110 protein-coding genes and 2 pseudogenes (2 of these 112 running past the window's edge) are annotated in these 114026 nt (G+C 68.2%); 55 read left to right on the top strand and 57 right to left on the bottom strand.

What is annotated here, in order from left to right; all coding sequences use genetic code 11:
• Window positions 1-886: the 5' portion of a glycerophosphodiester phosphodiesterase family protein gene (locus D892_RS0103210; RefSeq protein WP_036567989.1), read on the bottom strand. 212 nt of this gene lie to the left of the window's left edge; 886 of the gene's 1098 nt are visible here — the first part of the coding sequence; its start codon is at window positions 884-886; the stop codon falls past the left edge of the window.
• Between the two features lie 88 nt (window positions 887-974).
• On the opposite strand from D892_RS0103210, the gene D892_RS0103205 reads away from it, so the two are divergent.
• From D892_RS0103205 to D892_RS0103165, 8 genes are all read left to right on the top strand, one after another.
• The gene (locus D892_RS0103205) at window positions 975-1622 is read left to right on the top strand and encodes a dTMP kinase (protein WP_024799866.1); all 648 of its coding nucleotides are present in this window, start codon (window positions 975-977) and stop codon (window positions 1620-1622) included.
• A gap of 93 nt (window positions 1623-1715) precedes the next feature.
• Window positions 1716-2393 carry an MtrAB system response regulator MtrA gene (gene mtrA / locus D892_RS0103200; protein WP_036566684.1) on the top strand — a complete coding sequence of 226 codons (678 nt, stop codon included), beginning with the start codon at window positions 1716-1718 and terminating at the stop codon, window positions 2391-2393.
• A 106-nt stretch (window positions 2394-2499) separates the two neighbouring features.
• Window positions 2500-4581 (top strand): MtrAB system histidine kinase MtrB, encoded by a 2082-nt coding sequence (gene mtrB, locus D892_RS40255; RefSeq protein WP_369801805.1) that lies wholly within the window; start codon window positions 2500-2502, stop codon window positions 4579-4581.
• Window positions 4578-6440, top strand: coding sequence for an MtrAB system accessory lipoprotein LpqB (lpqB, locus tag D892_RS0103185; RefSeq protein ID WP_051498974.1), 1863 nt, complete (start codon window positions 4578-4580; stop codon window positions 6438-6440). Before mtrB ends, lpqB begins: the two co-directional genes overlap by 4 nt.
• A gap of 62 nt (window positions 6441-6502) precedes the next feature.
• Window positions 6503-7138: a ComF family protein gene (locus D892_RS0103180; protein ID WP_024799862.1), complete on the top strand. Its 636-nt coding sequence runs from the start codon at window positions 6503-6505 to the stop codon at window positions 7136-7138.
• A gap of 257 nt (window positions 7139-7395) precedes the next feature.
• A complete protein-coding gene (gene hpf, locus D892_RS0103175) occupies window positions 7396-8154 on the top strand; it encodes a ribosome hibernation-promoting factor, HPF/YfiA family (RefSeq protein ID WP_024799861.1) in 759 nt (252 codons plus the stop codon).
• Window positions 8155-8304: 150 nt separating this feature from the next.
• A complete protein-coding gene (locus D892_RS0103170; protein WP_024799860.1) occupies window positions 8305-9597 on the top strand; it encodes an acetyl-CoA C-acyltransferase in 1293 nt (430 codons plus the stop codon).
• 115 nt (window positions 9598-9712) lie between these two features.
• A complete protein-coding gene (locus tag D892_RS0103165; RefSeq protein ID WP_024799859.1) occupies window positions 9713-10753 on the top strand; it encodes a fused (3R)-hydroxyacyl-ACP dehydratase subunits HadA/HadB in 1041 nt (346 codons plus the stop codon).
• Between the two features lie 179 nt (window positions 10754-10932).
• Here the strand turns inward: D892_RS0103165 and D892_RS0103160 are convergent, their stop codons facing one another.
• The 7 genes from D892_RS0103160 to D892_RS0103130 form a co-directional block, all read right to left on the bottom strand.
• Window positions 10933-11472 carry an AAA family ATPase gene (locus D892_RS0103160; RefSeq protein WP_024799858.1) on the bottom strand — a complete coding sequence of 180 codons (540 nt, stop codon included), beginning with the start codon at window positions 11470-11472 and terminating at the stop codon, window positions 10933-10935.
• Window positions 11465-12145, bottom strand: a complete 681-nt coding sequence (bluB, locus tag D892_RS0103155; RefSeq protein WP_255360290.1) for a 5,6-dimethylbenzimidazole synthase — start codon at window positions 12143-12145, stop codon at window positions 11465-11467. Before bluB ends, D892_RS0103160 begins: the two co-directional genes overlap by 8 nt.
• A 97-nt stretch (window positions 12146-12242) precedes the next feature.
• Window positions 12243-13493 carry a fatty acid desaturase gene (locus tag D892_RS0103150; RefSeq protein ID WP_024799856.1) on the bottom strand — a complete coding sequence of 417 codons (1251 nt, stop codon included), beginning with the start codon at window positions 13491-13493 and terminating at the stop codon, window positions 12243-12245.
• Window positions 13494-13590: 97 nt separating this feature from the next.
• Window positions 13591-15045 carry a fatty acid desaturase gene (locus D892_RS0103145; protein ID WP_024799855.1) on the bottom strand — a complete coding sequence of 485 codons (1455 nt, stop codon included), beginning with the start codon at window positions 15043-15045 and terminating at the stop codon, window positions 13591-13593.
• 78 nt (window positions 15046-15123) lie between these two features.
• Window positions 15124-16293, bottom strand: coding sequence for a ferredoxin reductase (locus tag D892_RS0103140; protein ID WP_024799854.1), 1170 nt, complete (start codon window positions 16291-16293; stop codon window positions 15124-15126).
• A 96-nt stretch (window positions 16294-16389) separates the two neighbouring features.
• Window positions 16390-16902, bottom strand: a complete 513-nt coding sequence (locus tag D892_RS0103135; RefSeq protein ID WP_036567984.1) for a hypothetical protein — start codon at window positions 16900-16902, stop codon at window positions 16390-16392.
• Window positions 16903-16990: 88 nt separating this feature from the next.
• Window positions 16991-18403, bottom strand: a complete 1413-nt coding sequence (locus tag D892_RS0103130; RefSeq protein WP_024799852.1) for a wax ester/triacylglycerol synthase family O-acyltransferase — start codon at window positions 18401-18403, stop codon at window positions 16991-16993.
• 424 nt (window positions 18404-18827) lie between these two features.
• Here D892_RS0103130 and D892_RS0103125 point away from each other — a divergent pair, with 424 nt between their 5' ends.
• Both D892_RS0103125 and secA read left to right on the top strand, forming a co-directional pair.
• Window positions 18828-19133, top strand: coding sequence for an Rv3235 family protein (locus D892_RS0103125; RefSeq protein WP_024799851.1), 306 nt, complete (start codon window positions 18828-18830; stop codon window positions 19131-19133).
• A 129-nt stretch (window positions 19134-19262) separates the two neighbouring features.
• A complete protein-coding gene (gene secA / locus D892_RS0103120) occupies window positions 19263-22103 on the top strand; it encodes a preprotein translocase subunit SecA (RefSeq protein ID WP_024799850.1) in 2841 nt (946 codons plus the stop codon).
• 117 nt (window positions 22104-22220) lie between these two features.
• On the opposite strand, the gene D892_RS0103115 is transcribed toward secA, so the two are convergent.
• A complete protein-coding gene (locus tag D892_RS0103115; RefSeq protein WP_024799849.1) occupies window positions 22221-22979 on the bottom strand; it encodes a glycosyltransferase family 2 protein in 759 nt (252 codons plus the stop codon).
• A 228-nt stretch (window positions 22980-23207) separates the two neighbouring features.
• Entirely contained in the window at window positions 23208-23573 is a 366-nt protein-coding gene (locus D892_RS0103110; protein WP_024799848.1) for a VOC family protein, read from the bottom strand.
• Between the two features lie 92 nt (window positions 23574-23665).
• On the opposite strand from D892_RS0103110, the gene D892_RS0103105 reads away from it, so the two are divergent.
• The 4 genes from D892_RS0103105 to D892_RS40250 all read left to right on the top strand — a co-directional run bounded on the left by D892_RS0103105 (window position 23666) and on the right by D892_RS40250 (window position 27062).
• Window positions 23666-24622, top strand: a complete 957-nt coding sequence (locus tag D892_RS0103105) for a YafY family protein (protein WP_024799847.1) — start codon at window positions 23666-23668, stop codon at window positions 24620-24622.
• A gap of 332 nt (window positions 24623-24954) precedes the next feature.
• Window positions 24955-25419, top strand: a complete 465-nt coding sequence (locus tag D892_RS0103100; protein WP_024799846.1) for a hypothetical protein — start codon at window positions 24955-24957, stop codon at window positions 25417-25419.
• 35 nt (window positions 25420-25454) lie between these two features.
• Entirely contained in the window at window positions 25455-26267 is an 813-nt protein-coding gene (locus D892_RS0103095; protein ID WP_198036819.1) for an alpha/beta hydrolase, read from the top strand.
• A 27-nt stretch (window positions 26268-26294) separates the two neighbouring features.
• The gene (locus D892_RS40250) at window positions 26295-27062 is read left to right on the top strand and encodes a MerR family transcriptional regulator (RefSeq protein WP_036566675.1); all 768 of its coding nucleotides are present in this window, start codon (window positions 26295-26297) and stop codon (window positions 27060-27062) included.
• 84 nt (window positions 27063-27146) lie between these two features.
• On the opposite strand, the gene D892_RS47555 is transcribed toward D892_RS40250, so the two are convergent.
• Both D892_RS47555 and D892_RS47550 read right to left on the bottom strand, forming a co-directional pair.
• Window positions 27147-27758, bottom strand: a complete 612-nt coding sequence (locus D892_RS47555) for a hypothetical protein (protein WP_024799844.1) — start codon at window positions 27756-27758, stop codon at window positions 27147-27149.
• Window positions 27755-28225 (bottom strand): DUF4254 domain-containing protein, encoded by a 471-nt coding sequence (locus D892_RS47550; RefSeq protein WP_024799843.1) that lies wholly within the window; start codon window positions 28223-28225, stop codon window positions 27755-27757. The genes D892_RS47555 and D892_RS47550 overlap by 4 nt, the downstream gene beginning before the upstream one ends.
• Before the next feature lie 479 nt (window positions 28226-28704).
• Here D892_RS47550 and D892_RS0103075 point away from each other — a divergent pair, with 479 nt between their 5' ends.
• Both D892_RS0103075 and D892_RS0103070 read left to right on the top strand, forming a co-directional pair.
• Window positions 28705-29562 carry a DUF5753 domain-containing protein gene (locus D892_RS0103075; protein ID WP_024799842.1) on the top strand — a complete coding sequence of 286 codons (858 nt, stop codon included), beginning with the start codon at window positions 28705-28707 and terminating at the stop codon, window positions 29560-29562.
• A gap of 11 nt (window positions 29563-29573) precedes the next feature.
• Entirely contained in the window at window positions 29574-29933 is a 360-nt protein-coding gene (locus tag D892_RS0103070) for a DUF397 domain-containing protein (RefSeq protein ID WP_024799841.1), read from the top strand.
• Between the two features lie 2086 nt (window positions 29934-32019).
• Here D892_RS0103070 and D892_RS0103055 read toward each other — a convergent pair.
• The 4 genes from D892_RS0103055 to cas7u are packed head-to-tail and all read right to left on the bottom strand — an operon-like array spanning window position 32020 to window position 38664.
• Window positions 32020-33054, bottom strand: a complete 1035-nt coding sequence (locus D892_RS0103055) for a hypothetical protein (RefSeq protein WP_024799840.1) — start codon at window positions 33052-33054, stop codon at window positions 32020-32022.
• Entirely contained in the window at window positions 33051-35804 is a 2754-nt protein-coding gene (gene cas3u, locus D892_RS0103050) for a type I-U CRISPR-associated helicase/endonuclease Cas3 (protein WP_036566674.1), read from the bottom strand. Before cas3u ends, D892_RS0103055 begins: the two co-directional genes overlap by 4 nt.
• On the bottom strand, window positions 35798-37462 hold the full coding sequence (gene csb2 / locus D892_RS44415; protein ID WP_024799838.1) for a type I-U CRISPR-associated protein Csb2: 1665 nt from the start codon (window positions 37460-37462) through the stop codon (window positions 35798-35800). Before csb2 ends, cas3u begins: the two co-directional genes overlap by 7 nt.
• A 2-nt stretch (window positions 37463-37464) precedes the next feature.
• Entirely contained in the window at window positions 37465-38664 is a 1200-nt protein-coding gene (cas7u, locus tag D892_RS0103040; protein WP_024799837.1) for a type I-U CRISPR-associated RAMP protein Csb1/Cas7u, read from the bottom strand.
• Window positions 38665-39097: 433 nt separating this feature from the next.
• Between cas7u and D892_RS46330 the strand changes: the two genes are divergently transcribed.
• A complete protein-coding gene (locus tag D892_RS46330) occupies window positions 39098-39472 on the top strand; it encodes a hypothetical protein (protein WP_156959357.1) in 375 nt (124 codons plus the stop codon).
• Window positions 39473-39838: 366 nt separating this feature from the next.
• On the opposite strand, the gene D892_RS44800 is transcribed toward D892_RS46330, so the two are convergent.
• On the bottom strand, window positions 39839-40561 hold the full coding sequence (locus D892_RS44800) for a TetR/AcrR family transcriptional regulator (RefSeq protein ID WP_232236288.1): 723 nt from the start codon (window positions 40559-40561) through the stop codon (window positions 39839-39841).
• A gap of 127 nt (window positions 40562-40688) precedes the next feature.
• Here D892_RS44800 and D892_RS0103030 point away from each other — a divergent pair, with 127 nt between their 5' ends.
• A complete protein-coding gene (locus D892_RS0103030; protein ID WP_024799836.1) occupies window positions 40689-41264 on the top strand; it encodes an SDR family NAD(P)-dependent oxidoreductase in 576 nt (191 codons plus the stop codon).
• Window positions 41265-41312: 48 nt separating this feature from the next.
• Here D892_RS0103030 and D892_RS0103025 read toward each other — a convergent pair whose 3' ends face one another.
• A complete protein-coding gene (locus tag D892_RS0103025) occupies window positions 41313-41882 on the bottom strand; it encodes a TetR/AcrR family transcriptional regulator (RefSeq protein WP_024799835.1) in 570 nt (189 codons plus the stop codon).
• Between the two features lie 82 nt (window positions 41883-41964).
• On the opposite strand from D892_RS0103025, the gene D892_RS0103020 reads away from it, so the two are divergent.
• On the top strand, window positions 41965-42894 hold the full coding sequence (locus D892_RS0103020) for an NADP-dependent oxidoreductase (protein WP_024799834.1): 930 nt from the start codon (window positions 41965-41967) through the stop codon (window positions 42892-42894).
• A gap of 92 nt (window positions 42895-42986) precedes the next feature.
• Window positions 42987-43160 (top strand): annotated as a pseudogene (locus D892_RS49495) (SDR family oxidoreductase); the annotation flags it as partial.
• On the opposite strand, the gene D892_RS0103010 reads toward D892_RS49495, so the two are convergent.
• From D892_RS0103010 to D892_RS0103000, 3 genes are all read right to left on the bottom strand, one after another.
• Complete coding sequence (locus tag D892_RS0103010; protein WP_024799833.1) at window positions 43118-44005, bottom strand: thioesterase family protein; 888 nt, start codon at window positions 44003-44005, stop codon at window positions 43118-43120. The pseudogene D892_RS49495 and the gene D892_RS0103010 overlap by 43 nt on opposite strands.
• A gap of 19 nt (window positions 44006-44024) precedes the next feature.
• Window positions 44025-45152 carry a class I SAM-dependent methyltransferase gene (locus tag D892_RS0103005; protein WP_036566671.1) on the bottom strand — a complete coding sequence of 376 codons (1128 nt, stop codon included), beginning with the start codon at window positions 45150-45152 and terminating at the stop codon, window positions 44025-44027.
• A 114-nt stretch (window positions 45153-45266) separates the two neighbouring features.
• The gene (locus D892_RS0103000) at window positions 45267-45908 is read right to left on the bottom strand and encodes a dihydrofolate reductase family protein (RefSeq protein ID WP_024799831.1); all 642 of its coding nucleotides are present in this window, start codon (window positions 45906-45908) and stop codon (window positions 45267-45269) included.
• A gap of 12 nt (window positions 45909-45920) precedes the next feature.
• Here D892_RS0103000 and D892_RS0102995 point away from each other — a divergent pair, with 12 nt between their 5' ends.
• Window positions 45921-46343: a hypothetical protein gene (locus D892_RS0102995; protein WP_024799830.1), complete on the top strand. Its 423-nt coding sequence runs from the start codon at window positions 45921-45923 to the stop codon at window positions 46341-46343.
• A gap of 30 nt (window positions 46344-46373) precedes the next feature.
• Here the strand turns inward: D892_RS0102995 and D892_RS0102990 are convergent, their stop codons facing one another.
• Window positions 46374-47696: an NAD(P)/FAD-dependent oxidoreductase gene (locus tag D892_RS0102990; RefSeq protein WP_232235963.1), complete on the bottom strand. Its 1323-nt coding sequence runs from the start codon at window positions 47694-47696 to the stop codon at window positions 46374-46376.
• A gap of 108 nt (window positions 47697-47804) precedes the next feature.
• Between D892_RS0102990 and D892_RS0102985 the strand changes: the two genes are divergently transcribed.
• Window positions 47805-48260 carry a MerR family transcriptional regulator gene (locus D892_RS0102985; RefSeq protein WP_024799828.1) on the top strand — a complete coding sequence of 152 codons (456 nt, stop codon included), beginning with the start codon at window positions 47805-47807 and terminating at the stop codon, window positions 48258-48260.
• A gap of 111 nt (window positions 48261-48371) precedes the next feature.
• Here D892_RS0102985 and D892_RS0102980 read toward each other — a convergent pair whose 3' ends face one another.
• From D892_RS0102980 to D892_RS0102965, 4 genes are all read right to left on the bottom strand, one after another.
• On the bottom strand, window positions 48372-49154 hold the full coding sequence (locus D892_RS0102980) for an amino acid ABC transporter ATP-binding protein (protein ID WP_024799827.1): 783 nt from the start codon (window positions 49152-49154) through the stop codon (window positions 48372-48374).
• Window positions 49151-49858 (bottom strand): amino acid ABC transporter permease, encoded by a 708-nt coding sequence (locus D892_RS0102975; protein ID WP_255360289.1) that lies wholly within the window; start codon window positions 49856-49858, stop codon window positions 49151-49153. Before D892_RS0102975 ends, D892_RS0102980 begins: the two co-directional genes overlap by 4 nt.
• A 50-nt stretch (window positions 49859-49908) precedes the next feature.
• Window positions 49909-50766 carry an ABC transporter substrate-binding protein gene (locus D892_RS0102970; protein WP_024799825.1) on the bottom strand — a complete coding sequence of 286 codons (858 nt, stop codon included), beginning with the start codon at window positions 50764-50766 and terminating at the stop codon, window positions 49909-49911.
• Between the two features lie 153 nt (window positions 50767-50919).
• Entirely contained in the window at window positions 50920-51975 is a 1056-nt protein-coding gene (locus tag D892_RS0102965; RefSeq protein ID WP_024799824.1) for a LacI family DNA-binding transcriptional regulator, read from the bottom strand.
• Window positions 51976-52177: 202 nt separating this feature from the next.
• Between D892_RS0102965 and D892_RS0102960 the strand changes: the two genes are divergently transcribed.
• From D892_RS0102960 to hydA, 4 genes are read left to right on the top strand one after another with little or no spacing between them, the layout of a single operon-like run.
• Window positions 52178-53122 carry a dihydrodipicolinate synthase family protein gene (locus D892_RS0102960; RefSeq protein ID WP_024799823.1) on the top strand — a complete coding sequence of 315 codons (945 nt, stop codon included), beginning with the start codon at window positions 52178-52180 and terminating at the stop codon, window positions 53120-53122.
• A complete protein-coding gene (locus D892_RS0102955; protein ID WP_024799822.1) occupies window positions 53115-54290 on the top strand; it encodes an FAD-binding oxidoreductase in 1176 nt (391 codons plus the stop codon). Before D892_RS0102960 ends, D892_RS0102955 begins: the two co-directional genes overlap by 8 nt.
• Window positions 54287-54673, top strand: a complete 387-nt coding sequence (locus D892_RS0102950) for a gamma-glutamylcyclotransferase (protein WP_024799821.1) — start codon at window positions 54287-54289, stop codon at window positions 54671-54673. Before D892_RS0102955 ends, D892_RS0102950 begins: the two co-directional genes overlap by 4 nt.
• Complete coding sequence (gene hydA / locus D892_RS0102945) at window positions 54670-56085, top strand: dihydropyrimidinase (RefSeq protein ID WP_024799820.1); 1416 nt, start codon at window positions 54670-54672, stop codon at window positions 56083-56085. Before D892_RS0102950 ends, hydA begins: the two co-directional genes overlap by 4 nt.
• Before the next feature lie 71 nt (window positions 56086-56156).
• On the opposite strand, the gene D892_RS0102940 is transcribed toward hydA, so the two are convergent.
• The 7 genes from D892_RS0102940 to D892_RS0102910 form a co-directional block, all read right to left on the bottom strand.
• Window positions 56157-57152, bottom strand: coding sequence for an alpha/beta hydrolase (locus D892_RS0102940; RefSeq protein ID WP_024799819.1), 996 nt, complete (start codon window positions 57150-57152; stop codon window positions 56157-56159).
• Window positions 57153-57224: 72 nt separating this feature from the next.
• Window positions 57225-58064, bottom strand: a complete 840-nt coding sequence (locus D892_RS0102935; protein ID WP_024799818.1) for a helix-turn-helix domain-containing protein — start codon at window positions 58062-58064, stop codon at window positions 57225-57227.
• 104 nt (window positions 58065-58168) lie between these two features.
• The gene (locus D892_RS0102930; RefSeq protein WP_024799817.1) at window positions 58169-58618 is read right to left on the bottom strand and encodes a hypothetical protein; all 450 of its coding nucleotides are present in this window, start codon (window positions 58616-58618) and stop codon (window positions 58169-58171) included.
• Between the two features lie 88 nt (window positions 58619-58706).
• On the bottom strand, window positions 58707-59708 hold the full coding sequence (gene rsgA / locus D892_RS0102925) for a ribosome small subunit-dependent GTPase A (RefSeq protein ID WP_036567972.1): 1002 nt from the start codon (window positions 59706-59708) through the stop codon (window positions 58707-58709).
• The gene (gene aroA / locus D892_RS48295) at window positions 59705-61012 is read right to left on the bottom strand and encodes a 3-phosphoshikimate 1-carboxyvinyltransferase (protein WP_024799815.1); all 1308 of its coding nucleotides are present in this window, start codon (window positions 61010-61012) and stop codon (window positions 59705-59707) included. The genes rsgA and aroA overlap by 4 nt, the downstream gene beginning before the upstream one ends.
• 65 nt (window positions 61013-61077) lie before the next feature.
• Complete coding sequence (locus D892_RS0102915; protein ID WP_024799814.1) at window positions 61078-61731, bottom strand: Uma2 family endonuclease; 654 nt, start codon at window positions 61729-61731, stop codon at window positions 61078-61080.
• 73 nt (window positions 61732-61804) lie between these two features.
• Entirely contained in the window at window positions 61805-63313 is a 1509-nt protein-coding gene (locus D892_RS0102910; protein WP_024799813.1) for an aldehyde dehydrogenase family protein, read from the bottom strand.
• 148 nt (window positions 63314-63461) lie between these two features.
• Between D892_RS0102910 and D892_RS0102905 the strand changes: the two genes are divergently transcribed.
• Complete coding sequence (locus tag D892_RS0102905) at window positions 63462-64259, top strand: SOS response-associated peptidase (protein WP_024799812.1); 798 nt, start codon at window positions 63462-63464, stop codon at window positions 64257-64259.
• Between the two features lie 45 nt (window positions 64260-64304).
• Here the strand turns inward: D892_RS0102905 and D892_RS0102900 are convergent, their stop codons facing one another.
• From D892_RS0102900 to D892_RS0102890, 3 genes are all read right to left on the bottom strand, one after another.
• On the bottom strand, window positions 64305-64607 hold the full coding sequence (locus tag D892_RS0102900; RefSeq protein WP_156959356.1) for a hypothetical protein: 303 nt from the start codon (window positions 64605-64607) through the stop codon (window positions 64305-64307).
• A gap of 86 nt (window positions 64608-64693) precedes the next feature.
• The gene (locus D892_RS0102895) at window positions 64694-65239 is read right to left on the bottom strand and encodes a MarR family winged helix-turn-helix transcriptional regulator (protein WP_024799810.1); all 546 of its coding nucleotides are present in this window, start codon (window positions 65237-65239) and stop codon (window positions 64694-64696) included.
• A gap of 48 nt (window positions 65240-65287) precedes the next feature.
• Entirely contained in the window at window positions 65288-65797 is a 510-nt protein-coding gene (locus D892_RS0102890; protein ID WP_024799809.1) for an aminoacyl-tRNA deacylase, read from the bottom strand.
• Window positions 65798-66191: 394 nt separating this feature from the next.
• Between D892_RS0102890 and D892_RS0102885 the strand changes: the two genes are divergently transcribed.
• Window positions 66192-66953: a sigma-70 family RNA polymerase sigma factor gene (locus tag D892_RS0102885; RefSeq protein WP_024799808.1), complete on the top strand. Its 762-nt coding sequence runs from the start codon at window positions 66192-66194 to the stop codon at window positions 66951-66953.
• 11 nt (window positions 66954-66964) lie between these two features.
• Window positions 66965-67264, top strand: a complete 300-nt coding sequence (gene rsrA, locus D892_RS40245) for a mycothiol system anti-sigma-R factor (protein ID WP_051499442.1) — start codon at window positions 66965-66967, stop codon at window positions 67262-67264.
• A 119-nt stretch (window positions 67265-67383) separates the two neighbouring features.
• Here rsrA and D892_RS49490 read toward each other — a convergent pair whose 3' ends face one another.
• Window positions 67384-67458 carry a 50S ribosomal protein bL37 gene (locus D892_RS49490; RefSeq protein WP_369801804.1) on the bottom strand — a complete coding sequence of 25 codons (75 nt, stop codon included), beginning with the start codon at window positions 67456-67458 and terminating at the stop codon, window positions 67384-67386.
• Window positions 67459-67724: 266 nt separating this feature from the next.
• On the opposite strand from D892_RS49490, the gene D892_RS0102875 reads away from it, so the two are divergent.
• Both D892_RS0102875 and D892_RS0102870 read left to right on the top strand, forming a co-directional pair.
• Window positions 67725-67940, top strand: a complete 216-nt coding sequence (locus tag D892_RS0102875; RefSeq protein ID WP_024799806.1) for a biotin/lipoyl-binding carrier protein — start codon at window positions 67725-67727, stop codon at window positions 67938-67940.
• A gap of 34 nt (window positions 67941-67974) precedes the next feature.
• Window positions 67975-69489 carry a sensor histidine kinase gene (locus D892_RS0102870; protein WP_024799805.1) on the top strand — a complete coding sequence of 505 codons (1515 nt, stop codon included), beginning with the start codon at window positions 67975-67977 and terminating at the stop codon, window positions 69487-69489.
• A gap of 532 nt (window positions 69490-70021) precedes the next feature.
• Here D892_RS0102870 and D892_RS0102860 read toward each other — a convergent pair.
• Both D892_RS0102860 and D892_RS0102855 read right to left on the bottom strand, forming a co-directional pair.
• Entirely contained in the window at window positions 70022-70276 is a 255-nt protein-coding gene (locus D892_RS0102860) for a WhiB family transcriptional regulator (protein WP_024799803.1), read from the bottom strand.
• A gap of 233 nt (window positions 70277-70509) precedes the next feature.
• Entirely contained in the window at window positions 70510-71469 is a 960-nt protein-coding gene (locus D892_RS0102855) for a diacylglycerol kinase family protein (RefSeq protein ID WP_024799802.1), read from the bottom strand.
• A gap of 81 nt (window positions 71470-71550) precedes the next feature.
• Between D892_RS0102855 and D892_RS0102850 the strand changes: the two genes are divergently transcribed.
• Window positions 71551-71970, top strand: a complete 420-nt coding sequence (locus D892_RS0102850) for a hypothetical protein (protein WP_051498971.1) — start codon at window positions 71551-71553, stop codon at window positions 71968-71970.
• Here D892_RS0102850 and D892_RS0102845 read toward each other — a convergent pair.
• The 7 genes from D892_RS0102845 to ehuB all read right to left on the bottom strand — a co-directional run bounded on the left by D892_RS0102845 (window position 71955) and on the right by ehuB (window position 76982).
• A complete protein-coding gene (locus D892_RS0102845; RefSeq protein WP_024799800.1) occupies window positions 71955-72572 on the bottom strand; it encodes a GNAT family N-acetyltransferase in 618 nt (205 codons plus the stop codon). The two genes, D892_RS0102850 and D892_RS0102845, sit on opposite strands and share 16 nt — an antisense overlap.
• A gap of 211 nt (window positions 72573-72783) precedes the next feature.
• A complete protein-coding gene (locus D892_RS0102840; RefSeq protein ID WP_024799799.1) occupies window positions 72784-73260 on the bottom strand; it encodes a GNAT family N-acetyltransferase in 477 nt (158 codons plus the stop codon).
• Window positions 73257-73877, bottom strand: coding sequence for an acid phosphatase (locus D892_RS0102835; RefSeq protein WP_036567968.1), 621 nt, complete (start codon window positions 73875-73877; stop codon window positions 73257-73259). The genes D892_RS0102840 and D892_RS0102835 overlap by 4 nt, the downstream gene beginning before the upstream one ends.
• Window positions 73878-73912: 35 nt before the next feature.
• Window positions 73913-74677 carry an ectoine/hydroxyectoine ABC transporter ATP-binding protein EhuA gene (ehuA, locus tag D892_RS0102830; protein WP_024799797.1) on the bottom strand — a complete coding sequence of 255 codons (765 nt, stop codon included), beginning with the start codon at window positions 74675-74677 and terminating at the stop codon, window positions 73913-73915.
• Between the two features lie 16 nt (window positions 74678-74693).
• Entirely contained in the window at window positions 74694-75371 is a 678-nt protein-coding gene (gene ehuD / locus D892_RS0102825; protein WP_024799796.1) for an ectoine/hydroxyectoine ABC transporter permease subunit EhuD, read from the bottom strand.
• A complete protein-coding gene (locus tag D892_RS0102820) occupies window positions 75371-76096 on the bottom strand; it encodes an amino acid ABC transporter permease (protein ID WP_024799795.1) in 726 nt (241 codons plus the stop codon). The genes ehuD and D892_RS0102820 overlap by 1 nt, the downstream gene beginning before the upstream one ends.
• Window positions 76097-76103: 7 nt before the next feature.
• Window positions 76104-76982: an ectoine/hydroxyectoine ABC transporter substrate-binding protein EhuB gene (gene ehuB / locus D892_RS0102815; RefSeq protein ID WP_024799794.1), complete on the bottom strand. Its 879-nt coding sequence runs from the start codon at window positions 76980-76982 to the stop codon at window positions 76104-76106.
• A 199-nt stretch (window positions 76983-77181) separates the two neighbouring features.
• Between ehuB and D892_RS0102810 the strand changes: the two genes are divergently transcribed.
• On the top strand, window positions 77182-77616 hold the full coding sequence (locus D892_RS0102810; protein WP_024799793.1) for a PPOX class F420-dependent oxidoreductase: 435 nt from the start codon (window positions 77182-77184) through the stop codon (window positions 77614-77616).
• On the opposite strand, the gene D892_RS0102805 is transcribed toward D892_RS0102810, so the two are convergent.
• The gene (locus D892_RS0102805; RefSeq protein ID WP_024799792.1) at window positions 77601-78818 is read right to left on the bottom strand and encodes a hypothetical protein; all 1218 of its coding nucleotides are present in this window, start codon (window positions 78816-78818) and stop codon (window positions 77601-77603) included. The two genes, D892_RS0102810 and D892_RS0102805, sit on opposite strands and share 16 nt — an antisense overlap.
• Before the next feature lie 30 nt (window positions 78819-78848).
• Window positions 78849-80657 carry a DEAD/DEAH box helicase gene (locus D892_RS40240; RefSeq protein WP_024799791.1) on the bottom strand — a complete coding sequence of 603 codons (1809 nt, stop codon included), beginning with the start codon at window positions 80655-80657 and terminating at the stop codon, window positions 78849-78851.
• Window positions 80658-81157: 500 nt separating this feature from the next.
• Here D892_RS40240 and D892_RS0102795 point away from each other — a divergent pair, with 500 nt between their 5' ends.
• The 3 genes from D892_RS0102795 to D892_RS0102785 all read left to right on the top strand — a co-directional run bounded on the left by D892_RS0102795 (window position 81158) and on the right by D892_RS0102785 (window position 83484).
• Window positions 81158-82318 carry an alpha/beta fold hydrolase gene (locus tag D892_RS0102795; protein WP_024799790.1) on the top strand — a complete coding sequence of 387 codons (1161 nt, stop codon included), beginning with the start codon at window positions 81158-81160 and terminating at the stop codon, window positions 82316-82318.
• Between the two features lie 41 nt (window positions 82319-82359).
• Window positions 82360-83073: a ferritin-like fold-containing protein gene (locus D892_RS0102790; RefSeq protein ID WP_024799789.1), complete on the top strand. Its 714-nt coding sequence runs from the start codon at window positions 82360-82362 to the stop codon at window positions 83071-83073.
• A gap of 183 nt (window positions 83074-83256) precedes the next feature.
• The gene (locus tag D892_RS0102785; protein ID WP_024799788.1) at window positions 83257-83484 is read left to right on the top strand and encodes a DUF3107 domain-containing protein; all 228 of its coding nucleotides are present in this window, start codon (window positions 83257-83259) and stop codon (window positions 83482-83484) included.
• 138 nt (window positions 83485-83622) lie between these two features.
• Here the strand turns inward: D892_RS0102785 and D892_RS0102780 are convergent, their stop codons facing one another.
• Window positions 83623-84282 (bottom strand): TetR/AcrR family transcriptional regulator, encoded by a 660-nt coding sequence (locus tag D892_RS0102780; protein WP_024799787.1) that lies wholly within the window; start codon window positions 84280-84282, stop codon window positions 83623-83625.
• A gap of 594 nt (window positions 84283-84876) precedes the next feature.
• Here D892_RS0102780 and D892_RS40235 point away from each other — a divergent pair.
• The 3 genes from D892_RS40235 to D892_RS0102765 all read left to right on the top strand — a co-directional run bounded on the left by D892_RS40235 (window position 84877) and on the right by D892_RS0102765 (window position 88291).
• Window positions 84877-85794: a DUF3152 domain-containing protein gene (locus D892_RS40235; protein WP_051499440.1), complete on the top strand. Its 918-nt coding sequence runs from the start codon at window positions 84877-84879 to the stop codon at window positions 85792-85794.
• Window positions 85795-85919: 125 nt separating this feature from the next.
• Window positions 85920-87119 carry an adenylyltransferase/sulfurtransferase MoeZ gene (moeZ, locus tag D892_RS0102770; RefSeq protein ID WP_024799785.1) on the top strand — a complete coding sequence of 400 codons (1200 nt, stop codon included), beginning with the start codon at window positions 85920-85922 and terminating at the stop codon, window positions 87117-87119.
• 320 nt (window positions 87120-87439) lie between these two features.
• A complete protein-coding gene (locus D892_RS0102765; RefSeq protein ID WP_024799784.1) occupies window positions 87440-88291 on the top strand; it encodes a TIGR02569 family protein in 852 nt (283 codons plus the stop codon).
• A gap of 137 nt (window positions 88292-88428) precedes the next feature.
• Here the strand turns inward: D892_RS0102765 and D892_RS0102760 are convergent, their stop codons facing one another.
• The gene (locus D892_RS0102760) at window positions 88429-89913 is read right to left on the bottom strand and encodes an MFS transporter (protein WP_024799783.1); all 1485 of its coding nucleotides are present in this window, start codon (window positions 89911-89913) and stop codon (window positions 88429-88431) included.
• 128 nt (window positions 89914-90041) lie between these two features.
• A complete protein-coding gene (locus D892_RS0102755; protein ID WP_024799782.1) occupies window positions 90042-90710 on the bottom strand; it encodes a FadR/GntR family transcriptional regulator in 669 nt (222 codons plus the stop codon).
• Between the two features lie 53 nt (window positions 90711-90763).
• Between D892_RS0102755 and D892_RS0102750 the strand changes: the two genes are divergently transcribed.
• The 6 genes from D892_RS0102750 to D892_RS0102725 all read left to right on the top strand — a co-directional run bounded on the left by D892_RS0102750 (window position 90764) and on the right by D892_RS0102725 (window position 99016).
• Entirely contained in the window at window positions 90764-92014 is a 1251-nt protein-coding gene (locus D892_RS0102750; RefSeq protein WP_051498970.1) for an MFS transporter, read from the top strand.
• A 304-nt stretch (window positions 92015-92318) separates the two neighbouring features.
• On the top strand, window positions 92319-93827 hold the full coding sequence (locus D892_RS0102745) for a NarK/NasA family nitrate transporter (protein WP_051498969.1): 1509 nt from the start codon (window positions 92319-92321) through the stop codon (window positions 93825-93827).
• Between the two features lie 23 nt (window positions 93828-93850).
• A complete protein-coding gene (nirB, locus tag D892_RS0102740) occupies window positions 93851-96409 on the top strand; it encodes a nitrite reductase large subunit NirB (RefSeq protein WP_024799779.1) in 2559 nt (852 codons plus the stop codon).
• 65 nt (window positions 96410-96474) lie between these two features.
• Entirely contained in the window at window positions 96475-96867 is a 393-nt protein-coding gene (gene nirD, locus D892_RS0102735) for a nitrite reductase small subunit NirD (protein WP_024799778.1), read from the top strand.
• The gene (locus D892_RS0102730) at window positions 96864-98159 is read left to right on the top strand and encodes a uroporphyrinogen-III synthase (RefSeq protein ID WP_232235962.1); all 1296 of its coding nucleotides are present in this window, start codon (window positions 96864-96866) and stop codon (window positions 98157-98159) included. Before nirD ends, D892_RS0102730 begins: the two co-directional genes overlap by 4 nt.
• Window positions 98156-99016, top strand: coding sequence for a sirohydrochlorin chelatase (locus tag D892_RS0102725; RefSeq protein ID WP_024799776.1), 861 nt, complete (start codon window positions 98156-98158; stop codon window positions 99014-99016). Before D892_RS0102730 ends, D892_RS0102725 begins: the two co-directional genes overlap by 4 nt.
• A gap of 344 nt (window positions 99017-99360) precedes the next feature.
• Here D892_RS0102725 and D892_RS0102720 read toward each other — a convergent pair whose 3' ends face one another.
• A complete protein-coding gene (locus D892_RS0102720; RefSeq protein ID WP_024799775.1) occupies window positions 99361-100425 on the bottom strand; it encodes an aldo/keto reductase in 1065 nt (354 codons plus the stop codon).
• Window positions 100426-100543: 118 nt separating this feature from the next.
• Between D892_RS0102720 and D892_RS0102715 the strand changes: the two genes are divergently transcribed.
• From D892_RS0102715 to D892_RS0102675, 9 genes and pseudogenes are all read left to right on the top strand, one after another.
• Complete coding sequence (locus D892_RS0102715; RefSeq protein WP_024799774.1) at window positions 100544-101371, top strand: helix-turn-helix transcriptional regulator; 828 nt, start codon at window positions 100544-100546, stop codon at window positions 101369-101371.
• A gap of 99 nt (window positions 101372-101470) precedes the next feature.
• Window positions 101471-101917 (top strand): VOC family protein, encoded by a 447-nt coding sequence (locus D892_RS0102710; RefSeq protein ID WP_024799773.1) that lies wholly within the window; start codon window positions 101471-101473, stop codon window positions 101915-101917.
• A gap of 165 nt (window positions 101918-102082) precedes the next feature.
• Window positions 102083-106192 carry an amino acid adenylation domain-containing protein gene (locus D892_RS44410; protein ID WP_024799772.1) on the top strand — a complete coding sequence of 1370 codons (4110 nt, stop codon included), beginning with the start codon at window positions 102083-102085 and terminating at the stop codon, window positions 106190-106192.
• Window positions 106193-106235: 43 nt separating this feature from the next.
• A complete protein-coding gene (locus tag D892_RS0102700) occupies window positions 106236-107009 on the top strand; it encodes a DUF6875 domain-containing protein (protein ID WP_024799771.1) in 774 nt (257 codons plus the stop codon).
• Between the two features lie 41 nt (window positions 107010-107050).
• Window positions 107051-108028 (top strand): alpha/beta hydrolase family protein, encoded by a 978-nt coding sequence (locus D892_RS0102695; RefSeq protein ID WP_024799770.1) that lies wholly within the window; start codon window positions 107051-107053, stop codon window positions 108026-108028.
• A 253-nt stretch (window positions 108029-108281) separates the two neighbouring features.
• The gene (locus tag D892_RS0102690; protein ID WP_024799769.1) at window positions 108282-108617 is read left to right on the top strand and encodes a TfoX/Sxy family protein; all 336 of its coding nucleotides are present in this window, start codon (window positions 108282-108284) and stop codon (window positions 108615-108617) included.
• Between the two features lie 176 nt (window positions 108618-108793).
• Window positions 108794-110497: a class I adenylate-forming enzyme family protein gene (locus D892_RS0102685; RefSeq protein ID WP_024799768.1), complete on the top strand. Its 1704-nt coding sequence runs from the start codon at window positions 108794-108796 to the stop codon at window positions 110495-110497.
• 62 nt (window positions 110498-110559) lie between these two features.
• A pseudogene (locus tag D892_RS48290) lies at window positions 110560-110798 on the top strand (hypothetical protein); the annotation flags it as partial.
• Window positions 110799-111275: 477 nt separating this feature from the next.
• Window positions 111276-111491: a hypothetical protein gene (locus D892_RS0102675; RefSeq protein WP_024799766.1), complete on the top strand. Its 216-nt coding sequence runs from the start codon at window positions 111276-111278 to the stop codon at window positions 111489-111491.
• Between the two features lie 30 nt (window positions 111492-111521).
• Here the strand turns inward: D892_RS0102675 and D892_RS0102670 are convergent, their stop codons facing one another.
• On the bottom strand, window positions 111522-112028 hold the full coding sequence (locus tag D892_RS0102670; protein ID WP_024799765.1) for a DUF1772 domain-containing protein: 507 nt from the start codon (window positions 112026-112028) through the stop codon (window positions 111522-111524).
• A 22-nt stretch (window positions 112029-112050) separates the two neighbouring features.
• Here D892_RS0102670 and D892_RS0102665 point away from each other — a divergent pair, with 22 nt between their 5' ends.
• Complete coding sequence (locus D892_RS0102665; protein WP_024799764.1) at window positions 112051-112479, top strand: WYL domain-containing protein; 429 nt, start codon at window positions 112051-112053, stop codon at window positions 112477-112479.
• A 54-nt stretch (window positions 112480-112533) separates the two neighbouring features.
• Here the strand turns inward: D892_RS0102665 and D892_RS47545 are convergent, their stop codons facing one another.
• The 4 genes from D892_RS47545 to D892_RS0102640 all read right to left on the bottom strand — a co-directional run.
• Window positions 112534-112692, bottom strand: a complete 159-nt coding sequence (locus D892_RS47545; RefSeq protein ID WP_198036817.1) for a hypothetical protein — start codon at window positions 112690-112692, stop codon at window positions 112534-112536.
• A 17-nt stretch (window positions 112693-112709) separates the two neighbouring features.
• Complete coding sequence (locus tag D892_RS46320; protein ID WP_156959354.1) at window positions 112710-113054, bottom strand: hypothetical protein; 345 nt, start codon at window positions 113052-113054, stop codon at window positions 112710-112712.
• Window positions 113055-113650: 596 nt separating this feature from the next.
• Entirely contained in the window at window positions 113651-113905 is a 255-nt protein-coding gene (locus tag D892_RS0102645) for a hypothetical protein (protein WP_156959353.1), read from the bottom strand.
• Between the two features lie 5 nt (window positions 113906-113910).
• Window positions 113911-114026: the 3' end of a hypothetical protein gene (locus tag D892_RS0102640; RefSeq protein WP_024799759.1), read on the bottom strand. It continues 298 nt past the right edge of the window; 116 of the gene's 414 nt are visible here — the last part of the coding sequence; its start codon lies off the right edge, out of view; it ends in the stop codon at window positions 113911-113913.

Here is a 114026-nt window from a genome sequence, read left to right as displayed (position 1 = left end):
CGCCGACCGCGGCCGGACTGTTCTCCCCGGGGACGTAGCTCGGCGAGGCGATGTTCGCGCCCAGTGCCGCGATGGCACCGAGCGGATCCCCGGCGTGGTCCTCGTAGCGGACCGGCCCCAGCCACCGGCTGCCGGGCACGAAGGTGGTGTCGTCGTAGAGCGCGACGGTCGGCACGTCCGGGTTCTTCCGCTTCACCAGCGGCAGGCTGGACCAGTCGAAGCTCTGGATCTCGACCTTGCCGGTGGCGCCGGCGCGGGCCACCTCGTCGAGGACGATGTCGACGAATTCCTGCGGCGGGGCGGTCTGCTCGGGGTGCTCCGCCTCGATCTTGGTCTCGATGTTGTAGCGGATCGCGTCGAACGCGCCCGGATAGCCGCGCACCAGCTCGAACAGTTCGGGCAGCCGGGCGATCCGGTTACCCGGCACCGGCCGCTGCTGCGGGAAGTTCGACAGCTGCTTCGAACAGTCCAGCGTGCGCACCTGGTCGTAGCGCAACTCGTGGATCGTCTTCCCGACGTAGGGGAACTGCGGATCGTTCGGGACCGCCGGTGCGGTGTCGGCACACTTGTCGGCCTGAATCGTCGCATCGTGCCAGATCACCGGCACCTTGTCGGCGGTCAGCCCGATATCCAGCTCCAGCGTGGTGACCCCGAGTTCGAGCGAATGCGAGTAGGCGGCCAGGGACTCCTCGGTCAGCAGGCCGCGGCCGCCGCGATGCGATTGCAGGTCTACCGGGCGATGCGGATCCGCCGCCGGACCGTTCGAGGGGGACGGGCTCGACGTCGTGTCGTCGCCGCAGGCGGCCGGCCCGGCCAGGGCGGCCGCGCAGGCGAGGGCGGTGATCACCCGCCGGGCGCGAGAATGGGTTCTTCGGAGGGGCTGCATTTCGGTGACCATAGCCATCGAAGGGCAACGGGGGTTGTCGTCCGGGTGACCGTCTCGCACCCCGCCGCGACCGTCTAACCTGTTGCGCATGGGAGCGTTGGTGGCGGTTGAGGGGCTCGACGGCGCGGGTAAGCGCACGCTGATCGACGCCGTCGCCGCGGGTCTGCGCGGACCCGGCCTCCGGGTCGGGACGCTGGCCTTTCCCCGCTACGGCCGGTCGGTGCACGCGGATCTGGCGGCCGAGGCGCTGCGCGGGCGGCACGGCGACCTGGCCGCCTCGGTGAACGCGATGGCGATGCTGTTCGCGCTCGATCGCGCCGACGCGCGCGACGACCTGTCGAAGCTGCTGGCGGACAACGACATCGTGCTGCTCGACCGCTACGTCGCCTCGAACGCCGCCTACAGCGCCGCGCGGGCCGAGCAGTCCGCGGCGGGGGAAATCGCTTCCTGGGTGGCGGAATTGGAATTCGGCCGGTTCGAATTGCCGGTTCCCGAGTGGCAGGTGCTGCTGGACGTTCCGGCGGAACTCGCGGCCGAACGCGCCCGTCGCCGTGGCGAACTCGATTCCGCCCGCGCCCTGGACGCCTACGAACGCGACCGCGGCCTACAGCAGCGCACGGCCACGGTCTATCGTGAGCTGGCCGACTCGCAGTGGCACGGTCGGTGGTCGATCCATGCGCCACATGACGATCCGACAACGCTCACCGCGCGCCTCTCGGAAAAGATTGCCCGATAAGGTTGGATGTGCGGCGGTAATGTACCAATGTTGGCTCACGATCGTTGACCACAATTGCCCGTTCCGAGCCGGAGAGATGACAACATAGTAGCTATGAAGCCGAAGATTCTGGTCGTCGACGACGATATGGCGCTCGCGGAGATGCTCACGATCGTCTTACGTGGTGAGGGTTTCGACCCCCACGTGGTCGGCGACGGCACGCAGGCGCTCACCGCGGTCCGTGAGCTGCGCCCGGACCTGGTGCTGTTGGATCTCATGCTCCCCGGTATGAACGGTATCGATGTGTGCCGGGTGCTGCGGGCGGACTCGGGCGTGCCGATCGTGATGCTGACGGCCAAGACCGACACCGTCGATGTCGTCCTCGGGCTGGAATCGGGCGCCGACGATTACATCGTCAAGCCGTTCAAGCCGAAGGAGCTCGTCGCCCGGGTGCGGGCCCGCCTGCGCCGCACCGAGGAGGAGCCGGCCGAGCTGCTGTCCATCGCGGACATCGTGATCGACGTGCCGGCCCACAAGGTGACCCGCGCCGGTCAGCAGATCTCGCTGACCCCGCTGGAATTCGACCTGCTGGTGGCGCTGGCCCGCAAGCCGCGCCAGGTGTTCACCCGCGAGGTGCTGCTGGAACAGGTCTGGGGGTACCGTCACGCCGCCGACACCCGCCTCGTCAACGTGCATGTGCAGCGGCTACGCGCCAAGGTCGAGAAGGATCCGGAGAATCCGGAGATCGTGCTGACCGTCCGTGGTGTGGGGTACAAGGCCGGGCCACCGTGAGCAAAGACGGCGAGCGGACCGCCCCCTCGGCGTTCGCGAGCGCGGTGAGGTCGAGCTTCGGCGAGGCGCAGCCGTGATCGAAAGCTCCAGAAGCCGCGTTCAGCGGTTGCTGGCGGCTGTGGGGACGTGGTTCAAGAACGTCGGGGAAGCGCTGGGCCATCTGTGGCGGCGCTCGCTGCAGCTGCGTGTCGTGGTCTCCACGCTCACGTTGTCGCTGATCGTGATCACGATTCTCGGTGTGGTGCTGACCAGCCAGATCACCGATCGCCTGCTCGATGCCAAGATCAATGCCGCGGTGGAGGAAATGAGCCGCGCCCGCAACACGGTGCAGACCCAGCTGACCGGCGTGCACGACTCGAGCACCCAGGCGATTCGCCTGCAGGACGCGCTGCGCACGCTGTCCAGCGGGACCAGTTCGGAGACGGCCGGCTCCGCGGGCAGTTACCAGGCGTCGCTGGCGATGCTGGGCGACGGGCAGCAGGAACTCACCGCCGGCCCGATCCAGGACGTGCCCGCCGAACTGCGCCGGTTCGTGCAGCAGAACCAGGTCAGTTATCAGTTCGCGACGGTGTCGGATCCCGGATACTCCGGTCCGGCGCTGATCATCGGCAGTCCCAGCCTCGAGGTGCCCACGCTCGAGGTCTATCTGATCTTCCCGCTCACCAACGAACATCGCAGCCGCGACCTGATGAGCGGCACCATGCTGATCGGTGGCGTCGTGCTGCTGGTCCTGCTCGCCGCGATCACCGCGCTCGTGACCAGGCAGGTGGTGTTGCCGATTCGATCGGCCGCGCGCATCGCCAGTCGTTTCGCCGACGGGCGGTTGAAGGAGCGGATGCTCGTCAGAGGCGAGGACGACATGGCCCGGCTGGCCATGTCGTTCAACGAGATGGCCGAGAGCCTGTCCAACCAGATCACCCAGTTGGAGGAGTTCGGAAATCTGCAGCGCCGCTTCACCTCCGACGTCAGTCACGAGCTGCGCACGCCGTTGACCACGGTGCGCATGGCCGCCGATCTGATCCACGGTTCGAGCGACGAGCTGGATCCGGCGCTCGCGCGCAGTGCCGAACTGCTCGTCACCGAGCTGGACCGGTTCGAGGGCCTGCTCAACGATCTGCTCGAGATCAGCCGGCACGACGCGGGTGTCGCGGAGTTGCAGGTGGAGTCGCTGGACGTGCGCATGTGCGCGCGGGCGGCCATCTCCACCGTGCGGCATCTGGCCCGGGAGTCGGGCGTCGAGCTGGTGGTCGACCTGCCGGAGGATCCGCTGGTGGCCGAGGTGGATCCGCGCCGCGTCGAACGGGTGCTGCGCAACCTGCTCGCCAACGCCATCGACCACAGCGAGGGCAAGCCGGTGCTGCTGCGCATGCGCGGCGACACCGAGGCCAACGCGGTCGCCATCGTGGTGCGCGACCGGGGCATCGGCCTGCGGGCGGGCGAGGAGAAGCTGGTGTTCAACCGGTTCTGGCGCTCGGATCCCTCGCGGATGCGCCGCTCCGGCGGTACCGGCCTGGGCCTGTCGATCAGCGTGGAGGACGCCAACCTGCACGACGGGCGGCTGGAAGCGTGGGGCGAACCCGGTCAGGGCGCCAGCTTCCGGCTCACGCTGCCGCTGGTGCGCGGGCGCAAGATGGGCAGCAGCCCGCTGTCGCTGGAACCGCCCAAGCGCACGCTGGCAAGCGTGGAATCGCCGGGACCGCAGGATGATTCGGGCGACTCGGAGACGCCGGACAGCGGTGCCCCGGGCAGCGGCGGCCCGGACAGCGGTGCCCCGGAGGTCGGTGCCGGGCCGGCCGGTATCGCCGAGCCGGATGCCACGTCCTCGGCGGAGGCGCACTCTTCCGGGCCGGGTGACGTGGCCGAGACATCGGAGGAGTGGCCGGAATCCGATGCGGTGGTGGACCATTCGAGTTCGGGCGGGGCGGATGCGAGCCTCCCGTCCGACGGGGAGAGTTCGTCGGACGCGGCGAATTCCGGCCCGGCGAGCGATTCCGGCGCGGCGAACGGCGAAATACCCTCGGGTTCCGGCGATATCGGCGAACCGCGCGGAGACGCACCGTCGTCCGGAGCCGATTCCGCGGCGGCGGAGGATGATTCGTCGACGACGCGGCCGCCCGTCGGCTCCGGGAACGGGGCCGATTCGGCCACCGATTCCGTATCCACCGACTCCGGAGATCCGAAACCATGAGCGTCCCGACAAGGCAGCGACGGCCCGCGCCGCGGCGGAGTTGCGGGCGCTGGGTGCGCGCCGTGCTCGGCCTCGCGCTGACCGGCCTGCTCGCCCTGACCGGCTGTGCCAACCTGCCGGACTCCTCGGCGCCGCAGGCCCTGGGCACCCTCGACCGCGAACCCACCCCGGCGGGCCCGCTGCCGCCGGCCCAGGGCCGCGACCCGGACCTGCTGCTGCGCGATTTCCTGCAGGCGACCGCCGACCCGACCAACGGCCACGCGGCCGCCCGGCAGTACCTGACGCCCGACGCCGCGGCGAGCTGGGACGACACCGCCCGCACGGTGATCGTCGAGAAGCCCGATACGCTGCGCGAATCCCGCACCGGCGATATGGCGACCTACCGGATTCGCGCCCGCAAGATAGGTGAGCTCGAATCCGACGGGTCCTACCGGGCCGTCGACACCACGCACGACGACACCATCGAGATGACCAAGGTCGGCAGCGAGTGGCGCATCAACGAGCTGCCGGCCGGCGTGGTGATGGACTCCACCGCATTCGCCAAGTCCTACCGGCGCTACGCGCTGAATTTCGCGAATGCCGGCGGCACGTCGATGGTTCCGGACCTGCGCTGGGTCTCGGTGCGCAAGGAGGACCTCGCCGAGCGGCTGCTCGCGCTGCTCGCCGCCGGGCCGCAGCCGTCGCTGGCGCCCGCGGTGCGCAATGTGCTGTCGGGACCGGTGAGCGTGCGGGGCGCGGTGACCAAGGCCAACGGCGACACCGAGGGCGTCGGCGTCGGAGTGGGCGGTGGCGTGCGGATAGATTTCGCCGGCGCCTCCGCGCTGGACCAGCGCAGCAAGGAGTTGCTCGCGGCGCAGGTGGTGCTGACCCTGTCCAGCGCCGACGTGCTCGGCCCGTACGTGCTGCTGGGCGACGGTAAACAGCTGGACGAGCGGTACGCGGCCACCGGCTGGTCGATCGGCGACGTCAACGCGATGAACCCGACGGTCAACTCGCACAACCGAATCGGTCTGCACGTGGTCCGTGACGGCACGCTGATGCAGGTCACCGACAACGGAACCGCGCACGCGCCCGGATATTTCGGCGCCCAGCGCAACCTCGAGTCGGTGGGCCTGACCCCCGACGGCCAGCTGGTCGCGGCGGTGGCCAGCAACGGCGCCGCGCCGTCCGACCCGCCGCACACCCTGGTCGTCGGCAGTTACGACGGCAACGTGGCGGACGGGAACGTCGTCGCGGTCAAGCAGGGCGACACCTTCACCCGGCCGTCCTGGACCGCCGACGGTAGCTCGGCGTGGTCGGTCATGGACGGCGAGCAGGTGATCCGGGCCGTGCACGACCGCACCACCGGCAACGTGTCGGTGCAGGACGTCGACACCTCGGCCCTGTTCTCCGCCTCGGCCTCGGCGGACGAGCCGACGCTGCGCGGACCGATCACCGAACTGCGCATGTCCCGCACCGGGACTCGCGCCGCGATCATCGCCGGCGGGCACGCGTACGTCGTCGTGGTGGCGCCGCAGGCGGACGGGAGGTACGCGCTGACCTCGCCGGTGCCCATCGCGTCGAGCCTGACCACCGCGGTGGTCTCGCTGGATTGGCTGAGCGGCGACACCATCATGCTGGCGCGCGAGGGCGGCATCGACCCGGTCGAGACGGTGTTCATCGACGGCTCCCAGCCGAACCCGGCGACCAGCCAGAACCTGACCCCGCCCGTGCGCACGGTCAGCGCCTCGCTGGACACCCAGTACATCGCGGACTCCCGCGCCGTGATGCAGTTGCAGGCCGCCGAGCCCGGATCCGAACGCTTCTGGCGCGAGGTGCAGGGGTTGGGGTCCAACGCGATTCCGGTCCTGCCCGGCTGAGGACGGGTCGCCACCGCCCGGTACCTGTCGGTCGTGCCGGGCATACTCGGGCGATGCGGACGCTGCTGGATCTGGTTCTTCCGCAGGTGTGCGGGGGCTGCGGGGTATCCGGGACGGGATGGTGCGCCGGGTGCGCCGAGAGCTTGTCGGGGCCGCCGATCCGGGCGCGGCCGCGCACCGATCCGGGGGTGCCGTGCTGGGCGCTGGGCCCCTACGCCGGCGCGGGACGCCGCGCGGTGCTGGCCGCGAAGGAGCACGATCGCCGCGATCTGGCCGCACCGCTGGGGCTCGCCTTGGCGAGAGGCCTGGATGGGCTGCGGGCCCGTGATCGGCCGCTGCTCCTGGTGCCCGCCCCGAGCAGGCGCGCGGCGGCACGGCGCCGCGGCGGCGATCCGGTGCGCCGCGCGGTCCGGGTGGCGGCGGGTTGGCTGCCGGATTGCCGGGCGGTCCCGATGCTGACCACGCGATCGGACGTGCGGGATTCGGTCGGCCTGGGCCCGCGCGCCCGGCGGCACAATCTGCGCGGCCGGATCCTGCCCGCCGGCGGTTCGCCGCCCGGCCCGCTGTGTCCCCCGAATGCCGAGGTCGTACTGGTCGACGACGTGATCACGACGGGCGCCACGGCGGCCGAGTCGGTCCGGGTGCTCGCGCAGGCCGGTGTGCGGGTGCGCGCGGTGATGGTGACGTGCGTGGCTTGAACCTTTGAAATTTATGTGAACACTAGCGGTCTCCCCGTTGTCGTAATAGCGTTGCTGACAGAGCGATCTGACACCCGAACCCCAGAGTTTGGAGGTGGCACCTCGGACGACTTCGTGCCGGGTTCTCGGCATCGACGTTCTCGGTATCGGCCAAGATTTTCGATATCGGCCGGCCCGGCGCGACTGATTCCCCGCCGCACATGCATCGGTTGTGCGGCCAGATCCGGGAGGTACGCGTGACGACTTCACGACCTTCAGTGAAAGCAGATCCCTCGGCCCGCTCCGGCACCGCGCTGGATCCCGAGCGCACCGACGCCGAACGCATCGCCCCCGCCCGCGACGGCGCCGAGCAGCCTGCGTCGGATCGGTCCGGGCCCCGCGCGGATGTCGTGGTGAAGGGCCGCAATGTCGAGGTTCCCGATCATTTCCGCATACACGTCGCGGAGAAGCTCGGCCGGTTGGAGCGCTTCGATCCGTCGATCCACCTGTTCGATGTCGAACTGTTCCACGAACGCAATCGACGTCAGCGCAAGAGCTGCCAGCGAGTGGAGATCACCGTCCGCGGCAAGGGCCCGGTCGCGCGCGCCGAGGCCTGCGCGGAGAGCTTCTACGCCGCGCTCGAACAGGCGGTGCAGAAGCTGGAGAGCCGATTGCGCCGCAGCAAGGACCGGCGGCGCGTGCACTACGGCGAGAAGACCCCGCTGTCGGTGGCCGAGGCCACGGCCATGCTGGTCGACGAGGCGGAGCCGAGCAGCGGCAACGGGTCCGCCGGCGGCAACGGGTCGGTCACCTACGAGCATCCGCCCGCACCGGACGAACCCGGCGAATCCGCCGGTCCGGGCCATATCGTCCGCACCAAGGTGCATCCGGCCAATCCGATGTCGGTCGACGATGCGCTGTACCAGATGGAACTCGTCGGCCACGATTTCTTTCTCTTCCAGGACCGCGAGACCGACCGACCGTCGGTGGTCTATCGTCGCCACGCCTTCGACTACGGCCTGATCAGGCTCGCGTAGTCGGCGTCGCATCCCGCTCGGGGCCGGCGGCCGTGTGCCGTTCGGCCCTCAGCCTTGCCCGCGTTCGTAGTGCTCGTGACGGCGCGTCTCGATTTTGTTCTTACTTCGGAGTAAGTTCGGTGCCGGGTGAATCTCTCGAAAGGAATTCGCGTGGCAACCAAGGGTTCTCGCCGTGCTGTCATCGTCTCCGGGGTGCGGACGCCGTTCGTGCGGGCGTTCACCGACTACACCCGGATGGACTCCATCGACCTGGCCGATGCGGCCGTCGCGGGCCTGCTGCAGCGCACGGAACTGCCCAAGGACCAGGTGCAGGCGATCGTGTGGGGCGGGGTGATCCTGCCCAGCGCCGCGCCGAACATCGCCCGCGAGATCGCGCTGGATCTGAAGCTGGACCCGGGCTGCGAGGGATATACGGTCACCCGTGCGTGCGCCTCGGGCCTGCAGGCGGTCACGTCGGCGGCCGCGGCCATCGAGCGCGGCGAATACGACGTCATGATCGCCGGCGGTAGCGATTCCACCAGCAACGCCGAGGTGAAGCTGCCGCAGAAGATGGTGCACGCGGCCGCGCCGCTGGCCCTGGGCAAGCCGAAGCCCAAGGACTACCTGTCGGCGGTGGCGCAGTTGGCGCCGTTCACCGACCTCGTGCCGCGTCGGCCCAAGATCGCCGAGCGCACCACCGGCGAGGTGATGGGGGAGTCGGCCGAGAAGATGGCCGGCATCCACGGCATCACCCGCGCCGCGCAGGACGAGTTCGCCGCCCGCTCGCATCATCGCGCCGCGGCGGCCATCGAGTCCGGGCGCTTCGACCGCGAGGTGCTGGAAGTCGTTACGCCGGAAGGTAAATCGGTCACCCGCGACGGACTGGTCCGGGCGGATACGAGCGTCGAGAAACTGTCGTCGCTGGCACCGGTGTTCGCGAAGGACGGCACGGTCACGGCGGGCAATGCCAGCCCGCTCACCGACGGCGCGGCGGCGGTGCTGCTGATGAGCGAGGAGAAGGCGCGGGCGCTGGGCCTGCCACCGCTGGCGGCGATCCGTTCGTGGACCTACGTCAGCGTGGACCCGCGCGACCAGGTGCTGATCGGCCCGGCGATCTCCATGCCGCGAGCATTGGACAAGGCCGGAATGTCGCTCGCCGACGTGGATTTCGTCGATATCCACGAGGCGTTCGCCGCCCAGACCCTGTCGGTGCTGTCCGCCCTCGCCAGCGACGAATGGGCCACGGCCCGCCTCGGCCGCGACACGGCGGTCGGCGTGATCGACCCGGACATCCTGAACGTGCACGGCGGCTCGGTCTCCCTCGGCCATCCCTTCGGTGCCACCGGCGCCCGCATGGTCACCACCGTGGCGAACGAGTTGGCCCTCTCCGGTAGGAGCGCCGCCCTGCTGGGCATCTGCGCCGCGGGCGGTATCGGGGCCTCGGCGGTCCTCGAACGGGTCTGAGCTGGTCCGCCACAATCGGTTCGGCTCGGATTCTGGTCGGCTCATAATCTGGTCCGGGCGGCGATGTCGGATAGTCTCCGGTGGGTAGTGTTCCCGAACGAGGGCAGGTTTACTTGTGACTGTTGAGGCCGATGCATCCGAGCTGATGTCGAGAGTCGGGCATTACTACCGGGTGGATGCCCCCTATGTCGTCGGCCGGGAGAAGGTTCGGGAGTACGCCCGGGCCGTCCAGGACGCACATCCGGTCCACTGGGCGGAGCATGCGGCCGCCGAGCACGGGTACGACGGATTGGTGGCGCCGCTGACGTTCGTGTCCATCCCGGCGATGGCGGCCAACCGCAAGCTGTTCGAGGACGTGGTGGTCGGCTACGACATGTTCGTGCAGACCGAGCAGGTATTCGAACAGCACCGGCCGATCGTGGTGGGTGATCGGCTGATCACCGACGTGGAGCTGTCGGCCGTGCGCCGGATCGCCGGCAAGGACCTGATCACGGTCACGAACACCTTCACCGACGAGGCCGGCGAGGTGGTGCACGTCATGCACACGACGGTGGTCGGCGTCACCGGTGACGACGTCGACCCGGCGATCACGGGCGCGGTCGACAACGTGATGGTGCACGACCTGAAGTTGCTGGGCCGCCACCGCACGGCGGAGGCGGCGGCCGACGGGGAGGTGCCGGTGCGGCCGGAGGGGGAGCTGCGGCTCTCGCTGCGGGGTGCCGAGCGAGTCCCGCACACCGCCGTGTCGTTCGACGACCTCACCGTCGGCGACGAACTCCCGGTTCGCGACGCGGGAGTGGCTCGGGGGGATCTCGTCAACTACGCCGGCGTATCCGGCGACTCGAATCCGATCCACTGGGACGACAGCATCGCCCGCCTGGCCGGACTGCCGGACGTGATCGCGCACGGCATGCTCACCATGGGTCTGGGCGTCGGCTTCGTGTCGGCGTGGTCCGGGGACCCCGGCGCGGTCACCCGGTACCGGGTTCGGCTGTCCAACTACGCGGTGGTGCCGCGCGAGGGCGGCCGGATCGAGTACTCGGGCCGCGTGAAGTCCCTCGACCCGGACAACCGGACCGCCGTCGTGGCGATCGTCGCGAAGCAGGCCGGGCGCAAGATCTTCGGCCTGGCCACCGCCGACCTCCGATTCCGCTGAGCCATCGGCGAATTCGCGCCGGCTGCCGGCGCGGGGGCGCGCTCGGTGAACGCGGATGCGCCGCGCCGGCCTGAACGCGCACGGGTCCGGTTTCTTTCGGTGTCACCGGTGCCGGACAGTCACCACCGTGGTCGGCGACCTGCCCTCCGTCGAGGCTGTCTCCGGACGCGTCCGAGCCGTCAGCGGATCGCGGCGTCGGGCTCCAGCCGGTCGAGAATCTCGGTGGCGGTCTCGTCGGGCGTCCGATCGGAGGTGTCCAGCCACAGGCCCAGGCGGGGAGTTCCGGTCCGCAGTTCCCGGTCGAGCATCTCGACGGTCAGCTCGCCGTAGGCGATCTTGTCCCGCCCTGCCTCGCGGGCCGTCACCGCGCTCGCAGTAGGCGCGAGCACGATCAGATACAGCGGCCGATGGCGTATCCGCTCGAGCGTCTCGGGCAGGTACTCGCCCAGCACAACGTCCTGCGCGACGACGGTGAATCCGGCGTCGGCATAGGAATCGCAGGTGTCGGCGGTGAGCCGGTGCCGCAGCCGGAGCTGGCGGATCGCTTCGGCGGAGGGGTCGGGGCCCATCTCGGCCCGGCCGCTGACGATCATGCGCCGGAACGCGTCGCCGCGGACGTGCACCGAACGCGGCAGCCGTTCGGCCAATCGTTGTGCGACGGTGGACTTTCCGGCGGCCTGGATCCCGGTGATCAGGATGACCGCGGGCCGGTCAGGCATCGAACCGCTCCCAGTGCACGGCCTGTTCGAGGGGACGGCGGGTGCGCCAGCCGAAGCGCTCCAGATCGGGTGTTTCCTGGAACTCGCGAACGGGACCGATACACAGCCAGGCAACCGGACGGATGCCCGGCGGGAGCCCGATCAGGTCGGTGAGGAAGGGGGTGTCGTAGAAGCTCACCCAGCCGACCCCGATCTCCTCGGCGGTGGCGGCCAGCCACAGGTTCTGAATGGCGAGAATCGTTGAGTAGAGCCCGGTTTCGGGCACGGTGGCGCGGCCCAGGACCTGCGGGCCGCCGCGGCTGTCGTCGTGCGTGACGACGATGCCGGTACCGCTCTCGGTAATGCCCTCGATCTTGATCGGCGCGAAGGTGCGGGCCCGCTCGGGCGGCAGCGCATCGTGGAAGGCGAGGCGCTTCTCGGCGACGTGCGCGGCGAACCGGGCCAGCGTCTCCCGATCCCGCACCACCACGAAGTCCCACGGCTGCGAGTTACCCACGCTCGGCGCCCGGTGCGCCGCGTCCAGAATCCGCAGCAGGGTGTCGTCGTCGACGAGTTCCCCGGTGAACTCCGCCCGCACGTCCCGCCGCTGCCGGATCACATCGTAGATACCAGGCTGCGCCGAGCCATCCGAGTGCGCTGGCGTACTGGTCTGTACTGGGGTACCGGGCTGCACTGACACGACCCCGAGTCAACCAGGCCCGGCGGGACCGGCAATGACGCACCCCGTATCGGCGAGGGGAACCGATACGGGGTGCGGGGTGGTGGCAGGTTCAGCCGACGACGGCGGCGGCGCGTTCGGCGACGCGGCGGCCGCCTTCCTTCAGGGCGGTGCGCAGCCCGCGGCGGCGGCCGGTCGACGGATCGACCGTGGTGGTGCCGCCGAAGACCCGCTCGGACCTCGTCTCCGGGGCATCGTCGGTGGTTCGGCGCAGGTATTTGTTCGGCAGCGACAGCTTGGTGATGGTGCGCCACGACTCGGCGTACTGCTTGGGCAGCGAGCCGGTGGTGTAGGGCAGGTCGTACTTGTCGCACAGGTCGCGCACCCGCACCGCGATCTTGGACAGCCGGTTGCTCGGCAGGTCCGGGAACAGGTGGTGCTCGATCTGGTGCGACAGGTTGCCGCTCATGAAATGCAGCACCGGCCCGCCCGAGATATTGGCGCTGCCCAGCATCTGCCGCAGATACCACTCGGCGTGCGTCTCGTTGTCGACGTCGGCCTTGGTGAATTTCTCGGCGCCGTCGGGGAAATGACCGCAGAAGATGACCGCATTGGTCCACACGTTGCGCACGACATTGGCGGTGATATTGGCGGTGAGCGTGGACAGGAACGCCGGGCCGGTCAGCAGCGGGAAGAACAGGTAATCCTTGGCGACCTGCTTGCCGACCTTCTTCAGCACCGTGCGGCGGTCCGCCTCGAACTGCTTGCGCTCCGGGCTGTCCTTCTCCCACTTCTTCTTCGCGACCTTGCCCAGCTCCAAGTGCTGAATGGCGACGCCGTACTCGAAGAACATCTGCAGCAGCAGGTTGTACACCGGCTGGCCCAGATAGAACGGTGCCCAGCGCTGGTCGCGGGTCACGCGCAGCAGGCCGTAGCCGATATCGTCGTCCATCCCCAGCACGTTGGTGTACTTGTGGTGCAGGAAGTTGTGCGTGATCTTCCAGTGCTCGGCCGGGCCGACGTTATCCCATTCCCAGGTCGCGGAGTGGATTTCCGGATCGTTCATCCAGTCCCACTGGCCGTGCATGACGTTGTGGCCGATCTCCATGTTCTCGATGATCTTGGCGGTGCTCAGCAGCGCCGTGCCCGCCAGCCAGGCCGGCGGCAGGAAACTGGCGAACAGCACCGCGCGGCCGGAGAACTCGAGCGCGCGCTGTAACCGGATCACGTTGCGGATGTACTTGGCGTCGCGCTCGCCACGGGAGGCCTCGATCTCGCGGCGGATGGCGTCCAGCTCCGCGCCGATGGCCTCCACATCCTCGGGGGTGAGGTGGGCGTATTCCTTGACATCCGAGATTGCCATGCCGGTTACAGTACCGTAGGTTACGGCTCCGTAGGTTGTGTCCCTATCGATTCACAACTGTGGCGTACGCCGCATTGTGGTCGTGACCAAGATGTGTTCAGTTGGCGCGCTGACGTCGCCGCACGCGCCGGATCGCGCGCTCGCGCAGCGCCCGCCGCCGCAGCACCCGCCGCTCCTCCTGCGCCTTGTCGCGCAGCGCCTGCCGAGTCTCCCGCAGGGCCTGCTGTTCATGCCGGGCCTTGTCCTGCAGCGCCTGCTTGGCCTCGCGCAGGGCCTCTTTTTCCTGCCGGGCCTTCTCCTTCAGCGCGACCTTGGCCTCCGCCAGCGCCGAGCGCAGGCCGCGCCGCTCGCCCGTCACCGGGTCCACCGGCCAATGGCTCTCGGTCCACACTTCGGTATTCGGCAGCATCGGCAGCGTGATACCGGCGAACTTGCGCTCCGAGGACGTTTCGGGCGCATCGTCGGCGGTGCGGCGCAGGAAGCGATCCGGCAGCGCCAGCTTGTGAATGGTGCGGAACGCCAGGAGATATTGCTTACCCAGCGATCCCGTGGTGTAGGGCAGGTCGTATTTGTCGCACAGCTCGCGCACCCGGACCGAGATCTCCGGATAGCGGCTGCTCGGAATGTCCGGGAACAGGTGATGCTCGATCTGATAGCAGAGATTGCCGCTCATGAAGGCCATGACCGGGCCGGCGGAGAAATTCGCGCTGCCCAGCATCTGCCGCAGATACCACTCGCCCCGGGTCTCGTCCACGAGCTGGTCGACGGTGAACTTCTCGGCGCCGTCGGGGAAATGGCCACAGAAGATCACCGCATATGTCCACAGATTGCGGACCAGGTTCGCGGTCGCGTTGGCCTTCAGCGTCGATTTCCAGGCCGGGCCGGTGAGCGCCGGGTGAATCAGGAAGTCCTTGCTCACCTGGCGGGCTATCTTGCGCCCGAACGCCCGGTTCGGCTCGGACATCAGCTGCCAGCGCGGGACGTCGGACAGCTGCTTCTCGATGCTCCAGTCGTGCAGCGCGATACCCCATTCGAAGGTCGCCGCCAGCAGCAGGTTGGCCACCGGCTGCGCCAGATGCAGCGGCCGCCACTGCTCGTCGCGAGTCATCCGCAGGATGCCGAAGCCGAGATCCTCGTCCTTGCCGAGCACGTTGGTGTACATGTGATGGGAGTAGTTGTGCGCCCGCTGCCACTGCGCGGACGGGCCCGTCATATCCCATTCCCAGCTGGTGGAGTGGATCTCCGGATCGTTCATCCAGTCCCACTGCCCGTGGCTGATGTTGTGCCCGAGCTCCATGTTCTCGATGATCTTCGCCACCGACAGCATCGCGACACCGGCGCCCCAGGCCCATCGGTTCCGGCTGCCGAACAGCGTTGCGCGCGCGGCCATCTCCAGCGTGCGCTGGGCGCGGATGGTGCGCCGGATGTACTTGGCGTCGCGTTCGCCGAGCGATTGCTCCACATCCCGGCGGATCGTGTCGAGTTCCTGCCCCAGTGTCTCGATATCGGCCGCCGTCAGATGGGCGAACGCCTTGATATCGGTGATGGCCACCGTGTCTCCCTGCTCTCGACTACTTCCGAGGGTATAGGTTCTCGATGAACCCGTGTTGACGAGTCGCGGTGGGTTCGCCTACACCTCGAGGGTGCAGTCGCCGGCGGCGGCGGAGATGCAGGTCTGCACCTTCTCCCCGGCCTGGTGCTCGGCGCCGTTGCGCAGGTCGCGCACGCGGCCGTCGGCCAGGGTGACCACGCAGGTCTGGCAGATGCCCATGCGGCAGCCGAACGGCATCTGCACGCCGCTGTCCTCACCGGCCTGCAGCAGGCTGGTGGCGCCGTCGATCTCGGCGCTGCGGCCGGACCGGGCGAACGTCACGGTGCCGCCCTCGCCGACCGCCGAGCGCTCCACCTCGAACCGCTCGATGTGCAGGTGATCGCTCAGGCCCGCTGCGGCCCAGTGCTTCTCGATGTCGTCGAGCATCGCCAGCGGGCCGCAGGCCCAGGTCTCCCGCTCGCGCCAGTCCGGGAACAGCTCGTCCAGGCCGGTCAGCGCGAACTTGCCCCGCGCGCCGGTCAGATGCAGGTGTGCGGTGAAGCTCGGGCGCCGGTCGTGCAGGTCGCGCAACTCCGTGGCGAACATCACGTCCTCGGCGGTGCGCGCGGAGTGCACATGGACGACATCGGGCCAGCCGCCCGGGCCGGGCCGCGCGGCCGCGCGCCGGTCCATCGTGCGCAGCATGCCCATCACCGGCGTGATGCCGCTGCCCGCGGTCAGGAACAGCACCTTCGCCGGCGGCGGTTCCGGCAGCACGAAACCGCCCTGCGGCGCGGCCAGCCGCACGACCGTGCCCTCGGGCACGCCGTTGACCAGGTGGCTGGACAGGAAACCCTCCGGCATCGCCTTGACCGCGATGGAGATCAGCCGCCGCGAGCGGCTCCCCGGATCGGTCCAGTTCGGCGGGGAGGTCAGCGAATAGGACCGCCAGTGCCAGCGGCCGTCGACCAGCACGCCGATGCCGATGTACTGGCCGGGGGTGAAGGTGAAATCGAAGCCCCAGCCTGGCTTGATCACCAGCGTCACCGCATCGGTGGTCTCCTTGCGCACCGAGACGATGCGCCCGCGCAGCTCGCGCGCCGACCACAGCGGATTGATCAGGTGCAGATAGTCGTCGGGCAGCAGCGGGGTGGTAACCCGGGCGGCCGCGCCGCGCAGCGCGTCGAGCCGGGTGCGGCCGGCCATCTTCGCCTCGGCGACCGGGGCTTCCAGCCATTCCCGGACACCCTGTACCGATTTCAGGACCATCGTGCGGATGCTCATTTCCCTGTGTTGGACGATGTTCACGCGCCGGATCGGCGCGCCCTCCGAGGCAAGGTTACGGCATCGTAGGTTCGCGGTGGTCTACATCAATTCCAGCAGGAAGGGCAGTTCTTGGGTGGCGTACCAGGCGAGCTGATGGTCCTCGGCGTCACCCAGCACGAACTCGGCGTCCTCGTCGCCCAGATCGGCGGCGTCGACGACGTCCACCGCCTTGGCCACGGCCGGTTCGGCCTCGGCCAGGTCGACGTGCACCGAGGCGATCTGCTGATAGGTGACCGCGGCCGACAGCCGGACCACGGCGTCGTCGAGGTCGGGGCGCAGTGTCGCGCCGGGCACGTCCGCCGCGATCACCGCGCGCCGGTACACCGGGCTCGAGTACGGGTGCTCCGGGTCGTCCTCGTCGGCCCGCACGGCCGCCGCCTCCCGGTCCTCGGCGAGCAGCCGCAGCGACGCCCGCGCCGCTTCGCCCATCGCGACCTCGGCCAGCTCGTCGTCGTCGCCGGAGGCGTAGGCCTCGCGCAGCGTCGGCGTCACCGCGAAGGCGGTGTCGTTGATCGCGCGGATCTCCCGGTCGGCCACCAGTTCGCGCAGCATCGGAACGGTCGCCGGCACGTATACGCGTAGCTTTCCGCCGTCCGGGGACCGACCGGACTCGGGCTTACCGGACTCAGGCTTACCGGACTCACTGGACGCAGGCACCGAGCATCTCCTCCATGGATTCGTGCACCGCCGCGGACAGTACTCCGATATCGGCCATCGCATCGCGATCGGCGTTCAGACCGTAGAACACGCGCCCGTCGTAGGACGTGATCCCGATGCTCGAGGCCTGGTTGCGCAGCAGCGGCGACACCGGATACATCTCCAGCATCCGCGCGCCGCCGATGTACATCGGTTGTTGCGGGCCCGGCGCGTTGGTGATCATCAGATTGAATGCGTTCTCCGCGAACGTACTCGCCGCCCGCACGCTCATGGCGTGCAGGCTCGCCGGGGCGAATCCGGCCATGTGCACCAGGGTACGGGCGCGCACGCCGCGCCGGTGCCGGGCGTGCTCCTCGGTGGCGTGCGCGATATGCGACAGCCGCATCACCGGATTCGGCTCGCCCACCGGCAGGTCGATCAGGAACGAGGACACCTCGCCGACCGGTTTGAGCCGGTCCCCGTACGGGCTCTCGGCATAGACCGACATCGGCACCACCGCGCGCAGCGCCGCCGACTCGGTGAGCACCGTGCCGCGCGACTGCAGGAAGATGCGCAGCGCACCGGCCACCACGGCCAGCACCACGTCGTTGATGGAGCAGTCGAACCGCTTGCGGATCTCCCGGTAGTTGTCCAGATCGGTGCGCACCATGTCGAAACGGCGATTGCGTGAGGTGCGGGCGTTGAACGGGCTGTCGGTGCGGCCGGCGCCGCCCCGCACCGCCCGCTCCAACGCTCGGCCGGTGGCGCCGGCGAACGAGACGGCCTCCGCGCCCGCATGCCGCACGGCCTCGAGCGCCTCACCCGGCCGACCGGCCAGTTCCGCCAGCCGCACGGCCAGCAACTCCACGTCGTTCGGTTCGCGGGGAGCGATCCAGCAGTCGTCGGCGACCTCGCGCGGCGCCGGACCGGTATCCAGGATGACGTGCCCGATCTCCAGTGAGGTATTGCCGTCGACCAGGGATGAATGGGTCTTGGTGAAGATCGCGCGGCGGCCGCCGGACAGCCCCTCGATCAGATACATCTCCCACAGCGGCCGGGTGTGGTCGAGCGGGCGCGACGCCAGCCGGGCCACCAGATCGTGCAGCTGCGCGTCGGAGCCCGGCACGGGCAGGGCCGAGCGCCGCACGTGGTAGGTGATGTCGAAGTGGCTGTCCTCCACCCACACCGGCGGGCCCAGCGCCAGCGGGACCTCACGCACCTTGCGCCGGTAGCGCGGCACCAGCGGCAACCGGCGTTCGACCAGCGCCACCAGCCGGTCGTAGTCCAGCGGCGGCCGGCCGGAACCGTCGTCCGGATGCGGATCGCGCACGATGGCCAGGGAGCCGATGTGCATCGGATTGGTGCTCGACTCGAGCTGATAGAAGGACGCGTCCTGCGGCGTCAGTTTCGTGATCACGCTGCCGGTGCTCCTTCCGCTACCGCTCCATTGTGCGGTAACACAAACCGTTCGGTCCTGGTGAGCGGCTTCGTCGTGATACCGGGAAATCCTGCGCTCGCAGCGGCTTCCGTGGCATGCTGAGGCGATTCGTGTCAGGGGGAGTCGACTGCGAAGGGGGAGAGGATCTGTGGGCAGTCAACACCGGTCACTGTCATCCGCGCCGGGTTTCGAACCGCCGCTGGAGGGCGCCGGGAGTTCGGGAGAGGGGAGTTCCGGCGGTCCGCGGTCCGGTGGTCCGGCGAGCCGAGCCGCACTGCCCTGCCGTCACCACATGTCCGGACGCGGGGCCGCGGGTGGCGTCCCGGCCAGGGCGCAACGCCGCACACCGCACGACGGACGTTCTATATCGTACGCCCAGATCGGCGAAACGGATTCGGCAGCAATGCGATTCGCGGACCGATCGCTGAGACTGCTGCTGGAGGTGCTGGACGGCCGCCGCCCCGTCGCCCAACTGCGGCCGCTCGCCGAGCCGACGGTGGTCGCGGCCGTCGAGACGCTGGTGCGTACCGGCGGCGCCGAGCGGCGGCTGGGTCCGGCGGTGCCGGTGTCGGTGAAGGCGACCATGGTGGGGCCTCATGCCGCCGAGGTCTATGGCAGTTACGATCGCGGGAGCCGACGTTTCGCCGTCGCGGCCCGCATCGTCGTGCGCCGGGGTGATTGGCGGTTGGCGGCGCTGCGGTTGCGGTGATCCGGGCACCTACCATGGAGGCCGCATTACCATGGGCGTTGCCGCGATATTCCGGGATTCGATCCCGCCTGCGGGAGCCCGGAAAGAAGCACAGCAAGACCGACACCGACCAGAGGACTGACGAGACCCGTGCCTGCGCTGACACTGACGAGGTTGCTACGGATTGGTGAGGGTCGCATCGTCAAGCGGCTCGCGCGCCTGGCCGACGACGTGCTCGATCTGGAAGGCGAGTACGTCGACCTCAGCAACGGCCAACTGCGGGCGAAGACCGACGAGTTCCGGGAACGCTACGCCGACGGCGAGACGCTGGACGAGTTGCTGCTGGAGGCGTTCGCGGTGGCCCGCGAGGGTTCCTGGCGGGTGCTGAACCAGAAGCACTACAAGGTTCAGGTGATGGGCGGCGCCGCGCTGCACCTCGGCAACATCGCCGAGATGAAGACCGGTGAGGGCAAGACCCTGACCTCGGTGCTGGCGGCCTACCTCAACGCGATCAGCGGCGACGGCGTGCACATCGTCACCACCAACGACTACCTGGCCAAGCGCGACTCGGAGTGGATGGGCCGCGTGCACCGCTTCCTCGGCCTCGAGGTCGGGGTGATCCTGTCCGGCATGACCCCGGCCGAGCGCCGCACCGCCTACAACGCCGACATCACCTACGGCACCAACAACGAGTTCGGCTTCGACTACCTGCGCGACAATATGACCCACTCGCTGCAGGATCTGGTCCAGCGCGGGCACAACTTCGCCGTGGTCGACGAGGTCGACTCGATCCTGATCGACGAGGCCCGCACCCCGCTGATCATCTCCGGTCCCGCCGACGCCTCCTCGAAGTGGTACGCCGAGTTCGCGCGCATCGCGCCGCTGCTGAAGAAGGACGTGCACTACGAGGTCGACATCAAGAAGCGCACCGTCGGCGTGCACGAGCAGGGCGTCGAATTCGTCGAGGATCAGCTGGGCATCGACAACCTCTACGAGGCCGCCAACTCGCCGCTGGTCAGCTACCTGAACAACGCCATCAAGGCCAAGGAGCTGTACGTCCGCGACAAGGACTACATCGTCCGCAACGGCGAAGTGATCATCGTCGACGAGTTCACCGGCCGCATCCTGGTGGGCCGCCGCTACAACGAGGGCATGCACCAGGCCATCGAGGCCAAGGAGAAGGTGGAGATCCAGCCGGAGAACCAGACGCTGGCCACCATCACGCTGCAGAACTACTTCCGCCTCTACGACAAGCTTTCCGGCATGACGGGTACGGCCGAGACGGAGGCCGCCGAGCTGCACGAGATCTACAAGCTGGGCGTCGTGCCGATCCCGACCAACCGGCCGATGATCCGCGACGATCAGGCCGACCTGATCTACAAGACCGAGGAATCGAAGTTCGCCGCGGTCGCCGACGACATCGCCGAATGCCACCAGAACAATCAGCCGGTGCTGATCGGTACCACCTCGGTCGAGCGCTCGGAGTACCTGTCGAAGCTGCTCACCAAGCGCGGCATCCCGCACAACGTGCTGAACGCCAAGTACCACGAGAAGGAAGCCCAGATCATCGCCGAGGCGGGCCGCCCGGGTGCGGTGACGGTCGCGACCAATATGGCCGGCCGCGGTACCGACATCGTGCTGGGCGGTAACCCCGACATCATCGCCGATTCGCTGCTGCGCCAGCGGGGCCTGGATCCGGTCGAGACGCAGGACGAGTACGAGGCGCAGTGGCTGCCCACCCTGGAGCGGGTCAAGCAGCAGTCCGAGCAGGATGCGGAGACGGTGATCGACGCGGGCGGCCTGTACGTGCTGGGCACCGAGCGGCACGAGTCCCGCCGCATCGACAACCAGCTGCGTGGCCGCTCCGGTCGTCAGGGCGATCCGGGCCAGTCCCGCTTCTACCTGTCGCTGGGCGACGAGCTGATGCGGCGGTTCAACGGCGCGGCCCTGGAGTCGATCATGACCAGGCTGAGCCTGCCCGACGACGTGCCGATCGAGGCGAAGATGGTCTCCCGCGCCATCAAGAGCGCGCAGACCCAGGTCGAGCAGCAGAACTTCGAGATCCGCAAGAACGTTCTGAAGTACGACGAGGTGATGAACCAGCAGCGCACCGTCATCTACGCGGAGCGCCAGCGCATCCTGTCCGGTGAGGACATGGAGGGCCAGGTCGAGAACATGATCACCGACGTGATCACGGCCTACGTCAACGCCGCCACCTCCGAGGGTTACGTCGAGGACTGGGATCTCGACAAGCTGTGGACGGCGCTGAAGACGCTGTACTCGATCAACCTGGATTACAAGGACCTGACGGGCGAGAACGGCTCCGGCGAGATCGGCGACCTGAGCCGCGAGGAGCTGCTCGACGCCATCCTCGACGACGCCTACCACGCCTACCAGCGCCGCGAGAAGGAGATCGACGACCTGGCCGGCGAGGGCAGCATGCGCAACCTGGAGCGTCAGGTGCTGCTGTCGGTGCTGGACCGCAAGTGGCGCGAACACCTCTACGAGATGGACTACCTCAAGGAGGGCATCGGCCTGCGCGCCATGGCCCAGCGCGACCCGCTGGTCGAGTACCAGCGCGAGGGCTTCGACATGTTCGCCGGAATGCTGGAGGGCCTGAAGGAGGAGTCGGTCGGCTTCCTGTTCAACCTCCAGGTCGAGGTGCAGCAGCCGCAGCCGCAGGGCGTCGGGGTGGCCCCGGGCCTGCAGTCCCCGGTCGGCGCCGGTGCTCCCGCCCAGCCCGTCGAGGAGGCCCCCGCCAACGGCACCGCCGCCCCGGCTCCCTTGCGCGCCAAGGGAATCGACCAGCGCGACGTCAGCGGCCTGACCTACTCGGGCCCCGACGAGGGCGGCGAGGTGGCCCGCCACAGCGACCGCGAGGAGTACGGCGACCAGGCCGAAGGCATGACCCGCCGCGAGCGCCGCGAGGCCGCCCGCGCCGAATCCAAGCACGGCGGCGCCAAGCCCCCGAAGTCCAAGCGCCGCAGGTAATTCCGGTCATCGAAGCGCCCGTCCGCACAGTGTGAGGACGGGCGCTTTCGCTGTGTTCGGGTGCCTTTGTGGAGTGGTCGCCGACGTGCGATGTGGTGATGGCCGGGTGGCGTCGGCTTACTGGTCTTCGGTGAGGTCGGCGTAGGCGGGGAAATACTGGCGGAGAGCGAAGTTGGGCAGGATGTACTGGGGGAACATGCGGGAGGTGTTGCCCTCGTGGATGATGTGCAGTACCAAGCCCTCGGTGTCTGCCGCGTATGCCGAGCGAAAACCTTCGGCCACGGCCTGCTCGAAGAATTTCACGTCCTCGCCGTGGCTTACTTCCGGGAACTGTACCTGCGTGGCCACCTGTCTGCGCCACATGCTGGCGAAACCGTAACCGTTGACGAAATTGGGCCGGCCCCATCCTTCGGTGGATACGGTGCGCACCTCCGGATCCCAGGGGGACAGGACGTAATGTGTCGGCCACAGCACGTCCTGTTGCCAGTAGCAGAATCTATTGTGTTTCGGGCTGTAGGCGAACCAGCCGCTCAGGGTGAGGATGTCGTTGTCGCCGAGTAATTCCAGCATCTTCTCGACGTAGTTCGGCGCGTAGTAATCATCGTCGTCGAATCTCATCATGACCTCCCCGCGAGCCATCTTCGTCAAGACGTTGAGTTTGGCGCCGATCGACAGCCTTTTCTCCGGCCGGTGAAAGTAGAGCACGCCGTGCTCCAGGTACTGGCTTTCCGCGAGGAATTCAGCGGGTTCGGGGCTGTCGTCGAGGATCAGCAATTGCAGGAAGTCGCTGTGTGTTTGAGCGCAGAAGTGCCCCACCATCGCCCGCAGCTCTTCATGGCGTTGATAGGTCGGGCAGATAACACTGACGCTCGTCACCTGGTGAGGGTATAAAGCCGGTCGATACGCTGCAAGCGATCTCGACGTCAGGCCGAGTCGCGCATTGTATTTCGACGTGCCGTACCGGCGGCCGACCGGGTTGCTACAGCAGTTTCAGAGCGCCAGTATGGCACCGCCCGGCCCACACCTCCCCACCTTCACCCCTGAGTACAGGCTTGGTGCGGGCGTGAGGTCAGCGAGCACTGGCCGGCCTTCGACAGTCTGGCCTCAGTCCTGTGGAGCGACGCGGATACGGTTCCCGTCGGGGTCGGCGACGACGAATGTGCGACCGAAGACTTCGTCCCGTGGCTCGTGCACGACCTCTACGCCCTTGGCCTTCCACTGCTGAAACTTCTCGTCCACCTCGCTCGGACCGCCGGGCAGGGCGAGACATACCTCGCTCGTTCGCGGTGTCGCCGGCGTCAGGCCGTCGAGCTGTCCGCTCCACAGCGCCAGGTCGGCACCCGGGCCCAGGTCGAAGGCGATGTAGCCGGGGGTCTCGAAGCTCGGCTTCGTCCCCAGCAGGTCGCCGTAGAAACGCGCAGAGACGGGAGCGTCGTTCACGTAGACGATGAACACGATGGACGCTGTCATGACTTGGTCCTCCAGGGATCGGTTGATGGTGCAGGACCACTGTGCTCGACATACCCGACGAATACCGTCGTGATTTCTGAGATTCTTGCATCGTGACGCCCGATCGCTTCTTCGCCCTGCTCATGGCCCTGCAGACCCAGGAATCGGTGACCACCGATCGCCTTGCCGAGCAACTCGGAGTCTCGGTACGCACCGTCCTGCGCGATCTGAACTGGTTGCGTGACGCAGGCTTCCCGCTGGTGGTTCAGCGGGGACGGCGGGGCGGCGTCACGCTGTTGCCCGGAGGATCGCTCGACACCTCGCGACTGACGCCGGAGGAGCGCGACCACCTCGCCCTCTCCGGACTGGACGCAGCACAACGTCATGAACTCGGCGTGAGTCGGGAAAGCGAGCGCATTCAGCAGAAGGTACGAACACGTTCGCGCAGGTCCGCCGAAAACCTGTTACCACTCAGCGCGGTGGTCATACCCGACAACAGTCCTTGGTCTGCGTCCGTGTCTCCGGGAGCCGCGCCCGCTGCGATGGTGCACGACCTACGCCGCGGGGTTCGGCTCCGCATCAACTATCGGCGCTCGACCGAGGAGCGGTCCCGATGGCGTGTCGTAGATCCCTACGGCCTGCTCGCAAAAGCGGGTACGTGGTACCTGGTCGCCGACCGAGCGGGACGCCCCGGCCTCTACCGACTGGACCGCCTCACCCAGTGGCAGCCGCTGCGCACAGCCCGACGACTCCGTCCGGGAACCGATCTCGCCGATGTCGCAGCAGCCTTGGTCCAGCAGTGGACACAAACGTACGACCTGAAGATCCACGCCGAAATCGTTATCGCGCAACTCGATCGCGCGAAACGCATCCTCGGCCATCAACTCACAATCCGCCCCGACCACGTCGGCAACCCGGCACAGCGGGTGCCCATCACGGTCTCCCTGCGCAGCATCGAGGACGTGCGAGTGCTTCTCCAGTTCGGCAACACGATCACCGTTACGGCGCCGGACGAAGCGCGGCAGCACATTATTCGCCTGGCACAGGAAGTGGCCGACCACTACTCGTAGCGCCACTGGTGTCTTGTCCGCAGCAACCGGCGCGGTTTGTGGCGCGGTGTCCTGACCACGTGGTGTGGCCCAAGGCTTTTCAGCATCACCGAGCGTCCCAGGGGCGCAGCGACATTCAGCCTGTCGGTTCGGACGGAATGTCCGGCACGGGCCGCAAACGGCGCTCGGAACAACCTTGTGGGTCATCGAACCTGTTGGCGCACGACTATTTTCGCTCGCGACAACCCCTTCGCCGCCGTATCGTCGGCACGACGGCGACCACCTTTCCTTGCCGAATATGCGGATCGTCGGCAACCGATGACCGCCGGCGGCCGCCGGGCAATGGATCCAGCGTGCTCTGCGATGAATGCGTGGAGCGGGTCCGCGCCGACGGTCCGTGGCAGGTCCGCCGTCCCCTCGCCGCGGCGGCCCGCCGTGGGGCGCTCATCGCCAGGCATCCGGAGCTGACAACGGTCAACGACACACCGGCGGTGGTCCAGTTGCGTGGACGGGCCGACGATCGTCTGGTCGAGATCCGGTTGCGGATCAAGCTTCGTCGGTACTCCGACGAGCGGTACATCTTTCATGTCGAGTACCCGCCGTCGGCACCCGTGCTCACGGCTGCCGGATCGGCACTGCCGGGCACTCTGCCCGGACTGCTGTGGTGGGATTCACCGACACTCACCCGTACCGAGGTGCGTTGGCTGCGAGTGGCTTTCCGGCATCTCGGCAAGCTCGACACGATGACCGCCCTGGAACATCTGGTCGCGGTGGCACGCTCGCACGATGCCGGCCAACCGTCGGGGCGCGGTGGTTGACCCTGACGCAGGGTCAACCCCGCAGCATGGTCGGCATGACTACGCAACCAGATGTGCGGCGGCACCTCACGGTTCACCACGACGGTGTCACGATCCCGGTGTCTCGTGGTGGCCGGGGACGACCGCTGGTCCTGGTCCCCGGACTGCTGTCGACACAGGCCGATCTGCACGAGCTGAGCGCTCTGCTGCGGCGCGACCACGACGTGGTGACCTTCGACCTGCGGGGTCACGGGCTCAGCTCGGCTGCCGACCGGTACTCCTTCGAGGCCTTCCTCGGCGATTTCATCGCCGTGATGGCGGAACTCGACCTGCCCTCGGCGCCCGTGCTCGCGGGCCACTCGCTGGGCGCGGACCTGATCGTGCACTACGCCGCCGAGCATCCCGGCACCGTCGCCGCGCTCGTTCTGATCGACGGGGCGAACCCGGTGCCCGAACCGTTCATCACGGAAGTAGACCTGCCGGAATTCCGTGCCATGGCGGAGCAGGCGACGCAGCACGAGGTCGAGCAGGCCACGGGCACTGCACGTCGGGTATTGCTCACGGCACAGGAGATCCTCGACCTGAATCTCGAGGTGGATGGGGTGCGGTCCGGAATTCTCGACCGTTACCGGACGATCGATCGTCCGATCAGCATGATCATGTCGACCGCGATGGCCGGTGACAGCGGCGACGCGCGCACATCGTGGCGCAACCGGAACTGGCGCGCCGGCGTCGAGCGACTCGTCCGCGAGCGGCCGGATATCGCCACCTTTCGGCTCGACGCCGATCACGGCCTGGTCTTCACTCACGCCCCGGACATCGCCCAGATCATCCGGAATGCACCGGGGCCGGTCGGCCGAGTCACGTAGTGAGCAGGCCCGCGGGAGACTGGTCGGATGCTGACCATCGGCGAGCTTGCGTCCTATGCCGGAGTGACGGTGCGCGCGGTACGGCACTATCACGCCAAGGGGCTGCTGCCGGAGCCGGAGCGCGACCACTCCGGCTATCGCAGATACGACGCGGGAGCCGCGATCGAATTGATCAAGATCCGGACCCTCGCCGAGGCAGGGGTCCCGCTGGCCCGCGTCCAGGAACTGCTGGAGGCCGACGAGGACGAGTTCGCGGCGGCGGTCGCGGACATCGACATGCGGCTGCTGGCCGAGATCCGGGAGCGGCAACGCCACCGCGAGCGGATCGCCCGCCTCGCCGCGGGGGACAACCTGGCGCTGCCACCCGAGGTAGTCGAATTTCTCGACCGGCTGCGGGCGCTCGGTGTGGACGAGCGGATCGTCCGGGTCGAACGCGACGGCTGGGTCCTGCTGGCCGCGCACTCACCCGAGCGAGTCCCGGAGTGGATGGCGCGTAAGCGGGAGCAGATCTCCGGCCGGCCACTCGTCGACTTCTATCTCACCCTGAGCCAGGCGCTCGACCGGACCGACGACGACCCGGAACTGGTCGACCTGGCCGACACGATGGCCGACTACATCACACGGATGGCCGACGAGCGGGGAGAGGACTACATCGACGATGTCGATATCGAGCCGCCGCTGGCCGAACTGCTGGACACGCTGGCGTTCGACACCGCCCCGCCGGCCCGCCGACTGATCGAACTGCTGACGAAGCGAGGCTGGACCGGCTGGACCAAGCTCGAACGCAGGCCATGACATCGAAGTCGTTCCCCACCAAAGCCTTTCGCGACCAGGCATGGCATCGAGCCTTCGCTCTGCATTCGATTCCGAACCCGTTGATCATTGCGACCGGAGCAACTCAGGGCGCGCCAACTCGCTCCACAGCACCGCACGACGACCGTTGTGGTGCCGGCCGCAGCGGACGCTGATCCGTTCCACGGTCTCGCTGATCAGCCGCTCGGCCTCGGCAACCAGATGAGCGTTCTCGGGGGAGTCGTGCACCTCGATGACCAGCCGCGCAGGTGACACGGGCCGCAAACGAAGTGTTATTCGGGTCGGCGGCAATGGTTGTCGGGCCTCGACGGCCCCGACAAGTGCGGCGGTCAGTTCGTGCGCGGCCAGTTCGGCGTCGGTCAGCACATCGGTCCACAGCCATTTGTGCAAGGTGTTGCGTACGAACCAGACTGCCACCGGAACGGCGGTGCCCTGGGCCGAGAGATCGATACTGTCTGGTCCCGCGACCCGCTGCGTGGTCGGCGGCGGCAACCCGCGCGCACTGCCGACCCGCGTCGCTATATGGGTGGCGGTCCTCGTGAGTTCGCTTGCTATGAAATACTTTTCACCATCACTGAGAGACCCGGTGGCGGCATCCAGAGCCGTACAGTCGCAGGTACTGAGGCTGCGGATCTCGCCGAGCAGTCGCCCGGCCTCCGATGCCGGGTCGAGCATCATCGCTGTCCCCTGTCCGGTGTGCCCCCAGGTCCCGCAGGCGAGAAGTCGGGAACCCGCCGCTTACGAGTGGCAAGATCGAAAGCCAAATCGCCATAGGCGACGGACAATTCGGCCAACCGCTGCCAAGCACAATGCAGATCCCAGTCGGAGGCACTGCGAATCAGCGCGGCATACGCGACAACCGAGTACTGTGCCAGCCGGTCCACCACCATGCCGACCGTCTCCGTATGCAAGCTGGCGGCATCGTGCGGAATCGGCATCGAGGCCGCAACGTACTGGTCGGTAACGTGTACCAATCGTACCCGCTCACAGTCTATTTCGCGTACAAGACCGGGATCGTCGGAGATCCGAGCCTCATGCAGACGGGCCAACTCGCACGCCGTCTGCAGAATCAGATGGGGCGCAGCCACATTCCCCGCACAAGCTTCCATGATCAGGTCTTTCGACGGCAGGGATGTCTCACTCATCGCCCCACCACATCGCCCCGAACTGCGGTACTGGTCAGTCCTGTTCGGCCGGTGGATCGAAACGTCAACGGCCACAGGGCATAACCAATAGCTTCGAGTGCCGACAACCCGATCGCCGGTGACAACGCTTCTACCCTCGCTGGCAGCCTCCGCGATCTGCATCGCCGCGACGGCTTGCTCAGTGGACAGTGTGCGCCCAGGTAGATGTGACACGACCCACCTCGCGCATCCCACCGATCTCGCCCGATGTGGCGTCCGATCGCTGATCATGAGAACCCCGCCCACCACCTGCACCGCCATCGCAACCTGCTTCCCGCCCGTGTGGATCGAGCCGAAGTGAACTGTGATGTCGAACACACATACTATAGAGTGGTCAACATGACCTTCGCAAGGGATGTCTGCACTCTGGGGTGATGGGATCTAACAGCCGAGTCAGCGCTAATCTGGTCCGCAGTTTCCGGGCCTGGAGAGGAATGGGTATGGCGCCGCTTTCACCGACCGTTGCACGGTGGGAACTGACATCGCGCATACGCATGTATACGGCGGAACATGACCTGACCGGCGCGGATGTTGCCAAGCACCTTGGGTTTTCGCCCACTTACTGGTCGAAAATAGACAAAGATCGCAAGGTTTTGTCTGAGGACAAGCTTCGTCGTCTGCTCGATCTTCTCGACCTGAGCAAGGAAGATCGGGAAGATCTGCTCAGGCTGCGTGCGGCGGCCAACGGCCGCGGGTGGTGGGCCCAGTATTCGAACCTGTTCGGTCCCGAGCATCAAAGGTTGTGGGGCTTGGAGTACGGCGCTTCGGAGATCATCTCGTTCGAGAGCCTGTTGATCCCGGGGCTGCTGCAATCTGAGCAATACGCGAAGGCGCTGATCGATCAGGACGACGTCTTCATCCCGAAGAAGGAGGTCGCGAAGCGTGTCGAGGCGCGGCTTCTCCGTCAGCGACGGCTGACCGGGGATGATCCACTCCGACTGAACGTCATCTTCAGCGAGGCTGCGTTGTTCCAGCAGGTCGGTGGTCCGGATGTCCTTCGCATCCAACTCGAGCACCTCGCTGCTCTGATCCGTCGGCACGCCGACACGCTGGATGTCCGGGTGATGCCGTTCACCGCTCGTCGTGGGTACCTACTCGGGGGTGCGGCATTCCACGTCCTTGAGTTCGATCGCCCCTTCCTGCCGCCTCTCGGTTGGCATGAATCGGCCGTCGTGTCGGGAGTGATCGAGAACCCGGACCAGGTCCGCGACCTGATGGTTACATTCGAGGCCGCGCAACGCAGTTCGTTGTCCCAGGACGATACGCTGGCACTGATCGAAGAAACTGCAGCCAGATAGGGATCGACACGATGAACATCGTCGGTGTAGCCGGCCGCGGCGGCTGGTTCAAGTCCTCGTTCAGTAAAGACTCCAACAGTTGCGTCGAGGTCCGACTCACCGACAGCCTGGTCTATGTGCGCGACAGCAAGTACAGGGGTCTGCCGGAAGACCAGCCGATCATCACGGTTGCCTCCGCTGCCTGGCCCACCGTGCTGGATCTGGCCCTCGCCAAATCCTCCGGCACGGTGAACGACGACTTGACCATCGCGCTGCACCCGGCTGGCAGTGCAACGCTGACCGACGGCCGCGGCGTGCAGTTGGTCTACAACGCCGACGAGTGGGACGCCTTCACCAAGGGCGTCGCCGACGGCCAGTTCGATCGTCGCTGACCGTTTTTCGACACGATCGACTGATCCGGCGACGGCAACGACTGCGATTCGGCTGATCCATTGTCGCTGGACCTCAATGAAGGTGCGGCGGCCGCGAAGCGGCTGCGGGGCCAGGCGATGCTGGAGGTGAGCTGGCCGCTGGTGGCGCCTCAATGAAGGAGCAGTCGCGAAAGCGGCTGCGGGCCATGGTCATGGTGGTGCCGTGCCGAGGAAATGTGGCTGGCCTCAATGAAGGTGCGGCCGCGAAAGCGGCTGCGGGTGTGACTCATCGGGTATCTGACCCCGATCTGGCAGCCGGAGCCTCGATGAAGGTGCAAGTGCGAACGCGGCCGCGGAGTGGGCGGACGTGTGGAACGAAGCCGTGTGGGACGGACCTCAATGAAGATGCAGCCGCGAAGGCGGCTGTTGGCCGCATCATGACCGACGAAGGCGGCGCCGACCGCAGCGTGCCTCAATGAAAGAGCAGCCGCGAAAGGCAGCTGCGGGGCGACTGCTCGGCATCCCGCCCGGATTGCCGCTCTGGCCTATATGAAGGTGCAGCCGCGTAAACGGCTGCGGGCAGAAGAACCGGCATATCGAACTGTTTACGGAAGACGAGCCTCAACGAAGGTGCAGCCGCGAAAGCGGCTGCGGGCTGGGCCAGTCGTCGGCCGGGAATGGACCGGCATGCCTCAATGAAGGTGCAGCTGCTGATAGCGGCTGCGGCAAGAACCAAATGTTGCCAAGCCCCGAGCGTGTCCCAGCCTCGATGAAGGGCGGCGGCGAAAGCGGCCGCGTAGCGCAGCGGCCCCGGGCTTGTGCAGCTGGACCTGCATGCCGCCTCAATGAAAGTGCAGCCGCAAATGCGGCTGCAGGCCCTGCACAAATTCGCTGCAGGCGACGGCTACGCGCCTCAATGAAGGTGCAGCTGCGGAAGCGGCTGCGGGACGGTAGCACTCGCCACCACGAATTCGGATTCCCAGCCTCAATGAAGGTGCGGCCGCGAAGGACGCTGTGGGGATGCGCAGAAACTCGTCCTTGAGAAGCCAGTGTTTGCCTCGATGAAGGTGTATCCGCGAGAGCGGCTGCGGGGCGGGACTTGCGAATGATCCGTGTCGGCCCCTGCTCGCCGCGTCAATGAAGAAGCAGCCGCATAAGCGGCTGCGGGCGCTCACAATCCTTCCGGGACATGCCTAGCTCGAGCAGCGGGCCTCAGTGAACGTGCGCCGCGGAAGCGGGCTGCGGGGCCGGGACGCTCCCACGTCCCCGATGAGGTATGCGCGGCCTCAATGAAGGTGCAGCCGCGAAAGTGGCTGCGGGTCGTGCGAACCAACCGCGTGCAGGGATTCATCCTGTTCACGCCTCAATGAAGGGCAGCTGCCGGAAGCGGCTGCGTACGCTGAACTTGATGGCGCGGATCCGCCGGTTGTCCTCCAGGCCTGAATGAAGAACAGCCACCGGAAGCGGCTGCGGCACACCGCAATGTGTATAACCGTTTCGGCGCGGCGAGCCGCACGTCGTACAGGCCTCAATGAAGGAGCAGCCGCGAAAGCGGCTGCAGCCCACGCTCGCTTGAGTCGGGGGCAGCAACATACTCGGTGAGGCCTCAATGAAGGGCAGCTGCGGGCGAACGACTCGACCCGTGGAACGCCCCAATGTGGCGGCCTCAATGAAGAGCCACCGGAAAGTGGCTGCGAGATCAAGACGACCCCCTGCCCGCTCGCATAAGTGAAGCCTCAATTAAGGCGCAGCCGCGAAAGCGGCTGCGGCGGAGATCCGCCACGCCGATTGCAGCACCGGGTGCACGTGCCTCAATGAAGGTGCAGCCGTGTAAGAAGCTGCGAGTCAGCGGATGGATGTACTGATCGTCGACCTCGAGGCGCAGCCCTAATGAAGGTGCGGCCGCGAAAGCGGCTGCGGGAGGGGCGGAAATCTGGCCCATGTGACCTGCGTGTTCCGGGGCTTGCGCGAGCGCTCCGGTTTCATGATCGGAAATCGTTGCCTCTAGTGTGATCTGTAACGGCCGATAGGCTCTGAGTTGTTTGTTTATCCCGCTAGCCTTCGGTGGGTTTCCGGGTCGACTCAGCGCTCACGAAGGGGTGGTGGCTCATTCTGGTTGGGGTAGGACGATGATCTCGCCGTCGAGTACTTGCCTTTCGGGTGCGCTGGGGTTGTTGGATACGTGTACCGGGAAGCGGACGACGGCGCGGATTATGCGGTTCGAGAGCCAGGATTGGGCCGTTGCGATGCGGATAGCGGCCTCGTCGTTCGAGTGGTTGTCTCTGGCGGTTGGTTTGCCCACGGTGGCCAGGGCCGATGAGAGCAGGACGGTGCGGGTGCGGGCGAGGGTGACAGGGTCGGTGAATACCGGTAGGTGCATTGAGGTCGGGGTGGTGCGGCCGGCTCGGACGAACGCACCGGGTGTCGTCGACAGGCCGTCGACATGGTGGATTGTGGGGAACTGGGTGATGCCCCACAGCGCGCACCAGGCCAGGGCGTTGTCTGTTGTTCCGGGGCGGCGAAGGCCTGTTGCGGTGCGGGATTCGCTGCCGCCGCCGACTTCGTCGGTAACGGTGTTGCCGAGCAGTCCGTCGAGCACTTGGCCGGGGGTTCGGGCTGCTACCACGGCCGCGAGCAACTGGAGGCGGTTGCCCACGAACTCCTCGCCGCGGTTTCGGGTTTTCATCTCCCAGCGGGAGGCGCCATCGTCCGGGCGGGGGTCCGGTTCGGCTCGCCACCAGGCGGGCTCGCCGAGCCCGCCGATCATGCGGAGGTCCAATTCGTCTGCGGGGGAGAGCTGGTCGAGGGCGGTATGTCTGGCTTCTTGCAGGTCGCACCACGACCGGGCGTTGGACGCGGCCTTGATGCGCGGGCTGAATACGGCGGTCGAGCGGTTTTCGTGATCGGTCCGCTGTTGTATCCAACTATCCTCCAGGCAGTGCTCTAGAGAGTGGCGGTGGACCAGCTCGGCTACGTCCTGCTCTGCCAGGTCTCCGACATCGAGGCAGGGCTTGGGAGTTCGGCTGCGTGCCCACCAGAGTCGACCGGCCGTGCCTGCGTCCTCGCAGAGTGCGGCGAGACCGTATAGCGCGAAATGCGTGAAGGCACTGGTGATTTCGCCCGGAAGGGTGAGTATGGTCATCGTCCCTCCGCGGAAATCTGGCAGTCGGCGGCGCGGAGCAGTGCCTCGAGATAGGCGCAGCCCCAGACGCCCCAACTCCTGTGGGTAGTCTCGATCAGCTGGTCCCAGAACCCTCCGTCGAACAGCTGTCGCGCATGGGTGCCGGTCTTCGTATCGGTGTCGATGAGGTCCGCTGCGCCGTGGGGAAATTCGGGACGCCCATGACCGTGACTCGTGCCGACGAGGCGCAGCACCAGATCCCGGTCGGCACCCTCGGTGAGGCTGGCGTAGGCAATTGCTGCCGACAGCTGTTCGTGCCGCCATCCAAGCGGTAGTCCGCCCGCGTATTCCGCCAGCCGGGCGCTGCGAGGGGAAAGGTAGCTCTTGGCGAGGAGTGTGTTTTCAGGATTGTTGTTACGCAGGCGAACTCGCTGAAACCGAGGGTCGCGCTTACCTATGTCGTGCTGGCGGCCGGCTTCGGCCAGTACCGGGAGTAGCCGCGTCGACAATCCCAGGCGCTCGCCCAGATGTTCGGCGCGCTCGGCGACCGCCGCGTTATGCTCGCCGAGCAGAACCCGTCTTGCTGGCGTATACAGTTGGCGCGCTTCGTCATCGACGGCTACGGGCGATATCTCCGAGATCACCAGCCATCGGGAACTAGGTGTATCCAGCCCGTCGGTCTCGAGGACGAGTCGATCGGTCGGGACGGCAAGTGCCTTCCGAAGGGGCTGGCTGCGTGACTGGTAGCGGAGCAGCACGTCGATAACGCCGGATTCGACGGGGCAACCGAACGGGTCGTCGTTCTCGCGGGTGATGTCGGCGATATCGTCCAACATGCGGTCTTCCCACGTGCGACCGTTTTCGGTTGCGGTGAAACGCCATCGCGCGCCGTCGAGGTCGTCGTAGACGTCACTGCCTGTATCATGCGGGCTGCCGACAACCACACCGCAGGTGCAGACCTGCTCAGTGGAATCGACGATCACAATGTCGCCTGGCCCGATGTCGTCGCTGTCCTGCAGGTTTTGCAGATCGGCGTTCCGGTACACCCAAGCCCGGTTGCGTTCCAGTATGGGGCGCAACAACGTCCGCAGAACCGCGATGTCGGTCGGGTAGATCTCGTCGGCGAGCGGTGGGGTGGCGCACAGCAAACTGGTTGCGTATACGGTCTGGCGCGGCAGCTGTGATCGAACGACCAACCCAGCGCTGGGCTTCTCCTTCTCCAATGAGTCGCGCAGCCATAGTGCGAGGTCGGGTTCTGACAGTAGTTCGCCGTTGGTGCGGCTCAGCAGCCAGGCGTCGTAGTGTTCGAGCCGTTGTATGAGGGTTCGGACGGGAGGTTCTGGCGGCGGCGGTTTCGTGGTGAGCGCCCACGGTGACAGCCCAGCAGCATCCGATTCCTTGTGCGCCAACCATTCCCAGGTCTCGCGTAGGTGGTCGTATTGTTCGGTCTCGCCTCTATCCGCGTACGGCGGAACCACCAGCCTTCGAGATTCTCGCCCGGTTGATGCGGTGAGGAGATCCGAATCCGCGTCGGGACCTATGACCGTGAATTCGGTCGATGTCAAGCGACCGATCCGGTTGACCCGCCCGGCGCGCTGGGCCAGTGCCTGGGCCGGTGCCAATTCGGATACGGCGGCCGCGAAATCCGCGTCCACACCGACTTCCAGAGTCTGGGTTGCCACGGCAACGTCCACGATGTCGTTGCCGTCGGTGGTTAGCAGTCCCTTCGGAAGCGCACGTCGGTCGTAGGCCCGCATTCGTCCGACTACGACTTCTACAACGAGCCCGTTGTCCTTAAGAGTCTTGGCCACCTCTGTCGCGAGCCGAATGGTGTTGACAAAACAGGCGACCGTTCGGCCGTTGCTGCTGGCGCGTCCGTAGGTGGTGTGCAAGCGGGTCACCTGTTCGACCAGAATGTCGACACAGCGTCGGTGGTCGGCGTCGCGCTGCGGGGGCCACTGGGGGACTGGCAGTAGCTGAACGGGTTTCGCGATCGTCAGCCGATCACGCAGTACATCGTCCGTGGTGAGATCGACACCCGAGACGTCAACGGCGCGGAGTTCCCGCGATGTGGAATTCGCCGGGGTAGCTGTGGTTTCCACGACGTGCAGACCTGGAATACCGATCCGCTCGGCCTCCGGTGCGACGAATTCGGCGATTCTGCGTGCTGTAGCCAGCAATTGGAGGTTGAGGTGAGCTTCGTCGAGCACCATCACCGCATCGTGGGTGAGCAGGCCAGCGTCGCGCGGCCGTGCCAGCCGGCCGATTCCGTAACCTCGGAATACCACGCGGCTGCCCCACATGTCCGGTGTGGCGCAGATGATCTGACATGCGCATGGGTCATCGATCCAGCTGCGGTCGGGCTCCAGGCCGCCTCGCATGTTCACGATGTCTATTGCCCACGCCCGTGGGATCTGCCGCAGACTCGTCAATGCGCTGGCGACGTCGGCGGTCACACCGGAGTCGGCTTTCGCCAGGATCTCCGCAATGTCCCGGGCGCGCTCGGCGTGGCGGTCGACCAGGGCTCGGCGGTTCACCACGACGGACAGGCGGCGTGGTACCGGGCCGATCGACCCCGCTGCGAACAGGGAGACAGCGAAAATGTGGACGTCGACGACCGTCGACTTGCCGGATCCCGTAGGTGCCACGATCCGGTCCGGCCAGCCTCGACCTTCGGAAAGTTCCGCGAGCAGGCGCTGTTGCCAGGCGAACGGCTTCTTACCGCCGTTGACCGCTGCGAAGAAGGCGTCGAAGTCGTCGGGAGTCAACATCTTTCACGCTCCCTCAGCATCTGTTCCGGCACGTCGCGCGGAACGAGTAGACCGCCGCCGAGGTGACGGCTCTGCCCGATGGCGACTATCGCTCGGTCGTCGGACAGGGCTCGCAGGTCGAGCGTGGCTCGATACGGAATCGTAGCCACGTGCTCGGCGGTCTTGTGCACCCACAGGGACACGTCGGATCGCGGGACGGCTGCTGCCTCGATGACACGACCGCCCGGATGCTGGTCGGCGACGGACGCGGCGATCCGTTCGAAACGGTGGGCGCCTTGCAGATCCGCGGCGAACCGGTCACGCCACACCAGACCGATGGACAGGTGCGCGGACTCGCGGAATGTCCAGCGGCGGCGGCTGTCCCGACGCCGCGTCGACGTTTCCGGAATTGCCAGCGGGTCGGTGCGCCACAATCTGACCACGTCATGATCCGGTGCGGCCCAGAACGTATCGGCGCGGATCAGGGTGGGGTCGCCGAGCCGCAGTTCCGGCCCTCGGGCGCGCTTGCCTCCTCGCGTTGCTGGTGGCACGGTGCCATGGGCGCGGGCGTTCGAGTCTGCCCGGTAGACCGTGGACAGGGCCAGCAGGGCGGAATAGATAGTCGCCCGCTCTCGGTCTCCGATAGGCGGCAGCATCACGGCGAACGTCCCTGCCGTCCCTGTGTGCGGCCGCACTTCGTCGGACAACGGGTGCCGATGGTGAGCGGGGATGAACTGGATGGCAATCCGGTTCGCCGGTGGTTGGACGCCCTCGAAGTATCGGCCGGTCAGTTCCGGAGGTGCGCCGAAACCGATTTGCGATACCAGTGCACGGTGCAGCGCCACGCACCAGGCGAGTCTGTCCTCGTCGGGCACCGGAGCGGTGCTCGTCGATTGTGCCGGAACGACAAGTACTTCCGGCCACGGCGTGTCGGCAAGAGGCTGGGTTACAGATTCGGAACCGGCCTTCCGGAAGCGCGTCGTCGAGGAGGCTACGCCCGACGGGACGACGCTCGGCCGCGTTTCCTCCGACGAGCTGTGGGCGTCTTGTGAAACCGAGGGGATCCGGCGAGTGGCAGCTTCATGAGCGATACCGAGCGCCGCCGCGCGGCCGGGCTCGGCAGTCCCGACCGTGACGGTGCCCGGTTCCACCGGATCGAGGGAGGTAGCCCCTTCGTCGACAAGGTGCGTCGGTTCCACCTCATCGGCGACTCGCAAACGCACCGGGCTTGTTGCCTCGCCGAGACAGCCGACATCTCGGCACAGGTCTTCGAATGTGTGTCGAATCGTGGAAGGCATTGCTTGCCAACACCATCCGAGCGGGCCGGACAGCGCGTAGCTGTCCGAGAATGCCCTCTCGGTGACCTTGTCCTTCCACTCCCCGCCTTCCTTCCGGATCAGCCCTTCTTTCCGGTAAGCGGTGACTCCTCGGGAGCACGGTCTGCGGTCGGGGAGGAGCAGACCAGTGGGCGGATTGGCCTCCAGCCAGTCCAGCGCGGCGCGAGCTTCCGGCGAGGGTTCCAGTCCGTTCCGGCCCTCCACCGCTGTCATGCCCTGGCCGGCAGCGTTGAGGAGCGCGGCATGCAGTCGGAGGGGACTGGGCAACGGGTCGGGTGACCCGTCTGAGCGGTGGCCGGTGTAGGTGCCGAGAAGGAATTCGGCGACGATCGCAGTGGTCATAACTACTCTCCGGCAGTGTCCGCAGTGGCCGTGGCGTAGACGACCGGGTTGCCCGTGACATCGAAGACCTGTCCTTCCCAACGGATTCCGGCCTCGCTGCGCGCCTCATCGAGTGCCGTCGCGAGCAACGTATCCGTTTCGTCGACCGTCAACGGCTCCAAATCCACGGAATTGCCGTTGCGTGCGTCCATCCTGACCGCAGGTGCGTCGTTCTCGATCAGATCGCAGTTCGCTCGAAGGTAGAGTTCGGCATCCGAGCGTGCCAGCCCGGCGAGGGCGAACGCCGCCAGCAGCGTTCGGCACGCGGAATCACCCGCGGGACCGGCACCGAAACGCAGCTGACGTAGGGTGGCGAAGCTCAAGACGTGCGTTCGGATGATGCGGCGGCATGCCACGACTCCGAGACTTTCCAGCGACGGCGGTATTGCTCCCAGCCCCAGTACCGACCCGGAGTTCTCCTTCTCGCCTCTGGTGGAGGACGCCTTATCGATCTTGCCGATCAGCTTGAGGCTCAACTCTTCACGCTGTGCTTCGGCCAGAGATTTGAGGTCGTCGCCCTTCAACTGCACGCTCGCGGCGACGGGATCGACGCGTGCGCCGCCACGTCGCGGTAGATGCTGCTGGTCCACGGTCTGATCAGCCAGTACCCCGATGACCTCGCCCACCAGGGAGCTGCGGTAGCGGCCTTGGCGAGTGCGCCTGGAAGCATCCCATGCTCCCAGCACCAGCGCCGTCGGGGCGAACTCGAGTAGGGCGCGAGCGTTTCCGGGAGTGGCGTTGCGCGCGGCTCGATACGAGTCGTGGGCCGTGACCGATCGACCGTCCACCGTTCCGGCGCGGATATGTCCGTCGAAGACTCGATGTGGGAGTTGCAAATCCGAGTACACCTCGTCCCCGTACGAGACCTGTACGCGGGGGACAAGATCGAACAGTGGATGGCCGTCGTCGATAGCATTGCAGACTGCGGCTTCGATCCTGTTGAGCGTGCTCTGCTTCTGGTCGATGATCACCGTCTTGACGGGTTCGCCGTCGATGAACCGGGTTTCGAAGGCAAAGGTGGCCCGGCTCCCGTCGACATAGCGAGCAGGTGCTACTCCGGTATGCATGCCGCCGGCCGGAGCCAGTTCGGTTACCGAAGTGAGTGCCGACGATCCGCCGGCCGAGCATGCGGCCAGCAGGTGGTCGTAGGACAGTGCGGGCACGAGATCTCCTCCAACGCAATTAATTCCGAATGGTTGCTGACTGGATGTCGGCAAGAAGGATCATGCACCGTGGGACCGACATGTAGGCGCAGATCGGTAGTTTGGGGAAGTAATCCGGAGCCTGCGGTGCGCTCCGGATCCGAAGTGACCGAATGGAATTGCCATCCGGTCGCAGTCCCTGCATCTCATTCAGGAGTAGACGATGGACAAGCCTCAATGAAGGTCGACGTCGTCAAACGTCCCATGCTGCAAGTTATCACCGGAGTAGAATACTTGTCTATTGTAACTCCGATAGCCATATTACGATCTTGATGCGACGGTGCTATCGTCAGTCTCGCGCGAGGGTGAGTTGAATCCCTTTGTGTCGGAACGAACTAGCAAGAGGGCGTAACAATCGAAGATGTCTCCCTCTTGGGGAGTGACGGAGCTCACCATGTCGAAACGCTATCCGTCCTGGCATCGCGAGGCCGCCGTTCGTTTGGCCTTGCCATACCTAGACAAGGGCGATTCACCGTATGCGATCGCGAAGGTGATCGGCCCGCTGGTTGGTGTGCATCCCGGGACATTGCGGGCGTGGATCTGCAAAGAACTCGCGGAAGGGGTTCAACCGAGCGGGGATCTGACGGACTTGTCGGCGGCCGAGCGTAGCGAACTCCAACGGCTGCGTACCGAGAATCGAGAACTCAAACGGATCGGTGCAGATCGACGGCTCCGGTCATCGGCGGTGCCCACTGTCCGGCTCCAAGTTGATATTGATCGGCGCCAGCTGGCTGGGCTTCTGCTGTGTATTCAAGGAAGAGGGGACTGAGGTTCACAGACGTCGACCGCGGGTACGCTGCTACACAGAAGGAGGTGCCGCTCGTCCACTTCTTGGTTGGCGACTATGCCGATGGTCTCGCCGAATGAAGAACGGCGACATGGCAGTTGCAGATCCGGGTACATCTCGCCTTCCGGCGACCCTCAATGAAGTGCAGCCGCGGAAGCGGCTGCGACCTCGGCGAGCAGCGGGTTGCTGGCCGAATCGGTGGCACAGCCTCAATGAAGTGCAGCCGTCGAAGCGGCTGCGGCAGGGTTGGGAATTTGGCCCGTTTCACCTGCGGTTTTAGGGGTCTCTGCGAACGCTCCCATTTCAGGATCGCAAAGATGGGTCTTCGGCGCGAGTGGTTGCGGCCGATTATGTCCTTGAGCTGCTGGTTTGTCTCCGCGAGCACTTGGTGGGATTTTCGGTTCGACGGAGCGCTCGCGGTGATGATCCCGGAATCTGCTGACAAAGAATCGCCGGGTCGGCGAGATGGTCATGATTGGACGGTGCCGTATGGCTGGGGTCTTCTTGGAGCTCGAGTCGCGAGGGCCCCAAGTTGTTCCTGCGGGTCGATCGTGCACTCAGCCCGACCAGGCCCCGGATCAGCGGCGCGGCAAAGTGTGGATCAGTAGCTCGATGAGCTGATCTCCGTCGGCATGCCACTTCTCGGCGTCGAGGTAGCCGCCGGCTTCGAGGTCGGCGATTCCGTGGGCGGCGGCGAGGAGGAGGCCCGAGAACGGGCGGCCGAGGTCGGGCCGGACGACGCGGCTGACCAGGGTGAGGAAGGCGTCCTGCGATCGGACTCTGACGTCTGTGGCCGCGGTGGGGCCGAAAGGGGGCTCGGAGCAGCATCAACCGGTAGAGGTTCGGGCGATTGCGGGCGATGGTCATGAGGGCGTTGATCGCGGCGTGCAGTGCCTTGTCCGGGGGCAGGGTCGAGTCCGCGGCGATCTGTTCAACCCGCGCCGTGAGTTGCTCCCAGCTCGCGAGGCTCATCGCCGCGAGCATCGCCTCCTTGTTCGCGAAGTGACGGTAAGCGGCCGAGCGCGAAACGCCGGCACCCGTGCCCACCGTGCGCAGCGTCACGGCCTCCATTCCGTCCTCGTCGAGCAGGGCGGAGGCTGTGCGTAGCAGGGCTTGCCTGGTCGCGGCGGCAGTTTCGATGTCAACTGATTCTCGATGAGCGACGACGCCCGACCGTTCGGAACCGAAACGAGACGACATGCACACACTGGTGATGACCGGCGCCACGAGCGGCATCGGTCGCTCGACGGCCGCCGAACTGCTACGACGCGACCCGCAACTGTACCTTGTGCTCATGGCCCGGGGCGGATCGGGTCGAGCGACGGTGTCCGGGCTGCGCGCCCCGGGGCGCGAAGTGACTTTCGTCGAAACCGATCTCTCGAGTTCGGTAAGCATCCACAGCGCTGTCGATACCGTCCGGCAGATGCTGGACAGCGGCGCGCTACCGCCGTTGAGCGGAATCGTCGGAAACGCCGGGGGTCTCGCTCGGCGACGCCGTGCACAGCACGCCGGACGGCTACGAGACGGCGGCCTCACGGCGCGGATCGTCATGCGGTGGATCACGCCGGTGTTTACCGCCACCCCGCTGGCGGACTCCGTTCAGGCGGCGGGCCGGAAGATGGCCGGCGCCGTTCTCGGTGAAGTCAGCGCATCTTCCGGGGCGTGTATCGACCGGACCGAAGACGCACGGTCATCCGATGAGTCCTATGACCGTGACCGAGAACTCGCGCTCTGGGAGTTCGCCGAACGGGTCCGTACCGCCGAACGCGACTGAACCCGATATGCATTGCTCCCGCATGCCGCTGGCGCGAATGCTGTTGTGTCAGCACGAGGAACCGGCCGCTTTCACTTCGGTGAGTGATCGCCGCGCGAGTTCACCGAACTCCTCGCCGTTGGCCGGGTCGCTCCACCGTTCGTAGGCGATCGTCCAGGCCAGCGCGCCCAGTTCCGCGGACACGCGCGCGATCAGGCTGGGGACGCCGCGGCGTTCGAGCGACTCGACCATCAACGCGGTGAGGCGAAGCCCCTTCAGCGCCTCACGTTCCCGCAATTCCGGATTGGCGGCGATCACCGCCTGCCGCCGGGCGCCGAATCCGCGGCGGTCGAGCGTGAAGGCTTCTCTTCCGATCGCGTCCAGGGCATGGGCCACGGCCTCGAGCGGGGTGGCCGAGCTCGGCGCCGCGGCGATCCCCTCGACGAGCAGTTCGGTCATCGTGCCCCCGCCGAAGAGCACCTCGCGCTTGTCCGGGAAGTGCCGGAAGAAGGTGCTCTTCGTGAGCCCGGCGCGCTCCGCGATCTCGATCACCGTCGTGTTCTCGTAGCCCCGCTCCTCGAACAGCTCGAGGGCTGCGACGGCGAGTCGCTGTGGTGCGTCGGGTTGCCAGCGGGCCATGGGAACAGGATACGGGGCTTTGTCCCATCACTCGGTGTATGGTGATGGGACAAAGTCCCGTCACTGTCTGTCGGAGGTTCCCATGAGCAGGGCTGTTATCTATGAGGCATTCGGAGGTCCCGAGGTGCTCCAGGTGCGGGAGGTTCCGGAACCGCACGCCGGGCCGGGTGAGGTTCGCGTCCGGGTGACCGCGGCCGGCCTGAACCCCATGGACTGGGGCATTGCCGCGCGCCCCGAGGTGGCGGCGCAGTTCGGGATCACCGTGCCGTCCGGCTTCGGGTACGACTTCGCCGGAGTCGTCGACGAAATCGGCACCGGCGCTGAAGGTTTCGCGGTGGGCGAGCGTGTCTACGGCGGCGCGCTGGGTAGGGCCGCCGCCGACTTCGTGGTGCTCGCGACGCCCGGCGGGCCGACCGAGTCGCTCTGGCACACGCCGGAGGGCATCGCCGACGAGGTGGCGGCCACGCTGCCGGTGGCCGGCATGACCGCCGCCGCCGCGTTGGCGGCGATCGACCTGCGCTCCGGCGACACCGTCCTGATCGGCGGCGCCGCAGGCGGTGTGGGCGTGTTCGCCGTACAGCTCGCGAAGCTCGCCGGCGCCAGGGTGATCGGGACCGCCTCGCAGAGCACCTTCGAGTTCCTGCGGCAGTTCGGCACCGAGCCCGTGGCCTACGGCGCCGGACTGGCCGACCGGGTACGGGCGCTGGCTCCCGGCGGCGTGACCGCGGCCACCGACCTGTTCGGCACCGAAACGGCCGAGACCGCGCTCGCGCTCGGCGTGCCGCCCGAACGGATCTCCACGATCGCCGCGGGCCCCAATCCTCCCGTCGGCGTGCGCCCGACCGGCGGTTTCGACGCGAGCCCGGACGCCACGGCACGAATCACCGACGCGATCCTCGCCGGCGAGATCACCGTGCCGATCGCCGCGACCTTCCCGATCGAGAAGATCCGCGATGCCGTGACGGCGCAAGCCGAACGCCATGTCCACGGCAAGATCGTGGTCACGCTGTGACCGGGCCGGTACGAAGACAAGAAGGTCGTGATCACAGGCGGCAGTAGCGGTTTGGGTCTGGCCACACTGGAGAATCCGATGTCCAGGCGGCCGAGCGGGCGAAGGCGCTGATCCCCATGCTGTGCTTGGGAACTCCGGCCGAAGTCGCGAAGGCGGCGCCGTTCCTCGCGTTCGACGCCACCTACACCACCGGTGCCGAATTTGCCGTGGACGGCGGTGGCACTCAGATCTGCGACTCGGCCCCGGTTGCCGGGTGGCGCCGATGACCATCGCCGCTCGGCGTGCCGGGGAAGGAGTAGAACGCCAGTTGGGTGGCGTGGGCGATGAGGGTGGCGGTGGTGGGGTCCCAGAGTTCGTTTTCGAGGGAGACGTAGCCGTCGTGGGAATCGTGGGCTCGGATGCGGGAGAGGATCCAGTCGCTGCGGGTCGGGGTGAGTACGCGGACCGTCATGTCCACGCTGGGGGCCAGCCAGCGCGGGGCTTCGGGGCCCAATCGTTCGTAGATCGCGCCGGGCATGGTGTCGGCGAGGACCAGTAGTGCCGAGGGGTCGAGTGTGCCGGCCGCGTCGCGGGGTGGGTGTTTGAAGCGGTACCAGTAGATCTGTTCTGCGGGTTGGGGTTCGTGTGGTTCCCAGGGGATGCGGCCGCGCACCATGCGGCCCTCCACGTGTGCCCACAGAGGTGCGGGAGTGATGCCGTCGGCGAGTGTTTCGTCGAAGGAGCGGTAGTGCTCCGGCGGCTTCGCCTCGGGCATGGCGACGTCGGTGAACTCGAATCCGGGGCGGTTGTCGCCGAAGGCCGCGGTGGCGATCAGGCCGATGCCGCCTGCCGTGGATACCGTCGCGCTGGCCTGGCTCATCGTGCGGCCGCGCCGTAGCACCGTCACGTCCGCGGTGACCGGTCCCGGGGGGATCGGGCTGACGAACAGCGTGTGCACGCTGCGCAGCGACTGGTCGAACTCCCGCTGCATCGCCCGAACCGCCAGTGCGGCAGTGATTCCGCCGTGCGGATACACGGGCGCGTTCCAGTCTTCGCTCAGCGTGCCGGTGGCCCGTCCGGGCACGTTCGTGTCGGCGGTGACTTCGGTCTCGCGAAGGAACGAGGATGACATCGTCGGCTCCCGGATGCTCTCAGATGCGGCTGAGCCACGAAGGGGCGCCGCCGTCGCGGTTTTCGCCCTTCTCGAGGAATGCCATGTTGTGGTAGAAGTGCATGCCCTTGATGGCGGCGTCGGTGGGCGCGGGCTCGCGGCCGTCGATTTCCTCGTGGTTCAGGCCGTCGAGCATGGCCTTGAGAAAACCCATACTCGTCGAAATGTCGTTGTACGCACCGGATTTGCCGCCGAAGTGCGGCCAGTAGGACGTCTGGAGATCCTCCACGACATAGACCCCGCCGTCGCGCAGCGCGGGGAAGAGCGTGTGGAAGGCCGTGATCACATGGGCGCTGATGTGGCTGCCGTCGTCGATGATGATGTCGAGCGGCCCCGTGGCTCGGACCACCCGTTCCAGATCTGTGGCCGAGGATTGATCTCCTTGCAGGACGGTCAGGCGCGGAGTCGAGAGCGCGGTCTTGTCGACGATGTCCAGGCCGAAGATCGCGGCACGCGGGAAGTAGCGCTTCCACATGCGCAGGGATTCGCCGCCGCGGTGCGGGTCGTCGTAACCGCCGACGCCGATCTCCAGGATGGTCAGCGGGCGATCTCGAATCGGGTCGAAATGTCGTTCGTAGTGCTGGGGGTATTGGTGGACGCCCCACTTGTCCGATCCCGATCGCACGCACCATTCCGCCAGGCTCGTGTGATACGGCCGGTCGATCGAATCCAGCAGTCGCCGAACGGGTTCGAACGCGAGCGCGGGTCTGCCGAAGGACTCGGGCCCGTCGATATCACGCCAGCGGAGCACCCGCGTGGCGCTGGAACCCGCGCCCCGTGGCCCGAAGACGCCGCGGACGACCTCGACCAGTGATTGTTCGACCGTGGCGTCGGTGCGTGACGCCGCAGCGGCCGTTGCCGGGTGCGCCGTGACGCCGCTGCCGGATTTGTCGACGATCATTTCCGTGATCGTTCCCTCGGTGCGCAGCCGGAACGACACGGCGACGGGCGGGCAGCCGCGCAGGTCGGCGCGGTCGACCACCTCTGCCATGACGATCCGGGCGACGGCTTCCGCGCCGATGCTCTCGATGGACTCGGCGAGGACGCCGTCCCCGGCGCCGGCAGCGTGGACGAGTCGCTCGATGTCGCCCACCGCACGTGATCTCATGCGGTGACCCTGGCACCGATCTCCGAGTCGGTCAACGAGGAGTTGGGGGCCGTGAACTCGGTACCGTCGAAACCAGGACGCTGGTAGCGGTTTTCGTTGGTGGGGCGGCTTCGGTCATCGCCTCCCGGCGCCACGGTCGGGTGCGCTCATGTCCCCCGTCCCGGGTGTGCCGTCGGCGAGTCCGTAGCGCAGGTACACGGTGCCCGTCGGACTCGCTACCGGCGGCTCGAGAAGGGTGACGTTCGTAGGCACCGCGCCACCGTCGAACACCTTCTTCCCGACGCCGAGCACGATCGGGTGCACCCAGAGGTCGAGGCGGTCGAAGAGCTTCTCGCGCAGGAGGGTCTGCACCAGGTTCAGGCTCCCGACGACCTTCACGTGCTCGTGCCGCTCACGGATCTCGCGCACCGCGCCGGCCAGATCCGGGCCGAGCTGCGCGGACCCGGCCCACGAGAGGTCGGGCCTGCCGCGGGAGGCCACGTACTTCGGGACGCCGTTGAAGAGGGTGGCAATGTCGCTGTCCTCGCCGCCCTCCTGGTGCGGCCAGTAGGCGGCGAAGATGTCGTACGTCCGCCGGCCGAGCAGGAGGGCGTCCGTGCCCTCGTACGCGGCGCCGACCTGCGCCCCGGCGACCTCGTCCAGCAGGGGCGCCTGCCAACCGCCGAACGGGAACCCCACCGGGTCCTCGTCGGGCCCGCCGGGCGACTGCCCGACGAGATCGAGGGTCGCGAACAGCTCGATGTGGATGAGGCCCATGGCTTACTCCCGATGAATTGGTTTTCCGGTCGCAAGGTAGACCTGCCGGGACCGGCGGATTCATCGCTGCGCCGGCAGCCGGCACCGCACTCGCCGACCGTGCGCGTCTTCGAGCGGCCGGAGGGGTTCGGGGACATCGGATTCGGCGCTGTCCAGGACAATCCGGGTCGATGCCGGCATGAAATAGACGTGCTGGCGATGGCGGGTAGGCGAGTGACCGCCATCGGCGAGGCCAAGGCGACGCTGGATCGCCGCGGCCTCGCTGACCTCGAACGGTTGGAGCGAATCAAGCAGCTGCTGACCGATCTCGGCCACGAGGCGACCGAAGCCGTGCTCCTGCTGTTCTCGACGACCGGTTTCACCAGCGACCTGGAGCGAGCGACTCAGGGCCGCAGCGATATCCGGCTCATCGACCTGGATCGAATGTACGGGTAGTCCCGCTCAGTGCTACGCCCATGGCCGTGCTCAGATCATGACGGGATCCGGGGAACCGGATCGCAGGATGTGGTCGATGTGGATCTGGCGGGCGATGAAGCGGCCGTTCTCGACGTTGGCGGGGATGGACGCCGGGGCGAGGGAGTTGCCGTCCGGGAGGCCGGCGTAGTACAGGCCGGGTAGTGCGCCGAGGATCCCCTTCTGCTGGATCGGTGCTCCGTGGGCGTCGAGTACTTCGTCCGGCAGAATCCGGTAATCCGGGCCGAATCCGGTGCACCAGATTATCGTTTCGATGTTGTGGTGTGCCAGGTCCAGGTTTCGTCCGAAATCGGATATGTGTTTCATATCGATGTCGGGTGCCGGATTTTGTTCGGGGGCCACGAAACCTCGCCGGCGCAGGCCCGTATCGATCTTGTCGATGATCTCTCGGAGCGAGCGGGAAGATTCCTTCGCGATATCGACGACGTTGTCCTCCAGCACGAGAACCCTGCCTTGTGCGGCGCGAGCGGATCCGACGAGGGTCACGCCCTTTCCGGCCAGTGTGCCCAGGTTGAGTTCCTGGACACCGTCTTTCACGGCGGTCACCGGCAGACCGGGCAACCTTCGCGGGTCGTCGCCGCTGCCGGTGTCCGTGGTGACGAAATCTTCGTACAGGGAGAATATGGACATCCATTCGTGGATGGTGCGTCCGCGGTAGTGGCGGGGGTAGGTGCGGTGGCGCCCGACCGACAGGAAGACGCGGCGGCCGGCGTCGGCGAGTTCGTCGGCGATCTGCTGACCGCTGATCCCCGCGCCCACCACGAGGACGGCTCCGCTCGGCAGGGACTCGGGATTGCGATAGTACCGCGAATGCATCTGTGCTACGGCCGGGTCGATATCCGCCGCCAAGTCCGGAATTCGAGGATTCGCGTAGCCGCCGATTGCCGCGACCAGGTTGCGGGATTCGATGACACCACCGGTGGACAGATGAGTTCTGAACCGGACATCGTCGTGATCGGAAGCGTTCGACGGGCATTCGACCGCCCGGACGGGTGTCTGCTGCCACACCCGGAGATTCCGTTCCTGCACATAGCGGCGCAGGTGATAGGCCAATTCCGGGCCCGACATGAAACCGTCCGGGTCGTCACCGTCGTAGTCCCATCCCGGAAACCGGACTGATCGGTTCCCGCTGCCCACGAGCAGACTGTCCCATCGTTCGTGCGCCCAAGCCTGACCGATCTCGGCCTTTTCCAGGACGATTGCCTCGTGGCCGAGGTCCTGCAATGCCGCGGCCGCTCCGCATCCCTGCTGGCCGGCGCCGATGACGACGGTCTCCGAGTATTCGATCTCCACCGGAATCACCCTTTCTGTCACGGAGGCGGACGGTCGCCGCCACTCCCGCAATGTCCGTTAGGATTGCCTAACCACATCATGTGAAGTCGGCTTCAGATCAAGGCCACGACAACGAGAGCGGTGGGTGACATGGGTAACACCCCGGCGGCGAGTGGCGGCGCGGAGGATGACGGCCTGGTCGGGATCGGTACGGCCGCACGGCGTTTCGGCCTCGCGGAATCGGCACTGCGCTACTGGGAGCAGCGCGGGCTGCTCCGCCCGGCGCAGCGGCGATCCCGGTGGCGGCTGTACGGCCCGGACGAACTGCACCGGATCGGTTTGATCCAGATGTGGCGAGACACCGGCCTGATGAACCTCGACGAGATCGCGACGATACTCACCGCGCACGACCACAGTTGGCGTGCAGCGGTGCTGGGGCGGATCGACGCGATCGAGCAGCAGCGCAAACACCTGGCGACGGCGAAGGCCCACCTGGAGCACCTACTGACCTGCCCGGACGAGGATCCCGCCGGAGCCTGCCCCTACCTACGCGAAATGACCGCCGCCCGAGCGCATACCGACCGGGCACACGACGCCACCATCTGACGGCCACCCTCGTGCGACGACGGTGGTGGCGATCCCACCGCCTCGGGCGGGGAGCGGAGTACGGGGATGGGACCGGGCCGGCGCGAACCCGAGCCCGGCGGGCGAGCGTACTCAGAGGATGCGGCTGAGGAATTGTTGTAGGCGGGGATGGGTTGGGGTGGAGAAGAATTCGGTCGGTGAGTTCTCCTCGACGATCTCCCCGTCGCTCATGAAGACGACTCGGTCGGCGGCCGCCTGCGCGAAGCCCATCTCGTGGCTGACCACCACCATGGTCATGCCTTCCTCGCGGAGGCGGATCATCACCTCGAGTACTTCCTTGACCATCTCGGGGTCGAGTGCGGAGGTCGGTTCGTCGAACAGCATGACCTGGGGTTTCATGGCCAGGGCGCGGGCGATGGCGACGCGTTGTTGCTGGCCGCCGGACAGCTGCGACGGGTAGTTGTCGCCCTTGTCCGCGAGCCCGACCAGGGCGAGCAGCTCCTGAGCTTCCTTGGCGGCCTGCACCTTCGACGTGCCGCGGACGTGCCGTGGTCCGGCCGCGACGTTCTCGCGCGCCGTCATCATCGGGAACAGATTGAAGCTCTGGAACACCATCCCGGTGTTGTGCCGCTGCCGCGCGATCTGCGTCTGCGATGCCGGTCGTAGTTCATCGCCGCTCGATGCGTACCCCATCGTCTCGCCGCATACCGCGATCGTGCCGGAATCGATCGTCTCGAGGCAGTTGAGCGTCCTCAGCAGGGTGCTCTTCCCGCTGCCCGAAGGTCCGAGCAGGAGCACCACCTCGCCCTCCTGCACCGTGAGATCGATGTTCTTCAGAACTTGCAAGTCGCCGAACGACTTCGAGACGTTGCGTACATCGATCACGGCCGTTCGCTCGATTACGTCGTGTGTCATCGGTTCACCGCTTCCAGTTCGGCCGCCGGGCCGTCGCCGGCTCCCGGTGTGGCCTTGCGCCGATAATTGCGGTCGTAGCCGCGTCCGAACTTCCTTTCCAGCGCCTGCTGGACGAATCCCCACACCGTGGTGAGGATCAGGTAGTAGATCGCTGCCGCGACAAGCCCTTCCAGGACCCGGAAGTTGAGCTGAACCGCGAACTGCGTTTGTCGGAGCAGCTCCTGCACCGAGATCACCGAGAGCAGAGTCGTCGTCTTGAGCAGCGAATTGAAGCTGTTGCCGAGCGACGGGATCATGATCCGCAGCGCCTGCGGCAGGACGACGACGCGGAATACCCTGAGCGGGGACATCCCGAGTGCACGAGCCGCCTCCGTCTGCCCCGAGGGCACGGACATCAGTCCCGAGCGCACGATCTCGGACAGATAGGCGGCCTCGTTCAGCACCAAGCCGAGTATCGCGGCTTCGATCACGCTGAGCTTGACGCCGAGCTGCGGAAGCCCCGTATAGATGATCACGAGCTGGACCAGCAGCGGTGTTCCCCGCATGAGCCAGACGTAGAACCCGGTGACGCCGCGCAGGGCGGTGAAACGTGACGAGCGCGCCGCCGCGACGATCACCGCGAGAACCAATCCGAGCGCCATGCTCACCGCTGTCATCCATACGGTGACCCACGCCCCCTTCAGCAATTGTGTGCTGGTGAGCATGGAGAAGAATGCGTCCCAAGACCACATGGTGGAAGCCTTTCCGAGGGGTTTCAGCTCGCGAGTGGTCCGGTGCTGACCGCGATGGGTCCCTCGTACGCCGTCACGCCGTACTTGGTGAACAAGGTCGACAGGGAGCCGTCTTCGCGCATCGCGGTGAGGACGCGCGCGACCTCTCCGGCGGCCTTGCTGTTCTTCGCGAACCCGAGCGCCAGCGGGGCCTCGTTGATGCCCTTGACCGCCGTCTCGAACCGCCCGCCCTTCTGATAGAAGGACGTCACGGACTCGACGATCGAGACGCCGTCGACCTGCCCCGCCGACAGCGCCTGGTAGGCGTCGGCGTTGGTGCGGAAGGTCTGCACCTTCAGCGGGGCCTTGCCCTGCTCGGCGAACGTTTTCGCGAGGGCCGTGAAGGTGTCGAACTCGTAGCCGGGCGCCTCCACTCCGATGGTCTTGCCGGCCAGATCATCGACCGAGGAGATGTGCTCGGGATTTCCCTGCGACACCGAGACGGATACCGCCTGGATCTCGTAGGGCACCAGGTCGACCGTCTGGGCGCGCTGCTCGGTGTAGAACATGCCGGTGTCGATCATGTCCCAGCGGCGGCCCTGCACGCCGGGGATCTGCGCCTCGAACTCGGTGTTGACGAAATGCGTTGTGAGGCATAGCCGTTTTGCGATCTCCTTGCCCAGGTCCACGCGCATTCCGGCGAGGTCGCCCGACTCGTCCACGTACTGCATGGGCGGGAGGGTCGCATTGGTGGCGATGGTGAGTGTGCCCTCGGAGGCGAGATCGGCCGCACCGAGAGTCGGGGTGCAGTTCGTGGGTGCGGCTTCTTCGCTCGATGAGCTGCACGCGGCGCCGAAGAGGAGTATGGCCGCGGCGGCCGTGAGACCGACGATCTTGTGCATGGGAGACCCTTTCAGTCACTCGTGCAGTGCTCCGAAAAATGGTCTGGATGCACCGAGCGTGGAAATTCGATGGGATCGATTGCATGGATGCTAAGTGGCCGATTCCGGGGCGGTCAACCCGCTTAACATCTCCTGAACCGAAGAAACATAGTGTTAACCGGAATCCGGAGAATTCGAGTTCTGATTATGCGTTGCGTCATAGCGGGCGCAGGAATCGCGTTCGATGAGCCGGGCGCCGACCCGGTAGGTCCTGCCGAGGGCCGACTCGCCGCGATCCCGCGAGTTCATCTGCTGCAGGACCAGGTCCATCGCCATGTCGGCGAGCTGCTGCGCGCCGTTGTCGATCACCGTGATCGCGGGCCGCCACAGGCCGAGCCAGGGCATGTCCTCGTGGCAGACGAGCGACAGGTCGCCCGGGAGCGTGACGCCGGCGCGCACCAGCGTGGGCAGCACCCCGAACACGGCCTCGTGGTTCGCGGCGTACAGGGCCGTGATCCTGGGGGATCCGTCGAGCAGGGACTCCGTCGCCTCTTCGCCGAACTCCGTGGTGAACGGGCCTTTTCGGACCAGCGCGGGATCCACCTCGAGCCCGGCGTCCTCGAGGGCCCGGCGGTAGCCGGCGAACCGTTCGCGCCCGGAGGTCGCCGTCGGGTGGCCGCCGACGTAGCCGATCTGCCGATGCCCCAGCCGCAGCAGGTGCCGGGTCGCGTCGTGCGCGCCGTTGTAGTCGTCGGCGAGCACGGTGGGTGCCTCGCAGTCGTGCACGGAGCGGATCAGGTTGACGACGGCGCAGTTCTGCCCCATCAGCGCGTTGGTGGCCTCGGGGTTGGATCCGGTGCCGATGATGATGGCGGCGTCGACGCCGTGTTCGGCCAGCATGGCGAGCACGTCCGCCTCGCGTTCGCCGTCGGCGTCGGTGATGCACAGTATGACCTGCAACCCGGCTTGGGCGGCCCGCCTGTGCACCACCTCGGCGACGGTGTGGAACGAGGCGTTGACCAGGTTGTTCATCACCAGGCCGAGGAGGTTCGAGCGGCGCGATCGCAGCGTGCTCGCGGCACGGTTCGGGCGGTACTGGAGGCGCCGCGCGGCGTTCTCCACGGCGGTGCGGGTCTCGGGCGAGATCAACGTGGAGCCGCTGAGTGCGCGGGAAGCCGTGCTTCGCGAGACCCCGGCGGCTCGTGCGACGTCGAGCAGGGTGACGGTCATGAATCCTCGGTTGTGGCTGATCGGGCGGGCTGCGAATCGCTGCGTCGTCGGTCGTCTCGCGGCCGGGTCGCCTGGTGCGAAATGGTGCCGCGTTCGGGTTAAGAGATTGTTTCCGGCTTGACTGAATCCTCTCCCACTCGGCAACGTATGGGATCGATCCCATACATTAAAGCAGTTACTTGCTCCTCGCGAGAAGGCTTCCATGAATCGACATGATGTTGAGTGGTCCGGCTACTGGCCGGCGGCTCCCACACCGTTCGCACCGGACGGCGCGCTCGACGAGTCCGCGCTGGCGGCGCTGATGGAGTTGTACGCCCGGCACCGTGTGAACGGGGTCCTGATCAACGGCAGCACCGGAGAATGGTTCAGCCAAAGTCCCGAGGAGCGCCGCGAGGTCGCGCGGATCGCCGTCGAGGCCGTGGCCGGGCGCTTCCCCGTGGTGGTCGGCGTCACCGCGTATACGCCGGACGAGGCCGTCGCCCTCGCCCGGCACGCCGAACGGATCGGCGCGGACGGCGTGCTGGCCACCCCGCCGCCGTACGTGCATCCGTCCCCGGACGAGATCGTGGCGTACTACCGGGACGTTTCCTCGGCGACGAGCCTTCCGTTCATGGTGTACAACTGGCCGCGCGGCGTCGCCGTAGACATGGGGGCCACGCCCGGGTTGTTGCGCCGGCTGGCCGAACTCGACCGAGTGGTGGCGATCAAGGACAGCACCGGGAACTGGCTCGGCATGCTCGACACGGTCGAACAGCTGTCGTCCGAGGTCCGAGTGTTCGGCAGCTTCCTGCACCGGCGCGGCCTGGCGGTGCTCCGGAACCTCGGCGGGGACGGCAATATCGACGGCGGCGGCGTCGGCGCGCCGTTCGCGGTCCCGTACTACCGGGCGGCGCTCGGCGGTGATCGGGACGCGGCGGCGATGTGGGCGGACCGGTATCAGTCGTTGTCGGGCAAGCTGATTCGCCCGGACTACAGCGGAGTCTTCGCGTCACCCATACCTCAGCTGAAGGCCGTCATGTCGATACTCGGCCAGCCCGGCGGGCACGTCCGGCCTCCGCTCCTGCCCTTCGGCGGCGACGGCGCCGCACTGGAACGCGTCGTCGCCGAGTCGGGGATCGCCGAGGCGGCCGGGGCCGTCGATGCCTAGAACGACCGATGTAGTCGTGATCGGGGCGGGGCTGGTCGGCGCGGTGACCGCGCTGCGCCTCGCGCAGGCCGGTCGGCGCGTGACGATCCTCGACCGATCCGCGCCCAATACCCAGGGTTCCGCCGCGACGGCCGGCAACCTGCACATCCAGACGATCCATACCCGCAGGCCCGGTCAGGACGTGCCCGTGGATGTGCGCAGGCTCGTCCCTTTCCAGAAGGAGGCGAGCCGGCTCTGGGACGAGCTGGCCGAGAATGTCGGTCCGGATCTCGGTCTGGTGCGGTGCGGCGGATTCATGGTCGCCGAAACCGACGCCCAGGTTGCCGCGCTGCGGGAAAAGCACGGGTGGGAAGCCGCGGCGGGCATCGCCTCGGAGGTCGTCGACGGCGAGACCGCACGACGCGAGCTGCCGCTGCTGGGCCGGACCGTGCGGGCGGCCACCTGGTGCGGACTGGACGGGTACGCCGAACCGCACCTGGCGGCACCCGCCGTGCTGTCGGCGGCGGTCGCCGCCGGTGCCGAACTGCATCCGTACACCCGAGTGACGGGTATCGAGCGCGTCGCCGACACCTGGCTCGTAAGTTCCGGATTCGAATCCTGGAGTGCGCCCAGCGTTGTCAACGCGGCGGGGCCGTGGATGGCCGAGGTCGCCCGCCTTGCCGGCGCCGAGGTGAACGTGCGCCCGGCAGCGCTGCAGATGCATTCGACCACCGCGGCGCCCGGAACGCTTCCGTATCTGGTACAGCATGTCGCGGAGGGTATTTCGGTCAAACAGGACCGGCGGGACCGAATCGTCATCGGCGGTGGTTGGCCGGGCGGGTCGTTCGACCCCGAGCGGCCGGCTCCGGTGAATGCCGCGAGTATCACCGGCAACCTGGCGCAGGTGTCGCGGCTGCTGCCCGCGCTGGCCGAGCACCCGATCGGGGCGGCGTGGACCGGCCCCGTGATCACGACATCGGACGAGATGCCGATCATCGGTGAATTGGACTGCGCACCAGGAATGTTCGTGGCGGGTGGTACGTACTCGTTCACCTTCGCGCCGGTCTGGGCCGACGTCCTCGGGGCGCTGGTGTGCGGGGAAGAGCCCGCTCTCGACGTCACAGAATTCGGGCCCGGCCGCCTCACCGCCGCTTCCCGCGCCGACCGACTCCAAGGAGAACCGCTATGACTACCGTCCGCATGTTCGTCAACGGGCAGGCGCTGTCCGGTGGCAGTTTGAACGACGCGCTCGCGGGCGCCCGGCTGATCGGCGAGGTGAAGACCGCCCCGCGGTATCGCTTCTACACGGTCCGCGACGAGTTTCCGGGCCTGTATCCCGTTGCGTCCGGCGGTGTCTCGGTACCGGGCGAGGTGTACGAGGTGTCGTACGAGGTGCTGCGGGAGAAGCTGTTGCCGCGGGAGCCCTCGGAATTGGAGCTGACCGTCATCGAACTCGACGACGGTTCCGGCTCGCTATCGATGAAGATGCGCGAGGAGTCGCTGGGCCTGCCGGGAGTGTCGGATATCAGCGACCGCGGTGGCTGGATCGCGTACGGAAAGGCGATCGCATGAACGCGCCGGTGGTGATTCGCGGCGGCACGGTGGTCGAGGCGTCGTGGAATGGCCCGGCGGATGTGCTGATACGAGACGGGAAGATAGCGGCTCTCCTGAAACCCGGTGCCGCCGTGCCGGATCCGGCCATTCGGACCGTCGATGCCACCGACCGGCTCGTGCTGCCCGGCGGGGTCGACCCGCACTGCCATGTGGGATTCACCTCCGGTGAGTTCACCTCGCTGGACTCCTACGCGGAGTGCACGACGGCGGCCGTCTTCGGCGGCACCACCACGATCGTCGACTTCGCGATTCCCCGTCCCGGCCGACGCCCGCTCGACGCGGCCGTCGCGCAGCGAGCCAAGGCCGGCGAGGGGCTGTGCGACTCCGCGCTGCACGGGTGCGTCGTCGAATGGGACGACACCACGGCAGATCAGCTGAAGACCATGGCGGACAGTGGTATTCGAACGATCAAGATGTTCACCACCTATGCGGGCGAGAGCATGGCCAACGCGCACACCATCCTGCGCACGATGCAGGCCACCCGCGATCTCGGCGGCATGGTGATCATCCACTGCGAGTCCGACGCCATCATCGTCGACGCGCAGACCCGGGCGGCGGAGGCGGCCGGCGTCGACGCCGCGCACATGGCATGCACACGGCCCGAGATCGCGGAGACCGCCGCGGTCGCGGAGATTCTGGCGATCGCCGAATCCCAGAATGCGCCGGTCTATTTCGTGCATCAGTCGACCGCGGAGGCGGTGGAACTGGTGGCCGACGCGCGCAAGCGCGGCCTGGTCGCATTCACGGAATCGGTGGCGCATCATCTCGTGCTCGGCGACGGTGCCTACACCGGCGAGGGGCCCGAGAGGTTCGTGTGCTGCCCGCCGCTGCGGTCCGCCGAGGCGGTCGAGGCGCTCGGCGAGCATCTGTTCACGGGGCACATCACCACCCTCGGATCCGATCACTGCTGCTACGACCTGGACCAGAAGCAGGTACATCGCCACGATGTGCGACATATGCCGAACGGCCTTCCGGGCGTGGAAACCCGGCTGCCCGTGATCTTCTCGCGGTACGTGCACGACCGCGGCCTGTCCGCCAGCCGGTTCGTGCAGCTGAGCGCCACCAATCCGGCCCGGACGAACGGCCTGTACCCGCGCAAAGGGTCGCTCATGCCCGGCGCCGACGCGGATGTCGCCATCTGGGACCCACAGGCCCGGTGGACGGCCGGCGTCGGCCAACTGCACCAGGCAACGGATTACACGCCCTACGAGGGCATGGCATTGACGGGCCGGCCCACCACCGTGCTCGTCGGCGGGCATGTGGTCGTCGACCGTGGCGAACTCGTCGATGACACCCCCCGAGGCCGGCATCTCGAGGCGAGCCCGCTCGACTTCCGGGAAATGGCGACCGGCTGCATTCCGGCGGGTTGAGATCGGCACAGTTGCCCCAGACCTCCGGTGACGCCGTAATCGCCTTGGCGGCAGTACGGTTCGGGGTGATGTCACCCGTGGTGTCTCGCATGGCCCGGTTGCTTCCGGGGAACCGGGTGGAGATGACCGCGCAGGAAGGTGAGGACCTCGCGGCGGGCCGGCCGGGCGGCCGGAACCACGCCGGGGGTGCTGAGGAAGGTGTGGGTGGCGTTCGGGTAGCAGGTCAGGTGGGCTTCGGTGCCGTCCTGGCGGAGGCGCTCGGCGTACCGGCGTCCGTGGTCGGCCAAGGGATCCAGCGCGGCGGTGATCACCAGGGCCGGTGGCAGATCGGAGAGATCGTCGAACTTCACCGGGGACACGGTGCGCGAGTCGAGATCCGGCGGCAGGCTCACCCTGCGGGACACCTGCAACCGGGACAGCGAAAGTGTGGGGTTGTCGGCGTTCTCCGTCATCGACGGGTAGTCGGTGAGGGTGTCGGTCCAGTCGGTGCTCGGGTAGTTCAGGACTTGGGCGTGCAGGGCGGGGCCGTCGGTGCGGGCACGCAGCGCCAGGAGCGCGGCGATCATGCCGCCGGCGCTCTCGCCCATGACCGCGACAGCGGCGGGGTCGATGCCCCACCCCACGGCGTCGTCGACCAGCCGGACGAGCGTGTCGTAGCCGTCCTCGATCGGTTGGGGCAGCGGATGTTCCGGGGCGAGGCGGTATTCGACCGCTACTACCACGGCCGGGCAGCGGGCCGCGAGATGGCTGTTGAGCCAGTCGTTCTGGGCGGCGGTGCCCGCGACGAAACCGCCACCGTGAAACGAGACGATCAGGGGCAGTGGCCGATTCGCGTCCTTCGGGCGGTGCACGCGCACCATCGGGCGGCGGCCCGGAAGGTCGATCGTGGTGTTCTCGATGCGGGCGCCACGGTCCGGCCGGCCGGTGATGATCCGTGCGGCGCGCGACGATGCCATGCGATTCGCCTTGTCCCGTGCGGCGATCAGCTCGTCGTCGGTGCATGCCTCCCAGTCCCGGGTGTCCTTCAGGAGGCGGGTGCCCAGTGGAGCCTTGCCCTTCGTCAACATGGCCGTCAGCATGCGCCGACGTGCGAACGGGTGTCTTGGAGAAATGTTCCGCCCGGTGCCGCGAGCGTCGAGTCACAATCCGGGGTTCGTGGCCGGCCACGCGACATCGTCGACGTCGAGCCACGGCGCACAGGCCACGGCCGTAGGCGTCATCCCGGCGAAGGCCATGACGTCCCGGTTCAGGTGGGACTGATCGACAAAGCCACAATCCGTCGCCACCAGGGCGGCGCTGTGCCCCGCGGCGAGGCGGTGCGCCGCGTGGTCGAATCGGATCAGCGTCGCAGCGCGTTTGGGCGTGAGACCGATCTGGGACCCGAACCGGGACCACAGCCGCTTACGGCTCCAGCCCACCTCGGCCGCCAGGTGCTCGACCCGAATCCGTCCGCGGCTCATCGCCATTCGGCGCCAGGCGAAGGCGACCTCCGGATCCACCGCTCGGCCTGACGCCCCTCGCCGAGCTATCGCCGCCTGTGCGATCGTGAACCGCTCGTCCCACGACCCGGCCGCGTGCAGTCGCTCCCGGATTCGCCCGGCGTCGCGGCCCCAGAGATCCTCGAGGGCGACCACCGTCCCGCCCAACTCCGAACAGGCGCCCAACGCGGCGTGCGCGACCGGGGGTGACAGCCGTAACTGGAGAAGGTCGATATCCCGCCCGCATCCTCGGAAAACGCTGTCCGGCGCCATGCCGACGACGACGCTGCCGCGCCTTCGTTCGCCGCCGGCGTCGTCGGTGAGCAGTGCGTCGCCGAAATCGATGAACACCGTGAGTGCCGGGTACGGGACCATCCGAAGATCGATGAGGCCATCCGCCCGGCCACGGAACCCCGCCATACTGATCCCGGTAACGCCCGGCCCGGACGGCACCGCGATGTCCACCGTGGTCCCGGCGATGCGGACCGGTACGACAGGCATGCCGCCATGGTACGAGCGAGTTGAGCCCTGATTACACCGATGTGCTACCGAGCGGGGATTTCGGCGTTTCCGGCGACGTAGTGACACCGTCGGCGGCGCGGGTCTCACGTGGGGATGCCGAGGAGCTTGGCCGCGGTCCAGACTGCCAGGGCGAGGATGGACAGGATTGCGCCGATTATTGCCAGTGGCTTGCCTTTTCGGGGGCCTGTGCAGGCGAGGATGCCGAGGGCCAGGCCGGGTAGCGCGATGACGTACACGAGGTACTGGCGGTAGTCGGTCAGGGCGTTGGGGAGGTTCGGGAGAAGGGGGACGACCGCCGCGGCGGCTCCGAGGATGAGCGCGACTACGGCGAATCCGAATCCCTTGGCGGGCACCGCGGGACCGTAGGGCACGTGCTGTTGCCAGGGTTGCGGCGGGCCGTAGCCGAACTGAGGCGGCTGATTCGGGGGCTGCCCGAATTGGTCCGGGTACGGCGGTTGCCGCATCGGCGGGGGCTGCGGGACCTGGTGCTGCGGACCCCCATGGGGGTCGGGCGCGTACGGATCGTTCGGCACCGGCCGAGCGTATCGGTGGCCCCTTGTGATCGCCCAGTGATTCGGTTGCACCCGAGCTGGGCGGCGGTTCGTCGTCGGGACAAAAGATCTAGGTATTGCCGAGGACCCACGGGTCGTTGGACTTCAGCGCGACGAGCAGCCGGCGGATGGCGGCCACGCGGCGCTGCTTGCCGGGCAGCTCGTCGAGGGTGCACTCCGGGTCGGCGGGCGGGCCCAGGTGGGTGCAGCCGCGGGGGCAGTCCTCGATGGCCTCGGCGAGATCGTCGAAGGCCTGGATGACGTCGTCGGGAGTGATGTGCGCGAGACCGAACGAGCGGATTCCCGGGGTATCGATGACCCAGCCGCCGTCGGGCAGCGGCAGCGCCACCGACTGGGTGGAGGTGTGCCGGCCCTTGCCGACCCCGGAGACCTCGCCGACGGCCCGTTCCGCTTCCGGGACAAGACGATTCACCAACGTCGACTTGCCGACACCGGAGTGGCCGAGCAGGCAGCTGAGTTGGTCGCGCAGCATCGACTCGATCGGCTCCAGCGGGTCGTCGCGGCCGCCGTAGACGATGGTCAGGCCCAGATCCTCGAATTCCGAAGCGAATTCGGACTCGGCGGCCAGATCGCGTTTGGTCAGGCACAGAACCGGTTCCAGCCCACCGGCGTACGCCGCGGCCATGGCGCGCTCCACGAAGCCGGTGCGCGGTGGCGGGTCGGCCAGCGCGACCACGACGAACAGCAGCTCGGCATTGGCCACCACCACCCGCTCGAACGGGTCGGTGTCATCGGCGGTGCGCCGCAACACCGTTCGCCGTTCGGTCACCCGCACGATCCGCGCCAGGCTGTCCGGCTTGCCGGACAGATCGCCCACCACGTCCACCTGATCGCCGACGACGATCGGGGTGCGGCCCAGCTCGCGGGCCCGCATCGCGACGATCCGCCGGCGCGGGTCGCCGCCCAGCACGCAGCTCCATCGCCCGCGGTCGACGGCGGTGACCATGGCCGCCTCCGCGTCCCGGTGCTCGGGCCGGGTCTTGGTGCGAGGACGCGAGCCTCTGCCCGGGCGCACCCGGACATCGGACTCGTCGTACTCGCGGCGTCTCAGCTCGCCGCTCCCGCCGCCGTACCGGCCTCCACCTCGCCGTCGGAAAGCATTGCGTCCCACAGGTCCACGAAATTCGGCAGCGTCTTGGCGGTGGTGCCGATGTCCTCGATTTCGATGCCCGGCACGCGCAGCCCGAGGATGGCGCCGGCGGTGGCCATGCGGTGGTCGGCGTAGGAGTGCCATTCCCCGCCCCGCAGCGCGGTGGGCTCGATGTGCAATCCGTCCTCGGTTTCGGAGACGTTGCCGCCGAGCCGGTTGATCTCGGTGGACAGCGCCGCGAGCCGGTCGGTCTCGTGGCCGCGCAGGTGCGCGATGCCGCGCAGCCGCGACGGCGAATCGGCCAGCGCCGCCAGCGCCGCGACGGTGGGGGTGAGCTCGCCGACGTCGTGCAGGTCGATGTCGATGCCCGCCAGCTGATCCGGGCCGCGGACGGTCAGCTGGCCGTCGAAGCGGCGGGTCTCGGCGCCCATGCGCACCAGGATCTCCCGGATGATGTCGCCGGCCTGGGTGGTCAGCGACGGCCAGTGCGGGATGGTCATCTCGCCGCCGGTCACCGCGGCCGCGGCCAGGAACGGGGTGGCGTTGGACAGGTCCGGCTCCACCTCCCAGTCCACGGCGTGGATCGGGCCGGGCGCCACCGTCCAGACCTGCTCGGCGCGCGGGCTGCTCGGCGCCCGCACCTGCACGCCGGCCTGCTCCAGCATCTGCACGGTCATCGCGATGTGCGGCAGCGAGGGGAGCGGCGCGCCCTCGTGCCGGACCGTCACGCCCTCGTCGAAGCGGGCCGCCGACAGCAGCAGACCGGAGACGAACTGGGAGGAGCCGGACGCGTCGATGGTCACCGGGCCGCCGCGCAGCGAGCCGGTGCCGTGCACCACGAACGGCAGCGAATCGCCCTCGATCTCGACCCCGAGCTGTCGCACCGCGTTCAGGACGGTGGCCAGCGGGCGCAACCGGGCCTGGTCGTCGCCGAAGAACGCCACGTTGCCGTGGGCCAGCGCCGCCACCGGCGGCAGGAACCGCATGACGGTGCCGGCCAGGCCGCAGTCGATCGTGGCGTTGTGCAGGCCCTCCGCGGGCGTGACCGTGAGAACATCTGCGTCGCCGGTGATTTCGGTACCCATGGCCCGCAGGGCGGCGATCATCAGATTGGTGTCACGGCTGCGCAGCGCGCCGGTGATCGTCGAGGGCCGGTCGGCGAGCGCGGCCAGGATCAATGCCCGGTTGGTGATGGACTTCGACCCGGGCAGGGTGACGGTCGCGTGCACGGCATGGTCGGTATGGGGCGCGGGCCAGAAACTCACCCCTCTATCTTCTCCTACGCGCGGTCGGAGAGGGCGCGCGGTCACGGAGTTGTGTCCTGAAAGAATCAGAACTCCAGCTCTGACCAGGGGATATGAATGGGGAAGGGGTGGTCGATCGCGATGCCGCCGGTGTCGGCGCGGGTCCATTCGCCGACGGCGAGATAGTTGGCGCGGTGCAGTGGACGAACGCCGTCGGGCAATTGTCCGGGCCGGGTTTCGAGCGCGAGGGCGCGCACCATGTCGATGGCGCTGTCGTCGCGTTCCAGATGGACCTCCCAGTACCAAGGGATCCCGGCGTCCGCATAGCGTCCCTTCTTCGCCTCGACATCCACCGGTGTGTTGGACGGCGACAGCACCTCACCGACGAGCAGTACATCGCTGGAGCGGATGTCACGGTAGGGGCCACCGAGACAACGGTGCACCAGAAAATCGGGCGTGGCGAAATCGGATTTTCCAGTGGCGCCGAAGAATATGTTGGTCTCGAAGTTGGCGACCCAGCAGTGGTCGGGTCGAGTCGACATGTCTTTACGTGTCGACTGTTCGAGGGCGTTGGTCAGACGTCGGATGAACATCTGATGCTCACCGCTACCCCGGCGCATCCACACCACGCGCCCGTTCCACAGCTCGATCTGGTCTGCGATCTCTTCGGGAAGCCGCTCCAGTTCCTCCCAGCTCATGTACTCGGGGAGGTCGGGCCGCTCGATGTGCGGGCCGGACATGCGGCAATGATAGCCCGAGGCCGGTGCGGTCAGGTGCTTCACGCCGACCGCACCGGCCTCCCGTAGCTCGGTGTTACTTGTTCCGCCCGTGCAGCAGCGGGACCACCCGCCGCAGCAGCTTCATCGTCGATTCGGTGCGGGCGTAGCTCAGCAGGGCTATGCCGGGAATCTGGAAGCGCTGCACCGCGATCGAGTGCGCGGCGGTGAACTCCAGCATGCCGGGCGCGCCGTGGATGCGGCCGATGCCGGAGTCGCGGCCGCCGCCGAACGGCAGCGCGGAGATCGCCGCGAAGCCCAGCACGGCGTTGACCGACGTGGCGCCGGCCTCGAGCCGGCGCGCGATCTCCAGCCCGTGCTTGCGCGAGAACACCGTCGAGCCCAGCGAGTAGGTGGAATCGTTGGCCAGAGCGACGGCCTCGTCGACGCTGCGCACGCTGCGGATGGTCAGCGTCGGGCCGAAGGTCTCCTCGCGCACCGCCGCGGAATTCTCGTCCACGTCCACGAGGACGACCGGCTCGATGTAGGGACCCTTGATCGATTCGGGACCGCCCAGCACGGCCGTGCCGCCGTTCTTCAGCGCATCCTCGATGTGGCGGCGCACGATATCGATCTGGCTCGGCATGGTCATCGGCCCGTAGGCGGCCTTGTCGTCGGAGCCGGGGTGCACGTCCGACAGGATCTTCTTCACCTCGGCCACGAACTCGTCGCGGATCGAGGCGTCTACGTACACCCGCTCGACGCCGGCGCAGGTCTGCCCGCTGTTCATGGTGGCGCCGTAAGCGACCGCGTCGGCGGCGGCCTTGATGTCGGCGTCGGCGGCGACGATCACGGCATCCTTGCCGCCGCATTCCAGCAGCACCGGGGTCAGCCGGTCGGCGGCGGCCGCCATGATCTTCTTGCCGGTGGCGGCGGAACCGGTGAACGCGATCTTGTCGATATCGGAGCGCACCAGCGCGGCGCCGGTCTCGCCGTAGCCGTTGACGGTGACGAAAACCCCGTCGGGCAGTTCGGGATTCGCCTCGGCGAACGCCTTGGTGTAGAAGTTGCCGATACTGGTGGAATATTCGCTGGGCTTGTACACCACGGTGTTGCCGGCGGCCAGCGCGTAGGCGATCGAGCCGTTCGGCGTGAAGATCGGGTAGTTCCACGGGCCGATCACGCCGATCACACCCAGCGGGCGCTGCTCGAGGTAGGCGCCGAAGTTCGACATCAGCGCGCCGGGAGAGACCTTCCTCGGCTTCAGGACCTTCTCGGCGTTCTTGGCCGCCCAGGCGATGTGCTCGAGGGTCAGCAGCAGCTCGAGGAACGCGTCGTCGCGCGGCTTGCCGTTCTCGGCGTGGATGAGATCGCAGAGCTCTTCGGACTTGGCGACCAGACGGCTGGCCCAGCGCAGCAGGTACTTCTTGCGCTCCGCGTAGGTCAGCGCGCCCCAGGTCGTCGCGGCGCCGCGGGCTCTGTCGACGGCCGCGTTCACCGCCTGCTGGTCGGCGATCGGATGAGTGGCGATGACCTCGCCGTTGGCCGGGTTGACCGAGGTCAACGTGGTCTCGCCGGCGACGGCGGTGGACTCGGTGGTGGACATGATTCGGGCGACCCCTAGTGAGAGAGCTACGGCACGAAGTTCTCATACCCTAGATGTGAAGTCAACTGCCTTCAGTTGCATTTCCGGTCATCTTTCGGACCTTTCGGTCATCCGGGTATTTGTCGGCGTGCGGTGGCAACATGGTGGCATGTGCGGCAGATACGCGACCACCGCGAACCCGGCCCGATTGGCGGCCGAACTCGACGCCGTCGACGAGACCGGTGATCCGCCCGAGGCCGAGCGCCCCAACTACAACGTAGCGCCCACCAACCGGGTGCTGACGGTGGTGGAGCGGCGCGAGCACGACGATCCCGACAGCGATCCCCGGCTGCGGATCCGCCGCATGCGCTGGGGCCTGATCCCGGTGTGGACCAAGGCCGCCGAGCCCGGCGTCCCGGCCAAGGGCAAACCGCTGTTCAATGCCCGGGCCGATCGCGCCGAGACGGCCCCGTCGTTCCGTGACGCGGCGAAGCGGCGCCGCTGCCTGGTGCCCATGGACGGCTGGTACGAATGGCTGGTCGAGAGCGCGCCGACCGATAAGGGCAAGGCGGTCAAGCAGCCGTACTACATGTCGAACGCCGACGGTTCCCGCCTCTACATGGCGGGCCTGTGGTCGACCTGGCGCGACCGGTCGCAGCCGGCGATGGACCCGATCCTGTCCTGCACGATCCTCACCACCGACGCGGTCGGCGACCTGACCGGGATCCACGACCGCATGCCGCTGGTGCTGCCGCGCGAGAACTGGGACGCCTGGCTGGACCCCGATCATCCGGCCCCGCACGAGCTACTGGAAACCCCCGGTCCGGAACGAGTGTCGGGCATCGTGGCACGTCCGGTGTCGTCGCTGGTGAACAGCGTCCGCAACAACGGCCCGGAGCTGCTGGCGCCCGCTACGGGGGAGCCGGCGGCGGATACCCGGCAGCCCGGGCAGACCAGCCTGATCTGAGCCCGGCCCGCTGTCGGCGGGCACGTGCCGGCTCGGCGGCCGGAGTCACAGCTTGCACTTCACCGTCGGTGTGGCGATATTGAGCCCGCACTTGATGACGTTCGTCCCCAGATCGAGCAGCTCGCCCACGGTGCCGGCGCCCAGCTTCTCCGCCTTCTCGGGGGCCTTCTCGATGCGCTTCTCCGGCTCGCTCTGCTGGCGCTCGTGCGGCGTCCCCGGGCCGCCGAGCGGATAGTCGGGGCTCACCTCCGGTGCCGCGCCCGCGGGGGCGGCCAGTACGCCGCCCCCTACAGCGAGGATCACGCCGCACGCGGCGACCATGGTGCGTACACGCTGTCGGTGGGACATCTCGCATCACATCCTCACGGTCGAGAAGTATCTGGCGTGATCAAGTAATGCACAGATGCGGGTGTGGTTCGTGTGATTTATGTGATTTATGCCTGTGAGCGTGGCGTGTCCGCCAGCCCGATCAGCCTCTCCCGGGCCGCCTCGTAGTCGTCGACGAACCGGCGCAGCAGCGTGGCGAGCTGGTCGCGATCGGTGGGATCCCAGTCCGCCACGATGTGCGTCAGGACCTCGCTGCGGCGCCGGTGCAGCTGTTCGGCCAGTGCGCGGCCGGCCGCGGTGACGACCAGCATGCTGGCCCGGCCGTCGTCGGGGTCGGCGCGGCGCTCGATCAGGCCGCGCTTGACCAGCCCCGCCACCTGCCGGCTGATGGTGGACGCGTCGGAGAGCATCGCCTCGGCCAGCGCGCCGGACCGCATCGGGCCGTCGGCCAGCAGCCGGAACAGGATGGTGTACGCGGAGGTGTCGATCTCGCCGCCGGACGCGGCCGAGATCTGCGCATTGGTGCGCTCGCGGATGCGCCCCAGCCGGATCAGCTGCTGGCCGATCACATCGATGGCCTCGTTGCCGAGCGCCTCCGCGCCCGTCGTCTCGTCGCCGGTCGTCTCGTTCCCGGTCGTCTCGTCACCGTCCATCCGACGGCCACCTCCTCGCAAGTCCCACTACCGATCCGGCAGCGCGGTTCAGGCCGTCACCGCGGCGGTCACGGCGCCCGTGAGCCGGACCAGGTCCGCGGGCGCCAGTTCGATCTCCAGGCCGCGCTTGCCGGCGCTGCACAGCATGCGGTCCCATCGCAGCGCCGAATCGTCGAGCACGGTGGGCAACGCCCGCTTCTGGCCCAGCGGTGAGATACCGCCCAGCACATAGCCGGTGGTGCGCTCGGCCCTCGCCCGATCGGCGAGCGCCGCCTTCGGCGCGCCCAGCGCGGCCGCGGCGCCCTTCAGCGACAGCGTCCGCGGCACCGGCAGCACGGCCACCGCCAGCTGCCCGCGCCCGGCCGCACCTCCGGACGACAGCTCGACGACCAGCGTCTTGAAGATCTGCTCGGCCACCACCCCCAGCTCGTCCGCGAGCGCGGCCACCGCCTCGGCGCCGTAGGAGTCGCTGCGTGGATCGTGCGGGTAGGCGTGCACCCGGTGCGCCACCCGCGCCTGGGTCAGCGCGCGGACCGCCGGAGTCGGAGCACCTGCCATGCCGGTCAACCTTAGAGCCGGACCGATGCGGCGGCGAAAGGTGGGAACACGGTGCGCCCTGATGAGGGGGACACAGCTGCCTCTGGTGTGGGAACACAGTGGCCCTCGTGTGGGAACACAGCGGCCTTGGTGTGGGAACACAGCGGCCCCTGATGCTGGGAACACAGTGGCCCCCGGCCATGTTGCACGCGGTATGCCGAGCGCCCGCCGAACGCGGGGCGAACCCCACTCACCGAACACGAAGGAGATGCCGGTGACCTTGCTGGTTGATGAACGCCCGGTGACCACCGGGTGGTCACCGTCGTCCGATCGTGTCGACCTCGTGACGCCCGACACCGGGTTCTCATTGCCCCCCTCCCGCGCGGTAGATTCACAAGCTACGGCGACCGAAGGGATGGGCGTGACGAGCGACGACACCGCGGCGGGCCGCGCAGACGACACCGGACGGAAAGACACCGGTGAACCCGAGGATGTGACGGCCGATTCCGGGGCGGGCGATTCGGAGACGAGGGAAGCCGAGTCCGGCGACGCGCAGTCCGGGGTCTCGCGCAGCACCGGCAGCGAGGCCGAGCTGGCACGGCGGTTCGAGCGCGACGCGCTCCCGCTGCTGGATCAGCTCTACGGCGCGGCCCTGCGGATGACCCGTAACCCGGCCGACGCCGAGGACCTGGTGCAGGAGACCTTCGCCAAGGCGTACCAGGGCTTCCGGTCGTTCCGCGAGGGCACCAACCTGCGTGCGTGGCTGTACCGCATCCTGACCAACACCTACATCAACTCCTACCGCAAGAAGCAGCGCCAGCCCGCGCAGTATCCGACGGAGGAGATCACCGACTGGCAACTGGCCGCCACCGCCGAGCACACCTCGACGGGCCTGCGGTCGGCCGAGATGGAGGCGCTCGAGGCGCTGCCCGACGACGACATCAAGGCGGCCCTGCAGTCGCTACCGGAGGAATTCCGGATGGCGGTGTACTACGCGGATGTGGAGGGCTTCCCCTACAAGGAGATTGCCGACATCATGGGGACTCCGATCGGCACCGTCATGTCCCGGTTGCACCGTGGTCGCAAGCAGCTCAAGGGGCTGCTGGCCGATGTGGCGCACGAGCGGGGCTTCGATCGGAACCGGACGGGTAGTGCGCGGCAGGAGGTTTCCCAGTGAGCAGCGACGACATGGAACTGGATTGCTCGGCGGTCATCGCCGACGTCTGGCTCATGCTCGACGGTGAGTGCGACGACGCCACGCGGGAGCGGCTGCAGCACCACATGGACCACTGTTCGCCGTGCATCGAGGCCTATGGCCTGGAGGAGAAGCTGAAGCGGCTGCTCAGCAGCAAGTGCGGTGGCGATCGTGCCCCGGATGCGCTGCGCGAGCGGCTGACCCTGGAGATCCGCCGATCGGTGACCATCACGGAGACGACCATCACCGAGACGGCCGTCACCGACACCCGCCTCGAGTCCGGCGAGGCCTGACCGGCGTACCCGAGCGCAGACACCAATCCGGGCGCAGACACCAAAGAGCGGCACACCTTCCCATGACGGAAAGGTATGCCGCTCTTGGTGTTTCGGGCCGCTCGCGCGGCGCCGTCAGCTCAGGAGTTCGGCCGCTTGCCGTGGTTGGCCGCGTTCTTCCTGCGCGCGCGCTTCTTCCGTCCTCGCTTACCCATCGGTATCTCCCTTCTGGCCCAGAGACTGGGGCGAACTCGTCTCGTGCGCGTGTTCGCAGGCTAACGAGATTACAGGCATCGGCATACCGCGGTGCGCGCGGCGTCGGCCGGGCCGGCGCGCGGAGCCCCGCCGATCAGGACCGCCCCTGGCCCGGGTTTACGGGTCGGTATTCTCGTTCCGACCGCGCGTCGGCGTTTCCCGTGTGATTGGCTGTACCTCCCGCGGAAACGGGGCTCGAGCAGTGCCGATCGATCGAGAGGGTGTCATGGCTGAGGAAGTGCTGGCCGAGATGGTGTCGACCGTGTACGAGATCGTCGCGCAAGAGGGGGTGACGGTGCACGAGGGTGACACGCTGGTGATGCTGGAATCGATGAAGATGGAGATTCCCGTGGTCGCCGAGGCCGACGGCACCGTGACCTCGATCAACGTCCGAACCGGCCAGGTGCTGCAGAAGGGCGACCTGATCGCCGTCATCTCCTGATCGCCGGGAGAGCTGTACCGAGGAAGCGTGGCGCATGTCGACACTGAGCGATCTGCTGGCCGAGCACACCGACCTACCGGGCGCGGCCGTGGATCACCTGCAGCGGGTGGTGGGGGACTGGCAGTTGCTGTCGGACCTGTCGTTCGCGGATCTGCAGTTGTGGGTGGGCGCCGGTCCCGTGGCCGAGGGCGCCGACGTGGTCTGCGTGGCCCAGGCCCGGCCCACCACCGCGGCCACCGTGCATCCCGAGGATGTGGTGGGCACGCTCGCCTCCAAGGAGGATCATCCGCAGGTCTTCGAGGCACTGCTCGCGGGCGAGATCGTGCGGGTCGATCACGAGGCCGAGGCGGCCGGCGTCTACCACCCCACCACGGTGCACGCCGTCCGGGAGGCCATTCCGGTGCGGGTGGGCAGCGATGTGATCGCGGTGCTCGGCCGCGATACCGACGTGCAGCGGTCCAAGGTCCGCGGCAGCCTCGAGCAGGCGTACATGGCCTGCGCCGACGATCTGTGCCAGATGATTGCCGACGGCACGTTCCCGACCCTGGAGGATCGCACCGGCTCGCATTCCAGCCCCCGCGCCGGCGACGGTTTCATCCGCATCGACACCGAGGGCACGGTGGTCTATTCGAGCCCGAACGCGCTGTCGGCGTACCACCGGATGGGTTTGCAGAGCGATCTGGCCGGACAGGATCTGGCGCAGATCACCCGCTCGCTGATCACCGATCCGTTCGACGCGCAGGAGGTCGTCAACGACATACAGGCCGCGCTGGCGGGGAAATCGGGGCGCCGCATGGAGGTCGAGGCGCGCGGGGCCACCGTGCTGCTGCGCACCCTGGTACTGCGCCCGCACGGCGAACTCGCCGGCGCCGCCGTGCTGGTGCGCGACGTCACCGAGGTCAAGCGCCGCGATCGCGCGCTGCTGTCCAAGGACGCCACCATCCGCGAGATCCACCACCGGGTGAAGAACAACCTGCAGACGGTGGCCGCGCTGCTGCGATTGCAGGCGCGCCGCACCGAGAACGAGGAGGCGCGGCTGTCGCTCACCGAATCGGTGCGCCGGGTCACCTCGATCGCGTCGGTGCACGAGATGCTGTCGATGTCGGTGGACGAGGAGGTCGATCTAGACGAGGTCGTGGACCGGCTGCTGCCGATCATGGCCGACGTGGCGACCGTGCACACCGCCCGGATCAAGGTGCGCCGGGCCGGTTCGCTGGGCGTGTTCTCCGCCGAGCGGGCGACGCCGCTGGTGATGGTGCTCACCGAACTGGTGCAGAACGCCATCGAGCACGCCTTCGACGCCGGTGAGGACGGCACCGTCACCATCCGTTCCGAACGTTCGGCGCGCTGGCTCGACGTGATCATCAGCGACGACGGCCGCGGGCTGCCGGACGGTTTCAGCCTGGAGGGTTCGGACCGGCTGGGCCTGCAGATCGTGCGCACGCTGGTGACCGCGGAGCTGGGTGGCTCCATCGGCCTGCATCCGGGCGCCGATATCGGCACCGACGCCGTGCTGCGGGTGCCGCTCGGCCGCCGCTCGTCCCGCTGATCTTCCGCTCGTCCGGGTCCACTCCGGCCCCGCGGTACGTGATACTGCGGCCTTCCGCCGTTACGTGATACTGCGGGCTTCCGTCATTCCGGCATGCTTGTGGCCGGAACCTCCGCCGGCGCGGCCCGTGGGCTCACTCCGGCCTTGCGGTACCCGGTCCGTGGGCCTTGTCATTCCGGGGCGTTCGGTACGCGAGTTTCGTCATTCCGGGCATGCTTATGGCCGGAATCCCCTCTGGCGCAGTGGATCCCGGCCAAAAGCGTGCCGGGATGACGATGCCGTGTGCCGGGATGACGATGCCGTGTGGCGGGATGACGGTGTCGTGTGCCGGGCTCACGGTGTCGTGTGCCCGGATGGCGATCTCGCGGGGGATGACGATGTCACGGGAGGGGCGGCGTGGGGGCGATGTGGCGTGCGGGGGATGACCGGGCACAGAAAACAGTGAAGCCCGGCACCTTTTCGGTGCCGGGCTGAAAAGCGCGTTACGAGCCGGGGTTGTGCGGTACCGCGGTGGCCGTAACGCCGTGCACCGTCAGACGACGGTGCGGGTGCGGGTGCGCGCGTTGCGACGCTTCAGCGCCCGACGCTCGTCTTCGCTCATACCGCCCCAAACGCCGGCGTCCTGTCCGGACTTGAGTGCCCAGGACAGGCATTCGGCGGTCACGGGGCAGCGGGCGCAGACCAGCTTGGCATCGGCAATCTGCGCGAGAGCAGGACCGCTGTTACCGACCGGGAAGAACAGCTCGGGGTCCTCATCGCGACAGATGGCCTTGTGGCGCCAGTCCATTCCTCTGCTCCTTTGCTGGGCGCACCGGTGCGCCTCGGGTTTGTGGTCCGTTCACTTGTGCGACTCGAATGTTTCCGCACGGTTGCTTGTGAATGCTTTCACGAACACCGTAGATGTCAATAGCTTTGTGGTGCACCGTGGGGAAGCTCACGCTGTAAGACCCCTACATCGGGGGTCTGCCGAGTCCTTTCTACCCGCTCGAAGCGGTTTCCGCAGCACAACTACGATGTTTTTCAGTTGTGTCGGCCCGAATCGGGCTGCGGGGCGATCACCTCGAGCACCTCGGGGATCGAGGTGAAATCCACCACGTCACGACGGCCGATGAAGTCGCCGTCGATTTGCAGGCCGATCGGCCCGGTGGCGGAGATACGCACCGACGGCACATCGTCCACCCGAAACAATGTGCGGGACTTGGGGTTTCCGTTGGTGGCCAGCAGTTGGCGGGCGACCCACAGTGTCCGCAGTACCCCCATGGTCCGCATGGCAAACACTCCGAGACCGGATTCGAATCGTGTTCCGGGGTTGGTGACCACCGGAGTGTCGTCGAGATAAGTCCACGGACTGGTGTTCGTCACGAATGCGTAATGGACGTCGGTGACCGGTTCGTGATCGGGAATGTGGACGGTTACCGACGGCTCCTTGCGTTTCGCCCGGAAGAACTGCCGGACGGTGGTGCGCAGGTATCGGGCAGGGGTCGCGGCATGCCCGTTGGCGCGGCTGTTGTCGATCGCCTCGCACACGTCGGCGTCCAGGCCGACGCCCGCGGAGAAGGTGAACCAGCGGTCGTCGGCGATGGAGAGTCCGATGCGGCGGTCGGTTTCCAGCGACAACAGATCGATGAGCTGGTTGGTGGCGGCGACCGGATCGGGCCTGATGCCCAGCGATCGCGCGAAGACGTTGGCCGAACCGCCCGGAATGACGCCGAGGCGGGGAATCCACGCCTGGCCGTCGTCGACCTGCGGCAGCGGCAGGAAACCGTTGATGGTCTCGTTCACGGTGCCGTCGCCACCGTGCACCACGATCAGATCCATCTCGTTGGTGGTCGCCCACTGCGCCAGTTCGGCCGCGTGGCCGCGGTGCTGGGTGTGTGCGACGATCAGCTGGGTGCGGCTCTCCAGGGCGTGGGCGAGCAGGTCGCGGGTCGCCGGTGTCGTCGAGGTGGCATTGGGATTCACGATCAGCAACGTCCGCACACCGGAGAGCCTACTGAGACAGCGCAGCCCGGCGCGCGGGGCTGGGCGCCGAAGAGACGAACGGATGCCTAGGCTGTCCGCGTGGCGAAGCGGAACGCGGAAGAGGGTGCCGGCCGGGAGCCGGTGCCGGGGACGGTGCGGGCGGCCGGTGCGCTGGCGGCGCTCGAGGGCGGCGTCGGCGTGGTCGTGGCGATCGTGCTGGTAGTGCGCGGGGTCACCGGCGTGGATCAGAGCCTGACCAGCGCGTACGGGACCGCGGCCTGGTTCGTGATCTTCGGCGGGGCGGTGCTGGCGGCGGGCATCGGACTGTTGCGGGGGCGGCGCTGGGGGCGGGCCATCGTGGTGATCGCGCAGATCCTGCTGCTGCCGGTGTCCTGGTACATGATCGGCGGCCAGCCCCAGTACGGGATCCCGCTGGGGCTGGCCGCGCTGGTGACGCTGGGCCTGCTGTTCTCGCCGCCGTCGACGCGCTGGGCGGCCGAGGTCTACGAGGCTGACTGAGCCGTCCGCCACATCGGCCAGAGCGGCGGCCCGCCGCCGGTTGCGTCGAGTTCGCCGGTGACCTCGAAACCGTAGCGCTCGTAGTACGGGATGTTGTCGCGCTTACTGGATTCCAGGTAGGCCGGTGCGCCGGTGATGTCGCACCGCTCGAGGCGGGGGCCCAGCAGGGCGTGCGCGACACCGCGGCCGCGCACCCGCGGCAGTGTTCCGACGAAACCGAGGTACCAGTGCGGTTCCCGCGGATGCTCGGCCTGTATGCGCTCGGCCAGCTGCCCGGCCGCGACCAGACGGGTCCGGAACGCCCGCACCATGCCCGGCAGCGTCCGCAGGGTCGTGACATACGAGGACTGCCGATGGTCGGGCGGCAGCCACACCGCCGCCCCGACCATGGCCCCCGCGTCGTCGAACGCCACGTCGGTGCCGCCGTGCTCGAAGAATTCGTGGCGCACGAGGGTTTCGAACATGACCGCCGCCCGCCGGGCCCGATTGCGCTCGTCCCGGATCAGCCAGCCGACGATGGGGTCGTCGTCGAATGCCGTCCCCAGCACGCGCGCCAGCATCGGTATCTCCGCCGGCTCCGCGCGCCGGACCGTGATCTCCATCCGCCTACGATACGGCGAGCCGGGGCCCGCCGGTCGATCTGATGCCCGCTGGGCGCTGCCGCCTTGCTCCGCGGCGGGTCCTGCGCGCGACGGCCCTCCCGGAGTCGCCGCCCCCGTTCTTCCACCGCGGTTGTCCGGGAATGTCCGGCGGGCGGCGCTGGGGCCTGTCCGGGGCCTCCGATGTGGGACGAGCGGGTCGACTCCGGACGGTTCAGGACTCGGCCAGGCGCGTCAGGGCGTCGCCGGCCAGGCGGTAGCCGATCCATTCGGTCTGCGGTTCGGCGCCCAGCGACTTGTAGAAGTCGATCGAGGGGGTGTTCCAGTCCAGGACCGACCAGGACACGCGGTGATAGCCCTGGGATACGGCCTCGCGGGCGAGTTCGGTGAGCAGGGCCTTGCCCAGGCCGAGGCCGCGGGCCTCCGGCTTGACGTAGAGGTCCTCCAGGTAGATGCCGTGGGTGCCGGTCCAGGTCGAGTAGTTCAGGAACCAGATCGCGCAGCCGAGCACGATATCGCTCGAATCGTCCTGTGCCACATGGGCGAACAGCGCCGGGTTCGGGGCGAACAGCGCGGCGTGCAGCCGGTCGGCCGTCAGGTGGCATTCGTCGCGGGCCTTCTCGTAGTCGGCGAGGTCGTAGACCAGGTCGACCAGGGCGGGCACGTCGGCGGGTGTCGCGCGGCGGATCATCGGGCACCTCCGTCGAGGGTGGGGACCAGGTTGTGGTTCAGCACGCTGCGGGCCTGGTGGTCGTGGCCCAGCACGGTGATCCCGCCGGTGGACATGAAGAATCGCCGGCCCTCGCGGACGTCGAATCCGGCCCAGCGGGTGATCAGGGCGCGGGAGAAGTGGCCGTGTCCGACCAGCACGACGTCGCGGTCGCGCAGGGCGGGCTCGATCGAGGCCAGCACCCGGTCGGCGCGGGTCCGCACCTGGTCGATGGATTCGCCGCCGGGGATCTCGCCGGTGAAGATGGTCCAGCCCGGCACCGTCCGCTGGATCTCGGGCGTGGTGATGCCCTCGTAGTCGCCGTAGTCCCACTCGACCAGGTCCTCGTCGGTCCGGGCAGCCGGGAGCCCGGCCAGTTCGGCGGTGCGCACCGCGCGCTGTTTCGGGCTGGTCAGCACGAGCGGGTCGTGCAGCTTCAGCGTGTCCAGGAACTGCCCGGCCGCGCGGGCCTGTTCCTCACCCAGCGGCGTCAGCGGTACATCGGTGCGGCCGGTGTGCCGCCGCGCCCGCGACCATTCGGTCTCCCCGTGCCGTACCAGCACCAACCGGAAATCTGTGTCGCCCATGTAGTCGATCATGCCGGAACCGTGCGCGGGGAACACCGGAAGTCCTGCTACGACCGATCCAGGACCGCGCGGAGGAAATCTCTCGTGCGCTGGTTCTCGGGGCTGGTGAAGATCCGGTCCGGGGTGCCCTGCTCGATGACGTGGCCGCTGTCGAACATCATCACCCGGTGCGAGACGTCGCGGGCGAACTGCATCTCGTGGGTGACGCACAGGAAGGTGATGTCGGTGGCGGCGGCGATGTTCTCGAGCAGGTGCAGGACGCCGGTGACCAGTTCGGGGTCCAGCGCGGAGGTGATCTCGTCCAGCAGCAGCACCGACGGATCCATGGCCAGCGCCCGCGCGATGGCCACGCGCTGCTGCTGGCCGCCCGACAGCTGGGTGGGCCGGGCGTCCACCTTGTCCGACAGGCCCACCAGTTCCAGCAGGTCGCGGGCGCGGGCCTCGGCCTCGCCCTTGGGCCTGCCCAGGCTGCGCATCGGGCCCTCGGTGACGTTGCGCAGCACGTTCATGTTCGGGAACAGGTTGAACTGCTGGAACACCATGCCGATGCGGCGGCGCACGCGGCGCAGGTACGCCTCGTCGGCCGGGACCAGGCGCTCGCCCTTGCGCATATGGCTGAGGTAGTCGCCGCCGACCTCGATGGTGCCGGAGGTGACCCGCTCCAGCGTCATCAGCAGCCGCAGGATGGTCGTCTTCCCGGAGCCGGACGGCCCGATCAGCGTGACGAACTCCCCTGGGGCGACGGAGAAGTCGAGGCCGTCGAGGACGGTGTTCGAACCGTAGCGCTTCGCCACGTCGGTGAAGCGGATGATGGGGGAGGCCGGGCTGTCAGACGGTTCCGACACGTTGCTCCACCTTTCGTACCAGTAGCGAGCACGGATAGCTCAGGGCGAAGAAGGTGAGGCCGACCGCCAGCCATGCCTCGGGTCCGGCGCCGCCGGTGTCGGCCGCGTACTCGGTCTTGATCTGATAGACCATGTCCAGCACGACGATCGCCGACAGCAGCGGCACCTCCTTGAACATCGCGATGGTGTAGTTGCCCAGCGCGGGCAGCACGCGCGGAACCGCCTGCGGGAGAATCACATCGGTCCACGTCCGGGCGCGGGGCAGGCTCAGCGCGCGGGCCGCCTCCCACTGCGCCGCCGGGATCGCGTCGATCCCGGCCCGGTACACCTCGGAGGTGTAGCAGGCGTAGTGCACGCCCAGCGCCGTCACCCCGACCACCAGCCGCTGCGCGTCGGTCGAGAGCCCGCCCAGCAGGTCGGGGCGCACCACCCAGTACAGCACGAAGATCTGCACCAGCAGCGGCGTGCTGCGCACGAATTCGATGAAGGCCCAGAGTATTTGGTCGATCACCGGAACCCGCATCCGCCGGACTACGGCGAACAGCAGCCCCAGCGCGTACGCCACCAGCGAGCCGAGCAGCGTGAACTCGATCGTCACCCGCAGGCCGTCCCAGATGTAGGGGAAGGCGTCGAAAAACCTGTCCCAGCGCCACTTCTGCATCAGGCACCCACCGCCATCGACAGCCGGCCGCGGCGGCGCGCCGGTGCGCGGCCGACCCGGTGCGCGGCCAGCCGTTCCAGCGCCCGCATCACGATCGTGATGACCACCGCGAACACCAGGTAGATCACCAGTTCCATCGCGTAGATCAGCCCGAGTTCATCGGCGAAGGCGGGCACCGCGCGCAGTTCGTCGGCCTTCTTGAAGATCTCCGGTACGGCGATGAAGCTCAGCAGTGCGGTGGCCTTCAACAGCTGGATGAACAGATTGTTGAACGGCGGCAGCATCTCCACCACGGCCTGCGGCAGCACCACTCGCCACATCCGTTGCGGAACACTGAGATTCAGCGCAATCGCACCCTCTATCTGTGTCTGTGGCACGGAATTAATTGCCCCCCGTACTATTTCGGCGCCGTAGGCGCCGTGGTTGAGCCCGAGCACGAGGATGCCGATCACCAGCAGGCTCTGCGCGGTTGCGCCGATGCGCACCCCGAAGAAGATCGGCACCGCGACCGCGAAGAAGAACAGCTGCACCACTTCGGAACTGCCGCGGAAGCCCTCCACGTAGACCCGCGCCACCGCGCGCACCGGCCGCCACCGAGACAGCATCGCGAGCCCGGCGGCGAACGCCAGCACGACGGTCAGGCCGATGCCGCCGACCGTCGCCCAGATCGTGAACGGCAGCCCGGCGGCGATCCGATCCAGGTAGGTGTCGAAATTCTCGGACACGGGTTCGTCAGCGGCAGTACTGCTCGGTGGTCATCGCCGGCGTCGGCTCGTTCGCCTCGGTCAGCCCGTATTTCTCGACGATCCGCAGCCATTCGCCGCTCTCGTGCAGCTTGCGCAGCTCGCGATTGAAGTCGTCGCGGAACCGGTTGTCGCCCTTGCGGAAGTTGAAGGTGCCGACCTCGGGTTTATCGGAGGCCTGGATCGTCGGAGTCACCTCGAGACCGGTGCCGGGATTGTTCTTCACCAGCCACTGGGCCGTCACGTCGAGCAGTGCCGCGCCGTATACGTCGCCGTTGCGCACCGCGCGCAGGATGTCGTCCTGTTTGGCCATCGGCTCGATCCGGTCGCTCGGCACGCCCGCCTGCTCGGCGAATCCGTTCTCGACCGCGCCGCCGAGGGTCGCGATCTGCACGCCGGAGCCGGTGATATCGGTGAATTTCTCGATGTTCTTCGGATTGCCCCGGGGCACCAGGAATGCCGAGCCGACCTGGAAATCGGGATCGGCGAAATCCGAAGTCTCGCAACGTTTCGGCTTGATGGACATGCCCGCGGCGACGAAGGCGTAGTGGTTCGCCCGCACGCCGTCGATCAAGCCGTCGAAATCGGTGACGACGCCCTCGATTTCGTCGATTCCGAGATTTTTCAGGACCGCACGGGCGACATCGGGTGCGTAGCCGGTCAGCGAGCCGTCCTTGTCGAGGAAGGCCCAGGGGGCCTCGTTCGCGAATCCGGCCTTGATCTTGCCGGAGGTCTTGGCCTCGTCGTAGGTGACCGCGGCCGCCGCGCCCCCGCCGGTGCCGCACCCCGTCGTCGCCAGCGCGACGGCGGCCAGTGCCGCGGCCGCCAGGCGCCGCCAGCGCCTGCCCGCGGTCCCGATATTCGTCATGTCGAGCTCCTTCTCCGGGCCGTGGCGGGTACCCCCACCGGGTCCACGCACGGCCCGTCAGGCAGAATGTGCACCCGGACGGACCGACCCGTGATGAACGTCACATAAATGCAACAGACTCGCAGCGCTTTCGACAGATAGGGCGATTGACCGCTAGTACCGTGCGAGTGACCTTGTTCGCCGGAAGGAGGGCCCGCCGATGTCGTTCAGCGCGGAGGAGGCCGCCTTCATCCGGTCACAGCCGCTGGTCCGGATGGCGACGGTCGCACCCGGTGGCCAGCCCGACGTGGTGCCGCTGGCCTTCGAATTCGACGGGTCCGGGTTCTGGGTCGGCGGTGTCGGCGAGGCGGTGCTCGACACCCGCAAGTTCCGCAACGTCTACGCGGGCAACAACCAGGTCGCGCTGGTCTTCGACGAGCTGGTGTCGCTCGATCCGTTCGTCGCCCGCTGCCTGCGCGTCTACGGCCGCGCCGGGTCGCCCGTGGACCGGGTCGGCATGGTCGGCCCGGGTTACTTCATGCGGGTCGAGCCGACCGTCTCCTGGAGCTGGAACATGGCCGGCGAGCCGGCGGCGGACGGCTGGTACGAGCCGCGCCGCGCCGTGCACGCGGCGGGCGCTCAGCCGAGCGCGTAGAGGCCGTTGCCGCGGTGCTCCAGCAGGGTGGAGCCGACGACCGCCAGCGAAATGTGCTCTCCGTGATAGTCGCTGCGCTGCACCGGGATTCGTGAGACCTGCGCGCCGGTGGCGGGATCGACGACGGCGATGCCGTCCGGGACCGGCATGAGCAGCTTGCCCGCCATCAGGGCGGGGCTGCCGAGGGCGTCGGAGGCGGTCCAGAGCGGGTCGAAGGTGGTGGCGCTCAACGCGATCAGACTGTTGCCGGTGAACACCAGGAAGGCCGAGCCGATTCGGGTGGTCGTGAGGTTGTCGGCCAGTGGAGCGTTGAGCCGATGCACGGCAAGGAAATTGGCCGCCTGATCGTAGACCGCGAACTGCGGTGGTTCGGCGCCGGTGCCGGGCAGATACAGCGCGACCCGGTTGTCCGACACCGCGATCACTCTGGCCTTGTCGGATACCGCGCCCGGTTCGGTGAGCACGTGCGTGCCGTACTCCTCGGGCACGCTGTTGTCCTTGGGCGCCGGATTCAGCACGGTCAGCCGGTCGGCGGCGTCGTCGGGGCAGCGCTCCAGCACCCCCAGCCGGCTGCTGCTGGAGGCGCCCGACAGCAGGCGGCAGTTCTTGCGCGGCTGGGTGCGCACGTTGACCGGTGCGTCCACGTACCCGTACTCGAGGGTGCGGACGAGATCCGAGCGCCACACCTCCAGCCGGTTCGCGCCGAGGGCCAGCGCGTAGGTGCCGTCCACCGACAGCTTCAGCTGCCGGTCCATATAGCTGCTGCGGGCGTTGCGGCGGGCCCCGGTGTCGGCCGCGAGCAGCGTGGTCTGACTGCAGCCGCGCTGATCGCGGTAGGTCGCGATCGCGGTGCCGAACTGGCTTTCCACCCCGCACAGCGGCAGGTCGCGCTCGTACTTCCAGATCTGCCCGCCGGTTCGCGGATCGCGCCCGGTGACCGTGCCGCCGTCGCCGGTGATCGCGACACCGCCGGACGTCAGCGCCCGCGCGTTCGCGCCGTCGGGCTCGTGCCACAGTTCACGCAGCGTCGCCGGTAGCGCCGCGGCCGTCGTGGGCACCGTCGCCGCCCGCGCGGCCGGCTCGGAAATCGTCTTGCGCGCATCGCTGTTCACCCACACGACCACCGCCGCGATCGCCAGGACGACGGCGATCGCGACTGCGGCGAGGAGGTCGGCGCGCGTCCGCCGCTCGGGTGCGAGCACGTGAGCGAGGGTAGCGGATCGGGTGTGGGCTCAGGCCGACGTGGTCACGGAGTCCGACGCGGTGGCGTCGGCACGCGGTGCCCGCGACTCGCCGTTGCCTTCCGCGCCGGAGGCATCCTCGTGCGCATCCGGGCCGGGCTTGCGGCGCCGCCGGCGACGGCGGCGAGCGGGCTTGTCGGCCGCGTCGTCGTCGGCATCGGTGGACCACTCCGGCTCGGTGCCTTCGCCGGACGTTCCCGAGGTATCGGATGCCCCCGATGCCTCGGTCGCGGTGCCGTTCCCGCCGGTCTCACCGGTGCCGCCCCCGCCGGACCGGCGCCGGCGCCGGCGGCGAGACGGCTTGTCGGCACCGTTCGCCTCCGGATCGCCTTGTGCGGCAGCGGAATCCGTGGACTCACCGTTCGATTCGGCGGTGTTCTCGGTGCCTTCGCCCTCGGTCCGCTCGATCGCCTGGCCGCGCACGGTGCGCCGGCGGTTGCGCTTGCGCGGAGCGCGCCGCTCCCGCTCCCGCTCGACGACGACCGCGTCCTCGTCTCGAACCGGCTTGCGCCGCAGCGTGCCGGTGACACCCTCGGGGATGCCGAGATCCGAGAACAGGTGCGGGGAGCGCGAATACGTCTCCACCGGTGCCGGGATACCCAGGCCGAGCGCGGAATCGATGGACTCCCAGCGCTTCAGCTCGTCCCAGTCCACCAGCGTGACCGCGACACCGGTGCGCCCGGCGCGGCCGGTGCGGCCGATGCGGTGCACGTAGGTCTTCTCGTCCTCGGGGCACTGGTAGTTGACGACGTGCGTGACGTCGTCGATATCGATGCCGCGCGCCGCGACGTCGGTCGCGACCAGCACGTCGATCTTGCCCTTGCGGAACTTGTCCAGGGCCTTCTCGCGCGCGATCTGGCCCAGATCGCCGTGCACGGCGCCGACGGCGAACCCGCGCTCGGCGAGATCGTCGGCGACCTTCTGCGCGGTGCGCTTGGTGCGGGTGAAAATCATGGTGGCGCCGCGGCTCTCGGCCTGCAGGATTCGCGCGATCAGCTCGCTCTTGTCCAGCGCGTGTGCCCGGTAGACGAACTGCGCGGTGCGTTCGTGCACCGCCGAGTCGTGCGGTTCCTCGGCCCGGATGTGCGTGGGCTTGTGCAGGAACGTGCGGGCCAGCGTGATGATCGGCCCCGGCATGGTCGCCGAGAACAGCATGGTCTGGCGGCCCCGCGGGCCCTGACCGTTCGGGCGGGTATCGGGCACCATGGTGAGGATCCGCTCGATATCGGGCAGGAAGCCCAGGTCGAGCATCTCGTCGGCCTCGTCGAGCACCAGCACCGCGACCTTGCCCAGGATCAGATGCTGCTGCTCGGCCAGATCCAGCAGTCGCCCGGGCGTGCCGACGACCACGTCGACGCCCGAGCGCAGCGCCTCGATCTGCGCCTCGTAGGGACGGCCACCGTAGATCGAGGCGACCCGCAGCGGGCCCTGGTGGTTGGTCAGATGCTTGCTTGCGTTCTCCAGGTCCTGGGTGACCTGGACGCACAGCTCCCGGGTGGGCACGATGACCAGTGCCCGCGGCGTGCCGTCCAGCGCGGTGACGCCGGAGTCGTCCGGGGAGGTGATCCGGTGCAGCAGCGGTACGCCGAATCCGAAGGTCTTGCCCATGCCGGTGCGCGCCTGGCCGATGAGATCCTCACCGGTCAGCGCCAGGGGCAGGGTCAGTTCCTGGATGGCGAAGGTGCGTTCGATTCCGATCTCGCCGAGCGCGCGCACGATTTCCGGGCGCACACCCAATTCGGCGAATGACGGGGCGGTATGTGTGGGGTCGAGTTCGGCCGTCAGTAGTGTCTCCGACACCCCCGGCTCCTGTTCGACAGTGATCTTGCTCAGGTTCGTGCCTTTCCTCGTGTGAATCGCATATCGCGCGCACGAGGCGTGGGGCGGACCCGCTCGGCCCGCGACGACCACTTATCCGGCGTTTCCACTTGCTCCGCTGCGGGACACCGGGTTGGCATCGACCTGGCGCGGCGCATAGGTGGCGCGGATCTGGTGCGCGCACATTTTCCGTAGGCTCCGGTTTCACCGGTCCCGTCGCGAACCGTACCGCGAGTGGGTGAAATTCCGTTGCCCGAACAGATTGTAGCGTGATACGTTCTCGCCTCGATTTCCGGCTCCGGCAAATGGTCGGCTCGGTATTAGCCGGGGGCTTCGCCGTACCCTCGCGAGTGGAGACGCCGAACGCTGTGCCGCAAGACAATTCGGCCGTCGCGGCGAATTTCCGGGCCGCCCGCCGCCGCACCGGACGGTGTCCGATCCCACATATGTGAGACACGCGGTTACAGGATACGTTGGTGCCCGTGAATCTGGCAGACACCGTGAGCGCCGCCGCGCGCAACGCGTGGGCACTGACGTTCGGCGACGGCATCGAATCGCCTGCCCGTACCCCGTCGGTGGTGCTGAGCGACGAGCCGCACCGGTGTCTGCGCCGCTTCGAACACGGCCCTTCCGCGAACGGTGGCCCTTCCGCGAACGGTGGCCCTTCCGCGAACGGTGGCCCTTCCGCGAACGGTGGCCCTTCCGCGAACGGTGGTTCTTCCGCGAACAGTGGCCCAGCCGAATCCGCCGACGATGCCGCGGTGCTGCTGGTCCCGCCGCTCGCGGCCCCCGCCGACTGCTTCGACCTGCGCCCCGACCAGAGCCTGGCCCGGTTCCTGCTCGATATGGGGCGGCACCCGTACGTGATCGACTACGGCGAGATCACCTTCGCCGACCGCCGGATGGGCTTCGAGGACTGGATCGACGACATCCTGCCGGTGGCGATCGGGCGGGTCTCCGCCGATCGCGGCGGGGCGCCGGTGGATCTCGTCGGCTGGTCGCTGGGCGGCGTGCTGGCGCTGCTCACCGCGGCCGCCGACGCCGCCCTGCCGATCCGGTCGATCACCGCCGTCGGCGCGCCGCTGAACTACGACCGGGTCACCGGGGTACCGCAGGTCCGGGCGCTGGCCCGGCTGACCCGCGGGATGACCGTCTCGACCATGATCCGCGCCGCGGGCGGGGTTCCCGCGCCGTTGACCCGGCTGGCCTACCGGACCGCCTCGTGGGAGCGCGAGATACGCCGCCCGCTGTTTCTCGCGGCCAACCTCACCGACAGCGCCAAGCTCGGCCGGATGGAGACGATCGATCGCTTCCAGGCTCAGCTGCCCGGCTATCCGGGGCGCTTCTACAACCAGCTGTGGAGCCGGTTCGTGCTGGCCAACGATATCGGCAAGGGTGTGGTGCGGCTCTCCGGGCGGCGGCCGGCGCTGGCCGACGTCACCGCGCCGGTGCTGCTGATCGGCGGCCCGGACGATGTGATCACCCCGGCGGCCGCCGTCGCGCACGGCGTCACCACCCTCACCGGCGCGCCGGAGGTGCGCTACGAGACCGCGCCCGGCAGCCATCTCGGCATCCTGGCCGGGGCGGACGCGCGCGACACCACCTGGACCTGGCTGGAGAAGTTTCTGCGCGATCGGTCGTGACCGGTCCCGTGGCCGCCGCGGAGCCGACTAGGGTGGTGGACATGGGAGCACACCCGTCTGCCGCGCTGGGCGATTCGACCGACTCCACTGCCATGGACGCCGATGCCCGCATTCCCGCCGACCATCCCGGTGTCGTCGATCTGTTCGCGGTGCTCGCCTACGGCGAGATCTCCGCGTTCTACCGGCTCGCCGAGGAGGCGAAGCTGGCGCCGACGCTGCGCGGCCGGGTGGCCGTGGCCCGCATGGCCGCCGCGGAGATGGAACATTTCGACACGCTGGAACGAGCGCTGGGGGAGCGCGGTGTCGGCGTCTTCGACGCGATGGCGCCGTTCGTGCGTGCGCTGGACGCCTACCACGATTCGACCGACCCCTCGACGTGGCTGGAGTCGATGGTGAAGTTCTACGTCGGCGACGGGATCGCCGCCGACTTCTACACGGTGCTGGCCGACGCGCTGGCGCCCGAGGTGGCCGGCGTGGTGCACGATGTGCTCGCCGAGACCAGCCATTCCGAATTCGTCGTCGACGAGGTGCGCCGCGCGGTCACCGAGAGCCGGTCCGAGCGCGACCGGCTCACCCTGTGGGGTCGTCGGCTGCTGGGCGAGGCGATCACCCAGGCGCAGTACGTCATGGCCCAGCGCGATGAGCTCACCGAGCTGGTCCTCATCGCCACCGGCGACCTCAACGGGGTCGCCGCGCTGTTCGAGCGGATGCAGACCTGCCACACCGAGCGCATGCGCGTGCTGGGGTTGGGCTGACTCCCGGCCGTTCCGGTGTGCTCCGCGGAGCGGCGTGCCGATACGACGGGAGCGGGCGTGCCGGGCGGCCGAAGTGCGGCGTGCCGGGGCGACGGGAATGCCGTTCGCTGACAGCGTTTAACTCTGCCCGCCTGTCCTGCACTAGCCTGAGCGGGACAGCATCAGGACTCTAGGAGGTTGACCGTGGAGGTCAAGATCGGTATTTCGGACAGCCCGCGCGAGCTCGTGATCAACAGCTCGCAGACCCCGGAAGAGGTCGAGGCGGCGGTGTCCGGTGCGCTGGAGGGTAAGGGCGGCGTGGTGGCGCTGACCGACGAGAAGGGCCGCAAATACCTGATCCAGGCCGCCAAGGTCGCCTATGTGGAGATCGGCACCTCGGCCAGCGGCCGGGTGGGCTTCGCGGCCGTGTAGTCCGGCGAGACGCGAAACGCGGCGAAGCGGAATCCGCTTCGCCGCGTTGTCGTTTGCCGGGTCTCGGTTCGTCCCAGCCTCGGTTGGTCCCTGCCTCGGTTGGTCCGGTTCGTCGCGGCCGGGTGCCGTGGTGCTACCTCAGTGGTGATGCAGCGGCACGCGCGACAGGCCGCCCCAGCACAGCGCCACCGTGGTGTCGACGGCCTCTTCCTTGTCGATCGGGCGGTCGGCCTCCAGCCAGTAGCGCGCGGTGATCTGACTGGCGCCCACCAGGCCCACCGCGAGGATGCGGGCCCGGTACGGGTCCAGGCCGGAGTCGTGCGCGACCAGGTCGTACACCGCGTCCACGCACGCCTCGGTGGCCTGCTCGACCCGGCGCTGCACCTGCGGCTCGCTGGTCAGATCGGATTCGAAAACCAGCCGGAAGCCCTGGGTTTCGTGATCGACGAAGTCGAAGTACGCCTGCACCGCGGCGCGCACGCGCTGGCGGTTGTCGGTGGTGGAGCGAAGTGCCTGGCGCACGCTCGACACCAGCGCGTCGATATAGTTCTGCAGTACCGCCAGATACAGCTCGAGCTTGCTCGTGAAGTGCTGGTACAGCACGGGTTTGGAGACGCCGGCGCACTGCGAGATCTCATCCATGCCGGACGCGTGGTAGCCGCGTAGCACGAAGACCTCGCCGGCCGCGGCCAGCAGTTGAGCGCGGCGCGCGTCGCGGGGCAGGCGGGTTCCGCGCTTGCTCGGCATGGCCTCGGACGACAGTCTGCGCGACGTCATCCGGTCCACGAGGTCTGTCATTTCGGCTCTCCCAATCGATTCCCGGCGGAATAAGGATGTGCACGGGTATCCCACGAACGATACTCGCACATGGTGCGTCTCGCGTCGCCGACGCTGTTTTTGCGCCGACGCTCGGTGCACCCTACGCGAAGCGGGCCGCGTTCATGACTCGGTTCGGTCCACCTCGCTGCTCACGGTAATCCGCACCTATTGGCAATCTGCCAGTAACCGGTGGCCCAGGGCAATCTCACACAGCCGTGAGAAATATCGCAACCCCTCACCCGGTCCGGGCGAGGTCGGGCGATGCGGTCGGGCCGGTTGTGAGACTCTGGTGGCGTGACCGACGAACGGGGCAGATCGAACGGCGGGCAGGATTCCCGCCGCCTCGCGGAGTCCTTCGCGGCGCGCACCGGCGGCCTCGCCGCCCGGCAGGGATCCGGGCGCGGCTCGGAGGTCTACGACCCGCTCGGCCTCTACCCGGACGCACCCCGCTCGAACGGATCGCGCGGCACCGACTACCCGCCCGGTGGCACCGACTACCCGCCCGGTGGCACCGATTATCCGCCCGGTGGCACCGACTACCCGCCCAGTGGCGTCGATCACTCGCGCCAGCCGCTGTACGCCCGCTGGGATCCGGTCGCCGAGGGGGCCGGCGCGCGCCGCGAGAGCAAGCGGGGTGCGATCCGCCGGTTCGCGTCGACCTACGGCTGGCGAGCCTATGCGCTGCCGGTGCTCGCGGTGATCACGGTGCTGGTGGTGGTGGACGCGGTAAAGGGGGGTGGCGATCCGGACGGGATCGCCGCGCCCGGGCCGGGCCGGCTCAGCCAGCACGACGACAGGGCCGGCATCATCGGCGCACCGCCGCGAGGCGACGGCAGCTTCTCCGCCGACCTGGCCGGCGGCGCCTTGCCCGCCGGCGGCGCGTTCGCCGAAACCGGCACGGGCGCCTGGCATCCGGTACCCGGCACCTCGGCGCAGGTGGGCGCCGCGCAGGGGCATCTGTTCACCTACACGGTCGAGGTCGAGGACGGCGTGGACACCACCGCACTGGGCGGCGAGGACGCGGTGGCGCGGATGGTCGAGGCGACGCTGTCCAATCCCAAGAGCTGGATTCACGATCCGACGTTCGGGTTCCGCCGCATCGATGCCGGCGAACCGGATTTCCGGGTCTCGCTCACCTCGCGGCAGACCACGAAGACCATGTGCGGCTTCGAGATTCCCATCGACTCCTCCTGCTACAACTCCGATGCCGGCCGGGTGGTGCTGTCGGACGTGCGGTGGGTGCGCGGGGCGCCGGCGTTCGAGGGCGATATCGGGTCGTACCGGCAGTATCAGATCAACCACGAGGTCGGGCACGCCATCGGCTACCACGATCATCAGCCGTGCGAGTCCGACGGCGGGCTGGCGCCGGTGATGATGCAGCAGACCTTCGGCACGCGAAACAGCGATATCGCCGCGCTGGATCCGGAGGGCGTGGTGCCGATGGACGGCCGGAAATGCCGGTTCAACCCCTGGCCGTACCCTCGCGGCTGACCGGCCGGCCGGTGCGGCACGATGGTGGGAACAGCGGTCCGATTCGCGGTGTTGCACGGGTGTGATCGGCGAGAATCTCAACAATAATAATGACGAGGAGTCAGTCTCAGATGGAGCGCGGCGACGTGTCAGCACCACAATCCCTGCCACCACTGGTCGAGCCGGCCGCGGAGCTGACCAATGACGAGGTCGCCCGCTACAGCCGGCACCTGATCATTCCGGATCTCGGTGTGGACGGGCAGAAACGGCTGAAGAACGCCCGGGTGCTCGTGATCGGTGCGGGTGGTCTGGGCTCTCCCGCGCTGTTGTATCTGGCCGCGGCCGGGGTGGGCACGCTGGGCATCGTGGAGTTCGACGAGGTGGATGCGTCGAATTTGCAGCGGCAGATCATCCACGGCGAATCCGATATCGGGCGCAGCAAGGCCGACAGCGCGCGGGATTCGATTCTGGAGATCAATTCCGGAATCGACGTGCGGCTGCACAAGATTCGGCTGGAGCCGGAGAACGCGGTCGAGTTGTTCGCCGACTACGACCTGATCGTGGACGGCACCGACAACTTCGCGACGCGGTATCTCGTCAACGATGCGGCGGTGCTGGCCGGTAAGCCCTACGTGTGGGGCTCGATCTACCGGTTCGAGGGCCAGGTGTCGGTGTTCTGGGAAGACGCGCCCGACGGGCCGGGCGGCGAGAAGCGCGGCATCAACTACCGGGACCTGTACCCGGAGGCGCCGCCGCCGGGCATGGTGCCCTCCTGCGCCGAGGGCGGCGTGCTGGGCGTGCTGTGCGCGTCGATCGGCTCGGTCATGGTCACCGAGGCGATCAAGCTGATCACCGGGATCGGCGAGTCGCTGCTGGGCCGGCTGATGGTGTACGACGCACTGGATATGAACTACCGCACCATCAAGCTGCGGCGCGATCCGGAGCGGCAGCCGATCACCGAGCTGATCGACTACGAGGCGTTCTGCGGTGTGGTCTCGGAGGAGGGGCAGTCCGCCGCCCTGGGCTCCACCGTGACGGCGCGCGAGCTCAAGGAGATGCTCGACGCCGGTAAGGACGTCGCGATCGTGGACGTGCGCGAGCCGGTGGAATGGGACATCGTCCGCATCGAGGGCGCGACGCTGATCCCGAAGGACCGCATCCTGTCCGGCGAGGCGCTGGCCGAGCTGCCGCAGAATCGGCCGATCGTGTTGCACTGCAAGAGCGGGGTGCGTTCGGCCGAGGCGCTGGCGGCGCTGAAGCGGGCGGGCTTCTCCGACGCGGTGCACCTGCAGGGCGGCATCCTCGCCTGGGCCAATCAGGTCGATCCCAGCCTGCCGGTGTACTGATCGGGCCCTCCCCGGTCCTGATCCGGGCCGCCGGTTCGATCTTGGGCGTGGCAGAACCGGCCGGTCCGGAACGACTTTTTCGCGTATATTTTTGCCTGCGTACCAACAGGATTCGTCAGGACGTGGCTAACTCGCCGGGTGCGACCGGGAGGTAACCGGACAATTGCGCGGTCCCGTGACACCGTCACGCGGTGCCCGTTCGCAATACCGGATACCTGGTAGGGCGGGTCGACAACGCGGAGAGGTGGGTTAGCTCGATGCTGATCGCTACCTCGGCGCGGCGTCCGGGGTGGACAACGGTCCGGGAGTACGGTACGGCCGTGACTGCTGTGGAACCCCCCGAACATGTGCGAGCCACATTCGGGCTTCGCGAGGTGACGCCGGTCGCGCTGGGCGATTGGGACGGCGGATGGCGGTGCGGGGACGTGGTGTTGTCCCCGGTGGCCGATCATCCGCGGGCGGCCTGGTCGGCCAATGTGCGCGAGACCCTGCGGGTGGACGGGGTGCGGCTGGCCCGTCCGGTGCGCGGCACCGACGGCCGGTACGTCGTATCCGGTTGGCGCGCCGACACATTCCTGGAGGGCACGCCCGAGGCGCGGCACGACGAGGTGGTGTCGGTGTCGCTGCGGCTGCACAAGGCCACCGCCGAGCTGGAGCGCCCGCGGTTCCTGATCCATCAGCCGATCACGCCGTGGGTGGATGTCGACGTCTTCGTCGCCGCCGACCGGGCCGCCTGGGAGCCGGTGCCGCTGCGCAGCCTCAAGGTGGGCGGCATGCTGCCGGCCACCTCGCCCGACGGGCGGCGCAGCCTCGAGACGCTGACGCAGCTGGCGACCCTGCGCAAGCCGGTGCAGACCCCGTCCCAGCTGGTGCACGGCGACCTGTTCGGCACGGTGCTGTTCGCCGGGACCGCCATGCCGGGGCTGACGGACATCACGCCGTACTGGCGGCCGCCGTCCTGGGCCGCCGCGGTGATCGTGGTGGACGCGCTGTCCTGGGGCGGCGCCGACGACGGGCTGCTACAGCGCTGGTCGGATCTGCCGGAGTGGCCGCAGATGATGTTGCGCGCGGTGATGTTCCGACTAGCGGTGCATGCCCTGCATCCCCGTTCGACGCCGGAGGCGTTCCCCGGACTGGCCCGTACGGCCGATATGACCCGCCTGCTGCTGTGAGCGCCGGTGGCGCGGCCGCCGTCGGCAGGGGGGACAACGGCGACCGCGCCCGGAGATCCGGTGTGGTCAGCACCGGATCGGTCACTGGCACAGAGGGTTACGTGTGCACTCATTTATCGGCGTTGCGCCGCATCGTGTTACACGTTCGCGTAGGCCAGTGACGGGGCCCGGCGCACCGCGAACGACGAGCGCAGGTAGCACCACCAGGTCACCGTGGCCATGACCAGGAAGGCCACCGCGTAGGACCAGAAGGCCGGCGCCATGCTGCCGAAGTGGGTGTTGGATTCGCGCAGCGCCTGTTGCAGCAGCCAGCCGCCGGCCGCGCCGACGGCGCCCACCACGCCGATCGCGGCACCGGCCTGGCGCTTGGCCGAGGCCACCGCGCCGTCCGGATCCTCGCCGTTCGCCTCCGCACGGCGGCGTGCCTCGGCCCCGAAGATCGTCGGGATCATCCGGTAGGTCGAACCGTTGCCGATTCCGGTCAGCACGAACAGCAGCAGGAACGACAGCAGATAGAGCGGAAAACTCTTCAGCGACAACGAGATCATGATGAGCGCGGTGGCGACCGCCATGCTGCCGAACACGTAGTAGGTGATCCGCGCGCCGCCCAGCTTGTCGCCCACCCAGCCGCCGAAGGGCCGGCTGAACGAGCCGACGAAGGCGCCGAGGAAGGCCAGGTTGCCGAGCGTGCTCATCCAGCCGATCTTCGCCAGATCCGGGAAGTTGGCCTTCAGCAGCGTCGGGAACGCGAACGAGAAGCCGATGAACGAACCGAAGGTGCCGATGTAGAGGAACGCCATGATCCAGGTGTGCCGGTTGGACAACGCCACCCGGTAGGACCGGCCGTCGGATTTCGCGGAGCGGATGCTGTCCATGTAGCGCAGCGCGCCGAACATCGCGAACAGCACGAACGGCACCCAGACCAGCACGGCCAGCGTGATGCCGAACCGGTAGCCGCCCGGATCCTTCGCCATGAGATGGGTGCCGAGGGTGATGATCAGCGGCACGATCAGCTGGGTCTGCGCCACGCCCATGTTGCCGCCGGCGGCGTTGATGCCCAGCGCGCTGCCCTTCTTGCCCTCGGGGAAGAAGAAGTTGATGTTCGCCATCGACGAGGAGAAGTTGCCGCCGCCGACGCCGGCGAGGGCGGCGAGGAGCAGGAACACCCACATGGGCGTCTCGGGCTGGTTGACGAAGTAGGCCAGTCCCAGGGTGGGCGCCAGCAGCATGCCCGCGCTGAAGACGGTGAAGGCGCGGCCGCCGAACTTCGGGATCGCGAAGGTGTACGGCACCCGCAGCACCGCCCCGACCAGGGTCGGCGTCGAGGTCAGCAGCAGCGAATTGCTGACTGCGGTGGGGTTTCCGCTGCCGAGGCCGGCGAGGAACTCGAAGCCCGCCGAGCCCATGGTGGTGACGACGCTGGCCCAGATCACCCAGATGCTGAAGCCGAGATTCTCGGCGAACACCGAGAAGATCAGGTTCTTGCGCGCGGTCTGCTTTCCGCCGTTCTCCCAGAAGGTTTCGTCGTCCGGGTGCCAGTGGTCCAGCCAGCGGCCGCGGCGTTGATATCGGAATGCGGGCCGGTCCGAGCCGGTCCGGACGGCGTCGGTCGTGGTGGTCATCGGCGTTTCCTCTCACGAAGGGTGACGACCGACCACGGTACGAATGTGTGATTACGCACACGTCGCCGCAGATGACGGCCCGGGCAATTCCGGCTCACCCGGGCGCCGACACGGCGGTGACGACTCGTTTACTTGTCCGGATACTCCGCGATCAGGGAGCCGAGGAAGCAGTTCGCGGCCTGGGCGGCGCGTTCCGGGTCGCCGTCGATCACCGCGTGTACCAGTTCGGCATGTTCGGCGTGGTAGGTGTCGCCGGATTTGGCCGTCCTGGAACGGATTACCTCCTCGATCACCGGGAGCAGCGAATCGTAGAACTCCAGATATACCGCATTGTGGCTGGCGACCACGATCGCGCGGTGCAATGCCACGTCGGCGTCGATGGCGCCCGCGTCGTCTTCGTCCCAGGCCTGCCGGCGTGCCTCGAGCAACCGCAGCAGGGCGGCGATATCGCTGTCGTCGCGGCGCTGCGCGGCCAGCCTGGCGGCCTGGGTGTCGAGTGCCTGGCGCAGCTCGAGGATGTCGCGCTCGACGGCGTCGGCGAAGTACTTGGTGAGCGTGCCGCCCAGGTCGGAAGTGGCGATGACGTACGTGCCCGAGCCCTGGCGGCGTTCCAGCATGCCGGCGTGGACGAGGGCCTGCACCGCCTCGCGGACGGTGTTGCGGCCGGTGCCGGTGAGTTCGGTCAGCTCCGGCTCGGTGGGGATGCGGGAGCCGACAGGCCAACGGCCGGAACGGATTTCGGCACGCAGCTGCTCGGTGACCTGAGCGATGAGACTGGTGCGACGGACGGGTTGCACGCAGCCAGGGTACCCCTGATCACATTCCTTGCCTCCTATCAGCCGATCATCCTATGATTTTTAACGTGACGGTAACAGCTGAGCAGCCCACCACCGCCGAGGTTCGCCGGCGCCGCGCGTTGTTCGAGGGGCGGCTGCTCGTCTTCGCCGCCATTCTCATGTCGGCGGTCACGCTGCGACTCGCGGTCACCGCGTTCACCCCGCTGGCCGAGCGGATCGGCGCCGACATCGGGTATTCGACCGCCGTCGTCGGCGTCTTCGGGATGATTCCCACCGCCATGTTCGCCTTCGCCGGCGTGCTGACGCCGATCTTCGTGCGCCGGCTGGGCCTGGAGCGCACCGCGCTGGCGGCGATGCTGATGGCCGGCGTCGGTCAGCTCGCGCGGGCCGTGGTGCCGGGCACCTGGGAGCTGCTGGCGCTCTCGGCGCTGGCGCTGGCCGGCATGGGTATCGGCAACGTGGTGGTCCCGCCGCTGGTCAAGCGCTATTTCCCGGACCGCCTGGCGGTGCTGAGCTCGCTGTACATCACGATGGTGCAGCTGGGCACGGTGGTGCCGGCGCTGATCGCGGTGCCGGTGGCCGACGCCGCGGGCTGGCGGGTGTCGCTGGGGTTGTGGTCGCTGCTCGGATTCGCGGCCGCGCTGCCGTGGCTGGGCGTGCTGCGCGATCGGCGCGGGCACGACCGGGCCGATCGGACCGCCCTGCCGGAACAGCGCCCGGCCGACGGCAAGGTATGGCGGTCGCCGGTGGCCTGGGGGATGGCGGGGATGTTCGGCATGACCTCGCTGACCACCTATGCCATGTTCACCTGGCTGCCGAAGATCTTCACCGACGCCGGCGCGTCCGCGGCGTTCGGCGGCACCATGGTCGCGGTCTTCTCGCTGATCGGTCTGGTCGCCGCGCTCACCGCGCCCAGCGTCACGGCGCGGGTGCGCAATCCCTTTCCGATCGTGATCGTGTGTGCCGTCTGCTTTTTCGTCGCCTTCGCCGGACTGCTGACGGCGCCGATGAGCGCGCCCTGGCTGTGGGTGGTGCTGCTGGGCCTGGGGCCGAGCACGTTCCCGATGGGCCTGACGCTGATCAACCTGCGCACCCGCACGCAGGCCGGGTCGGCGTCGCTGTCCGGGTTCACGCAGGGCGTCGGCTACACGGTGGCGTGCGTGGGTCCGCTGCTGTTCGGGGTGCTGCACGACGCGACAGGTGGCTGGGGTGCGCCGTTCGCGCTGCTGGTGGTCGCGGTGCTGGTGCTGCTGGCCGGCGCCTGGCAGGCGTGCCGGCCGCGGATGCTGGAGGACACCTGGTGATTCCGGCGAATTTCACCGCAGGACTTGCCGATCGGTGAGGTGTGGTCCAAGATGTTGGCCATCGGCAAGTGATTGTGTGCTACACCACGCTCTGTCGATGATCTCACCGGCCGATCATGGCCGGGTGGGTGGTTCGTGACGCACGGAAACCGTTGCGTCACACGGACGAAACAATCGCCCGGTTCTCACAATCGGCCTCGGTCGACGTGAGCAACCGTTGATTTGTAGGTCATTTCGCGCAGCATCGGCGCAATACCCGTTTCCTACCTTGGGGCCATCCCGATTTCAGGAGGCCCTGTTGAGTATGCCGACGCTGAGTACGCTGACGCGCAGTCACGACATCGAGCACTGGGATGCCGAGGACGTCGAGGCATGGGAGGCCGGCGGTAAGGACGTCGCGCGCCGCAACCTGATCTGGTCGGTGTTCGCCGAGCACATCGGATTCTCGGTGTGGTCCATCTGGTCGGTGATGGTGCTGTTCATGCCCACCGACGTGTTCCACATCGACACTGCGGGCAAGTTCTTCCTCGGTGCGGTGCCGACGCTGGTCGGCGGCGTGCTGCGGATCCCCTACACGGTGGCCACCGCCAAGTTCGGCGGGCGCAACTGGACCATCTTCTCGGCGCTCGCGCTGCTGGTGCCGACCCTGCTGACGCTGTACTTCATCAATCAGCCGGGCACCTCGTACACCACCTTCCTGATCATCGCGGCGCTGGCGGGCCTGGGCGGCGGCAACTTCGCCTCCTCGATGGCCAATATCAACGTCTTCTATCCGCAGCGGCTCAAGGGCTGGGCGCTCGGGCTCAACGCCGGCGGCGGCAACGTCGGCGTGCCGGTGATCCAGCTGGTCGGCCTCGCGGTCATCGCCGCGGTCGGCAGCGCCTACGGGCACGCCTCGGTGGTCTGCCTCGTCTACCTGGCGCTGATCGTGATCGCGGCCGCGGGCGCGGCGCTGTACATGGACAACGTGCGCAACCAGAAGGCCGACTACGGCTACATGGTCACGGCGCTGAAGGTGCCGCAGTCCTGGGTGATCGCGTTCCTCTACATCGGCACGTTCGGGTCGTTCATCGGCTACAGCTTCGCCTTCGGGCAGGTACTGCAGATCGGTTTCGTCGCGGGCGGTGACAAGGCCGCCGACGCCGCGCTGCACGCCGCGCAGATCGCCTTCATCGGTCCGCTGCTCGGCTCGCTGGCGCGGCCCTACGGCGGCAAGTGGGCCGACCGGTTCGGCGGCAGCCGGGTGACGCTGTTCAGCTTCGGTGTCATGACGGTGGCCGCCCTGGTGGTGGCCGGCGCGAGCGCGGTGGCCGACGGCAACGGGCACGTGCCCAGCGGTGGCGTCATGGTGGCGCTGGTGCTCGGCTTCATCGCGCTGTTCGTGGTGTCGGGTGTCGGCAACGGCTCGGTCACCAAGATCATCCCGTCCGTGTTCGAGGCGAAATCCCGTGGCCTGGAGATGGATTCGGCCGGCCGGGCGGCCTGGGCGCAGAACACCTCGGGTGCGCTGATCGGTTTCGTCGGCGCGATCGGCGCGCTCGGCGGCGTCGGCATCAACCTGGTGCTGCGCTCGTCCTACGCCTCCACCAAGTCCGCGACCACCGCGTTCTGGGTGTTCATGGTCTTCTATCTGGTCTGCGCGGCGGTGTGCTGGGCGGTGTTCCTGCGCCGGCCGAGCGCCGGGCACGCGTCCGGCAGCGACGTGGTGACCGAGGCCGAGTCGTTCGTGCTCGACGCCGAGAGCGACTCGGGACACGGAGACTCCCTGTCCGGCAGCGGATTCCAGTCCACCAACCGTCGGCCCAGAGCCTGACCAGAACCACCCGGAGGACAGTCATGAACCCCACTGTGGAACCCACTCCGCGCAAGACCGTGGTGGTCGTCGGGCACGGCATGGTCGGCCACCGGTTCGTCGAGGCACTGCGTTCGCGCGACACCGAGGGCCGGTGGCAGGTCGTCGTTCTCGGTGAGGAGCCGCGGGCGGCCTACGACCGCGTCGGGTTGTCGTCGTACGTCGGCAACTGGAACGCCGGCGAACTGGCGTTGCCCGGCAACGAGTACGCCGGTGACTCGCTGGTGGATCTGCGGCTGGGCGCGTGCGCCGAGACGATCGACCGCGACGCGCGCAAGGTCACCACCGCCACCGGCGACGTGATCGGTTACGACGCACTGGTTCTCGCGACCGGCTCGTACGCCTTCGTTCCGCCGGTGCCGGGGCACGACCGGCCGGAGTGCTTCGTCTACCGCACCATCGAGGATCTCGACGGCATCCGGGCCGCGGCCGAGTCGGCGGGTCCGGGCGCGACCGGCGTGGTGGTCGGCGGTGGCCTGCTCGGCCTGGAGGCGGCGAACGCGCTGCGGCTGTTGGGGATCACGCCGCATGTGGTCGAGTTCGCGCCGCGGCTGATGTCGGCGCAGATCGACGAGGGCGGCGGCGCGATCCTGGAGCGCCTGGTCACCGATCTGGGCTTGCAGGTGCACACCGGTGTCGGCACCTCGTCCATCGAGCGGGCCGAAGACGGTGCGGGACTGCGGGTCACGCTGTCGGACGAGTCGGTCATCGACGCGTCGATGGTGGTGTTCTCGGCCGGTATCCGGCCGCGCGACCAGATCGCCCGTGACGCCGGGCTGGAGGTCGGCCCGCGCGGCGGCGTCATCACCGACCTGGGCCTGCGGAGCTCCGATCCGCACATCTACGCCGTCGGCGAGGTGGCCGCGGTGGAGGGCACCTGTTACGGGCTGGTGGCCCCGGGCTACACCACCGCCGAGATCGTGGCGGACCGATTGCTCGGCGGCGCGGGGGAATTCCCGGGCGCGGACATGTCCACCAAGCTGAAGCTGCTCGGCGTGGACGTGGCCAGCTTCGGTGACGCGCACGGCGCCACGGAGGGCGCGCTGTCGGTGGTGCTGCACGACGCGGCCAAGGGCACCTACGCGAAACTGGTCATCTCCGACGACGCCAAGATCCTGCTGGGTGGCATCCTGGTCGGCGACGCCTCGCAGTACGCGGCGCTGCGCCCGCTGGTCGGCAGCGAATTACCGGCCGAGCCGGCGGCACTGATCTCGCCCGCCGGTGCGGAACTGGGCGCCGACGCGTTACCCGACGACGCGCAGATCTGCTCGTGCAACAACGTGTCCAAGGGCACGATCTGCGGCGCCATCGCGGACGGCGCCTGCGACGTTCCGGGCATCAAGAGCTGCACCGCGGCCGGAACCTCCTGCGGCGGTTGCGTTCCCATGCTCAAGAAGCTGCTGGAGCAGTCGGGCGTGGAGATGTCCAAGGCGCTGTGCGAGCATTTCGAGCAGTCACGCGCGGAGCTGTTCGAGGTCGTCCAGGCCACCGGCATCCGCACGTTCTCGGAACTGATCACCAAGCACGGCCGGGGCGCCGGCTGCGATATCTGCAAGCCGGCGGTCGCCTCCATCCTGGCCTCCACCTCCAGCGACCACATCCTGGACGGGGAGCAGGCCGCGCTGCAGGACACCAACGACCACTTCCTGGCCAATATGCAGAAGAACGGCACCTATTCGGTGGTGCCGCGGATGCCCGGCGGCGAATGCACGCCCGAGCAGCTCATCGAGATCGGGCAGATTGCCAAGGATTTCGGGCTGTACGTGAAGGTGACCGGCGGTCAGCGGATCGACCTGTTCGGTGCGCGGGTGGAGCAGCTGCCGCAGATCTGGCAGCGGCTCGTCGATGTCGGCATGGAGTCCGGTCACGCCTACGGTAAGGCGCTGCGGACCGTGAAGAGCTGCGTCGGTTCCACCTGGTGCCGGTACGGGCAGCAGGATTCGGTCGGCATGGCGGTGCGGCTGGAGAAGCGGTATCGCGGGCTGCGGTCGCCGCACAAGCTGAAGCTGGCGGTGTCCGGATGCGCCCGGGAATGCGCCGAGGCGCGCGGCAAGGACGTCGGCGTCATCGCCACCGAGAACGGCTGGAACCTGTACGTCGGCGGCAACGGCGGCCTCACCCCCAAGCACGCGGTGCTGCTGGCCGGTGACCTCGACGACGAGACGCTGATCAAGTACGTCGACCGGTACCTGATGTTCTACATCCGCACCGCCGACCGGCTGCAGCGCACCGCGCCGTGGCAGGAGGCGCTGGAGGGTGGCATCGATCACGTCCGGGAGGTCGTCTGCGAGGACTCGCTGGGCATCGCCGGCGACCTGGAGGCGGCCATGGCCAGGCACGTCGCCGGGTACAAGGACGAGTGGTCGGCGGTGCTGGAGGACCCGGAGAAGCTGTCGCGGTTCGTCTCCTTCGTCAACGCGCCTGATCAGGCGGATCCGACCATCGGATTCGATGACAGCGGGGAGCGAAAGGTCCCGGTTCTGCTGGGTATGCCGGACATACCGGCCGGCGCGGCCACCGACGCCGCCACGGATGGGAAATAAGCGCGTAATCACGTGGAAACAGGATGCCGGTACCAATGGGTAGGGCGTTCGGAGGAGAGTTACCGATGACCGTGATCGACACCCCCGGCATTGCTCGGTCCGCTACGGGTTGGACCTCGGCTTGCCGTCTCGACTACCTCATTCCGGGCCGCGGCGTGGCGGTGTTACTGAAAGACGGCCGCCAGGCCGCTCTGTTCCTGCTGCCCGACGGCAGCCTCTACGCCGTCGGCAATATCGACCCGTTCGGGCGGGCCGCGGTGATGTCGCGCGGCATCGTCGGCGACCGCGGCGGTGAGCCGGTGGTGGCGTCGCCGCTGCTCAAGCAGGCATTCTCGCTGCTGGACGGCCGCTGCCTGGACGATGCGTCGACGGCGCTGCCGGTGTATGCCGTGCGCGTGGCCGACGGTGTCGTGGGCGTGTCGAACGACACCGTGGACTGTCTCGAGGACTCGGCATGACTGTGAACATCGCCAACCCCGGCTGCCTCGAGGGTTTCACCGTCGGTGTCACGGCCTCGCGCCGGGCCGAGGAACTGGCCACCCTGCTGACCAGGCGGGGCGCGACCGTGGTCGCGACGCCCGCGATCCGGATCATTCCGCTGGCCGACGACACCGAGCTGGAGCGGGTGACGCAGCAACTGGTCACCGATCCGCCGCAGATCACCGTCGCCACCACCGGTATCGGGTTCCGCGGCTGGATGGAAGCCGCGGAAGGGTGGGGCCTGGCCGAGGACCTGCGCACCACGCTGGGCTCCACCCGCCTGCTGGCGCGCGGCCCGAAGGCCAAGGGCGCCATTCGCGCGGCCGAACTGCGCGAGGAGTGGTCGCCGGCCTCGGAGTCGTCGGCGGAGGTGCTCGACCACCTGCTCGGCGAGGGCGTCGAGGGGGTGCGGATCGCGGTGCAGCTGCACGGCGCCACCACCGAATGGGAGCCGGTGCCCGACTTCTGCGAGGTATTGCGCTGTGCCGGAGCCGATGTCGTGCCGGTTCCGGTGTATCGCTGGATTCCGCCGGAGGATTCGGCGCCGATGGACCGGATGATCGAGGCGATCGTCACCTCGGCGCTGGACTGCGTCACCTTCACCAGCGCGCCGGCGGTGGCCTCGACGCTGATGCGCGCCAAGGAAACCGGGCTGCTGGAGGCGGCGCTGCATGCCTTCCGGGCCCGGGTGCTGCCGGCCTGCGTCGGGCCGATCACCGCGGCGCCGCTGGAGGAACTGGGCGTGTCGACGACCATGCCCGGCCGGGCTCGGCTGGGTGCGCTGGCACGGCACGTCGCCGAGGAATTGCCCCGGCGCGCCAACCGGATTCACGCCGCCGGGCACATCCTCAGCGTGCGCGGCGGATGCGTGGTGGTCGACGGCCGGGTGCGCCAGCTGGCGCCGGCGCCGATGGCGCTGATGCGGGCGCTGGCGCGGCAGCCGGGCCGGGTGGTGTCGCGCGAGGATCTGCTGGCGGCGCTGCCGGGCGGCGGGGACGACACGCATGCGGTGGAGACCGGTATCGCGCGGCTGCGGGCCGGGCTCGGTACGCCGAAGGCCGTGCAGACCGTGGTGAAGCGGGGGTACCGGCTGGCGCTGGATCCCGCCGAGTGCATCGACAACAATCCTCGCCCGACGGGCGGCTACGGTCCTTCGCTCCGGCGTGGCGACGGCCCCGGGGGCGGCGTGCGCACCTACGAAGGGGACCGCGAGGCCGTCGGCCGGACACAGCGCCCGCAGGGGCCCGCGCCGCTGGCGGGGGTGTGGTGAGCGATCCGGCCCTGGTGCTGGTCGCGCACGGCACCAGGAGTACGCGGGGCGTGCGGATGATCGCGGATCTTGCCGAGGCCGTGACGCGCGAACTCGGCGCGCCGGTTCGGCTTTCCGGCGGGACGGTCGCGGAACATGGTGCCGCACAGGCTGTTCGGTCGGTGCGGGGACGCGGCGGTAATGCGGCCGGCGCGGTCACGATCGCGGACCGGAAGCCGGCCGGTGCACCGGGTGGAGCCGATGCTCCGCCGTCGGGGCCCACGGTGCGGACGGCGTTCGTCGACGTGCTCGGGCCCTCGCCGTCGGAGGTCCTGCGTGACCTGGATTCCGTTCCGGCCGTGGCGGTTCCGGCGTTTCTGGCGTCCGGGTACCACGTGTATCAGGATGTTCCGCGGGAGGTCGCCGAGAGCGGGCACACCGCCGTGGCGGTGACCCCGGCGATGGGGCCGGACCCGGCGCTCGCGCGGGTCATGCGCATTCGGCTGCGGGAGGCGGGCTGGCGTCCCGGTGATGCCGTGGTGTTCGCCGCCGCCGGTTCCTCGGATGCGCGAGCCCGCCACGACGTGCGGGTGGCCGCCCGGATGCTGGGCGAGGACCTGGGCTCCCGTGTGCGGGTCGGATATATCGCGACCGGTGCGCCCCGAGTTCCGGAAGTCGTTGCGTCCCTGCGCCGATCGGGTGCGCGACGGGTGTTCGTGGCCTCCTATCTGCTCGCCCACGGCCTGTTCCACGAGCGCCTGCACGACTGCGGTGCCGACGGTGTCGCCGAGCCGATCGGCGTGCACCCGGCCGTGGTCCGCCTGCTGGCCGACCGCTACCGCACGGCCGCCCGGGATCTGGTCCGCACGGCCGCCTGATACCGCAACGCCACTCGTCGTCACCCTTTCGCCGTCCCGGCGCGCTCTCGGCCGGGATCCTCTCGGACAACTGTGGATCCCGGCGAAGCACGCCGGAACGGCGGAGGTGACGTCGCAGTGCCGAGTCCGCCCGTATCCGGTGCGGAACGTGCGAATGGGGGTGCGACTCGCGGTCTGCGTGCCGGTGCTGTCCGGCCTGCGCTGTCTGTCCGGGGAAAAGGGCAGAGTCGTTGGGTGGCAGGTTGTTCCGGAAATGCCGCCGCACGATTCACGCCGTATCAGCGGTCGTCTGTCGGAATGCCGCCGGGGTGGAGGCTATCGCGAGGGTGCGGGGCGGTCGGCGGTCAGCGGCGGGGCTGGACGGTGAGGCCGCCACTGATGACGTTGCCGACGATGTCGCGGGTGAGCATCTCGTGCGGGAAGCCGAGTTCCACGGCGGCGGCCTCGTCCAGGCTGGTCAGGTGGGTGGGTTCGAGGTCGAGGTCCAGGGCACCCAGGTTGTCCTCCAGCTGAGCGGGGGTGCGGGCGCCGATGATCGGGGCCGTGACCGCCGGGTTGTGCAGGGTCCACGCCAGCGCCACCTGGGCCGGCGTGCGGCCGAGGTCGTTCGCGACCTGTTGCACCGCGTCGGCGATGGCGAGGCCGCGCTCGGTCAGCTGATTATGTGCGACGGCGATGTTCTTGCGGGTGCTCTGCGGTGAATCGCTGCCCTCGGCGTCCAGGTCGGCGCGGCCGTACTTGCCCGTCAGCACCCCGCCGGCCAGCGGGGACCACGGGATCACGCCGAGGCCCATCTCCCGGGCCATCGGGATGAGGTCGCGTTCCGCGGTGCGCTCGACCAGGCTGTACTCGACCTGCAGCGCCACCAGGGGCGACCAGCCGCGCAGGTCGGCGATGGTCTGCATGCGCGAGACCTGCCAGGCCGGGGTGTCGGAGATGGCCACGTACAGCACCTTGCCCTGGCGGACCAGATCGTCCATGCCGCGCAGGATCTCCTCGACCGGCGTGTGGAAGTCCCAGACGTGCAGGTACAGCAGGTCGATGTAGTCCGTATTCAGGTGGCGCAGACTGGTTTCCACCGAGGCGACCATGCTCTTGCGGTGGTTGCCACCGGAGTTCGGGTCGCCGGGGCGCCGCTGCATCGTGTATTTCGTTGCCAGTACCAGGCTTTCGCGGTTGTCCCGGGTGAACTCGCCGAGCAGGCGTTCCGCGCTGCCGTCGGTGTACATGCTGGCGGTGTCGATGAAGTTGCCGCCGCGGTCGGTGTACAGCTCGAGCAGCTTGCGCGAATCGTCGCGGTCGGCGCCCCAGCCCCAGTCGTCGCCGAACGTCATCGTGCCCAGGGCCAGCGGCGAGACCCGCAGCCCGGAGCGGCCCAGCAGCCGGTAGGTGTCGAGCGTGAGCGGCATGGTGTTCTCCTGTTCGTATCCGTGCGTCGCGATCGAGTCTGCGGCGATCGGGAACAGGCGGTAAGGGAGGGTTTTTCCTGGGAACGCCGGTACCAGACTGCCCGTAGGATCGATATCGATGACTGGCACGGTGGATGCGACACAGGAGCTGGCCGCCTTCTTGCGCGCCCGGCGGGAACGGCTGGATCCGCAGGCGGTCGGCCTGCCGCGGCGGCGGTCCCGGCGCACGCCCGGGCTGCGCCGCGAGGAGGTCGCGGAGCTGGCGGGCGTCAGCACCGACTACGTCGTGCGGCTGGAGCAGGGGCGCGGGTTGCGGCCCTCGGCGGGGGTGCTGGAGGCGCTCGCCCGCGCGCTGCGCCTGGGCCCGGACGAGCGGGCCTACCTGTTCGACCTGGCCCGGCAGCGGCTCCCCGACGACGGCAAGCCGGCCACCATGGTGTCGCCCGCCCTGGAACTGCTGGTGGCCGATCTTTCGCCGCTGCCGGCGATGGTGGTGAACCACCGCTACGACGTCCTCACCTGGAATCGTGAGATGGCCAGGTTGTACCTGGATTTCGACACCCTGCCGCCGGCGCAGCGCAATTCGATGTGGATATGCCTGCTGCATCCCGGGATGAGCGAGTTCTTCGCCGACCGGGAGCGCACCGTGCGCGAGGGCATCGCCGATCTGCGGGCGGCCTGGGCGGCACATCCCGAGGACCGGGTGCTCGCCGAGCTGATCGGAGAATTCCGTTCCCGCAGTGCGGAATTCGAGGAGCTGTGGGCGAAGCGGGACGTCCGGGTGAACGGGCGCGGCCAGAAGACCATGCTGCATCCCGAGGTCGGCCCGGTCACGGTCGCCTTCGAGGTCCTGGCGCCGATGCAGGATCCGGATCAGCGGCTGATCATCTACCGCGCCGCGGACGACGACAGTCAGGCGGCGCTGGACCGGCTCTCCGCGCGCTGACGGGAAAAGTTCGAAGATTCTTCGCGAGATGTGTCGAATCGGCGTGGGCGGCTCCGACCACAGGGTGACAGCAAGTCGGAACAAACCCAGGAGCACATCATGACCAGCGTCAACACCTTCCTCTGGTTCGATCGGGGCGCCGAGGCGGCGGCCGAGTTCTACACCTCGGTGGTACCGGATTCCCGGATCACCGACATCTCCCGCAACCCCGACGGATCGGCCTTCATCGTGTCGCTCGAGCTGGCCGGGCACGCGGTCACGCTGATGAACGGCGGACCGGGTCATTCGCATACCGATGCGGCGTCCATCCAGGTCCTCGTCGACACCCAGGACGAGGTCGACCGGCTGTGGGCCGCGCTGACCGACGGCGGCGCGTCCGGGCCGTGCGGGTGGCTGACCGATCGGTACGGGTTGTCCTGGCAGGTGGTGCCCGCGCCGATGCTGACGCTGATGAGCGGTGACCGTGCCGCGGCCGTCGGTGCGGCGCTGCGCACCATGTCCAAGATCGACCTCAAGGTGTTGCAGGACGCCCACGACCGGGGCTGACGGCAACCGGCCGGCCGCGCGCGGGAGGCTCGCTCTCTCGCGCGGTTCCGGTGTGTGACCAGGTCGAACCCATCGGCGCGGTCTACGCCTATCCTCGGACTCGAATGCCGTAGGTTTGCTCGGGAACGGTTCGGAGGACAGGCACACCGGAGACGAGGAGGCCGGGTGACGCGAACCCAGGTCGGCGCGGCCACCGTCGGCACGGACGGCGATCTTCCGCTGTCGGCGGGGCAGATGCGGTGGTGGGTGGCGCAGCAGCTGTATCCGGACGTGCCGAATACCGTCGCGATGTACCTGGAGCTGACCGGGCCGCTGACGGTGGAGCTGTTGCGGCGCTGCGCGGTGCGGGCGGCCCGGGACCTGCAATCGCCGCGGGTGCGGTTCCGGCTCGCGGACGGGCGACCGCGGCAGTATGTGGACCCGGACGCCTTCGATTCGCCGCGTTACGAGGATCTCGCCGACCGCGCCGACCCGGTGGCCGCCGCGCTGGAGGTGATGGAGCGGGATTGCGGTTCGCCGCTCGACCTGTGCGGGGACCGGCTGACGACCGCGGTCGTCTTTCGGGTCGGCGCCGATCACCATCTGCTGTATCTGCGCAGCCATCACATCGTGCTGGACGGTGTGGGGGCGGCGGCGGTGCTGCGGCGTACCGCCGAACTGTACGCGGGCGGGGTGAGTTCGGGGACCGAGCCGGGCGCTTCGGCCGCCGGTGTCGATCCGGGAACGGCTGGGCCGGTTCCGCTCTCGGTGGCCGAGCTGGTGGAAGACGAACGCGCATACCAGGATTCGCGCCGGGCGCGTGGTGACCGGGAGTACTGGGCCACGCAGCTGTCGGGTCTGGCGGACCCGGTGACGCTGGCCGGGCGGCGGGCGGCGCCCGCGCCGCGGCCGCACCGAGTCGGGGCGACACTGCCTGCCGCCACGGCGGATCGGCTGGCGGAGGTGCGCCGCCGGACCGGTGCGAGCTTTCCCGAGCTGGTGATCGCCGCGTTCGGGTGTTACCTGGCCGGTATGACCGGGGCCGACGAGGTGGTGATGGCGCTTCCGGTGGCCGTCCGCCCCACGGCGGCGCTGCGCCGGTCGGCGGGGTCGGTGTCGAACGTGGTTCCGTTGCGGCTGAACGGTATTCGCGGTATGTCGGTGCCGTCGGTGCTCGACCTGGTGCGATCGCGGGTGGTCGGGGCGCTGCGGCACCAGCGCTACCGATACGAGGACATGCAGCGCGACCGCGGCGAAAACCAGGTGGCGCGTGGCGGTTTCGGGCCGGTGCTGAATGTGCTCGGATTCGTCGAACCGCTGCGACTGGGGCCGCTGACCGCGCAGGCGCGACTGCTGTCGCTCGGTCCGGTGGAGGATCTGCTCGTCAACGGATATCAGCTCGGCCCGGACGAGCGGACCGCGCGCATCGATATGCAGGCCAACCCCGCCGTGTACTCGCAGGCCACCCTGCGTTGGCATCACGACCGTTTCCTGCGCTACCTCGACCGTTTCCTGGGCGCGGAGCAGGCGGTACCGGTGCCCGAACGGCCGCGCGCGGTCGCGGCGGAGCGGGTGCGATCGGATCGGCTGCTGCCCGATCTGCTGGCTGCGAGCCTGGGTGGCGCCCACCGCGGTCCGGTCTTCCCGGCCGGCGACGCCGAGCACGCCCGGCCGATGCCGGGTGACGTGGCAGAGGGTTCGGTGGCCGGGCAGCACGGTGTCGGCGACGGGGACGGTGGCGAAGCGTCGCGGCGCGTCGTGGAACAGCGGCAGGCTCGGCCGAACTCGATGGCGGCCGATGAAGCGGCGGGGTCGGTTGCGTTGCAGGACGGTGCGCGGCGGTGGTCGTATCGGGAGCTGGACGAGGAAACGTCGCGCTGGGCGCGGGAGCTGATCGAGTTCGGGGCGGGGCCGGGAACTTTCGTGGTCGTCGCCGTGCCGCGGTCGGGGGAGTCGGTGCTCGCGGTGTGGGCGGTGGCGAAGACGGGTGCGGCCTTCGTGCCCGTGGATCCGGCGGATCCGGCATCGCGGCTGGCCGCGCTGCTATCGGATTCCGGTGCGCGGCTGGGAGTTACGGTGGATCGGGTGCGGCCGGGGCTGCCGGAAGGGCTGGCCTGGCTGGTGCTCGACGACCCGGACACGGCCGAGCGGGTCGGGCGGCGGTCCGGCGGACCGGTCGGAGACGGCGATCGCCCGCGGCCGTTGCGCGCGGACCATCCCGCCTACGCGATCTACACCTCCGGAACCACCGGAACGCCGAAGGGCGTGGTGGCCACCCATCGCGGGCTGGGGCCGCTCACCGACCACATCGTCGAGCACTATGCGGTGGAACGGGATTCGCGGATCCTGCACGCGCACGCGCCGTCGTTCGACGCCCACCTGCTGGCGCTGCTGGGCGCCTTCGCCGCCGGTGCGCGGCTGGTGGTTCAGCCGGCGGACGTGGTGGCCGGCGTCGAACTGGCCCGGCTGGTGAACGGGGCGAGCATCACGCATTTCCTCACCACGCCGGCGGTGCTGGCGACGATCGCGCCGGAACAGGTCCCCCAGCTGCGGGTCGCCGTGGTCGGAGGCGAGAGCTGCCCGCCCGATCTCGTGCACCGCTGGGCGCCCGCGCTGCGGCTGTTCAACGGTTACGGGCCGACCGAAACGACCGTGATGGCAACGCAGTCCGCGCCCCTGGCGGCCGGTGAGCCGGTGCCGATCGGTCCGCCGCTGCCGGGGGTGCGCGCACCGGTGCTGGACCGGCGGCTGCGTCCGGTGCCGCCGGGTGCTCGCGGGGAACTGTACGTCGGCGGGCCGGGCGTCGCCGAAGGCTATCTGGGCCGTCCGGGCGCGACGGCCGAACGCTTCGTCGCCGACCCGTTCGGTACCGGTGAACGCTGTTACCGCACCGGCGATCTCGTCCGCGCCGAGGTGGACGGCGTGCTGGAGTTCCTCGGCCGCGGCGACGAACAGCTCACCGTGCGCGGCCGCCGGATCGAGCCGGCGGAGGTGGAGGCGGCGCTGACCGCACTGCCGGAGATCGCGCACGCCGTCGTCACCGTCGACCGAGCCGCCGCGGGTGACCGGCTGATCGGGTATGTCGTTGCCGCACAGGGCGTCCGAATCGACAGCGGGGACATCGTGCGCAAGCTGCGCGAACTGCTGCCCGCCGCACTGGTTCCCGGGCAACTGGTCGAGCTGGACCGGTTGCCGGTCACCGGGCACGGCAAGATCGATCGCCGTGCGCTCCCGGCGCCCGATGCCGCCCGGCGTCCCTACCGCGCACCGGAAACCGAACTACAGCGACTGGTGGCGGACCGGTTCGCGGCGGCGGTCGGCGCGGCACGCATCGGACTCGACGACGACTTCTTCGAGGCGGGCGGGAATTCCCTGCTCGGCGTGGCGGTCTCGGCCGACCTGGCGAGCGCGAGCGGGAAGCCGGTCACTGTGCGGTGGCTCTACACCACGCCGACCGTGGCCGAGCTGTCCGCCCGCATCGCCGGGCACGACGGCGGCGCCGCCGGTGACGACGCCCTCGGCGTTCTGCTCACCTTGCGCCGCAACGGTTCTCGGCCGCCGCTGTTCTGTGTGCACTCGGCGGTTCCGCTGGCCTGGTGCTACGCGGGGCTCGCCCGCCACATCACCGATCGGCCGGTGCTCGGCCTGCAGGCGCTGACGCTGGCCGGCGAACCGCGCTCCGGCGCCACCATCGACGAACTCGCCGACGGATACGCCGACGAGATCCTGCGCGCGCAGCCGGAGGGGCCCTACCACCTGCTGGGCTGGTCGCTGGGCGGGCAGATCGCGCACGCGGTCGCGGTGCGCCTGCGCGAGCGCGGGCACGCCGTCGCGCTGCTGGTGATGCTGGACAGCCTGATATTCCCCGACGACATGCCCGCGCCCCCGACCCCGCGGATGCGCGATCTGCTGACCCACCTGCTCGGTGACGAACCCGAGGACGGCGACGCGCTGGACGATCTCACCGCCGAGGCCGCCGCGGCCGAACTGGCCACCGCCGCAGCCTCGTTCGGCACCGGGCTCACGGCCGACCAGCTCGCCCGCCTGCACCGCGGATACGTCGACGGGGTGCGGCTGTCGCACGGCTACCGGCCGGGCGTCTTCGACGGCGACCTGCTCTACTTCTCGGCCACCCGCGGCGAGACCGAATGGCTCGGCGCGGACCTGTGGCGCCCTTACGTCACCGGCACGCTGACCGAACACCCCGTCGACGCCACCCACGCCCAGCTGACCAACGCCGATGTGGTCGCGACGATCGGCCCGCTGCTCGACGCGCATCTGGAGGGAATCCGATGACGCGGCAGCGGCGATCCGGTCGGTGGTTTTGCGGAGGCCACGGGTGGTCGTGCGGGCCAGCGGGAGCGAGGGCGGTCTCGTGACCGGCGGGCAGCGGGTGCGGGGGCGTGGCGGCACGGTGCGCACCGGGACGCGGACCGGGTTGCGCTGGTGGAATGTGTACGAGGATCGGGCATCCTGGGAGCGGCGGCATCCGGCGGCGCGGGTGTTCGCGCGGTGGGTGGACGAGCATCTGGTGCGGCCGCACGCCGAACTCGGGCGGGACGGGCCGGTATGCCCGTTCGTCTCGCACAGCGCCACGCGGCGGCTGGTCTGGGCCGGGCTGGCGCCCGAGAACGACCGATCGGCCGAATCCGATGTGCGGCGGACCATCGATGACGCGCTCGAGGTCCACTGCGCGTTGCGCGGCGAAAACCCTTCCGAGGCACGGGGTCTCACCTTGGTGACCATGTTCCCCGAACTGACCCGATTCGATCTGATCGACGCCGTGCACCGGGCCCGCAAGACCGAGGTGGTCGGGCAGGGGCTCATGCTCGGGCAGTTCTATCCCGGATGCGCGGTGCCCGGCCTGTGGAATCACGACTTCCGCCCGCTCGACGCGCCCGTGCCGATGCTGGTGCTGCGCACGATGATGAGTACCGACTTCCCGTTCCTGGCCGCCCGCAGCGACTGGCTCTACGCGTACCTCACCCGGATGGCGCCGAATCTGCCGGGCAAGCTGCGCTGGGCGATTGCCGAACGGATGCGCGTGGACGGCCCCGCCGCCGCCGAGATCACCGCGCTGCGCGCACACGCGCCGGGGGAACACGCCCGCTGACGTCGGCGGTATTCGCTGCGCCGCAATGGGATACTGACCGCATGCACCGGCTCCTGCGTTGCCTGGTTGTCCTGTTCGCGATGATTGCCGCAACTGTGCCGACAGTCGCCCACGCCGCCCCGACGGGCGGCCCGGCGATTCTCGACGTGCGCCCGCTCGGCGGCCGGCAGTTCGAGGTGGTGGTCTATTCCGCCGCCATGGCCAAGCCGATCACGGTGTGGCTGTCGCATCCCGGCGAGCCCGCTCCGGCGCTGTATCTGCTCAATGCGGTCGACGGCGGCGAGAACGGCGGCCCCTGGACCACCCGCACCGACGCCGCGCAGTTCTTCGCCGACAAGCCGGTCAACGTGGTGGTGCCGATGGGCGGGCGGGCCAGCTACTACACGAACTGGGCCGCCGACGATCCGGTGCTGGGGCGAAACCAGTGGTCCACCTTCCTGATTCACGAGCTGCCGCCGTTGCTGGCGGAGCGCTTCCAGGCGACCGGCCGCAATGCCGTTGCGGGAACGTCGATGTCGGCGACCTCGGCGCTGGATCTCGCGATCGAGGCGCCGGGAATGTATCAGGCGGTGGGCTCCTACAGCGGCTGCCCGCGCACCAGCGATGCGGTGTCGCGCGCCTACGTCCATTCGCAGCTGGGCATTTTCGGCGCCAATGCCGCCAATATGTGGGGTGGTCCGGGCGATCCGGCGTGGCAGGCGCACGACCCGGTGCTGAATGCCGACCGGTTACGCGGTGTGGCGCTCTATATTTCGGCCGGAACCGGCGGCGCGGGCGTGCACGACACCCTCGGTGACCCGTCGATCGGCGGCAATGCCGGTGTCCTGGCCGACCGGCTCGCGGTCGGCGGCCCGATGGAGTCGGTCGTCAACGGCTGCACCCGGGAACTGTCGGACCGTCTGGGGGCACTGGGCATCCCGGCCACGGTGGTGTTCCGGCCCGGCACTCACGCCTGGCCGTACTGGCAGGACGATCTGCACAACTCCTGGCCGGTGTTCGCCGCCGCCCTGGGTGTGTGATCGTCTGCCGGAGTGACGGACGGGCCCGAGTCGGCAGCTGACTCGGGCGTGCACCTGCTGCTCGGCCATGGTCATGGTGGCTGCCAGCGCCGCCGGGATCTCCGTGTCGGGGATGTCGCCGGGTTCGAGCGGTTCGACGGCATGAAAAGGGATGCTCGTCCGGTGCCCGGGACCTTGGCAACTCGAACATCGCGGTCGGCGGTGAATTCTGTGTGCGGCGGAACTTGTCGGTGGCAGGGGCAAGAATGCCGGTATGGCCTACGACGAGGAACTGGCCGATCGGATCCGGGATCTGCTCGGTCCGGCGCTGCCGGAGATGGTGGAGAAGAAGATGTTCGGCGGGCTGGCGTTCCTGGCCGGCGGCAATATGGCGGTGGTGGCCAGCGGTCACGGCGGCCTGATGGTGCGCGTCGATCCGGCCGATGCCGACCGCCTGGTCGACGGCGAGGCGGTGACCAGGATGGTGATGGGCGGCCGAGAGATGCGCAATTGGCTGCGGATAACCACCGAGGCGCTGGACGACGACGGCGTCCTGTCGGGGTGGATCGAGCGCGGCCTCGCCTACGCGCGCTCGCTGCCGGCGAAGTAGAGCGCGGGGCGGGCGGCGCTTCTGTTCGTGCCCGGTGAGTGCTACGGTGTGTCCCACGCCACGGTAGCTGCAACAGGTTCTAGTTTATTGTCGAGGCTCATGTCGAAGCGGCGATTCGTGTGCGGGATGAGGGCGACCCGGGGCCCGGGCGATCGTCGTGCGAGGAGGCGGACGCTATGACCGACACCGTTGATCCACGGGCGGTTGCGGCTCGGGTCACCGCGGAGCTGACCGGGCCGGGCGCGCCGTTCGAGGCGACGGTCGAGAACGTGCTCGGGGCGCCGATCCCGCAGCTGCGCACCCGGCGGCGTTCGCTGGTGGAGCAGCTCGACGCCTCGGCCGCGTGGGGTGAACGCGAGTATCTGGTGACGGCGGAGAGCCGGATGACGTTCGCGGAGCATCGGACCGCGGCGGGTGCGCTCGCGCAGGCACTGGCGGACCGATACGGAGTCGGTAAGGGCGACCGTATCGGCATTCTGGCGGCCAATACTCCCGAATGGGTGGTGGCGTTCTGGGCGGCGCAGTGTCTCGGCGCGATCGCGGTCGGGTACAACGCGTGGTGGGCGCCCCGGGAGATCGAGTACGGGCTCGGGCACACGCGGCCGTCGGTGGTGATCGCGGATGCGAAACGTGCTGTCCTGCTGAGTGAATCGGCGGGTTCGGGCGGTGGTCGCCGGGCCGAAGAGCCGGGCGGCGCGGGAGCCGAGGGCTCCGCTGTCCCCGTGCTCACGATGGAGGACGACGTTCCCCGGCTGATTGCCGAATACGCCGGTGCCGCACCGCGCGCCGCCGTCGCCGAGGACGATCCGGCGGTGGTTCTGTACACCAGCGGCACCAGCGGGCGACCCAAGGGAGTCGTGCATTCGCACCGGAACCTGGTGGCGGTCACCGATTATCACCGTTTCACCGATGCCATGGTGGCCGGTATGCGGGGGCAGCTGTACCGGGAGCCCAGCGATAAGCGCTTCCTGCTGACCTCGCCGCTGTTCCACGTCGCGAGCCTGCACAACCTGGTGATCCCGCGCCTGGCCACCGGGGCGGCCGTAGTGATGCACCAGGGTCCGTTCGAGGTCGAGCGGCTGCTGCGGCTGGTGGAGCGCGAGCGGGTGACCAACTGGGGCGCGGTGCCGACAATGGCGAGCCGGATGCTCGAACACGACCTGTCCGGCTACGACCTGTCGTCGCTGACCGCGTTTTCGCTCAATGCCGCGCCCTCGTCCCCGGCATTTCACCAGCGGCTGCGCGAGCGGCTGCCGGTCGCCCGGGTGGCGCTCACCACCAGCTACGGATTGACCGAAAGCGGTACGGCCGCAACGGTTGCCACGCCGCCGGAACTGGCCGCGCATCCGGATACGGTGGGGCGTCCCATCCTGGGTGTCGCGGTGGAGATCCGCGACCCGGACGGGCGGCCCGTGCCCGACGGCGAGCAGGGCGAGATCTGCATCCGCAGCCCGTACGTGATGCTCGGCTACTGGGACGACGAGGCCGCCACCACGGCCGCCATCGACGGCGACCGCTGGTTGCGTACCGGCGATTTCGGGACGGTCGAGGACGGTCGGCTCCGATTGTCCGGCCGCCGCACCGATCTCATCGTGCGCGGCGGAGAGAACGTGTACCCCACCGAGATCGAGAACGCGCTCGACGAACATCCCGCGGTGCTGGAATCGGCCGTGCTCGGGATCGCGCACGACGATCTCGGACAGGAGGTGGCGGCCGTCGTGGTGGTGGCCGATCCGGCCGCTGTCACCGAGTCGGCGCTGCGCGAGTTCGCCACCGAGCGGCTGGCCTACTTCAAGGTGCCCGCTCGCTGGGTGATCACCGACAAGCCCTTGCCGCGCAACGCGACCGGCAAGGTCGTCCGCCGCGAGATAGTGATCTGACGGCGGGGGTCGTTCCCCGGCGCCGGGGATACCGGAAGAGGAATACCGATGTACGACAGCATCATCTGCGGGCCGGTGATCGTGCCGACGTCGTGGTGATCGATCCGCAGCGGCTCGACGAGAGTGTGGACGGCTATGCCGAGCAGCCCGCGCCGTACTACGACAACCTTTCTCGCATGGTGAATCGCAACGACGCCACCGTGACGGCCGTATTCGTCGGGGGCACTTACATTTCGGCGAGGGGAAGGCGGCCGAGGTGCTCGGTACCCGGCGCACCGGTCGGTTCCCGCGGGCCGCCTGATCCGTGACCCGCTCGGCCGTGCCGATGTCAGGCGAGCCGGGAAGGTGCGGCCGGTGGGTCGCGCCGGGGCAGGGCGCGGGGCCGGTCCGGGCCCGGTACGAGTCACCACCGGGCCGGGTGGTGGCGCTGCTGGGCGCCCGCGTCGGCGAGCACGGTGTGCCGCAACCCCGTACAGTGGCGGTGCCCGCTACATCCTGGTGTTCGACCGGCAAATACTGGACGGCCTCATTTTGTCTGCGAATAGTCCTGTTTTTCGTATCCGGCTGCCGAATTCCGGTCAATAGCACCGATCTTCGAATCATCCCGCTAGGCTTGATATTGACGATCTGGTCCCGAAGGGTGGCCGCGCCGCGTCCGCATCTACCCGGGGGATCTCCGATGACTCCTGTCGAACCCGTAATTCCCGGCGACCAGCCCGCTCACGATCAGCGATCGCCCGCCCCGCCCGTCGTGCGCCCCGCGCCCGCGGATCGGGACATGGTCGTAGAACTGAGCGATCAACTGATCGATCGCATGTTCGCGATCGGCTTGCGCGTCCACAACGAGCTGGTGCGCTCCCGGCGCGCCGGCACGCCCAGGGAACGCAGGCAGGTGGACACCGTCACCATCACGTGCGCGATCGATGAACTCGACCGACTGATCCGCACCACCCGGACGTCCGTAGACCAGCTCGACGGGCCGGAGTTGCCATAGCGGGCGGGTCCAGTTCCCTTCGGGGCCTGTTCACCCGCGGCCGGCGCAACGCAGGGCCCAGGCGAGGGTTCCGACGGCGGCGGTATTCGCGATGCCGCGCAGGATGTTCAGCCGCACCCACGCCCCCTCGAACTGCCGTCGGAGCGCGGCGAGATCGCCACCGGCGGTGTCGGCGAGGCGGTTGTTGAGCGGGATGTTGCCGCCGGCGGTGATCAGGAGGCTGGTCACGTTGAGCACCAGCGCCGCCAGGATCCACCACAGCACGGTGCGCTGATCCGCGCGCAAATGCAGCGCGGCCGCCAGCGCGGTGAACGCGACCGATCCGAGAAAGCTGAACATGAAGACCGGATTGACGATCACCACATTGATCCGGTTCATCACCGCCACGAAGGTGCGATCATCGACCTGCCGCAACGCCGGCATCACCGAACTGGCATAGGCATAGAACACACCGGCCAGCAGGCCGGTCGAAATGGTCGCCACCACAAGGGAAGTGGTGCCGAGTGTCGAGGTGGTGCTTGCCTGCATCGTTGTCATGGAACAAGTACATCCCGGGTGGATGGACCAGGCCATCGTCATGACGCTCATGCACATAAGCGAGCGTCCATACCGGAAGACTCGCGGCTGGTCGGGAAGCACACCGGACGGCGGTCTGATCATCCAGCTCTACGTCGACCGCTGGGAATGGCTGATCCCGCTCGTCACCAGCTACGGCGCCGACGTCCTCGTCGAAGAACCGACCGAACTACGCCACGCCATCACCACGCACCTGACGCGGGCACTTGACGCCTATGAACAGGCAGTTTTCAATAAGGACAGCGGCCCGCCGCTGAGCGCTTCGGACTACCGCGCTCCACCACACCCCCATCCGGAACCCGAGTACTGCCGCGAGGACACCGACGCGGGCCACAGCATCCAGACGAACGCGGGCGCGGCAGCTCAGAATCGGTCACAGTCACGCGGTGGTCTCGCTCCCCAGAGGAATTGACGTGTGGATAGTGGCGTTGGTCAGCGTCGATGTCTGTCGAAGGGGGATATGGCGCTACTGTCGTTCGAGCAGGAACAGTGCCACGGTCAGGTGGACGAGGCACTCGTCAGGGTGGTGGTTCCGATGGGCGAAGCGTAGCTCGTAGGCTCGCGCTTCGGTCAGTTCGAGCAACTGCACCTGGCACATGTGCTCGGCCAGTGGGCCATCGGCCATCACAAAGCTGTTGGTACTCAATGGGTCTCCGGCCACACTCGCCGGGGTGGAAACTCCGTCTCTTCCCCCTCCGGCCCCTGTTCCGGCGGGAGCCGCAGACGCCCGGCCCGAACGGCCGTCACCAATTCGTCGAACGATTCTATGTACCAGGACAATTCGGCCGCATCACGCGCGCTGTGCTCGGGATCCTGCTGCCGGAGGGCATGCAGGACATACTTCCATGCCAACCAGGCAACCCACTGGCCGTACGATGACGGACTTCGCGGCGCATCATCTTGGTAGACAACGTCTTTGGTATGCCCGCCCGCTTCGCGGTCGATGAACCAGATGTACAGGTTCAGCTGTTCGTCGATCTTGGTCATGTCCTTCGGTCGCTGCTCATACACGTGCCGCCAGATCCCCGCCAGTTCTCGTCCTCCACGCAGCATCACCGTGCTCGGTTCCTCCGCTCCGGCGCACACCCGGAGGAACGGTGCGCAGTCCGGTAGTGGCTGATCCGGCATCGCTTCCACCGGAGGCACGGTGAATGCCAGCGGTCGGTCCGGGATGAGGCCGTAGTGGACGTGGTGAACGGGCCGGGCGGACGACTCGGCCGGTCGGTTGTCAGGCATAGATCATGCATCCCTTCGGTAGGGGGAGGTGTGAAACGCGAAGAACGAAGACGGAAGAACGAAAATCATTGTGAGAAAATGAATGTGGAACTGTTGCCCGGGTACCAGGCAACCGTCCAGGTCCTGCTTCAGTCCCATAAGTCCGCGCACGCCAACGGCGGCAGATCCGGGTGCACCTCGTCATCGACAGTGACAATGAGCTCTGGAAAGCCCTGCGCCAGTTCATCAGCCACGTTCTCCGCTTGCTCGGCACCGGCCTGGAAGTCCAGTCGGAGCGCACCGGATTCGATGTGAATGTGGCGGATACGCCGGAGTGGCCGGGGCGGGACGACGGGCCGCATCCGGCATCACATCCCCGGCCGCAGTCGCCGACCGGATTCGACCTCCGCCGTCAGGCGGGCGTATGCGGCGCACAGTTCGCTCAGCAGGTGAGCTTCGGCCGGCAGCAGGCGGGTACCGCCCTGTTCGGCACCCACCGGCGCATTCCCCGTGGCGCCGGCCCCGGCCCCCAGCTCCGCCATCCGGGCCGCGATCTCCCCGATGGTCTCGGTGTGCGTGGGCGCGGCCGCGTCCGGCGCACTGCGCTCCGGTTGTGTATTCATCTCGATCACCGCGGACGTGTCGTGGACGGCACCAGACGACCGGCCCCGGCCAACACCTGTAGTGCGGCAGCTTTGCGCGGGCAGCGCTTCGCCCGGCAGGCAATATGGAACTGCACGATGA

The organism is Nocardia sp. BMG51109 (assembly GCF_000526215.1).
GTDB lineage: Bacteria > Actinomycetota > Actinomycetes > Mycobacteriales > Mycobacteriaceae > Nocardia.
This window is presented reverse-complemented; position numbering and strand designations above follow the sequence as displayed.

Bases quoted from the DNA above. Each gene is read 5' to 3' on its own strand.
- D892_RS0102730 (WP_232235962.1), top strand. From the start codon at position 96,864: ATGACTGTGAACATCGCCAACCCCGGCTGCCTCGAGGGTTTCACCGTC.
- D892_RS0102750 (WP_051498970.1), top strand. From the start codon at position 90,764: ATGATTTTTAACGTGACGGTAACAGCTGAGCAGCCCACCACCGCCGAG.
- D892_RS0102720 (WP_024799775.1), bottom strand. From the start codon at position 100,425: ATGCCGCTCACGCTCGACACCTACCGGCTGCTGGGCCGCTCCGGGCTG.
- D892_RS0103020 (WP_024799834.1), top strand. From the start codon at position 41,965: ATGAGCAGGGCTGTTATCTATGAGGCATTCGGAGGTCCCGAGGTGCTC.
- nirD (WP_024799778.1), top strand. From the start codon at position 96,475: ATGACCGTGATCGACACCCCCGGCATTGCTCGGTCCGCTACGGGTTGG.
- D892_RS0103095 (WP_198036819.1), top strand. From the start codon at position 25,455: ATGACTACGCAACCAGATGTGCGGCGGCACCTCACGGTTCACCACGAC.
- D892_RS0102690 (WP_024799769.1), top strand. From the start codon at position 108,282: ATGGCCTACGACGAGGAACTGGCCGATCGGATCCGGGATCTGCTCGGT.
- D892_RS46330 (WP_156959357.1), top strand. From the start codon at position 39,098: ATGTCGAAACGCTATCCGTCCTGGCATCGCGAGGCCGCCGTTCGTTTG.
- D892_RS0102695 (WP_024799770.1), top strand. From the start codon at position 107,051: ATGCACCGGCTCCTGCGTTGCCTGGTTGTCCTGTTCGCGATGATTGCC.
- D892_RS0103135 (WP_036567984.1), bottom strand. From the start codon at position 16,902: ATGCTGCGCGAACTGGTGGCCGACCGGGAGATCCGCGCGATCAACGAC.
- D892_RS0103025 (WP_024799835.1), bottom strand. From the start codon at position 41,882: ATGGCCCGCTGGCAACCCGACGCACCACAGCGACTCGCCGTCGCAGCC.
- D892_RS0103110 (WP_024799848.1), bottom strand. From the start codon at position 23,573: ATGACAGCGTCCATCGTGTTCATCGTCTACGTGAACGACGCTCCCGTC.
- nirB (WP_024799779.1), top strand. From the start codon at position 93,851: ATGAACCCCACTGTGGAACCCACTCCGCGCAAGACCGTGGTGGTCGTC.
- D892_RS0103140 (WP_024799854.1), bottom strand. From the start codon at position 16,293: ATGGTCCTGAAATCGGTACAGGGTGTCCGGGAATGGCTGGAAGCCCCG.
- D892_RS0103055 (WP_024799840.1), bottom strand. From the start codon at position 33,054: ATGACCATACTCACCCTTCCGGGCGAAATCACCAGTGCCTTCACGCAT.
- D892_RS0103000 (WP_024799831.1), bottom strand. From the start codon at position 45,908: ATGGGCCTCATCCACATCGAGCTGTTCGCGACCCTCGATCTCGTCGGG.
- D892_RS0103030 (WP_024799836.1), top strand. From the start codon at position 40,689: ATGCACACACTGGTGATGACCGGCGCCACGAGCGGCATCGGTCGCTCG.
- D892_RS0102715 (WP_024799774.1), top strand. From the start codon at position 100,544: ATGACTGGCACGGTGGATGCGACACAGGAGCTGGCCGCCTTCTTGCGC.
- D892_RS0102890 (WP_024799809.1), bottom strand. From the start codon at position 65,797: ATGGCAGGTGCTCCGACTCCGGCGGTCCGCGCGCTGACCCAGGCGCGG.
- D892_RS0102745 (WP_051498969.1), top strand. From the start codon at position 92,319: ATGCCGACGCTGAGTACGCTGACGCGCAGTCACGACATCGAGCACTGG.
- D892_RS0102835 (WP_036567968.1), bottom strand. From the start codon at position 73,877: ATGATCGACTACATGGGCGACACAGATTTCCGGTTGGTGCTGGTACGG.
- D892_RS40250 (WP_036566675.1), top strand. From the start codon at position 26,295: ATGCTGACCATCGGCGAGCTTGCGTCCTATGCCGGAGTGACGGTGCGC.
- D892_RS0102845 (WP_024799800.1), bottom strand. From the start codon at position 72,572: ATGGAGATCACGGTCCGGCGCGCGGAGCCGGCGGAGATACCGATGCTG.
- D892_RS0102910 (WP_024799813.1), bottom strand. From the start codon at position 63,313: ATGTCCACCACCGAGTCCACCGCCGTCGCCGGCGAGACCACGTTGACC.
- D892_RS0103070 (WP_024799841.1), top strand. From the start codon at position 29,574: ATGAACATCGTCGGTGTAGCCGGCCGCGGCGGCTGGTTCAAGTCCTCG.
- D892_RS0103010 (WP_024799833.1), bottom strand. From the start codon at position 44,005: ATGTCATCCTCGTTCCTTCGCGAGACCGAAGTCACCGCCGACACGAAC.
- rsrA (WP_051499442.1), top strand. From the start codon at position 66,965: ATGGAACTGGATTGCTCGGCGGTCATCGCCGACGTCTGGCTCATGCTC.
- ehuB (WP_024799794.1), bottom strand. From the start codon at position 76,982: ATGACGAATATCGGGACCGCGGGCAGGCGCTGGCGGCGCCTGGCGGCC.
- D892_RS0102710 (WP_024799773.1), top strand. From the start codon at position 101,471: ATGACCAGCGTCAACACCTTCCTCTGGTTCGATCGGGGCGCCGAGGCG.
- csb2 (WP_024799838.1), bottom strand. From the start codon at position 37,462: ATGACCACTGCGATCGTCGCCGAATTCCTTCTCGGCACCTACACCGGC.
- D892_RS0103075 (WP_024799842.1), top strand. From the start codon at position 28,705: ATGGCGCCGCTTTCACCGACCGTTGCACGGTGGGAACTGACATCGCGC.
- D892_RS0102940 (WP_024799819.1), bottom strand. From the start codon at position 57,152: ATGTTGACGAAGGGCAAGGCTCCACTGGGCACCCGCCTCCTGAAGGAC.
- D892_RS0102895 (WP_024799810.1), bottom strand. From the start codon at position 65,239: ATGGACGGTGACGAGACGACCGGGAACGAGACGACCGGCGACGAGACG.
- D892_RS47550 (WP_024799843.1), bottom strand. From the start codon at position 28,225: ATGAGTGAGACATCCCTGCCGTCGAAAGACCTGATCATGGAAGCTTGT.
- D892_RS0103125 (WP_024799851.1), top strand. From the start codon at position 18,828: ATGCGATTCGCGGACCGATCGCTGAGACTGCTGCTGGAGGTGCTGGAC.
- D892_RS0102915 (WP_024799814.1), bottom strand. From the start codon at position 61,731: ATGTCCGGCCCGCACATCGAGCGGCCCGACCTCCCCGAGTACATGAGC.
- D892_RS0102760 (WP_024799783.1), bottom strand. From the start codon at position 89,913: ATGACCACCACGACCGACGCCGTCCGGACCGGCTCGGACCGGCCCGCA.
- D892_RS0102885 (WP_024799808.1), top strand. From the start codon at position 66,192: ATGGGCGTGACGAGCGACGACACCGCGGCGGGCCGCGCAGACGACACC.
- D892_RS0102790 (WP_024799789.1), top strand. From the start codon at position 82,360: ATGGGAGCACACCCGTCTGCCGCGCTGGGCGATTCGACCGACTCCACT.
- D892_RS0102780 (WP_024799787.1), bottom strand. From the start codon at position 84,282: ATGACAGACCTCGTGGACCGGATGACGTCGCGCAGACTGTCGTCCGAG.
- mtrA (WP_036566684.1), top strand. From the start codon at position 1,716: ATGAAGCCGAAGATTCTGGTCGTCGACGACGATATGGCGCTCGCGGAG.
- D892_RS0102875 (WP_024799806.1), top strand. From the start codon at position 67,725: ATGGCTGAGGAAGTGCTGGCCGAGATGGTGTCGACCGTGTACGAGATC.
- D892_RS0102665 (WP_024799764.1), top strand. From the start codon at position 112,051: ATGGACCAGGCCATCGTCATGACGCTCATGCACATAAGCGAGCGTCCA.
- D892_RS0103205 (WP_024799866.1), top strand. From the start codon at position 975: ATGGGAGCGTTGGTGGCGGTTGAGGGGCTCGACGGCGCGGGTAAGCGC.
- D892_RS46320 (WP_156959354.1), bottom strand. From the start codon at position 113,054: ATGACCAAGATCGACGAACAGCTGAACCTGTACATCTGGTTCATCGAC.
- D892_RS0102970 (WP_024799825.1), bottom strand. From the start codon at position 50,766: ATGCACAAGATCGTCGGTCTCACGGCCGCCGCGGCCATACTCCTCTTC.
- D892_RS0102935 (WP_024799818.1), bottom strand. From the start codon at position 58,064: ATGCCTGTCGTACCGGTCCGCATCGCCGGGACCACGGTGGACATCGCG.
- D892_RS0103160 (WP_024799858.1), bottom strand. From the start codon at position 11,472: ATGCCTGACCGGCCCGCGGTCATCCTGATCACCGGGATCCAGGCCGCC.
- D892_RS0102995 (WP_024799830.1), top strand. From the start codon at position 45,921: ATGAATTGGTTTTCCGGTCGCAAGGTAGACCTGCCGGGACCGGCGGAT.
- D892_RS0102675 (WP_024799766.1), top strand. From the start codon at position 111,276: ATGGTCGTAGAACTGAGCGATCAACTGATCGATCGCATGTTCGCGATC.
- D892_RS0103150 (WP_024799856.1), bottom strand. From the start codon at position 13,493: ATGGCAATCTCGGATGTCAAGGAATACGCCCACCTCACCCCCGAGGAT.
- D892_RS0102670 (WP_024799765.1), bottom strand. From the start codon at position 112,028: ATGACAACGATGCAGGCAAGCACCACCTCGACACTCGGCACCACTTCC.
- hydA (WP_024799820.1), top strand. From the start codon at position 54,670: ATGAACGCGCCGGTGGTGATTCGCGGCGGCACGGTGGTCGAGGCGTCG.
- D892_RS47555 (WP_024799844.1), bottom strand. From the start codon at position 27,758: ATGATGCTCGACCCGGCATCGGAGGCCGGGCGACTGCTCGGCGAGATC.
- ehuD (WP_024799796.1), bottom strand. From the start codon at position 75,371: ATGCAGAAGTGGCGCTGGGACAGGTTTTTCGACGCCTTCCCCTACATC.
- D892_RS44800 (WP_232236288.1), bottom strand. From the start codon at position 40,561: ATGGAGGCCGTGACGCTGCGCACGGTGGGCACGGGTGCCGGCGTTTCG.
- D892_RS47545 (WP_198036817.1), bottom strand. From the start codon at position 112,692: ATGGCCGATGGCCCACTGGCCGAGCACATGTGCCAGGTGCAGTTGCTC.
- D892_RS0102975 (WP_255360289.1), bottom strand. From the start codon at position 49,858: ATGCTCACCAGCACACAATTGCTGAAGGGGGCGTGGGTCACCGTATGG.
- D892_RS0102840 (WP_024799799.1), bottom strand. From the start codon at position 73,260: ATGATCCGCCGCGCGACACCCGCCGACGTGCCCGCCCTGGTCGACCTG.
- D892_RS0102810 (WP_024799793.1), top strand. From the start codon at position 77,182: ATGTCGTTCAGCGCGGAGGAGGCCGCCTTCATCCGGTCACAGCCGCTG.
- D892_RS0102985 (WP_024799828.1), top strand. From the start codon at position 47,805: ATGGGTAACACCCCGGCGGCGAGTGGCGGCGCGGAGGATGACGGCCTG.
- D892_RS0102980 (WP_024799827.1), bottom strand. From the start codon at position 49,154: ATGACACACGACGTAATCGAGCGAACGGCCGTGATCGATGTACGCAAC.
- D892_RS0102955 (WP_024799822.1), top strand. From the start codon at position 53,115: ATGCCTAGAACGACCGATGTAGTCGTGATCGGGGCGGGGCTGGTCGGC.
- D892_RS0102870 (WP_024799805.1), top strand. From the start codon at position 67,975: ATGTCGACACTGAGCGATCTGCTGGCCGAGCACACCGACCTACCGGGC.
- D892_RS0102860 (WP_024799803.1), bottom strand. From the start codon at position 70,276: ATGGACTGGCGCCACAAGGCCATCTGTCGCGATGAGGACCCCGAGCTG.
- D892_RS0102900 (WP_156959356.1), bottom strand. From the start codon at position 64,607: ATGTCCCACCGACAGCGTGTACGCACCATGGTCGCCGCGTGCGGCGTG.
- D892_RS0102645 (WP_156959353.1), bottom strand. From the start codon at position 113,905: ATGAATACACAACCGGAGCGCAGTGCGCCGGACGCGGCCGCGCCCACG.
- D892_RS0102685 (WP_024799768.1), top strand. From the start codon at position 108,794: ATGACCGACACCGTTGATCCACGGGCGGTTGCGGCTCGGGTCACCGCG.
- cas3u (WP_036566674.1), bottom strand. From the start codon at position 35,804: ATGTTGACTCCCGACGACTTCGACGCCTTCTTCGCAGCGGTCAACGGC.
- D892_RS0102965 (WP_024799824.1), bottom strand. From the start codon at position 51,975: ATGACCGTCACCCTGCTCGACGTCGCACGAGCCGCCGGGGTCTCGCGA.
- D892_RS0102960 (WP_024799823.1), top strand. From the start codon at position 52,178: ATGAATCGACATGATGTTGAGTGGTCCGGCTACTGGCCGGCGGCTCCC.
- lpqB (WP_051498974.1), top strand. From the start codon at position 4,578: ATGAGCGTCCCGACAAGGCAGCGACGGCCCGCGCCGCGGCGGAGTTGC.
- D892_RS0103005 (WP_036566671.1), bottom strand. From the start codon at position 45,152: ATGAGATCACGTGCGGTGGGCGACATCGAGCGACTCGTCCACGCTGCC.
- D892_RS0102950 (WP_024799821.1), top strand. From the start codon at position 54,287: ATGACTACCGTCCGCATGTTCGTCAACGGGCAGGCGCTGTCCGGTGGC.
- D892_RS0102905 (WP_024799812.1), top strand. From the start codon at position 63,462: ATGTGCGGCAGATACGCGACCACCGCGAACCCGGCCCGATTGGCGGCC.